The organism is Ruegeria sp. YTSA144, assembly GCF_059610125.1.
On record NZ_JBXWNA010000005.1, the window covers coordinates 1 to 111,504 of the forward strand.

A 111,504-nucleotide genomic window follows, 5' to 3' on the forward strand; every position below is an offset into this window, starting at 1 on the left:
TTCGGCTTCGGCTTCGGCTTCGGCTTCGGCTTCGGCTTCGGCTTCGGCTTCGGCTTCGGCTTCGGCTTCGGCTTCGGCTTCGGAAAGTTCTTCTTCTACGGTCTCAGTCGGGTCAACAGTCGCATCGTCCTGTTGCAGTTCGGGTTCGACGACGTCATCTGCCTTGGGGGTTTCCACCGGCTTTTCTTCGGACTTTTTCTTACCAGCCACCGCAATATTCCCCTTATCGAATCCAAATTCAGATGAATAACAGCCCTGGTTAAGTTAATCGGGGACCGCGCCACCCTCAACCCGCAACGCATGTTTCACAAGCTTTTTGACAGCCTTACGCATTTTCTTTGGTGTCGGCTTCTTTGCGATCTTCAGGCGCGCATAGTCCAATGAATAAAGGGGATCCGCCGTGGCCTGACTGATTGCGGCCAACCACAAAGGCGCGGATCCGGTCCAAATATCGGCAAAATGTCGCGCCGTTCTTGGCGAAAAAAGCGGTGTGATCACCGGCGAATCCAGATCTGCCACCCGGGTCGCTTCGGATGTTAGCGGCAACAGCAATTGCTGGTAGACCGGCAGTTCCCGCACCGTCAGGCCGGATTCGGTCAGTCGACCGGCAACATTGCCGCGCGTGTTCTCACCCCTCAAATGCAACAGCGGGCTTTTGGGCCTCCGCTTGAGCAGATGTCCCACCAGTTCTTCCGCCGTGGCCCCGACCATTTCGGCCTGCCAGCCGCAACCTTTTGCGGTACTGGTCGTTGTCGGTCCGACGCAGAAAGCGGGCAGGTTGCGGTCCACACCTTTCAAGACCGCCGCGTTCACCGCATTGGCCGATGTGAAAATCAATCCCTGCACACCCTCGGTCTCAACGGCAACCGGCAGAGGTCGGATTTCCATGATCGGGGAATAGATGACCTGAACCCGTGATCTGGTGCGGGTCGGCAACTGCGCAACGAACCTTTCAGAGGCGGCGCGCGGGCGGGTCATCAACAAATACAACGTGCGGCCCCTTGGCCCTTCAGGATTGTTTGCATCCGCGCAGGGTGATACCCCGCCGTAGGATCATGATGCAACGGATCAGGGTGATGGTGCAAACACTTACCGTACTGGGATTGGAAAGCAGCTGTGACGATACGGCCGCAGCCATCGTGCGCCAAACGACGGGCGCCGAAGCCGAAATCCTGTCATCCGTGGTACATGGCCAAACCGAACTGCACAGTCCTTTTGGCGGCGTCGTGCCCGAGATCGCAGCCCGGGCGCATGCGGAAAAGCTGGATGTCTGCGTTCTGCAAGCACTGGAGGCCGCGGGGCTTTCCCTGAAAGACATGGACGCCATTGCCGTCACCGCCGGGCCGGGTCTGATCGGAGGGGTCATGTCCGGCGTGATGTGCGCCAAGGGGATCAGCGCGGCAACCGGTCTGCCGCTGGTGGGTGTCAATCACCTTGCCGGTCATGCGCTGACACCGCGACTGACGGACAACATTGCCTTCCCCTACCTGATGCTTCTGGTGTCGGGCGGCCACTGCCAATTCCTGATCGCCCACGGGCCCGAACATTTTACCCGCCTTGGCGGCACCATCGACGATGCGCCGGGCGAGGCCTTCGACAAAACCGCCCGCCTGCTGGGCTTGCCGCAACCTGGTGGCCCTTCCGTCGAAGCCGAGGCGCGCGCCGGTGATCCCAAACGATTCCGGTTTCCAAGGCCGCTTCTGGACCGGCCCGGTTGCGATCTGTCCTTTTCGGGATTGAAAACGGCTTTGATGCGGATGCGCGACCAGATCGTGAACGAAAAGGGTGGTTTGACGCGCCAGGACCGCGCAGATCTGTGCGCTGGATTCCAGCAGGCGGTTGTGGACACATTGGCCGAAAAGACCCGACGCGCAATTGATCTGTATCTGGAAAACTCTCCGTCTGAACCCGTGATTGCCGTTGCCGGAGGGGTTGCCGCCAACTCGGCCATTCGGTCCGAATTAGAGTCTGTTTGTGCTGAAAAAGACACCAGGTTCACCGCCCCCCCGTTGGCGTTGTGCACGGATAATGCTGCGATGATTGCCTATGCTGGCCTGGAACGCTTTCGTACCGGCGCACGGGACGGGCTGGATCTGACCGCCCGCCCTCGCTGGCCTCTGGATCAGCACAGCCCGGCCATGCTGGGCGGCGGCAAGAAAGGGGCCAAGGCATGAGCGTATCCGTTCTGGGATCCGGTGCGTTTGGTACTGCTCTGGCAATCTCGCTGGCAGGCAACGGGCCGGTGACACTGTGGTCAAGAAACGCCGATCAGGCGAAGCAGATGCGCGCGGCGCGCGAAAACGCAACCCGGCTGCCCAACATCGCCCTACCCGCGGACATCACCGTGACCGCGGACATCGCCGAGGCGCTCAGGGCTGACACGCTCTTGTTGGCTGTGCCGATGCAGAAATTGCGCAGCGCTTTGCAGGATCACGCCCCGGTCCTGCGTGGCAAGACTCTGGTGGCCTGCTGCAAGGGAATTGAACTGACCTCGGGGCTTGGACCTGTCGCCGTCATCAAAGAGGTTGTCCCGGATGCCCGCATCGCGTTGCTGACCGGGCCCAGTTTTGCAGATGACATTGCACACGGCCTGCCCACCGCGTTGACGCTGGCTTGCGAGGATACGGAACTTGGCAAGGCGCTTCAGGCCGAACTGACGACGGCGAACCTGCGCCTCTATCGCACCACAGACACGGTCGGCGCCGAACTTGGCGGCGCGCTGAAGAATGTCATGGCCATTGGCTGTGGCGCCGTCATCGGCGCAGGTCTGGGAGACAGCGCCCGGGCGGCCTTGATGACCCGCGGGTTTGCCGAGATGCAACGCTTTGCCGCGATGCGCGGCGCGCGTCCCGACACCCTGATGGGTTTGTCCGGGCTAGGAGATCTTGTGCTGACCTGCTCGTCCGAACTGTCCCGAAACTATCGTTTTGGCCTGAGTTTGGGTCTGAATCAGCCCTTCGACAGTCAAACGACGGTCGAAGGCGTCGCCACCGCCCGCGCCATGTCGGACATAGCCGCCAAGGAAGGGCTGGATATGCCCATCAGCACCACGGTGGCGGACCTGAGCCATGGCGCCTACAGTGTCACCGAGGCCATTCAAAACCTACTCAATCGACCCCTCAAGGAGGAATAACATGCTGATCGCCCTCATCGCTCGTGACAAACCCGGCGCGTTGCAAACCCGATTGGACAACCGCTCGGCCCACCTGGCCTATATCGAAGAAACCGGCACCGTGTCACAGGCCGGACCACTGCTGGACGGCGATTCCATGATCGGCTCATTGATAATCCTCGACGTGGAAGACCTGGCCGCAGCACAGTCATGGGCCGATGGCGACCCCTACGCGAAGGCTGGATTGTTCCAATCGGTCGAACTGATCCCGTGGAAAAAGGTGATCGGTTGATGGCCTATTGGTTGTTCAAATCGGAACCGTCGACCTGGAGCTGGGATCAGCAAGTCGCGAAGGGTGATGCGGGCGAGGAATGGGACGGCGTTCGCAATTATCAGGCGCGCAATTTCATGCGTCAGATGAAGGTTGGGGACCGGGGGTTCTTCTACCATTCGCAAAAGGACAAATCCGTCGTGGGCATTGTCGAGGTCTGCGCCGAGGCCCACCCCGACAGCACCACCGATGACGAACGGTGGGAGTGCGTGGACATCAAGGCCGTGCGGCCTTTTTCCAAACCCGTAACGCTGGACCAGATCAAGGCGGACGAGCGTCTGGCCAATATGGTGCTGGTGAAGAACTCTCGCTTATCGGTGCAACCCGTGACCGAGGATGAATGGCGGATAATTTGCATGCTGGGTGAAACGCAGCCTGACTGAATGGGAACATGTCGTCAGGTGCAGAACTTCTCAAACACCTGTCAAGATGGTATCTTTCCTTGGGCTTTGCCGAGTGGGGGCTTGTCGATCGCTTATCCTGCAATCGCGCGCACTTGGCAGTGTCCGAATAAAGTTCGGTCTTTCTTGAAAGCATGGACCCATGTCTGACGAAGAAGGCGGCAATGGGGTATTCGAAGACGCCGTTGCTGCGAAGAATTCAAAAAACTGGGAAGCGCGCCTGAAAGAGGCGCGCGAAAAGCGTGCCAGAGTGCTCAGCGGGGCGCAGGGTGAAGCGCAGGAAAAACCCGCCCTGAAACCTTCCGAGACAGAGCATCTGTCCCGGCCCGACGAAACCAAAATCGAAGAGATCGTATCAGACCGGGTCCGTTCCCTGCATTTGGAAGAACCAAAAAACAGGAATAAACCCTTAGTTAGAGCAGGTATTATTCTGGCCGCTTTGGTTTGCGGCGCGGTGCTGCAATGGGGTGTCACCAATATTGCCGGAATTTGGCGCTCTACCAGTGGAACGCCCCCACCCAGCCTGGATGCGGCTACGGAAACTTTGCCTGAAATCGAGGAACTGCTTTCAGACAGAGAGTCCATTGTCAGAATTGATGAGCCACTGGCCCCACGAGACACACAAGCAGCAGAAGAACCCACCGATCCAGCGTCTTCGCAGGGCGCACCCGTTTCCACCCCCCCGATCATCGAAGAGGCCGAGGATGCGATCACAGGCGCATCTCGCGACCAGAGCGTCTCGGTTGAGGCGGTTGTGACGTCACCGGTTCCTGCTGAAGACATTTCGAATGCGGATGGCCAAAGCGAGATGGAACCAGGATCCCCAGGCCCGGAACCGGCCTTGTCTTTGTCTCCGCCAGCCATATTCATTCCGCCACAGCTCGAGCCCATCTTGGCCACCGCTTCTTCAGCGGATGTTCAAACCTTGTATCCAGCTTCTGCGGAACCTCCGTGGCGCTACTCCAACCGGTCGAACAAAGACAACTTTTCGCAGGTATCCTTGATGATTTTGGACCCTGCCCTGCAAGAGATCACATTATCTGCGGCCCCGTCTTATGCAGAGGTAAAACCGCTTTCGCCCGCTCAATCCCCCATTGATCTGGAAGTTTCGCTTTTTGTCCCGTCGAGAGTGTCACAAGAAGCCAGTAGCCGGGCTTACGAATTGCTTACACAGGGCCGTGCGACAGTTGTATCAACAGACCGCGTGGGTTTCCGCGTCCGAGAAACACAGGTTCGATTCTATCATCCAAGCGACGCTGAAAACGCGGCGCTGGCGGCTGATGCTCTTGACGGTGTTCTGAGGGACTTCACGAATTCAGGCAACAAAACCCGCCCGGGACGGATAGAGGTTTATCTGGCAGGCAGCGGCGGTGCTTCGCAAGGGAGATCGGACCAGAAGCCCACCGAATTCGACAATTTCATTGCGCGCATTCTTGACGAACTCAGATGAGAAACGAGGGAAGGCTCTGACGATACAGAACCTTCCCTACCCCCGCGTGCTCCCTACTCACCACACGCGTATGGAAATATCTGGTTCTGACCGTCCTGGTCACAGGTTGAACTTAGCGCAGCCGCACCCCTGGTTTCAAATGCCAAGTCTTTAAATTGAAACTCAAATTAAGTACGCCCGCCAAAATCTCGGCGGGCGCTTGGTGAATTTCGACCGGGTCAGCTGTAAACGGATTCTTTTCCGAAATGCTTGGTCAAAATATAATAGACAACGGCACGGTACTTGTTGCGCTCGGACATGCCATAGGTTTCCATGGCTTTGTTGATCCCTTCCATCAGCTCGGGGCCATCTGCCAGACCCAGCTTTTTGATCAGGAAGTTGTTCTTGACGGTTTCCAGTTCCGAGTCCTGGCTGGCCGCGACAGTTGCCGCATCTGCGTCATAGATCGCCGGACCACAACCGATGGTGACCTTGGTCAAAAGGTCCATATCGGGGTCCATGCCGCATTTGGTTTTCAGGTCTTCTGCGTATTTGGCGATCAGATCGTCGCGCTTGCCCATATCCTAGTCTCCTTGATCCGTTTACCCGGCACCTTTTACCGATGATCAAAAGACTAGCCGCGTCCAGGGCTTTTCCAAAAGGAAAAAAAACCGCGATTTCTCCCCCTTGGTCGCAGCCAGCAAGTTTCTTTCCGAAAAAAACTAGCGGCAATAGCCCCACCCCGGGCCTTGCAAGTGGAAATGATCCGCGTGCAAGCGATTGAAGTCGGGCCCAAGAACCACACGAAACCAACCGCAGGCCCCGCGCCAGATCAGTCGAAAAAAGGCGCCTTCCGGTCCGGAGCCCTGCCAGTTTGACAGCAAGGTCAGCGTTCGACCGTCAACGGTATCCACACCAACGATATCTATCGAATCCGCGCGGGCATGGCTGCTCCACCCACTGTTTTGACCCTGCGCGGTGCGTATGCGGCGGCAATTGTAACTGCCGATGTGGCGCAGTCGGGAAATGTCCGCCCCAAGCAGATCGCGTGCGGCGGGCTGCACGACGTGATGTTCCCACATGGTCAGGCGCAACGCCGTGGCGCAACTGGTTTCAACATCCTCGATCCGCGATGTCACCAATTTGGTCAGACGACCCCGACCGGCGATGCCGCAGTTCTGATCGACTACCAGGTCCGCCATCGCCTCAAACCGAACACCTGCGTCTTCCAGAGCGGCCCTGCACCGTGCTTCGCTGGCCAGCGCGCGGTTCAACTGGACCTTTGTGACGGGTGTGATCGGGGCGGTTACCTTCAGATCACGCAACGGGTTCCAGTGTGACGGTATCGGCGTTTCGGGATGCGCCAACACCCACCAGACACCACCGCCCAAAAGGATCACAACAACCGCCAGCCTGAAAAGGAAAGACGCCGCCAGGTAAAAATACCGGCGGCGCCCAGAATTCTGCGTCATACCAGACGGCGATCAGTAGCGGTAGTGTTCCGGCTTGTACGGACCTTCCGGTTTGACACCGATGTAAGCGGCCTGATCCGCATCCATCTGGGTCAGCTTCACGCCGATGCGGTCCAGATGCAGGCGGGCCACTTTCTCATCCAGATGTTTGGGCAGGATGTAGACCTTGTTCTCGTACTGGTCACCCTTGGTGAACAGTTCGATCTGGGCCAGAACCTGGTTGGTGAACGAGGCCGACATCACGAAGGACGGGTGCCCGGTGGCGTTGCCCAGGTTCAGCAGACGGCCTTCGGACAGCAGGATGATGCGGTTGCCCGAGGGCATCTCGATCATGTCCACCTGTTCCTTGATGTTGGTCCATTTGTGGTTTTTCAGGCTGGCCACCTGAATTTCGTTGTCGAAGTGGCCGATGTTGCCGACGATGGCCATGTCCTTCATCTCGCGCATATGCTCGATGCGGATCACGTCCTTGTTGCCGGTGGTTGTGATGAAGATATCCGCGCTGGCGACTTCGTCTTCCAGCAGGGTCACTTCGAACCCGTCCATCGCGGCTTGCAGGGCGCAGATCGGGTCGACTTCGGTGACTTTTACACGGGCACCGGCACCACGCAACGACGCGGCCGAGCCTTTGCCCACATCACCGTAACCGCAGACCACGGCAACCTTGCCGGCCATCATCGTGTCGGTGGCGCGGCGGATACCGTCAACCAGCGATTCCTTGCAGCCGTATTTGTTGTCGAATTTCGACTTGGTGACGCTGTCATTCACGTTGATCGCCGGGAACGGCAGGTGGCCTTCCTTGACCAGCTGATACAGGCGGTTCACACCGGTGGTGGTTTCCTCGGAAACGCCCTTGATCTGGTCACGCATCTTGGTGAACCAGCCCGGGCTTGCCGCCATACGCTTGGCGATCTGCTTCTTGATCACTTCTTCCTCTTCCGAACCCGGAACAGGGATGATGTCCTCACCCGCTTCGGCACGGGCGCCCAGCAGGATGTACAGCGTCGCGTCACCGCCATCGTCCAGGATCATGTTCGGGCCGTCTTCGAACAGGAAGGATTTGTCCAGATAATCCCAGTGCTCTTCCAGCGTCTGGCCTTTGACGGCGAAGACGGGAATACCCGCCTCGGCGATCGCGGCGGCGGCGTGGTCCTGGGTCGAGAAGATGTTGCACGACGCCCAGCGCACATCCGCGCCCAGCGCCACCAGAGTTTCGATCAGAACGCCCGTCTGGATGGTCATGTGCAGCGATCCAACGATCCGCGCACCTTTCAGAGGTTTGCTTTCGCCATATTCCGCGCGCAGGGACATCAGGCCCGGCATCTCGGTTTCGGCTATGTCCAGTTCTTTGCGGCCAAAGCCAGCCAATGAAATGTCTTTAACGATATAGTCCCCGGCCATCAGGTGCTCCATTTTCCGGTAATTCACAGTCCTGGCTGCCCCTAGCATTCCTTGGGGCAGGTGGCAACTTTGAAGACTGTGATCGGAAACGATATGGCCAATATCAGCTTGGTGTGCCTTCAATTTCGATCTTTGGTATCGCTTCAAAAAAATCGGTGCCAACGGCAACAATACAACTGATACCGTTCGCATTGGTTACCAAAACGGTATAACTTCCCGTTTCTTTCGAGGTCCAAACCTCCATCACCGATTGCGCGCCGCGTGTTTTTTGCAGGCCGCCAAAGGCCAATTCCTCGGCATAGTTCTCCTGCAATTTGGATATGATGTCGTCCCGTGCCGCACAATTCTGGGCAAAGGCAGGCGGCGCGGTGGCGGCCATTCCGAAAGTCAGTGCGATTGCGAATAAACGTTTGAACATGGGATGCTCCTTTCGATACGTGTTTCCGTTCGAGAGGGGCACACTGGGAGGAGAATGCACCCCCCTCAGTCTTTAATGTCGGGATCCTACCGCGCCGTTTCAAAGCACGAACGCTCAAGAAAATGTTGGCAGCATGTGACCCAGACAGGTACATCATACCATAAAAACGCGAATTGAACGTGTCCAACTTCACAAGGCATGGCAGAATGGCAACACAACCCAGAGCGTGGCAAAGGATGCTGTCGGGCCGCAGGCTGGACCTGCTGGATCCGACACCGGTGGATATCGAGATTGAAGACATCGCACACGGCCTTGCCTTTGTCGCTCGTTGGAACGGTCAGACAAACGGCGATTTCGCTTACTCCGTGGCCGAACATTCCCTGCTGGTTGAAGAGATTTTTGGCCGTATTGCCCCCAAAACACCCATGAAATGGCGTTTGGCCGCATTGTTACACGATGCGCCCGAATATGTGATCGGCGACATGATCTCGCCTGTGAAATCCGCCGTCGGCCCAGACTATGGCGCGTTGGACGACCGGCTGGCGGCAGCAATCCATATACGGTTTGGACTACCGGCTGAGGTCCCAAAAACGGTGAAGCGCCAGATCAAGAAGGCCGACAAGATCAGTGCCTGGATGGAGGCGACACAGATTGCCGGCTTTTCCGAGGCCGAAGCCACGAAATTCTTTGGCCGCCCGGACAGGGGGATCATGGCGGGTCTACAGATCAGGCTGCGCCCCCCGGTCGAGGTGCGGCACGCCTTTACAGCACGGCACGCAGAGTTGATCGCACAGATCTGAGAGACGCTGTCCGAAGGCGGTGAGTGGTACGGGGGACTGGTGGAAAAAGATGAAAATAAAGACCGGAACCCGAGCTTTTCTTGTCGTCAACGTCGTGCTGACTGTTGTTCTTGCGGCAGCGTTGGTCGAAACCGGGTATGTTTCGAAGGCACTCAGAAAAATCTCTGGCGCGCATGTCCCGGTCACGGAAACCGATCACTACAAACTCATGGTCTGGCTGCACGAACGGCCAATTTCTCAGGCGCTGGCTTCACCGGATATTCAGATCGCTTTCATCGGTGATTCCATAATCGAAGGGTGGTTGACCAGCAACATCCTGCCCAACTCGCTGAACCTTGGGATCAGCCGCGACACCACCCCGGGCCTCATCGCGCGGGCAAAACCGGAACTGATTGCCCATGTTCCGACATGGTATCTTGGAATCGGGGTCAATGACGCTCTGGCGGCCACACCTCCGGAGGAGATTGCAGAGTATGTCGCACAGTTGAAGACCGTGTTCATGCCCGCCGAAAGGTTGATCTGGCGTGCTGTGTTGCCCGTCACCGGTGCAAGCTGGACCCCGGAGAAAGAGGCGTTTCGAACGGCCTTCAATTCGGCTGCCCAACGCGCCTGTCAGGAGATGGCGAACTGCACATTTCTGACCCCGCCGGGCGGGTACGGCGAGAACACCGCCGAATGGACATCGGACGGGCTGCATCCCAACGCTATCGGATATCGTCAGCTGGCGCAGCAGCTCTGCGCAGAAATCTCCTGCTCACCCTGAAGGTACTGAACGGAAACTGCCCGCTGAACTGTCCGAAGCTTGGACAGGGTTTGTTATCACCCTGTTTCAGCCAAAGACGTAGAAGCACAATTTGTTGCCATCCGGGTCACGCACATAGGCACCATAGAACCTGTCGGGGACACGTTGACCGGGTTCGCCTTCGTCCACCGCACCCAGGCTGATTGCCTTGTCGTAAAGTTCCTTGACCTCATCCTTGGAGTCGGCTGCAAAGGCGACCATGTTGCCATTTCCGGCGACGCAGGCATCACCGTCGTAGGGCTCGCACACCGCCAGCATCGGCGCGTCTGGTCTGTTGCCGATGAACGCGATCCGGCCTGCGTCTATAACCACTTTCGCGCCCTTGCCCGCGAAAAGGCTGGTATAAAAGTCCTTGGCGCGTTCCATGTCCGAAACGCCTACGGTTACATATCCGATCATCGAGTGGTCCTGTTCTGACAATAGTTTCCAGATAGCCGAACAGTCCTCGACAGGGTCCAAGGTTACAAGTCACTAAACCGTCATCGAGCGGCCGGCCGACCTAACGAGGGCTGCGTTTCGCCAGTATCCGCTGCAACGTCCGCCGATGCATATTCAACCGTCGCGCGGTTTCAGAGACATTCCGGTCACACAGCTCATAGACGCGCTGGATATGTTCCCAGCGCACACGGTCCGCGCTCATGGGGTTTTCCGGCGGCGGGGGCATCTCGTCACCCTTTGCCAGCAATGCGTTCGTGATGTCGGTGGCATCGGCTGGCTTTGACAGATAGTCGGTCGCGCCGATCTTGACAGCCGCGACGGCGGTCGCGATCGCACCATATCCGGTCAGAACAACAACGCGGCTGTCAGGGCGTTTTTCCCGCAACACCTCGACAACGTCCAGGCCGTTGCCATCCTCAAGCCGCAAATCGACCACGGCATAAGCCGGGGGCCGGGCGGTGGATATCGCGCGGCCTGCCGCGACGGATCCTGCGGTTTCAACCTCGAAGCCACGCTTTTCCATGGCCTTGGCCAGACGTCTCAGAAACGGCTCGTCATCATCAACCAAAAGCAGGGATTTATCAGGGCCGATGTCAAGCTGAGAAGTATCTGCCATATGTTAGGTCTTTCGCTATTTCATGCTTTTGGCTCGAACATGAGTAATAGCAGCGCGGGAACAAAGGTCAAACAACCTTGTTACGACGCGCCCTGCTTCAGAAAGCATTCAACCTTGTCCGCCATCTGTTCTGCCGTGTCTTCGCGCTTGAAAAACTCCAGGAATCCATCTTCGGGTGTGACCAGATATGTGAAAGTGGAATGGTCAACCAGATAGAATTCGTCGCTTTTGTCATGCGCCTTGTAATAAGTCTTGTAGGCCTTGCTGGCTGCCTTGACCTGTTCGGGCGAGCCGGTCAGCGCGATCGTCTTGCCCCCGAGGTTGAAGGCATAATCGGCCATCACTTCGGGCGTATCGCGATCCGGGTCGATTGAGATGAACAACGGTGTCACCGACAACCCGCGTTCGGCCAGAATATCGACGGCCTCGGCGTTGCGGGACATGTCGAACGGGCAAACGTCCGGGCAGAACGTATATCCAAAATAAACCAGTGTCGGTTCGGTGATCACGTCTTTGTCCGTGACCGTCTCGCCCTTGCCATTCACCAGTTCAAATGGCCCGCCAATTGCGGCGGAACCCCCGGCGATCTGGCTGGACCGGCATTGTGCGAACTTGTCATCGGACCCGCCGCCCGACGTCAGAAGCCACATGGCCCCAAGTCCGCTGGCCAGAGCAAGGGTTGCGAGAATTGCGTACAGTAGACGGCTCATTTCGATTATCCGGTCGCAAGGGGTTGTTGATCGTTCCGGCCGGGACACCTATCAAGATGACCAGCCGATGCAACAGGACATAAGCAACCGATGGCAGAATCCAATCAGACTTTTTGGCGCGGCCAGGAACGCAGCAGCTGGATTCGTCTGCGGACCCTGATCCTTTTGCGATGGGTAGCCATCATCGGCCAGCTCACCGCAATCACGGTGGCGCAGCGATACTATGACGTGCAGCTGGAACTGGGCCTGTGTTACCTGGCCATCGGAATTTCGGTCATGGGCAACCTGACTGCCATTTTGCTGTTTCCGCAGAACAAGCGCCTGAGCGAGTTTGAAAACTTCCTGATGGTTCTGTTCGACCTGCTGCAACTGTCAATCCTGCTGTATTTGACAGGCGGGCTGAACAATCCGTTTGCGCTGCTTCTGCTGGGCCCGGTCACGATTTCAGCCAATGTCATGAGCACACGATCGACCCTGATCGTCGGCGCCGTTGCAATCGTTCTGACAACTGTTCTTGCGGAATTTCACCTTCCGTTGCGGACAAGCCTCGGGCTTGTTCTGGATATCCCGGATATCCTTCTGTTCGGAAACTGGGCCGCAATCATCATCGCCATCATCTTCATCGGCGCCTATTCCCACCGCGTCAGTTCCGAAGTCCAATCCATGTCGGAAGCGCTGGCCGCCACGCATATGGCGCTGGCGCGCGAACAGAAGCTGACCGATCTGGGGGGCGTCGTTGCCGCTGCCGCGCATGAACTGGGCACGCCTCTGGCGACGATAAAACTGACCAGCGCGGAACTGATCGAAGAACTGGACGACCGCCCGGACCTGAAAGAAGACGCCGCTTTGATCCGCGAGCAGGCAGACCGTTGCCGTGACATTCTGCGCGACATGGGGCGGGCGGGCAAAGATGATCTGCATCTGCGGCAGGCGCCGCTTTCGACAGTGGTGAACGAAGCGGCCGAACCACATGTCGGTCGCGGCAAAGAGGTTCATTTTTCAGAAGGCCCCGCGCAGGACGGGGATGTTCAGCAGCCCTCGATCCTGCGCAAACCCGAGATCATTCACGGGTTGCGCAACCTGATTCAGAATGCGGTGGATTTCGCCCGCGCAAATGTCTGGGTCGAGGCCGAATGGACCGACGGCAGGATCACCGTCAGCATCATGGATGACGGGCGTGGATACCCGCCCCACATGATCGGACGCATCGGCGACCCCTTTATGCGTCGCAGACGGGTGGAATCCGATCAGAGAGCACGCCCGGAATACGAAGGCATGGGCCTGGGATTGTTCATCGCCAAAACCCTGCTGGAACGCAGCGGCGCCGATCTGGAATTCGCCAATGGTTCTGACCCTTACCAGCATCTGACTGACAACCCGGATCGGCGCGGGGCCATCGTCAAGGTGACCTGGCCTCGCAAATTGATTGACGCACAAAAAGGCGACACGCCCGTCCCTTCCGGTTCCAACACGCGCATCCAGGTGTGAATTAAGAGACCGTTAACCAATCCCACGCATAGTCTGTCCGGATATCGTTCAGGCTTGGGGAGTTTGATGGCCGATTGGATCATTCTGGCCGCGATCAGTCTTGTTTCGTGCTGTTTCGCCGTTCTGTGGCTGCTGCCGCGCCGGGCGCAGCGCGACAAGTCTTTTGGTCTGTTTTCAAACACCTCGCTGTTTGACGCCGTATTTCTGTTCGACGGTGACCGACTGATCAGCCATTCTGATTTCGCACTGGCCGGGTTGGAACATGTTGGAAACTGGCAGGACCTGCGGCGCCTGTTGCAAAGGGATTTCCCCACTTTCCCCGAAACGCCTGACATAGTGCGCGATCAGGGTAGAATCGTGGTATCGGCCATTGACTGCACGATCGAACGAGAAGTCGTGTGTGAGTGGATTGATGGTATCGTCCGCGTTCGACTTTGCGAAAGCGCAAAGGCCTCCCCGGCAGGACCGGCCACCCCAAGCGAACCGACCCGTCTGGCAATGGATCTGGCCCCTTATCCGGTATGGCTGGTGGACAACGACAACCGGGTGCAATGGTGCAATGCCGCCTATGTCGCACTTGTTCAAAAGGCACGTGATCAGGACACCGATCTGACTGCGCCGCTTTTTGAAAGCCCGGAGGATGCCAAAAGACCCACCGGAAAAATTCGCGTGTCGGTGGATGTGGCAGATACTGATCGCAAGCTTTGGTTCGACTTGACTCGGATCGAACACGAGAATGGTCATCTGTGCTATGCCGTTGACGTCAACGCGATTGTCGAGGCGGAGACCGCCCAGCGCAAATTCGTGCAGACCATGACCAAGACCTTTGCTCAATTGTCCATTGGTCTCGCCATTTTTGACCGCAATCGGCAACTGGCCCTGTTCAACCCGGCCCTGATCGACCTGACCTCGTTGCCGCCTGATTTCCTCAGTTGCCGCCCCAGCCTGAGCAGTTTTTTCGACCGTTTGCGCGATCAACACATGATGCCCGAGCCGAAGAATTACCGCAGCTGGCGGCGTCAGATGAACGACCTTCTCGAAGCGGCTGAAGATGGAAACTATCACGAGACGTGGTCGCTGCCATCCGGATCGGTCTATTCCGTCAGCGGGCGCCCTCATCCGGACGGAGCAGTGGCCTTTCTGTTCGAGGATATCACCGCCGAAATCACGCTGACGCGGCGCTTTCGATCAGAAATGGATCTGATGCAGTCGATCCTGGACAAACTGGCGGATGCAATTGCCGTCTTTGCGGATGACGGCACGCTGGCCTTTACGAACTACGCGTATCAAAAACTGTGGGGAGACGCGCACGAGGTCGGGTTCCAAAGCGAAACGGTCACCGATGTCACGCGACGCTGGCAAGACCTCTGTATTGCGACGCCGGTTTTGGGTGAGGTGCGGGATTTTGTCGAAATGCGGGAAAACCGCGCCGAATGGACCGCTGAAATCCAGATGAGAACCGGCATTACCGTGGATTGCACCGTCACACCGGTTCACAACGGCGCGACAATCGTCCGGTTTACGCAATCCGAGTTTCCGTCGAAATCCACCGCGATGGAACAGATCAGCGCCTGAACCGGGTTGCAGCCGGTCAGGCGCAAGGCCATTGTGGCGGCATGACACAGACCGCCCGATCTCTGACTTTCAAATCGCCCGAAGAAACCGCAGTTTTCGCACGGCAATTGGGAACATCACTGCGCCCGGGCGATGTCGTTCTGCTGGAAGGCTCGATCGGCAGCGGCAAGACGCATTTCGCGCGCAACCTCATTCAGTCATTGATGGCTGAACCCGAAGATGTGCCCTCGCCGACTTTCACTTTGGTCCAGGCTTATGACACGCCATCAGGGGAAATATGGCATTGCGACCTGTATCGCCTGAGCGCGGCGGAAGAAGTTGACGAACTGGGCCTGACGGAAGCTTTTGATACGGCAATCTGCCTTGTGGAATGGCCGGACAAGCTGGGCCTGTTGGCGCCCCGGGGCGCGTTGACGCTGACCTTTGAAACAGACCCTAACAATACTGAATTCCGCCATGTGACCCTGTCTTGGACTGCTCCGAAATGGGTGGAAAAACTGGAGAATACTGCATGACGAACAGGACGGTCCTGGCCGAGGCCCTGATTGCACAAACACCCTGGGCCGAGGCAACACGTACGCCACTTGCAGGCGATGCCTCGAACCGGCGATATGAACGGCTGATTGATCCAACCGACGGGCGCACTGCGGTTTTGATGGACGCGCCACCTGAAAAAAGTGACGATGTTGAACCCTTCGTGCGCGTTGCGGAATACCTCCGATCGATTGGTCTGAGCGCTCCGGAAATCTACGCAGAAGATACCCGGTACGGTTTTCTGTTGCTGGAAGATCTGGGTGATGACCTTTTCGCGCGCGTCCTGAAAAAAGATCCCGACAAAGAACGCGAGTTGTACCGGGCCGCCACCGACGTGCTGCTCCACCTGCATCAGGCGCCTTCGCTGTCCTTGCCGTCTTATGATCCGTCCCTCATGACGGAACTGGCTTCATTGGCCTTCACAAAATATGCGGCCGGTATCCTGGGAACATTTGACGAAGACGCCCTGTCCCGGTTCGAGCACCGGTTCGCGGACATCCTGCATCGTGAAACATCCGGTGCGAAGGTGGTCATTCTCAGGGATTATCACGCGGAAAACCTGTTGTGGCTGCCGCAGCGCGAAGGTGTGAAACGCGTCGGGCTGCTGGACTTTCAGTTGGCCATGCTGGGGCACCCGGCCTACGATCTGGTGTCGCTGCTACAGGATGTACGCCGAGATGTCTCGGCCGGGATCGAAATGCAGATGATCAACCACTACATCTCTGCGTCAGGTATGGACGACCATGATTTCCGCACGGCCTACAGTGTATTGGGGGCCCAGCGAAACCTGCGCATCCTTGGCGTCTTCGCACGTCTGGCGACGGAATATGGCAAGCCTCACTATGTGGACATGATCCCGGCCGTCTGGGCACATCTGATGCGCGACCTTGATCACCCTGCCCTGGTTTCGGTGGCGCCCCTGCTGCACGAAGCTTTGCCCAGGCCCACACCGGAAAACCTGGCCAAGTTGAGAACGCAATGACCGGATCGCCATTTGCCGTAATGCTGTTCGCAGCCGGGTTCGGCACCCGTATGGGCGCGTTGACCAAAGACCGGCCCAAGCCATTGATCGAAGTGGCGGGGCGACCACTGATTGATCATGCGCTGGACCTTGTCAAAGATCTTGACCCTGTCCGTACCGTTGCCAACCTGCATTATCACGCTGATCAGCTCGCAGCGCATCTCGGCCCCAAAGGCGTTCTGCTGTCTCGGGAAGACCCTGAAATCCTGGAAACAGGCGGCGGATTGCGGGCTGCTTTGCCGATGCTGGGCACCGACCCCGTATTCACGTTGAACACCGACGCGATCTGGTCCGGGCCAAATCCTTTGACCCTGTTGCAGAAAGCCTGGGACCCGAGCCGTATGGACGCGCTGCTGATGTGTGTTCCAGTTGCGCGAACCGTTGGTCATATTGGATCGGGTGATTTCACGGCCGAAAAGGATGGACGGATCACGCGTGGTCCCGGTTTGGTTTATGGTGGGGCACAGATCCTCAAGACCGATGGATTGCATTCGTTCTCGCAAACTACATTTTCGCTCAACCTGCTTTGGAACCAGATGCTTGATCAGGGTCGGCTTTTTGCGGTCGAATACCCCGGACGCTGGTGTGACGTAGGCCGCCCCGAAGGTATCGCTCTGGCCGAGGGTTTGCTGGCTGATGTTTGAGTCTGGTACCCTGCCCCGAGTTTTTGCCGTGCCCCCCGGTACGGATTTCCCAAAAGCGTTGGTCGATGGCCTGCGGCAGCGCTGTTCGGGCCCGCCCGAAACTTTGGCGCGGATAGAGTTGGTTCTGAACACAAGACGGATGGAACGGCGTGTCCGCGATCTGTTCAATCAGGGGCCGCCGTGCCTTCTGCCCCGTCTCTCGTTGGTAACGGACCTGGGTGAAAGGGTTGATCTGGCACAGATCCCGCCTGCTATCCCGCCCCTGCGACAACGTCTTGAGTTGACTCAGCTTGTGTCGAAGCTGCTGGAACAACAGCCGGATCTTGCCGCCCGATCCTCGGTCTTTGACCTGTCCGACAGTCTGGCCGCACTGATTGACGAAATGCAGGGCGAGGGCGTGTCGCCCGAGGCGATCCGGCAACTGGATGTCAGCGACATGTCCGGACACTGGGCGCGGGCACAGGCTTTTATCGGCATCGCGGATCATTTCATCGACACCGGCGGGCAGACGATGGATGCACAGGCCCGCCAGCGCCGCGTGGTCGAAAACCTGGTCGCGCGATGGCAGATTGCCCCCCCACAACACCCGGTCATTCTGGCGGGCTCTACCGGGTCTCGTGGCACCACCCTGATGTTGATGGAAGCCATCGCGCGCCTGCCACAAGGGGCACTGGTGCTGCCTGGATTTGATTTCGACCAGCCGGATCACGTTTGGCAGGGGTTGGATGATGCGTTGACGTCTGAAGATCACCCACAATACCGTTTCCGCAAGTTGATGCGCGCGCTGGAACTTGCGCCGGGTCAGATCACCCCATGGACGGATTTTTCAGCCCCCTCACCCGCTCGTAACCGACTGGTATCCCTGGCTTTACGTCCGGCGCCCGTCACTGACGCATGGATGACCGAAGGCCCCAAACTGTCCGATATCAAAGGCGCGACCGACGGCCTGACGCTGGTCGAGGCGCAATCACCCCGCGCCGAGGCATTGGCCATCGCTCTGCGCCTGCGGCAAGCGGCGGAAACAGGACAGACCGCCGCTCTGATCACGCCGGATCGCATGTTGACCCGCCAGGTCAGCGCCGCGCTTGATCGGTGGAACATCGTGCCGGACGACAGTGCTGGCCTGCCGCTGCAACTTTCTCCGCCGGGCCGTTTTCTGCGCCATGTGGCCAACCTGTTCACGCGCCGTCTGGAAGGCGAGACGCTGCTGACCCTTTTGAAGCACCCGCTTTGTCATGACGGCGGTGACCGCGGAAGCCATTTGCTGCTTACGCGTGATCTGGAGCTTGACCTGCGCCGCCACGGCCCGCCCTTTCCTGACAGTGCAAGCCTTACGGCTTTTGCGGTACGCAAAGAAGCCCCGGAAAGCTGGGTCAAATGGGTCGTGCATCACTTCTACGACCAGCAGATCACCAATGAACTGCACCTCGAAGACTGGGTAGAGCGTTTGATCGAACTGGCCGAGGCGATCTCGGCCGGCAGCACGGGTGAAACAGGTACTCTGTGGGACAAAAACGCAGGCCAAAAGGCGCTGGAGGTGCTGAATTCGCTTGGGGCAGAGGCGCAGCATGGCGGCCTGATGACGGCCTATGACTTTGCCGATCTGCTGGGCGCTCTGCTTGCGGGCGAAGAGGTTCGTGACCGCGATGCGCCGCATCCGCACATCATGATCTGGGGCACGCTCGAAGCACGGGTGCAGGGCGCCGACCTGCTGATCCTTGGAGGGTTGAACGAAGGAAGCTGGCCAGAGGCGCCAACACCCGATCCCTGGCTGAACCGGCAGATGCGTGACAAAGCCGGCTTGTTGCTGCCCGAGCGCCGGATCGGCCTGTCTGCGCATGACTTCCAGCAGGCCATCGGCGCACCCGAAGTGTGGTTGACCCGCGCGACCCGCTCGGATGATGCCGAGACGGTTCCGTCACGTTGGCTGAACCGGCTGACCAACCTGTTGCAGGGTTTGCCGGGTCAGGGTGGCCCCGAAGCTCTGGCCAAAATGCGCGCTCAGGGCGAAAAATGGCTGAACTGGTCCGAGGCACTGGAAGATGCGCCGCCTATCGACCCCGCACCGCGCCCATCTCCGCGCCCACCGGCTGCCGCACGCCCGCGCCGACTGTCTGTGACCGAGATAAAAAGGCTGATCCGCGACCCATACGCGATATACGCCAAACATGTGCTTCGACTGAGACCGCTTGATCCACTTGTGCAAGCCCCCGATGCCTTGCTGAGAGGGATTGTTACTCACGAAATCCTCGAGCATTTCATCAAGGACAGCGTCCTCGACAGCGCTTTGCTGACGCGGGAAAACTTCCTGAAACGGGCACACGCCCTGTTGGATCAGCATGTCGCCTGGCCAACCGCCAGAAAACTGTGGCTGGCCCGGCTGGAACGGATCGCGGAGGACTTCCTTGGCGCAGAACTCGCACGCCGGGCTGATGGCGGGCCGGTGGCATTTGAGGCGGCGATGAAGCTGGTGCTGAACCCTCTGGATTTCACCATTGTCGGGCGCGCGGACAGGATCGATTGCAACAGCCGGGGCGCGTTGCGGATCATCGACTATAAAACCGGCGCACCACCCACGGAAAGTCAGCAATCCAAATTCGACAAGCAGTTGCTGATCGAAGCGGCCATGGCCGAGCAGGGCGGGATTGAGGGCCTGGACCCGACAGGCGTGGCCGAAGCCATCTTCATCGGTATGGGTGGCAGCTACAAGGAGGTTGCCGCGCCCTTGGAAAAAGAACCAACCGACAAGGTTCTTGCCGAGCTGAAAGAGTTGATTTCCGCTTATTTAGAGCCTGATCAGGGATTTTCGTCCCGTCGTATGCTGCACAAGGATTCAGATATCGGTGATTATGATCACCTGGCTCGGTTCGGCGAATGGGACCGGACAGCCGAAACATGCCCCGAGGATCTGTCATGAGCCCGCGCAACGATGCAACTGAACGGCAGGTGCAGGCCGCGCGCCCCGATGCCTCGACCTGGCTGGCGGCCAATGCGGGATCAGGCAAGACGCGGGTTTTGACGGACCGGGTGGCGCGTTTGCTGCTGGACGGAGTCCAGCCTCAGCACATCCTGTGCCTGACCTACACCAAGGCCGCCGCCAGCGAGATGCAGAACAGGTTGTTCAAGCGCCTTGGTGAATGGGCAATGCTGGATAACAGCTCTTTGCTGGAACAGCTGACCGATCTCGGTGTACCCGGTGAAATCAGCTCGGACAAGCTGGCGCAAGCACGCACCCTGTTTGCCCGCGCCATCGAAACGCCGGGAGGTCTGAAAATCCAGACCATCCACTCGTTCTGCGCCTCGTTGCTGCGACGATTCCCGCTCGAGGCTGGCGTCAGCCCGCAGTTCACCGAAATGGAAGACCGCGCAGCAGCCTTGTTGCGAGAGGAGATTGTCGAAGATTTCGCCGCAGGCCCTCAGGCCGGGTTGATTGAAGATGTGGCCCGGTTTGTCACGGACACGGGTTTTGACAAACTGACTGCTGCACTCACGCAAAAACGCAATCTGTTTGTGCAGCCGCTTGGGTGGTCCGATCTGCTGCATCGCTTCGATCTGCCCGCCCGCTTTGACGAAACAGCGCTGCTTGGGCGGGTTTTTCTTGGTGGCGAAGTCGACCTGATCCGGTCCATGCTGCCCGCTTTGACCGAAAGCGGTGGCAACAACGCCAAGGCCGCCGCGAAACTGGCCGGGTTCAACGAAGCCAGATTGGCACATTTACCCATGTTGGAAAGCATGTTTCTGACAGGGAAGGGCGCAAAGGAACCCTTCACGGCCAAACTCAACGCTTTTCCGACCAAACCCCTGCGCGAAGGTGTGCTGGCCGACCGGATGCCGCAGCTCGAGGCCTTCATGCTGCGGATCGAAACCGCACGAGAACAGCGTCTGGCGCTGGTCGCGGCGCAGAAAACCGCGGTTCTGCACCGCTTTGCCGCAGCCTTCCTGCCGGAATACGAACGGCGCAAGCAATTGCGCGGCTGGCTGGATTTCGACGACCTGATCCTGCGCGCGCGGCAGGTGTTGAACGATCCGGCAGTGGCCGAATGGGTGCTGTACCGACTGGACGGGGGCATCGATCATATTCTTGTGGACGAAGCACAGGACACCAGCCCCGATCAATGGGACGTGATCGAGAAACTGGCGCAGGAATTCACCAGCGGGGAAGGGGCCCGATCCGGGGTTGAACGCACGATCTTCGTCGTTGGTGACAAGAAGCAATCGATCTATTCCTTTCAGGGCGCCGATCCACAGGCCTTTGACAGAATGCAGGAAGAGTTTGGCCGGAGACTGGCTGAATCAGGCTCTAAACTGTGGGATTCGACGTTGGAATACTCGTTTCGATCCTCCAGCGCGATCCTGACTCTGGTCGATATTCTGTTTGAAAACCGCTCTGATGCCGGGTTTCACAAGGACAGTCAGCACCGTGCATTCAAGGCCGATCTGCCAGGTCGTGTTGATCTTTGGCCCGTTGTCGAAAAGGTTGCAGATACCGAAGACGGGGATTGGACCGATCCGGTTGATCGTCCCGGCGCACGGCATCACACCGTCATTCTGGCCGAAAAGGTTGCACAGTCGATCAAAGACATGATCGAACGGGGTGAGACGATCCCGGAAGATTGCAAACCCGGCCAATTCGTTCGTCGAAAGGTGCAGCCGGGGGATTTTCTGATCCTTGTGCAACGCCGCTCGGACCTGTTTGCCGAGATCATCCGTGCCTGCAAGGCGCTGCACCTGCCCATCGCCGGAGCAGATCGATTGAAAGTGGGCGCTGAGCTGGCGGTCAAGGATCTTGCGGCCTTGCTCAGCTTTCTGGCCACGCCCGAAGACAGCCTGTCCCTGGCGACGGTTCTCAAATCCCCCTTGTTCGGCTGGTCCGAACAGCAGCTTTTCGATCTGGCGCACCGTCGCAAGGAACAGTTCCTTTGGGCCGCACTGCGCAACCGCGCGGAAGAGTTTCCCGAAACTCTGTCGGTGCTGAACGATCTGCGCAGCCAGATCGACTTTCTGCGCCCCTATGATCTGATCGAACGTATCCTGACCCGCCATGACGGGCGGCGCAAGCTGTTGGGGCGGTTGGGGGCGGAAGCCGAAGATGGCATCAACGCGCTGTTGTCCCAGGCTCTGGCCTATGAGCGAACGGATATCCCCAGCCTGACGGGGTTTCTGGTCTGGATGCAGACCGACGATCTGGAAATCAAACGACAGATGAGCGGCGTCGGCAACAGGATCCGGGTGATGACCGTTCATGGCTCAAAAGGGTTGGAGGCGCCGATCGTCATCCTGCCGGACACCGGCAAACGCCAGCCTCCGCGTGATGCCGAGATCATGCTGGCCGGTGGAACACCCTTGTGGAAAGTGTCGGCGGACGCATCACCAAACCTGATCTCGCAGGCGCGGGAAGAGGCGCGCAGCCGTGAGGAAAACGAACGGCTTCGGTTGCTGTATGTGGCTCTGACACGGGCGGAAAAGTGGTTGATCGTAGCGGCGGCAGGCGATTTGGGGAAAGACGGCAACAGCTGGTATCAGATGGTCGAGGCGGCGATGGATCGGGCCGGGGCCGCGCAGGTTCCGGGTTCCAATATCCGCCGCCTGTCCCACGGGGATTGGGACGCGCTGCCCTTGGTCGATCAACCGAACACTGACGTTGGGCCAGTCGATTTGCCGGACATGTTTCACCATCCGGCTCCGGATCCGGTTGCGCCTGCCAGCACGCTCAGCCCTTCGGATCTGGGTGGCCCAAAGGCGTTGCCCGGTGATGCCGGCCTGGATGAAGAGACGGCCAAACTGCGCGGAACCCGCCTGCACCTGCTGCTGGAACACCTTCCGGAGGCAGAGAAAGACCTTTGGCCAGAGCTTTGCGCCCGGTTGCTGCCCGATATGCAGGAAACGGACCGGCAAGAGATATTGAACGAAGCCGCAACTGTTCTGACAGCAGAAGGCTTGCAGCCCGTCTTCGCGCCTGACACGTTGGCCGAAGTGCCCATTGCTGCCGCTCTGAACGGGCAGCGGATGCATGGTGTTGTCGACCGTCTGATCGTATCGGAAACGGAAGTGCATGTGATTGATTTCAAATCAAATGCCACCGTTCCAGACCGCGCGGAAGACTGCCCCGAAGGCCTGTTGCGACAGATGGGGGCGTACGCACAGGCGCTGGCTCAGATCTATCCGGACCACGGCATTCGAACCGCCATCCTGTGGACTCGTACGGCAAGCCTGATGTGGTTGCCACACGATCTTGTGACAGATGCACTGGCCCGCACCCAGATATCTTGACCTTACCCGAAGCGGCACCTACGTTCTGTTCCCAAGTTTACCCCATTCAGGAGACAGAATATGTCGACCGTAGCCGTAACCGACGACACCTTTGACGCCGAAGTCAAGAATTCGACCGTTCCCGTGGTCGTGGATTTCTGGGCCGAATGGTGCGGCCCCTGCAAGCAAATCGGCCCCGCGCTGGAAGAACTGGCAGCCGAGTATGGCGACAAGGTTAAGATCGCCAAGGTCGATGTGGACAGCAACCCGAACGCGGCGGCCGCGATGGGCGTGCGCGGCATTCCGGCACTGTTCATCTTCAAGGACGGTCAGGTTGTTTCCAACCGCGCCGGCGCGGCGCCCAAAGCCGCCCTGCAAAGCTGGATTGACGAATCCATCTGATCTGGTCCTAACAGATTGTCTCGAAGGCGCCTCAGATCGGGGCGCCTTTTTTTTGAAGACATCGGAGACACCAATGGCAAAAACGCGGGTCCTTGTGGAATTCGGGATGGGCACGTCCCTGCGCCGGATGGACTATACCCAGGCGTCACTGCGGGCGATCAAGGATGCGCTTTGGCACAACTCGGTCAACATGGCGGAGCTGTTCGGCTTCCCGAAAGAGGCGATGATCATTGATGCCGAAATCGGGGTTCAGCAACCGGATCAGGTGGACATCGACGCGCTGAAAGCTGTCTTTCCCTATGGTCATCCCAACATCACTGTCACCAAAGGGGGCTTGGACATCGCAAAGCCCCACAGTGACGGGCACACGGTCATTGCCAACGCCGCCCTGATCGTTTCCTTCGACATGGAGCCCGCACAATGAGTGAAAAACGCATCATTCTGGAGATGGGAACAGGCAACGACCTGTACGGCCGGGACTATACCAAGGCGGCCCGCCGCGCGGTGCAGGATGCCTTGCACCATTCATCCATCACGTTGTTTTCGAAACTGGGGATCGACCATTCCGAAATGCGCGTCAGCGTCACGATCGGCGTGCAGGACCCTGAACAGGTGGATTGCAATCTGGTTGCCTCTGATCTGCCGCGGGGCAGGGCCGAGGTTCGCGCAGTCAAAGGTGGGCTTGACGTTGTCGATGAAGAAGCGGGAACGCGGCACGTGGTTGCAACTGCGGCGATCGAGGCATTTCTGCCTGATCTTGCCGGAAAATACGTTCAGGGCTGAACAAAGAAAAAGCCGCTCGGGAAACCGTGCGGCTGTCTTGAATTGGTGATCTGTGGGAACATCAGAGTTCGGCGATGTCTGCGCGGCTCAGGCCGATATCGTCCAACTGAGCGTCGCTGAGTTCCGACAGGAGTTTGCGGGTTTTGCGGGATTCTTTCCATTCGACAACGGTGTTGACGACATTGATGAACGCGTCCACTACGTGCAGGATGGTAGCTGCTCCGAGCGGCGCATGAATGTTAGCTGTGGTTGCCATGTGCGCGGTCCTTTGTGAAGAAACAGCCGACCCGTTGTCGGTTGTGAGCCCCATGTAGTCCCGCATGCCCGGACTCACAATTGCTGGTCCGGTAACCCCGGAATGCGTTTTTTGCATATCTTTTGGGCAATTGAAGAACGGGTTGCGCCAACCTGCGACCCGGCCCATATATACCGCCAGCGAAAACGGAGACGATCATGGCAGACAACGACTTTCCCGGTTGGCACGGCACGACGATCATTGGCGTCAAGAAGGGCGGTCAGATCGTCATAGCCGGTGATGGGCAGGTCAGCCTGGGTCAGACCGTGATCAAGGGCACGGCGCGCAAAGTGCGCCGCCTGTCCCCCGGAGGGTCCGAAGTTGTCGCCGGCTTTGCCGGGTCGACGGCCGACGCCTTCACATTGCTGGAACGGCTGGAGGCCAAGCTGGAGGCGACACCGGGCCAACTTGCCCGCGCTTCGGTGGAATTGGCCAAAGACTGGCGCACCGACAAATACCTGCAAAAGCTTGAGGCGATGCTGATCGTCACGGACGGCAAGGACATGTTCGTGATCACCGGGGCGGGTGACGTGCTGGAACCTGAACACAACGTGGCCGCCATCGGATCCGGGGGCAATTTTGCACTGGCCGCCGCGCGCGCGATGATGGACAGCGACAAGTCGGCGGAAGAGGTCGCGCGTCAGGCAATGGCCATCGCGGCCGATATCTGCGTCTATACCAACGGCAAACTGACGGTTGAGACGATCTCAGGCTAGCAGCGCCGAGATTTCCTTGCCTTTCCAGCGGCGATGCATGCCGATCAGGCCAATGATCGCTGCGATGATCACGACATAGTAGGGCACGCGGATATCGATGCTCATCAATCCGCCCCCTATCAGCGACATGATCCCGCCCGCAAGGCAGAACACCGCGGTTGTCACGCCCATGACCCAGCCCTGATCCGCCTCGCTGACGCTGGAAGAGAAAAGCCCAAGCATGGTGGGGTAGGCGATTCCGAACAGGAAATAGAAGAAAAAGACCGGCACGTAACTGAGCATGCCACTTGGGCTGAAGGCGAATGCGAATCCGCAGATCACCATGACGATGAGTGACGTGTAGATAATCGCATATTTGCTGAACTTCTCCTGCGCGGGTTTCACCAGGAACGTGCTGGAAAAGGCCAGCGCAACGCCGATGACGACCATCGCCATACTGCCACCGATGACTCCGTATCCGAAGGCACTTGTCAGAAAATTGTCGACAAAGACGTAGAAGGTGACATTGGCGATCATGAAGAACGAATAGACCGGCAGGATCTTCAACACGATCGGGTGACCACGCACTGCTGCCAGGCTGTCTGTTATGTCACGGGGACGGAACACAAAGGGCGCGCGATCCGCTCGGGTATCCTGGAAGAAAAACAGGACCAGAAAGATAGCAATCATCACAAGGACAAAAGCGCCGTAAAACGGCGTTCTCAGCGTGGCGAAGCCGCCCAGCAGGGCGGCGTCTGACAGGACCGCGCCGATGATCGGCCCACCCACCAGGCCAAAGCTGACGCCCGTCACGATATAGCCCATGTTCCGGTCCCGGTCAGTCGCGTCGGTGCTGCCGTCGATCATCGCCGCTTGCGCAATGGGTTGGTTGCCCGCAGTAAACCCGGTGATCGAACGCCCGACGATCAGCAGAAGAAGGCTGTTGAGGTAAAGCGCGGCAATCGTCAGGGCATAGCCGGCCAGAGCACCGCCCAGGCACACCAGCAAAGCGTTCTTGCGCCCGATCGAATCCGATACTTTCGAAACATAGACAACGCCCAGAAACCACGACAGGAAAAAGCACCCGATCACGAGGCCATAATAGAAATGCCTGCGCCCCTCGGGCGTGTTTTCGGGCAGAAACCCGGATTTCGTTTCCATGATCAGCGAGTTGATGATGGGAAAGACCAGCCCCTGTCCGATCAGATCCACGAACACCACAAACAGAAGGGTAATCTTGGCAATATTCGTCATGTCTTACGCTCCTGGCCTTCAAACCCTCGATACACCGTAGCAGACGGATCCCGCATTCCCCAAGCAAAGCATTTGCAAACCTGAGCCTGCATTGCTAACCAACACGGCCATGAATACAGGCTTGGTTGTTTTCGCCCGTACCGTGATTACCTAAGCCGCATGACACAAATGCCGACCGAAAGGACCGCCCTTTGACCGACCTGACCCCGCGCGAGATTGTCTCGGAACTGGATCGCTTCATCATCGGGCAGAAGGATGCCAAGCGTGCCGTGGCCGTGGCCCTGCGCAATCGCTGGCGCCGCAAGCAATTGCCGGACGACATCCGGGAAGAGGTCTATCCCAAGAACATCCTGATGATCGGACCCACCGGCGTCGGCAAGACCGAAATCAGCCGCCGTCTGGCGAAACTGGCCCGCGCGCCGTTTATCAAGGTCGAGGCCACCAAGTTCACCGAGGTTGGATATGTCGGTCGCGATGTGGAACAGATCGTGCGCGATCTGGCAGACGCGGCTATCCTGCAAACCCGCGAGTTCATGCGCGAAGACGTCAAGGCCAAGGCGCATCAGGCCGCCGAAGACCGCGTGATCGAAGCCATTGCTGGCGCGGATGCGCGCGAAGGCACGCGCGAGATGTTCCGCAAAAAGCTGAAAGCCGGTGAATTGGACGACACGGTGATCGAGCTGGAACTGTCCGACACCTCGAACCCGATGCCGATGTTTGACATTCCGGGGCAGCCGGGCGGTCAGATGGGCATGATGAATCTGGGCGACATTTTCGGCAAGGCCTTTGGCGGACGCACCGTCAAGAAACGCCTGACCGTCGCCGAAAGCTATGATTTGCTGATCGGGGAAGAAGCCGACAAGCTGCTGGATGACGAAACCGTCACCCGCACCGCGCTGGAATCCGTCGAACAGAACGGCATCGTATTTCTGGATGAGATCGACAAGGTCTGCGCCCGTTCCGACGCACGCGGCGGCGATGTCAGCCGGGAAGGGGTGCAACGCGACCTTCTGCCCTTGATCGAGGGAACCACAGTCAGCACCAAGCACGGTCCGGTCAAAACGGACCATATCCTGTTCATCGCCTCGGGTGCGTTTCACATCGCCAAACCGTCGCATCTGTTGCCGGAATTGCAGGGGCGCCTGCCGATCCGTGTCGAACTGCGCGCCCTGACCGAAGAAGATTTCGTGCGCATCCTGACCGAAACCGACAATGCCCTGACATTGCAATACACGGCGTTGATGGGCACCGAGGACGTGACCGTCAGCTTTACCGAGGACGGCATCGCGGCATTGGCGAAGATCGCGGCTGACGTGAATCAGAGCATCGAAAACATCGGCGCGCGGCGGCTCTATACGGTCATGGAACGGGTTTTCGAAGAACTGTCCTTCGCTGCACCGGACAAGGCCGGTACGAAAATCACCGTTGACGCGCAATTCGTCAGTGACAATCTTGGAGAATTGACCAAGTCCTCTGATCTGAGCCGTTACGTTCTGTAACACGGCCAGCCGTTTTTTGCCGTTGTTCTCGACTTGCCATGCTGGACGTTAGGCAAGAATAGGATAGCGTGTCCACAATTCACCCAGAGGGTTGGCCCGTGCTGCGCTATTTCATCATTCTGCTTGTATCTCTTTCGCTCGGCGCCTGTGTTGACCGGACGGTGTCCGAGGTCGTGCCAAGTGCCATGAATGTCGGCACACCCGAAACCATCTTCGCAAGCACGACCCGCGCGCGTGAGGCTGACGGATCTTATGGATTCCGACGCGGTGAAACGCTCAAGTTTCTGGAAACGACTGTTTCGATTCCACCGACGCATACGCCGGGTACGCTCCGTTTTTCCTACGCAAACCCGAATCCGCGGAAGGAATTCGTTCTGGCAGACGTGACCGAGTTGGATGGACCGCAGGGGCTGCACAAGCATCTGCGAGGACAGGATGACGTCACGATCTTTGTGCACGGCTACAATTCGACCCAGACCGAAACGATCTTCCGCGCGGCGCAGCTGACACATGACATCGGCCTCCCCGGATCAACGCTGGTGTATTCGTGGCCAAGCCGTGCGACGGGATATGGATACGCCTATGATCTGGACAGTATGCTGTTCGCCCGCGACGGGTTGGAACAGACCATCCGCGAGTTGAAAGCCATGGGTGTCAAACGCGTTATTCTGGTCGCGCATTCCATGGGCGGTGCGTTGGCGATGGAAATGATGCGACAAACCGAACTGCAAGAACCCGGCTGGGCCAACCGAAACATCGATGGGGTCGTGCTGATCTCACCCGATCTGGATCTCGATCTGTTTCGCTCGCAGATGAAACGTATCGACAACCCACCCGATCCGTTCATCGTAATGGTGTCCCAAAAGGACAAGATCCTGAACATCTCGGGCCGCTTGCGTGGCACTGATGAGGGCCAGCGATTGGGGAACATCAGTTCGGTCGACTCACTCAAGGAATTTCCGATCAGTGTGATCGACACGACCGCTTTCAACAGCGACGCGGCGTCCTCTCATTTCGTTGCCGCGACCTCCCCGGCTTTGTTGTCGATCCTCAACTCGTTGCGGCGTGTCAACAATACCTTCGGGCGGGAAGACCGACCGGCCATCGATATTCTGGTGCCACCTACCGAACGCAATCCAGATGGTGCTACTGAAATTGTTCTGACGGAAACCGGGCAGGCACGGGTCAGCTCTCCGTGACGCAGTTCAAGCTGCGTCGGTATCTTCTGGACAATGCCACCTGGCTTGGCGCCGGCGTTCTTCTGACGTTTTTGTCCAGCTTCGGGCAGACCTTCTTCATCTCGATCTTTGCCGGTGAGATCCGCGCGGAATTCGGTCTCGGCCACGGTGCATGGGGTGGGCTGTACACATTGGGCACAACCCTGTCGGCCATCGTGATGATCTGGGCCGGAGGGCTAACGGACATCTTTCGCGTCCGGGTGCTGGGTCCGGTGGTTCTGACCGGGTTGACCCTGGCCGCCCTTGCCATGGCGCTGAATACCTGGCTGCTACTGTTGCCGGTGGTGATTTTTCTGCTGCGCCTTCTCGGTCAGGGGATGAGCACGCATCTGGCCGCGGTCGCCATGGCGCGGTGGTTCACGGTCACGCGGGGCAAGGCGCTTTCCATTGCATCCATCGGCTATGCCATCGGTGAGGCCTTGCTGCCCCTGATCTTTGTTGCGGCCATGGTTTACATGGACTGGCGTTGGCTGTGGGTCGTCGCGGCGGGGATGACCGCCTTGGGAATTCCCGTGTTGATGCGACTGTTGCGCGAGGAACGAACACCGCAAAGCCTTGCCAGCAAATCCTCTGCCATTGGGATGCAGGGTCGCCATTGGAGCCGTCGCGACGCGCTGTTTGACCCCTTGTTCTGGTTCATGGTGCCCGCCGTGCTTGCGCCATCGGCATTCATTACCGCGTTTTTCTTCCATCAGGTCTATTTCGCTGAGGTCAAAGGCTGGCAGCATATTCAACTGGTCGCTCTGTTCCCGATCTTTACCGGAGTATCGCTGCTGTCGATGTTTGCTGCGGGCTGGGCATTGGACAAATGGGGCACTGCGCGCATCATGCCATACTATCAACTTCCGATGGCGGTTGGGTTCGTGGTTCTGGGCATGACTGAATCAATCAGCGGCGCGACGGTTGGGTTGGTGTTTCTTGGCCTGACGGTCGGAGCAAACAGCACTTTGCCCAGCGCGTTCTGGGCAGAATTCTATGGGACCCGGCATATCGGCGCCATAAAGTCGTTGGCTGCGGCTGTCATGGTACTGGGGTCAGCCATCGGCCCCGGTCTGACCGGCGTTCTGATTGACCTTGGTTTCTCGCTGAGCATTCAGTTTTTCTGGATAGGCCTGTTTTTCGTGCTGGTATGCGCCTTGGTTTGGGTCGGTGTTTCCCGCGCCCGCCGCGACCTTTAGCGCGCGCGCCTGAGATATACGTAATACGCCCCGTCTCCGCCGTGGCTTATATGAGCCGGCGTGACCTGCAACACCGCCTGGGCCAGCGGTGGAATCGACAACCAGTGAGGAACCTGATTTCGCAGAACACCGCGCGGCGTCGGAATCGGACCGGGCTCGTCCCGATCCTTGCCTTTGCCGGTCACGACCAAAACCAGACGCTTTCCCTGTGCCTGCGCGCTCAGGATAAATCGGATCAGCGCCGGATGGGCCGAAGCGACCCGCATACCGTGCAGATCCAGCTTGCCTTCGGGTTTCAGCTTGCCGCGCTTCATCCGGCCAAAGGCCTTGTTGTCCATCTGAACCGGTGCATTGCGCAGCGCATCCGTCACCGAAGGTTTCAGATCATTCGGTTTCGGATTCGACTGAAAGGTCTGTCCAAGTTCGAATGCCTGAAAACGCGGTTTCGGGGTTTTCTTGGGCTTGGGTTTCGGCAAAGAGGTCGGATGGACCGTCTGCGGGATTTCCGGGTGCAGCCTCTCGGCCTGTTTGGCGACCTTGCGCCACAGCTCGATCTCTTCGTTTGTCAGTTTGCGCCGGGTCATCAGAATTCATCCGGCAGCAGGGCATAGGCACGCTGGATGGGCAGCAACAGCACCATCCGGCCCGGATCCTTCAGCTTGCCCGCGGCCTGACCGGCTTCGTCCCCCGTTCCGAAAAAGATATCAGCCCGTTGCGCGCCTTTGATGGCCGCACCTGTATCCTGCGCGATCATCAGGCGGCGGATCGATTCCTTGCCGTCCTTTTCCACCCAAACCGGCGCACCCAGCGGGGTATAGGCCGGATCGACCGCGATGCTGCGCATGGTCGTTATGGATCGGTTCATGGCACCCAGCGGTCCAAGCTCGGGCGCGACACGCGAAACTTCGCGGAAAAACACGTATGAGGGGTTGTGGAGCAGCAATTCCGCACCGGCCTCGGGGTTCTTGCGCACCCAGGCGCGGATCATCTGCGCGCTGACCTCATGCGCGCCAAGAATACCGCGCCGCACCAGTTCCACGCCAATTGACCTGTAGGGATGCCCGTTCGCACCACCATACCCGACGCGCAAAGCCCCCCCATCCGGCAATCGAACACGACCCGAACCCTGGATTTGCAAGAAAAACAACTCTACGGGGTCATCGACCCAGGCAATCTCAAGCCCTCGGCCCTGCATGACATCACTGGTCAGGATTTCTCGCCGGCTCAGCCAGGCCCCCTCAGCGCGGGCCTCGGGCGGCATTTTGTAGATGGGGTACCTGAAACGATCCGTCCGGGTACGCGCACCATCAAGTTCGGGTTCGAAATACCCCGTGAACAGGGCATCCTCACCATCCTCGACCAGAACAGGGCGAAAAAAGAGCTCAAAGAACGACCGTGCCGCTTCGGCATCATAGGTTCTTGCCACACCGCACAGGGCCCGCCAATCGGGATCTTTCAGATCACCGCAGGTGTTCAGAAAAACAGAAAGGGCTGCACCGTGGTCATCCTCGGCCCAGCCATGCAGATCATCGAACGACAGAATGGATCGCGTTGCCTCGGCTCCGGCAGCGCTGGCAGCGGTCATTGCACCCACCAGTAAAAGCGACCGGAGCGTGGCAATCATGCGTCCGTGGCAACAAGCAGCCAGTTCGGATCGTCCTTGCCCATCACACGGGCAAAGGTCCAGCTGTCCTTTTGGCGTTTCACGGTATTGGGGCTGCCTTCGACGATATCGCCACCGCGATCCCGCACGACCGATGTCAGTTCACCCACGAATTTCATGGTGATTTCGGCCTGATTGGTATCCTTGTCGAACTTCACATCCGTCAGGGTCGTCTCTCGGACACCGATAAACTCGGCCTCGATCGTCAGGCCCTGGTCTTCTCGTGCGGCGACGCCCGCAACGAAGGATTCAAAAACTTCTTCCGACAGGAACGGTTGGATCTCGTCCAGGTTTCCCTTTTCATACCCCATCAGGATCATTTCATAGGCACCGCGCGCACCCTGAACAAACTCGGTGACGGAAAAACTGGGTTCAACCCGTTTCATCGCCGCCAGCGTTTGTGCCAGCTCGCTGTCTTCCGGGACATGGTCTGTGATGTCATGATCCGGGCCGCCTTCGATCACTTCGAAATCGCGGCGCGACTTATGCGCTTCGGGCTGCTGCTGCACAGGCGGTTTTTCAAAACCTTCACGCGTGCCCAACACGCTCTTGAGGCGCAGGATCAGGAAAACGGCAATTCCGGCCAGGACCAGCAACTGGATCATGGGTTCGTTCATTTCATCCTCTTTTCAGAACCGCGGCTTTGTATACGCGGCCTCATGCCACTATGTAGGTGACCGTAGGTGGCAAGTCCACAGCCCGGCCTAAGGGAAAGGATAACGCAAATGTATCTGTTCTTGGCATTTTTGTTGGTGCCCATCATCGAGATTGCGCTGTTTATTCAGGTTGGCGGGTTGATCGGCTTGTGGCCAACCCTTGCCATCGTAGTACTGACGGCGGTTTTGGGCACTGTTTTGGTGCGGACACAAGGTCGCATGGCGTTGGGAAACCTGCAACGGTCGTTTGCCGAACTGGACGACCCGACCGAGCCGCTGGCGCATGGTGCGATGATCCTGTTGTCGGGTGCTTTGTTGCTTACACCGGGATTTTTCACTGACGCCATTGGATTTGCGTTGCTTGTTCCGGGCGTACGGGTTGCGGTTTTCAGGTACCTCAGATCGAAAGTCACCGTTACCCAGTTTCAGATGGGTCAGGGCCCCGGTTTTCGGTCACGGGAAAATCCGTTCGATCAGGGTGACATCATAAACGGCGACTTTACCGAGGTCCGCCCGAAAAATGATCCGTCAAAGCCGTCTAAATGGGTGGAAGGCCCCCACCGGCATTGAGGTGCCGCGCCCAACTTGATAAGCAGTGGCGAATTTCATTTTTGGAGTAGATCCATGGCCGAAGAAAAAGCTGCAGAAAACACTGCGGCCAAAGCCGCCCCGCAAGTTCAGATGCGTGTTCTGGGGCAGTTCATCCGCGACATGTCCTTTGAAAACGTGATGGCCCAGAAGGGTGTTTCCGGTGACGTACAGCCCGAAATCGCGGTTCAGGTGAATCTGGACGCCAAGAAACGCCCGACAGACCACCAGTTCGAAGTGTCGATCAAGCTGAACCTGACATCCAAAGCCAAAGGTTTGGAAGACGTTCTGTTCCTGTGTGAGCTGGACTATTGCGGCCTGTTCCACGTGGAAGGTGTGCCGGAAGACCAGTTGCACCCGTTCCTGATGATCGAATGCCCGCGGATGCTGTTCCCGTTCCTGCGCCGCATCGTCAGCGACATCACCCGTGACGGCGGTTTCCCACCGGTGAATCTGGACAATATCGATTTCGTCGCCCTGTATCGCAACGAATTGATGCGTCGTCAGGCCGAACAGTCCCAGAAGACAGACGCCTGAGGTTTTGGCCCGTACCTGACGGGTTCAGGGGCGGGTCCACAGGGCATTGTCGCCCAGTTTTTCGATGAACGCGTCATGTGCCGCGCGTTCATCCTCGGTAATACGAGACGGCAGCGGCGTGGCTCGTGGTGCCGGTCGCCAATCATCGCCGCCGCCTGCCACGGATGATGCAGATGTTGACAGTCCAAAATCGGGCTGTCGTCCTCCGATCAGCTCAAGATAAACCTCGGCCAGAATTTCAGAGTCGAGCAACGCGCCGTGCAGAACACGGTTCGAGTTGTCGATATTGAAGCGACGGCAAAGCGCATCCAGTGAAGCCGGAGAGCCGGGGAACCGTTTGCGCGCAATCGCCAGCGTATCCAGCGCCTGTTCCATCGGGATGAGCGGGGCACCCATCCATTTCAGTTCGGCATTCAGGAACTTCATGTCGAAAGATGCATTGTGGATCACCAGCCGCGCATCGCCGACGAATTCGCGAAAAGCGTGTCCGATCTTGGCGAAAACCGGTTTGTCTTTCAGCGTCACTTCACCTTTTTCCGGCGGACGTGGGTTTTCCAACAGGTCCGGGCCGATGCCATGCACGCCAAATGCCTCTTCCGGCATCGAACGTTCAGGGTTGATGTAGACGTGATACGTCTCACCCGTTGCGACGTGGTTCCACAGTTCAACCGCGCCGATTTCCACGATCCGATCGCCGCTTTCGGGATCGAAACCCGTGGTTTCGGTGTCGAGTACAATTTCACGCATCTGCCATCCCCGCCCGTATCTGCCTGACCACATCCTGCACCTGCGCGCGGGCGTGGTCCAGAGTGTCGGTCACGATGACGTAATCCGACCGCGCGCATTTTTCTTCATTCGGCATCTGCTTGGCGCGGATTTGCTCAAACTGCGCCTCGGTCATTGTGCCCCGTTCCATGACACGCCGCTTTTGCTCGTCGGCCGGGATCGAAACACACGCCACCGCGTCCATCGCCGCGTCACCGCCCGTTTCAAACAAAAGCGGAATGTCGAACACCAGGATGTCGTGTGTCGCGGTTTCACGAAATGCTGCGCGGTCAGCAGCGACCAGAGGGTGAACGATGGCTTCGATGGCCTTCAGCGCAGCGGGATCGGCGGCAATAATCTGTTTCAGTGCCTCCCGGTTGACCGCACTGTCCTGTATGGCCGCCGGAAACAGTCGTTCCATGGGGCCAACGGCCGCGCCCCCCCTGGAATACAGGCGATGCACCGCCGCATCCGCATCCCACAGGGCACAGCCTTCTTCGACGAACATCTGCGCCGTTGTGCTTTTCCCCATGCCGATGGAACCGGTCAGGCCAAGCGCGAAACTCATGCCAAGGCCGCCGCACGCGCATCAGCATCAACTTCGGGGCGCACACCGAACCAGCGTTCGAAACCGGGTACCGCCTGGTGCAACAACATGCCCAGCCCATCGACTGCGGTGCATCCAGCCTGTTCTGCGGTTTGCAACAGGCGGGTTTTCAAAGGTGCATAAACCAGATCCGTTACCACGGCACCGGGCTGCAGCCCATCGAGTGGAACCCGCAATTCCGGTTGACCCTGCATGCCCAACGAGGTGGTGTTCACCACGAGCTCTGCGTTTTCGATGACATTTCCGGCCTGAACCCAATCCACCACGCGGATACGTTGGCCGAATTCCTCTTTCAGATGATCCGCACGGGCGCGGGTTCGGTTGGTCAGCAGGATTTCCGGGACACCCGCGTCTGACAATGCCTGCAACACGGCGCGCGCGGCCCCTCCGGCCCCGAATACAACAGCCGGCCCGTCCTTTGCATTCCAGTCCGGTGCACCAGTGCGAAGGTTCTCCATGAACCCGTACCCGTCAGTGTTATCCGCGTGGATCGAGCCATCTTCACGAAAGACCAGAGTGTTCGCAGCACCTATCACCGTCGCACGGTCAGACGCATGATCCGCGATCTTCAAGGCGGCTTCCTTGTGGGGAACGGTCACATTGGCGCCGACAAAACCCGCCTTGGGCAGGGTGCGCAGCACGACTTCCAGATCGGCGGGTGCCACATCCATCGGGATGTAATGACCGGCAAGACCGTATGTCTTCAGCCAATGACCATGCAGTTTGGGGGATCGTGAGTGACCAATGGGATGTCCAATCACACCGGCCAAAGGAACCCGATAGTCCGTCATTGATCGATTACCCCTTTGACAGCCAGAAAGTTGAGCAGCTCCAACAGGGGCATACCCAAAACGTTAAAATAGTCGCCGTCAATGGTGGCGAACAGGCGGACACCTTCTTCCTCCAGCTTGTAGGCTCCGACAGCATGCCGGATACTGTCCCAGTTTCGCGCCACATAGTCTTTCAGATAGGCGTCGGAACTGGCCCGCATCCGCAACCGCACCTGCCCTACATGCCGCCAGATCGGCTCTCCATTCTGATAGATCACGGCCGCGGACAAAAGCATGTGCCGTTTGCCTCGCATGGCTTTCAGCTGGGCCAACGCCTGTTCGGGGGTTTCCGGCTTCGACATCAGCTGACCGTCAAAGTCCAGTACCTGATCACATCCCAGAACCATGGATCCGGGGTTTTTGTCGCTGACCTTCCGTGCCTTCATTTCTGCGAGTGTATCGGCAATGTCCCGTGGAGATGCGTTTTCAGCCAGCAGGGCGCGTTTGGCCGTCTCTTCATCCACGCGCGCGGTTTGAACCATGAACGGTACGCCTGCATTTTCAAGCAGCTGCGCGCGAATGGCGGACCCGGAAGCAAGAAGAATGGGGACAGACATGTGGAAAACCCCGTGCGCAAATCATTGAGAGTTCAGGGATGCTTTGTATGGGTTTCCGGTTGACACGCAACCCCGTGGATTTCGCGCCAGAGATCCCCGAGTCGCTCAAATCCCATCCCGTCCGGACAAGGATAAGTCAGTTTCTCTGGAAAACCTCGATATCCCGAATTCTCCTACCAGTTATCCCCAAGTGAAACAAGGAAGAATGAGAATAAACCATTGATTTTAAATGTTTAAAATATCCACCAACAGAATCACCAGAAGAATTCCGTGATCTGTCCACCTGGGGAAAACGCTTGTGTAAAAAAGTAATCCACGGATTTTGCTCACCCTACAAAACCATCATCCTTTTTCTTTTCTTATTTTTTTATTAGGGAGGGTTCCGAACAACGCCCGGAGCCGAAATGACCGATCTTCTTTTCACACTGTATCCGTGGGTGAAGTCACTTCATATCATGGCGGTGATTTCCTGGATGGCAGGCCTGTTCTATCTGCCCAGGTTGTTTGTCTATCACGTTGAAAAAGCTCAGGCCGTCGATGGCGCACAGGAAATTTTCTTTGAAATGGAAGAAAAGCTGCTGCGTGTGATCATGGGCCCGGCGATGATCGTAGCGTGGGTCTGTGGTTTGATCATGGTGTTTACGCCGGGCATCGTGGGGTGGGAATGGAGCTGGCCCTGGGTCAAGGGCGCCGCCGTGATCGGCATGACATGGTTTCATCACTGGTTGATGGCGCGACGCAAGGATTTCCTGGAAGGGCGAAACAAGCTCACTGGGCGGCAGTTTCGCATGATGAACGAGGTCCCGACCGTTTTGATGGTTGCCATCGTTCTGGCGGTCGTTCTGAAGTTCTGAGGGCCTGTTTGACTCCGAACCGCACTGCGCTTATGTAGGGATCAACACGCCCGTCCGGGCGGCGTATCTTCCATACTGAAATTCCACTTCGTGCCGCGCTGTGAGCGGTGAAGGTATATATCATGACAACCGAATCCCTGAATCTTGCTGATCTGAAAGCCAAAAGCCCCAAAGACCTTCTGGCGATGGCCGAAGAACTGGAGATCGAAAACGCCTCGACCATGCGTAAGGGCGAGATGATGTTCCAGATTCTGCGTGAACGCGCGGATGAGGGCTGGACCGTCGGTGGCGATGGCGTGCTTGAAGTGCTTCAGGACGGTTTCGGTTTCCTGCGCTCGCCCGAGGCGAACTATCTGCCCGGCCCGGATGACATCTATGTCTCACCCGAGATGATCCGCCAGCACTCGTTGCGGACAGGGGATACCGTCGAAGGCGAGATCAAGGCTCCGGATGAGAATGAGCGCTATTTCGCGCTGACGAAGGTGACCAAGATCAACTTCGAAGATCCGGAAAAGGCCAAGCACAAGATCCTGTTCGACAACCTGACGCCGCTCTACCCGGATGAGCGGCTGAAGATGGAGATCGAGGATCCGACCATCAAGGACAAGTCCGCCCGCGTGATCGACCTGGTCGCGCCGATCGGCAAGGGCCAGCGGTCGTTGATCGTGGCGCCGCCGCGAACCGGTAAGACGGTGATCCTGCAAAACATCGCGCATTCGATCGAACGCAACCACCCGGAATGCTACCTGATCGTGCTGCTGATCGACGAACGCCCCGAAGAGGTGACGGACATGCAGCGTTCGGTGAAGGGCGAGGTGGTGTCTTCGACCTTTGATGAACCGGCGTCGCGTCACGTTGCCGTGTCGGAAATGGTGATCGAAAAAGCCAAGCGTCTGGTTGAGCATAAACGAGATGTTGTTATTCTTCTCGACTCGATCACAAGACTTGGTAGAGCCTTTAACACCGTGGTCCCATCCTCGGGCAAGGTTCTGACCGGTGGTGTGGACGCAAACGCCCTGCAACGGCCCAAGCGGTTCTTTGGTGCGGCGCGGAACATTGAGGAAGGCGGATCGCTGACCATCATCGCAACCGCACTGATTGATACCGGCAGCCGGATGGACGAAGTCATCTTCGAAGAATTCAAAGGTACGGGTAACTCGGAAATCGTTCTGGATCGCAAGATCGCAGACAAGCGTGTGTTCCCGGCCATCGACATCCTCAAATCCGGCACCCGGAAAGAGGACCTGCTGGTCGACAAGGGCGACCTGGCCAAGACCTTCGTTCTGCGGCGTATCCTCAACCCGATGGGCACGACCGACGCAATCGAGTTCTTGCTGTCCAAGTTGAAGCAGACAAAGACAAACAGCGAATTCTTCGATTCCATGAACACCTGATACTGGTCTTTAACTCTAGCGAGGCCTTCGAATGGATACGATATTCGCCTTGGCCAGCGCGCAGGGCAAAGCCGGGGTGGCGGTCATCCGTCTCTCGGGTCCGGACTCCCATTCAGCAGCGGCGCGCCTGACGGGTGGTGCGCTGCCAAAGCGTGGCATGGTCCTTCGCACTCTGACCGATCATGGCGGAGCACGTTTGGACGACGGATTGATCTTGACCTTCCAGGCCCCGGCCAGTTTTACCGGTGAGGACGTGGCCGAGCTTCAGATTCATGGAAGCACCGCCTCGGTCAACGCCGTGCTGCGTTGCCTGTCGGATACGGAAGGATTGCGCATCGCTGAACCGGGTGAGTTCACACGCCGGGCACTGGAAAACGGCAAGATGGACCTGACTCAGGTTGAAGGCCTGGCCGATCTAATTGATGCAGAAACGGAAGCACAACGTAAGCAGGCTCAGACCATTCTGGCGGGCGAGCTGGGCACATTGGCTGAACGGTGGCGTCGGGATCTGATACGGGCTGCGTCCCTGTTGGAGGCTGTCATCGACTTTGCTGATGAAGAAGTTCCAACCGATGTGACGCCGGAAGTACGCGCGCTGATCCAAGGCGTCATGTCGGACCTTCATCGTGAAGCAGATGGCGTCAAGATTGCCGAGCGAATTCGTACAGGGTTCGAGGTTGCGATCGTCGGCCTTCCAAATGCGGGAAAATCCACCCTTTTGAATGCCTTGGCAGGCCGTGAGGCGGCCATCACTTCGGAATATGCCGGGACCACGCGTGATGTGATCGAAGTTCGCATGGATCTGGCTGGTCTACCGGTGACCTTGCTGGATACTGCGGGGTTGCGACAGACCGAAGATCATGTCGAAAACCTGGGCATCGAGCTTGCGCGCAGCAGAGCGGAGGCCGCCGATCTTCGCGTTTTCCTGTCTGAAACACCGAAGGACCTGGGGGTGGAAATGCGGGAAGATGATATACATGTTTTGCCCAAAGCAGACCTTCGGGGGATCGAGGGGAAGGGTGTGTCAGGGAAAACAGGTCAGGGAATAGATGCGCTAGTAGACCAGATATCGTGTGTGCTGCGTCAGCGAACTACTACCCATGGTATTGCAACTCGGGAACGTCACCGCATTGCAATCACCAGAGCATTGGACTCACTCACATCTGCAATCTCGGTTCTGGAATCAGGCCCAGACCTGTATGATATTGCGGCAGAGGAGCTGAGAACCGCCATTCGTGCCCTTGAATCCCTGGTGGGCAGAATAGACGTGGAAACTCTGTTGGATGAAATCTTCTCCAGCTTCTGTTTGGGAAAATGAGGAGTGTTTCACGTGAAACATTCGAAGTTTGATGTCATCGTCATCGGCGCAGGTCACGCCGGAACCGAGGCTGCTCATGCATCAGCCAGAATGGGCGCGATAACTGCGCTGGTAACGCTGTCTGCAACCGACATTGGCGTCATGTCCTGCAATCCGGCGATTGGCGGTTTGGGGAAGGGCCATCTTGTGCGTGAGATTGACGCTTTGGATGGTGTCATGGGGCGCGTGGCGGATCAGGCGGGCATTCAGTTTCGTTTGTTGAACCGTCGAAAAGGGCCCGCCGTTCAGGGGCCGAGAGCGCAGGCGGATCGCGCCCTTTATCGTCATGCCATGCAACAGGTAACGGAGAAACAGGATAACCTGTCCGTCGTTGTCGGAGAGGTTGTCGATTTCCTGATGAACGGCAAAAAGGTTGCAGGTGTTGTTCTTTCCGATGGATCAGAAATTTCAGCGCGCGCCGTTATCCTGACGTCTGGTACGTTTCTAAGGGGCGTCATCCATATCGGTGACGTGTCTCGCCCAGGTGGGAGAATGGGGGATCGGCCTTCCATCAAGCTGGCCGAGCGGTTGGATGGATACGATCTTCCCATGGGGCGATTGAAAACCGGCACACCGCCGCGTCTGGATGGACGAAGCATTGATTGGTCCGATCTTGAAAGGCAGGACGGCGACGATGAGCCAACCCTGTTTTCTTTCATGTCGAAAACCGTTGTCGCGCCCCAGATTTCTTGCGGAATTACGCATACAAATGCGCGAACACATGAGATCATTGCGGCGAATCTTTCGAAATCTGCCATGTATGGTGGTCACATCGATGGGGTAGGCCCGCGTTATTGCCCCTCGATCGAAGACAAGATCGTACGCTTCGCAGACAAGGAATCGCATCAAATCTTTCTCGAGCCCGAAGGGGTCAATGATCACACGATCTATCCGAACGGTATATCGACGTCATTGCCGCAAGACGTTCAGCTGGACTATGTGCGATCGATTAAGGGTCTGGAGAATGCAGAGATTCTGCAACCGGGATATGCGATCGAATACGACTATGTTGATCCGCGCGTCCTGAGCGCTTCTTTGTCCTTGCCAGCTGTTCCCGGACTATATCTAGCGGGTCAGATAAATGGAACCACAGGATATGAGGAAGCCGCGGCTCAGGGCATGGTGGCCGGCCTCAATGCGGCGTTGGAGACCCAAGGGCGGGAGCCCATCCATTTTACGCGATCCGACAGTTATATTGGCGTGATGATCGATGATTTGACAACTCGAGGAGTTGCCGAACCTTACCGCATGTTCACGTCACGCGCGGAATTCCGGCTATCCCTGCGCGCCGACAATGCCGACCAACGGCTGACACCGCTTGGTTTGGAATTGGGGTGCGTCGGACAGGAGCGTAAAGTTCAGTTCGAAGAAAAAATGCACCAACTTGAGAGTGTGAAGTCAAAGCTGACGGAACGGACTTATACGCCCAAGGAAGTTCTTGCCGCTGGTATAAACGTTAATCAGGATGGAAACCGTAGGGATGGGATGGCAATTCTGGCATTCCCTGATACTTCGTTTGAAGATTTGTTGCCCCTTGTTCCTGATTTACAAGACGTTGATCCAAAAATCCGCCTCCAGATCGAGCGGGACGCCTTGTATGCCAATTACATTGCGAGACAAAAGCGTGACGTCGAAGCAATGAAACGGGATGAATCCTATGTCATCCCCCATGAGTTCGACTATTTTGCTTTGGACGGTCTGTCTTCGGAGATGAAACAGAAACTGTCGCAAGCCAAACCCGCAAATATCGCTCAGGCAAGCCGTGTTGAGGGGGTCACGCCCGCAGCGCTGACGCTTGTTCTGGCAAAACTGCGCCGGGATCAAAGAGCTCGCCAAGCATGATGGTTGATTATTCGAAGTTTGAGGACCTGAATGTTTCACGTGAAACATTCGAGCGCCTTGTAACCTATGTTGATCTGGTGAAACGTTGGAATCCTAAGATCAACCTCGTGTCGCGGAACAGCTTGGAGAATATCTGGGACCGGCATATTCTGGATTCCGTGCAAGTCTATCGGTGCGCTGACAGTTTTGACACCTGGGCGGACCTGGGAAGTGGCGGCGGATTCCCCGGTATGGTCTGCGCCATCATCGCTGCGGAGGAAAACCCAGGCGCCGCATTCAACATGATCGAGAGCGACCAGCGGAAATCGGCTTTCTTACGCAGCGTTGCGCGGGAATGCGGCATAAAATGCACGGTGATTTCAAAAAGGATTGAAATGGTTGATCCTTTGGCTGCTAGCATAGTTTCCGCCCGAGCACTGGCTGACTTGCGCACCTTGTTGTCCTTTTGTGACAGGCATTTACGCACCGACGGGACAGCGTTGTTGCCCAAAGGTGCAAATTGGAAAAAAGAGCTGGAAGACGCACGTGAGGAATGGAATTTCCAGGCTGAGGCGATTACAAGTTTAACTGAACCTCAAGCCGTTATCCTTAAGATAAATGGAGTATCACGTGGTTGATTTGTCTCGACCTTCAGGGCCTCGGATAATTGCTGTTGCCAATCAGAAGGGTGGGGTCGGGAAAACAACCACAGCTATCAATCTTGCTGCTGGGTTGGCAGAGGCCGGTTGCAGAGTTCTGGTGGTTGATCTCGATCCACAGGGGAACGCGTCAACCGGTTTGGGTGTCGAAGATCGAGACTGGACAACTTATGATCTGATCCTCGACGACGCGCCACTGGAGGCCGTTGTTCAGGAGACTGAAATTGAAGGTCTTTTCGTTGTCCCGGCCACCGTTGATCTGAGTTCCGCCGATATCGAACTGATCTCAAACGAAAAACGCAGCTATCTTTTGCATGATGCTTTGCGGCAGACAGCCATAGACGCGTTTGAACTGGATTTCGTGCTTATCGACTGCCCGCCGTCCTTAAATTTGCTGACCGTGAATGCAATGGTCGCTTCGCATTCGGTGCTTGTGCCGTTGCAGAGCGAATTCTTTGCCCTTGAAGGCCTGTCGCAATTGATGCTGACGATTCGAGAGGTTCGTCAAACGGCGAATCCAGATCTGAGAATCGAAGGTGTTGTGTTGACCATGTATGACAACCGCAACAACTTGTCCCGCCAGGTTGAAAAGGACGCGCGTGACAATCTGGGTGAGATGGTTTTTAAAACCAAGATACCCAGAAATGTGCGGGTCAGCGAAGCGCCGTCATATGCGCTGCCTGTTTTGCAATATGACTCGGGCTCGCTTGGGGCCATGGCCTATCGGCATCTTGCTCGCGAGATCATGCACAAGAACAATAAGACCGCTGCCTGAGCGGGAACGAGGAGGGCGACATGAGCGCCAAGAAAGCAAAGTCCAGAGGTTTGGGGCGGGGGTTGTCTGCCCTAATGGCGGATGTGAATCCTGAATCGGAAGGTCGGATTCCAACGGATGCACGCAGACCTGATCTGAAAGTCCCGATTGAAAAACTGAAAGCCAACCCCAACCAGCCGCGCCGGACATTCATGCCCGAGCAGTTGGACGAGCTGGCAGCGTCGGTTAAGGAAAAAGGCATCATTCAGCCGTTGATCGTTCGCGCGACGGGTTCCGACGAATACGAAATCGTCGCGGGGGAACGCCGTTGGCGCGCGGCGCAGATGGCGCAGCTGCATGATATCCCGGTGATTGTACGTGATTTCGATGATACGGAAGTGTTGGAAGTTGCGATTATCGAAAACATCCAACGCGCGGATCTGAACGCGGTGGAAGAGGCCGCCGGTTACAAGCAGTTGATGGACCGGTTTGGTCACACACAGGAAAAGCTCGCCGAGGCCCTGGGTAAAAGCCGAAGCCATATCGCAAATCTTTTGCGGCTTCTGTCCTTGCCGTTGGATGTGCAAACCCTTGTTATTGAAGGAAAATTATCCGCAGGCCACGCCAGGGCACTGATTACGGCGGAAAATCCGTCGGAACTTGCGAAACAGATCGTCAAGGATGGCTTGTCGGTGCGCGCGACCGAGGCTTTGGTCAAAAAACAGCAACAAGGCAGTGCCGAGCGCTCTGCACCTCGCGCCAGAAATCTGGATGCTGGAAAGGATGCAGACACACGTGCGTTGGAAAAAGACCTGTCTGCGATCCTGGCGATGAAAGTGTCGATCAATCACAAGGCCGGAACGGAAACAGGGCAAGTTGTTCTGACCTACGAAAACCTGGATCAGTTGGACGACTTGTGCGCCAAGCTCAGCCGTTAGGCCGTGACCAGATAAAGATCATGACGCCGCCCAGCACAACCGCCTGAATGATCAACACAAAAGGCGGTGCTGACAGCAAAACAGAGAGTCCGAAAACGGCGGCGATCGAGACGGTTGCCGCCCTTTTTGCGACCGGTCGAATGGCACCGGAACTTTGCCAATCAAGAATCAATGGCCCAAAAAGGTTATGGGTCACAAGCCAATTGTGCAGCCGCGAGGATGAGCGGGCGAAGAAAAACGCGGCAAGCAGAAGAAAAGGCACCGTTGGAAGAAGGGGCAGGACAACCCCAACAGCCGCCATGGCAACACAAAGCAATCCCAGTCCGGCCCAAAGATACTGCATGCTCAGTCCAACAGCTCCCGGATGACTGCGTTCAATACGGCGCGCCCGTCTGATGTGGCGATGAGACGCCCGTTGCTGTGCTGAACCATGTTGATGTCGGTCAGGTGATCTATGGCTTCAGAGGGAAGAGGGCGGCCAGAGAGGGCTTGCCACCTATCTATATCTAGCCCCTCAGCAATTCTCATACCCATCATAAGGTATTCATTTGCCTGATCTTCAAGTGGCAACGCGCTGCGGTTCTTTTCACCATTGCCTTGATTGGCGGCATCAAGCCAACGCCGGGGGTTCAGATGCGTTTCGGTCGCGTATTTCTGACCATTCAGGGTAATCCTCCCATGGGCGCCGGGGCCGATGCCGACATAATCGCCGTACCGCCAGTAAATCAGGTTGTGCTGCGACTCTGCGCCCGGGCGTGCATGGTTCGAAACTTCATAGGCCGGCAAGCCATGTGCTTCGCATATTTCCTGAGTGACCAGATACATGTCGGCGGCACTGTCATCTTCGGGCAGGCCGCGTAACTTACCTAGGGCATACCGATCCCCAAAGGCCGTCCCGTCTTCGATCGTCAATTGATAGAGCGACAGGTGATCTATGGCCATCGACAGCGCTTCGGTCAGTTCCTTTTGCCAGGCGTCCAGCGTCTGGTGTTGGCGCGCATAGATCAGGTCAAAGCTGACCCGGTTGAAACAGGTGCGGGCGATGTCAAAGGCGGCGCGTGCTTCTGCCACGGTGTGGATGCGGCCCAGTCGCCTGAGATCTTCGTCATTCATCGCCTGAATGCCCATCGAAACCCGGTTCACGCCCGCATCGCGATAGGCGGCGAACCGTCCGGCCTCGACCGAACCGGGATTGGCCTCGAGGGTGACTTCCATGTCATTGGCGGGCCGCCACAGGGCGCGGGCGGTGTCGATCACGGCGGCCACGGTCTCGGGCGCCATCAATGACGGGGTGCCGCCGCCAAAGAAGATCGTGTTCAGAACCCGGTCGGGCGTTTCGGCAGCAGATCGGTGAAGCTCGGATAGATAGGAGTCAAGCCATTGTTTTTGATCAATATTTTTGGAAACATGGCTGTTGAAGTCGCAATAGGGGCACTTGGCCTCGCAAAAGGGCCAATGCACGTACAGGCCAAAGCCCCCGTTGCGCCAATCATCCGCCAAAGCAGCCTTTCACGAACATTTCCACCGCGCGACCGCGATGGCTGATCTTGTTCTTTTCCCAGCGATCCATTTCGGCAAAGGTAATGTCATATCCTTCGGGGACAAACATCGGGTCATAGCCGAACCCGTCCTTGCCACGAATCGGCCAGACCAGATGACCGGGCGCGACGCCTTCGAACACTTCGTCGTGCCCGTCGGGCCAGGCCAGAACCAGTGTGCAGCGGAATTGAGCCGTGCGCGGATGCGGCGCGTTTTTTGCTTCGAGCTCATCATGGGCGCGGGTCATGGCCATCAGAAAATCACGGCCGTTGCCGGTTTCTGCCCAATCGGCGGTGTAAACACCCGGTGCGCCGTTCAGCGCATCGATCGTGATCCCGGAATCGTCCGACAAAGCGGGCAGGCCGGTGGCTTTGGCGGCCGCATGGGCCTTGATCCGCGCATTGCCGACAAAGGTGTCCTCGGTCTCTTCGGGTTCTGGCAGGTTCAGTTCGCCGGCACCGACGACTGTCACGCCGAAGGGCTCGAGCAGATGCGCCATCTCCTCGAGCTTGCCTTTGTTGTGGGTGGCGACCAGCAATCTGTCGCCGTCGAACTTGCGGGTCATGCGGTGGCGGCCTTTTGCGCGGCCGCCAGTTCCGACACGCCTTTTTCCGCCAGATCCATCAGTTGATCCATTTGGGCGCGGCTGAAGACCGAGCCTTCGGCGCTCATCTGTACTTCGATCAGTTTGCCGGATCCGGTCATGATGAAGTTGCCATCTACGCCCGCTTCGCTGTCTTCGGGGTAATCAAGGTCCAGCACCGGCTGACCTGCATAAATACCACAGGACACGGCCGCGACCGGATCAACCAGCGGGTCCGAGATCACATCGCCGGCCTTCACCAACTTGTTCACCGCCAGCCGCAGCGCGACCCAGCCGCCGGTGATCGAGGCGCAGCGGGTGCCGCCATCGGCCTGGATCACATCACAGTCCACGGTGATCTGACGCTCACCCAGAGCAACCCGATCAACGCCGGCGCGCAGGGCGCGGCCGATCAGGCGCTGGATTTCGACCGTACGGCCCCCCTGTTTGCCCGCGGCCGCCTCGCGCCGCATCCGCGTATTGGTGGCACGAGGCAACATGCCGTATTCGGCTGTGACCCATCCCAGGCCCGAGCCCTTGATAAACGGCGGCACGCGATCTTCGATCGTGGCGGTGCACAAAACATGCGTGTCGCCCATTTTGATCAGGCAGGAACCTTCGGCATGTTTCGTGACTCCCGTCTCGATTGAAACGGCGCGCATTTCACTTAAATCTCTTCCAGAGGGTCGCATCGGAATTCCTTTGTTTGCTGGGTTGGGGATAACGCCCCGCAGCGTTACGATGCAACCCCGATTGACCTTTCATTTGCCTGCTATTTAATGACAAGCGAGCAAGGGAACACGGATGAGCGAAGCGAGCAAGATACTGGACGAGATGAACGACCGGTCACGAGAAGTGTTCCGGCTGATTGTCGAGAGCTATCTGGAAAGCGGAGAGCCCGTCGGCAGCCGTACTTTGACACGTACGTTGTCCGAAAAAGTCAGCGCCGCAACTGTCCGCAATGTGATGCAGGATCTGGAGTTTCTGGGCCTTCTGGACAGCCCCCATGTCAGCGCCGGTCGAATCCCGACGCAGCAAGGTCTGAGAATGTTTGTGGACGGATTGCTTGAGGTCGGCGACCTGGGTGCAGATGACCGGCAGAAACTGGAACAGACATTAGGCTCTAACACGGGTGATGTTGGTGGAATGCTGGACCGTGTCGGGTCTGCCTTGTCAAACGTGACACAAGGGGCCTCGCTGGTTTTGACGCCCAAGCATGAATCGGAAATCAAGCATATCGAATTTGTTTCTCTGGGCCATGACCGGGCTTTGGTGGTTTTGGTTTTCTCGGACGGACATGTGGAAAACCGGCTGTTCACGCCGCCGCCCGGGCAAACGCCCAGTTCAATGCGCGAGGCCGCGAATTTCCTGAACGCACTTATCGAGGGGCGGACACTCAGCGAAGTGCGGCGGCAGATGCAGACTCAGATCGATGCGCGTATGCAGGAAATCGACACCCTGGCGCGTGAGATGGTCGAAAGCGGAATGGCCGTTTGGGACGGAGATGGAAGCGACTCGGCCCGATTGATCGTGCGCGGGCGCGCGAATCTTTTGAACGAACCCGGTCAGGCCGAGGAACTTGACCGCATCCGCACCCTGTTCGATGACCTTGAACGCAAGCGAGACATCGCCGAATTCCTTGAATTGACCGAAGAAGGCGAGGGTGTGCGCATTTTTATCGGGTCTGAGAACAAACTTTTCTCACTTTCGGGTTCCTCTTTGGTGGTGTCTCCTTATATGAACGCTGATCGAAAGATAATCGGTGCGGTTGGGGTTATCGGACCCACCCGTCTGAATTATGGGCGGATCGTACCGATCGTGGACTATACGGCGCAACTGGTCGGCAAGCTGATATCCGACCGGAGCTAGAGGGTAAAAGATGGCAGAGCCGAAGAACGAAGATTTTCTGGACGATATCGCAACCGCTGAGGCCGAGGAACTGGCCGACGAGCTGATGGATATCAGCGAAGAAGAACTGGAACTGGACGCGCTGCGGGCCGAACGGGATGACTATAAAGACAAGTTCATGCGCGCGCTGGCGGATGCTGAAAACATGCGCAAGCGGAGTGAAAAGGCGCGCCGCGATGCGGAACAGTATGGCGGGTCCAAGCTGGCCCGCGATATGCTGCCCGTCTATGACAACATGAAACGGGCCCTTGATGCTGCGACGGATGAGCAGAAAGAAGTGGCTGCTGGTCTGCTGGAAGGCGTCGAACTGACCATGCGTGCATTGAAGGACGTGTTCCACAAGCATGGTATCGAAGTGATCACGCCCGAAGTGGGCGACCGGTTTGATCCGAACGTGCACGAGGCCATGTTCGAGGCGCCTGTTCCCGGAACCAAGGCAGGAGACATCATTCAGGTGTCCGCCGAAGGTTTTATGTTGCACGATCGCCTGCTGCGTCCGGCACAGGTGGGCGTGTCGTCAACCCCGGCAAGCTGATACGCGCCCCTTGGGCGCGTGCCTTCGGCGAGAGTATTTGGGAAAAGATGAAGGGGCGGTCAGGATCTGGCCGCCTCTTTCAGTTTGTAGATCAGATCCAAGGCTTCGCGCGGGGTCAGCTCGTCCGGTAGGATCTGGTCCAGCATATCGGTGACGGGCGATGCTTTCGGGACCGGCGGCGGCGGGGGTGGTGCGGCGGAAAACAGCGGCAGATCATCGATCAACGCCTTTTGTTTGCCGCCCTCGCGCTCGGTCTTCTCCAGCTGGTTCAGTACCACACGCGCGCGCTCGACCACGGATGCGGGCAGCCCGGCCAATTGCGCGACCTGCACGCCATAGGAGCGGTCGGCGGCGCCCTTGTGGACCTCGTGCAGGAAGATCACCTCGCCGTCCCATTCCTTGACCGCGACGGTGGCGTTTTCGACGCCCTCCAGCTTGCCGGCCAGCGCGGTCAGCTCGTGGTAATGGGTGGCGAACAGGGCGCGGCAGCGGTTGGCGGCGTGAAGATGCTCCAGCGTGGCCCAGGCGATGGACAACCCGTCATAGGTGGCGGTGCCACGACCGATCTCATCGAGGATCACCAGCGCCCGGTCATCGGCCTGGTTTAGGATGGCCGCGGTTTCCACCATCTCGACCATGAAGGTCGATCGGCCGCGCGCAAGGTCGTCAGAGGCGCCCACGCGGCTGAACAGCTGGCTGACCACGCCGATATGAGCCTGCTCGGCCGGGACGTAGCTGCCCATCTGGGCCAACAGGGCGATCAACGCATTCTGGCGAAGGAAGGTTGATTTACCCGCCATGTTCGGGCCGGTCAGCAGCCAGATGGCGGCGCCGTCCTCGGCGCCGAGGTCGCAGTCATTGGCGATGAAGGCATCGCCGCTTTGCTGGCGCAGCGCGTGCTCTACCACCGGATGCCGACCGCCCTGAACGCTGAACGCCCGGGACGCGTCTACCTGTGGTCTGCACCAGTTTTCACCGCGGGCCAGATCTGCCAGCGCGGTGGTCATATCCAGTTCGGCCAACCCTCGGGCGGCTTGATTAAGTCGCGCAGCGAGGTTCAAAATCTCATCAGAAAGCCTTTGATAGAGCCGCTTTTCGATCTCCAATGCCAGGTTGCCGGCATTCAGGATGCGGGTTTCGATCTCGCTGAGTTCAACCGTGGTGAAGCGCACCTGGTTGGCGGTGGTCTGACGGTGGATATAGGTCTCGGAAAAGGGCGGGTTCAGCATCTTCTCGGCGTGGGTGGCCGTGGTTTCGATGAAATAGCCCAAAACGTTGTTGTGCTTGATCTTCAACGAAGCGATGCCGGTATGTTCCGCATATTTCTGCTGAAACCCGGCAATGACCGAGCGGCCTTCGTCGCGCAGGGTGCGGGCCTCGTCCAGTTCGGCGTCGAAACCCGGCGCGATGAAGCCGCCATCGCGCGCCAGCAGCGGCGGGTCGGCGACCAGCGCCTGATCCAGCAGGTCGAGCAGATCGTCAAAGCCCACGAGGTTCTGCACCGCAGTCGCCAGCAGCACCGGCAGGTCCTGACCTTCGCAGATCTCGGCAATTGCCTGCGCCTGCGCCAGACCGTTGCGGATGGCGGCCAGATCGCGCGGGCCGCCTCGGTCCAGCGACAGGCGAGACAGGGCGCGGTCCAGATCCGGCGTTTTCCGCAATGCTTCACGCAGGTCTGACGCGACAAGACTGTATTCGGCCGCAAAGCTCACTGCGTCCAGTCGGGCGTGAATGACATCCAGATTGCGTGAGGGGCTGGACAGGCGTTGCTCAAGCAAACGCGCACCGCCCGGGGTCACGGTTCGATCGACTACCGAAAGCAGTGAACCGGCACGCCCGCCAGCCAGGGACCGGGTCAGCTCCAGATTGCGGCGCGTTGCAGCGTCGATCTGTACAGCGCGGTCTTCGGATTCCTTCAGTGGCGTTTGCAACAGGGGCAGTTTACCCTTCTGTGTGATCTCCAGATAGTCGATCAGCGCGCCCATCGCGGACACTTCGGCGCGTCCAAAGCTTCCGAAAGCATCCAGCGCACCCACGTGAAACAACCCGCAGATGCGTTTTTCAGCCGCCGTGCTGTCAAAACTGGCCCGCCCGACAGGGGTGATGGAAATACCCAAGTCACGGACCGGCTCGTTCAGTTTGTCTTGCATGCCATCAGCCACGATCAGTTCCGACGGCGCCAGTCGGGCCAGCTCGGGGCTGAGCCGGACCGAGGTCAGCGGCATCACGTGGAACGCCCCGGTCGAAATGTCGGCCCAGGCCAGCGCGGCCTCATCCCGGACTTCGGCATAGGCGGCCAGAAAGTTGTGGCGGCGGGCCTCCAACAGCGCGTCTTCGGTCAGGGTGCCGGGGGTGACAAGGCGCACGACATCACGCTTTACGACTGATTTAGAGCCTCTTTTCTTGGCCTCGGCCGGGCTTTCCATCTGCTCGCAGACAGCCACGCGAAAGCCCTTGCGGATCAGCGTCAGCAGGTAGCCCTCGGCGGAATGCACCGGCACTCCGCACATCGGAATGTCTTCGCCATTGTGCTTGCCACGTTTTGTCAGGGCGATGTCCAGCGCCTCGGAGGCGTTGACGGCGTCTTCAAAAAACATCTCATAGAAATCGCCCATGCGGTAAAACAGCAGGGCATCCGCGTGGGCCTCTTTGATTTCCAGGTATTGCGCCATCATCGGCGTGACATTGGACAAGGCTGCTCCCCTCTGGCGTATTCCGGCGCGACCTTACAAACCCGGCCCCTGCGACGAAAGGTGAAAACGTATTGTCGTTGAGACGCGCCTTTGCCTGCGCTATGAGGCAAAAGCCCAACAGATGTAAAGAAACGACATATCCGATGCCCAAAGCGAAGATCACCAAAGAAGAGGCGCTGGCCTTTCACCTCGACCCGACCCCCGGCAAGTGGGAGGTGCAGGCAACCGTCCCGATGACCACGCAGCGGGATCTTTCGCTTGCCTACAGCCCGGGTGTGGCCGTTCCATGCGAAGCAATCGCCGAGAACCCAGAAACCGCCTATGACTATACCAACAAGGGCAACCTGGTGGCCGTAATCTCGAACGGAACGGCGGTGCTGGGGCTTGGCAACCTTGGCGCGCTGGGCTCGAAACCGGTGATGGAGGGGAAATCCGTTCTGTTCAAACGGTTCGCTGACGTGAACTCGATCGATATCGAGCTGGATACAGAAGACCCGGATGAGTTCTGCCGCGCGGTTCGACTGATGGGGCCGACCTTCGGCGGGATCAACCTGGAAGACATCAAGGCGCCCGAGTGTTTCATCATAGAACAGCGCCTTAAGGAAGAGATGGACATCCCCGTCTTTCACGACGACCAGCACGGCACGGCGGTGATCTGTGCGGCGGGGCTGATCAACGCGCTGCATATTTCGGGCAAGAAGATCGAGGATGTGAAGATCGTTCTGAACGGGGCCGGGGCGGCGGGGATCGCCTGTATTGAACTGCTCAAATCCATGGGCGCGCGGCACGAGAACTGTATCGTCTGTGACACCAAGGGCGTGATCTACCAGGGCCGGACCGAGGGCATGAACCAGTGGAAGTCGGCCCATGCGATCACCACGGATCTGCGTACTCTGGAAGAGGCCATGAAGGGCGCGGACGTCTTTCTTGGTGTTTCGGTCAAGGGCGCGGTCACGCAGGAGATGGTCGCAAGCATGGCCGATAATCCGGTGATCTTTGCCATGGCCAACCCCGATCCGGAAATCACCCCGGAAGAGGCGCACGAGGTCCGCGTGGACGCCATCGTGGCGACCGGGCGCAGCGACTATCCCAACCAGGTCAACAACGTTCTGGGCTTTCCCTATTTGTTCCGCGGCGCGCTGGACATTCACGCGCGTGCCATCAATGACGAGATGAAGATCGCCTGTGCCCATGCACTGGCCAATCTGGCGCGCGAAGACGTACCGGATGAGGTCGCGATGGCTTATGGCAAATCGCTGACCTTCGGGCGCGACTACATCATTCCCACGCCGTTTGATCCGCGCCTGATCCACCGTATTCCGCCCGCTGTTGCCAAGGCGGGGATGAATACCGGCGCAGCCCGCCGTCCGATCATCGACATGGATGCGTATGAGCTGAGCCTGAAGTCCCGGATGGACCCGACCGCAAGCATTCTGCGCGGGCTGAACGCCCGGGCGCGACAGGCGCAAGGCCGCATGATTTTTGCCGAGGGCGATGACCCCCGCGTGCTGCGTGCGGCAGTCATGTATCAGCGCTCGGGCTTCGGAAAGGCGCTGGTCGTTGGTCGCGCCGATGACGTCAAAATCAAACTTGAGGCTGCCGGGCTCGGAGATGCAGTGCGTGAGCTGGAGGTGGTGAACGCCGCCAACACCACTCACCTCGATACCTATAAGGAATTCCTCTATAAACGCCTGCAACGTAAGGGGTTTGACCGCAAGGATATCCACCGTCTGGCCGCGCGCGACCGACATGTGTTTTCGTCTCTGATGCTGGCACATGGACATGGCGATGGTCTGGTTACGGGCGCAACCCGGAAATCAGCGCATGTGTTGGATCGGATCAATCACGTCTTTGACGCGGATGCGGCTCATGGCGCTGCTGGTGTCACGGCATTGCTGCACAAGGGCCGGATCGTCCTGATAGGTGATACGCTGGTTCACGAATGGCCGGATGAGAATGATCTGGCCAATATCGCCGAGCGCGCAGCCGCCGTTGCCCGCCATATGGGTCTGGAGCCGCGCGTTGCTTTCGTCAGCTTCTCGACCTTTGGCTATCCGGTGTCGGAACGTGCGGAAAAAATGCATGTCGCCCCGGAAGTCCTGGACGGACGTGGTGTGGATTTCGAATACGAAGGCGAGATGACCGTCGACGTTGCCCTGAACATGGATCAGCAAGAAGCTTATCCATTCTCGCGCCTGACCGGTCCTGCGAACATTCTGATCGTTCCCGCGCGGCATTCGGCCAGCATCTCGACCAAGCTGATGCAGGAAATGGGCGGTGCCACCGTGATCGGGCCGATCCTGTCGGGTGTCGACAAGCCGATTCAGATTTGCTCGACCGTCTCAACAGCGAACGATATTCTGAACATGGCCATTCTGGCCTCGTGCGACATCGGATAAACCATGACGATCTGGAACCTCGGCTCGATCAACGCGGATATGGTCTATGACCTGCCGCATCTGCCTGCGCCGGGGGAAACTCTGGCCGCCCACGGGCTGGATCGGTTCCTTGGCGGAAAAGGTGCCAATATGTCAGTGGCGGCTGCGCGGGCCGGATCGCGCGTCAGCCATATCGGTGCCGTCGGGCATGATGGCCGCTGGGCGAAGGACCGACTGACGGAATATGGCGTGGACACACGCTATATCTCGGAGGTGGATCTGCCGACGGGGCACGCGATCATTGCGGTGGACGCCGAGGGCGAGAATCTGATCATCCTCTATCCGGGGGCCAACCATGCCTTGGATATCAGCCATCTTGGGCAGGCCCTGTCATCGGCAAGCACCGGTGATCTGCTGATCTTGCAGAATGAAACCAACGCACAGGTCGAAGCCGCGCAGTTGGGGCGCAAACTTGGACTGACCGTATGTTACGCCGCCGCACCGTTTCAGGCACAGGCGGTTCAGGCGGTTCTGCCCTATCTGGGTTTCCTGATCCTGAACGAGATCGAGGCGGAACAACTGCGGCAGGAAACCGGGATGGGTGCGGCTGACCTGCCCGTGCGACATGTCATTGTCACGCTGGGCTCAAAAGGTGCCCGGTATTTGCAGCAGGGCAAAGACCCGGTGGAATTTGCGGCCCACAAGGTTCAGGCCGTGGATACCACCGGGGCAGGTGATACATTTACCGGCTACGTACTGGCTGGAATGGATCGCGGAATGCCGATGGAACAGGCCATTCTGCAAGCGAACCGCGCCGCTGCCCTGATGGTCACGCGGCACGGAACCGCGGATGTCATTCCTGATCTGAGAGAAGTGCGCGACGCGACCTTTGATTAAGACCCGGCGAAAGGCGCATCTGAACCCCAAAGCTGTTTGACACGCGCGTCACGGCCACAGGCTTTGCGATATGCTTTATAGGCGTTGTGCTGACGTTTGGGCCCAAAGCGGGTAAGGATCAGCTTGTTCCCTTTGTAGTAATCCTGATGATAGGCCTCGGCAGGGTAAAACGTGCCCGCCTTCAGGATCGGGGTGACAACATTTTGACCCAGGGCTCGTCGTGCTTCTTTCTTCGCCTGTTCAGCCAACGCCTTTTCGCCTGTGTTAGAGACGAATATCGCAGTTCGATAGCTGTCGCCCCGGTCGCAGAACTGGCCGCCGGCATCCGTCGGATCAACCGAGCGGAAGAACATGTTCAGCAGAGTTTCACGTGAGACGCGGGCCGGGTCAAAAGTGATCTGAACTGCTTCATAATGGCCGGTGCCACCTTTGGAGACCTGATCATAGGTGGGGTTGGCCGATTTGCCGCCGGTATAGCCCGACACGGCCCCGATAACGCCCGGTACAGATTCAAAATCGGACTCGACACACCAGAAACACCCCCCTGCAACTGTCAGCGTTTCGGCACCTGCCGCGGGGGCAGGCAGGGCGCGCAACATCATCGCAAGTGTGATCAGGGCAAACAAAATGGCCGGTTTGAAGGCGTCCAGATAAGCAGTCCGTGACATGTCGGGTCTCCTTTCCGCACCAAGGTGACCCGAACCCGGATGACATTCAATTGCCTGACATCTGATGTCACGGGCTGGTGAGGCAAGTTTATCGGCGCCGGATGTCGGTGGAACACCTTGCGCCGGGCCGTCTTGGCGGTGGGACAGGGTGCCCCGGCGGGGGGCAGTCCGCGATGAACCTGCTTTCGGCTTAACCCAGCAACTGCCCCAGTTTCATCGCAACGCCCATATTGCCCGAGATTTTGAGCTTGCCCAAAGCGACACCTGTCATCGGGTTCAGTTTTCCGGTCAGAAGCTTGGTCAGGTTGTCCTGCGAGATGCGGATCGTGCAATCCGTTTCCTGGTCCTGAGTCGATGCCTGACTGTCCGCCAGAACAATAACGCCGTCCTCACCACAATCGAATTTCAACGAGCCGTCAAAGGTTTTGCCGTTCAGACCTTTTTGAATTTCGTCGGCGATGTCCTGAAGCATCCGGGTTCCTTTCGCAGTTTCCGAATGCGTAAAGCGTCAGGTATCGAACAGGCAAGGCTGACCCAACTGGAACTTCCGATCACGATGCGCCAAGGCTCTGAACGGTTCGTGCGCAAGGCTCGCCGTCGTAGAAAGCATCAAGAACGGCCTGAAACTCTGCCGGAGCATCTGCCACCGAGGAAAACAATGTCATCGAAGAGCGAAGCTTTTTTGCGTCAATCCCGCCCAGAATGTCGCTGGCGTCGCGCCCCTGATGCAGCAACATCAACGAGGCCGCTTGTGTCAGACGGCGGCGCAGTACGGGGTGGTTCAGATAGCGCGTGGCTTCGTCCAGATCTTCGATGCCGTAAAGCTGCGCCATATGGGACTGGCCCAGCTCGGCCAGTTGCGGAAACACGAACCACATCCAGTGGCTGGTTTTCTGCCCCTGTTCCAGTTCGCGCAGGACATCGGCCCAAACCGTGTCCTGCGCCTCGATGAACATATCGAGTTCGTCGTCGTTATCGTCTTCGTCGATCACTTGGACAAACGCTTGTCACGTGCGGCCAGCAGTTTCAGACGCAGCGCGTTCAGCTGGATGAAGCCTGCCGCGTCGGTCTGATCATAAGCACCTGCATCTTCTTCAAAAGTGACATGTGCCTCGGAATACAGCGAGTGATCCGACCAGCGGCCCACGGTCGAGGCCAGACCCTTGTACAGCTTCACCCGTACGGTGCCGGTGACATGTTCCTGGCTCTTGTCGATGGCGGCTTGCAGCATCTCACGTTCAGGTGAGTACCAGAAGCCGTTGTAGATTAGTTCCGCATATTGCGGCATCAACTGGTCCTTCAGGTGCATCGCGCCGCGGTCCATGGTGATGGATTCGATGCCGCGATGCGCCTCAAGCAGGATGGTGCCGCCGGGCGTCTCATAGATACCGCGCGACTTCATGCCCACGAAACGGCCTTCCACAAGGTCCAGACGACCGATGCCGTGCTTGCCGCCATATTCGTTCAGCTTGGTCAGCAGGGTGGCCGGGCTCATCGCCTCGCCATTGATGCTGACCGCGTCGCCTTTTTCAAAGCCGATTTCGATGAACTCCGGCTCGTTCGGGGCATCTTCGGGGTGGACCGTGCGCTGGTACACATAATCAGGCGCCATATCCGCAGGATCTTCCAGAACCTTTCCTTCGGACGAGGTGTGCAGCAGGTTGGCATCGACCGAGAAGGGCGCCTCGCCGCGCTTGTCCTTGGCGATCGGGATCTGGTTCTGTTCCGCAAACTCCAGCAACTTGGTGCGGCTGGTCAGGTCCCACTCGCGCCAGGGTGCGATCACTTTGATATCGGGGTTCAGCGCATAGGCCGCCAGTTCGAACCGCACCTGATCGTTGCCCTTGCCGGTCGCACCGTGGGCGACCGCATCGGCACCCGTCGCTTCGGCGATCTCAACCAGACGCTTCGAGATCAGCGGCCGCGCGATGGACGTGCCCAGCAGGTACAGCCCCTCGTACTGCGCATTGGCGCGGAACATCGGGAAGACGAAGTCGCGGACAAATTCTTCGCGGATATCCTCGATATAGATGTTCTCGGGCTTGATGCCCAGCAGCTCGGCCTTTTTGCGAGCAGGCTCCAGCTCCTCACCCTGACCCAGATCGGCGGTGAAGGTCACGACCTCACAGCCATATTCGGTCTGCAACCATTTCAGGATGATCGAGGTATCAAGGCCACCGGAATAGGCCAGAACAACTTTCTTGGGCGCGGACATCTGACTTCCCTTTATGCGTAGAACGATTGGCCCCTAGCGGGTTTTGCACGCGGGGGCAAGTTGTGAGGATTGACGCAGTGCCTGAATTGGGGTGAAACGGATGCAGAGAATAACAAGCATTGGTTGAAGGGGCGGTTTCAAATGTTGGGATGGCAAATATTCGTGCATTCGGTGCGGATGGTATTTGGAAACATCAAGCAGGTGCTACAGATTACGGTTGGCCCTGCCCTGATTGCGACGATCATCATCGTGGGCGTGTTCATGGCGCTTGGTATTCCGCTTGAGGCGCTGGATGAAAGCGCAGTTGATCTGCCACCGGGTGTAACCGCAGGTTCAGCCTTTGTTTTTGTGGTCGTTTTGCTGGCGGTAATGTTCGTCACCATGTTCTGGATTGCGGTGTCATGGCACCGCTTTATCCTGATGGAAGAGTACCCCACGGGAATACTGCCGACCTTCCGTTTCGACAGGATTCTTGCCTATTTCGGTCGTTTTCTGATGTTGGGGATTTTGATGGTGATCGCTTATATCCCCATGGGTCTGGTCGCCGCTGCATTAGGCGAAGGTCTTGCAGGGCTTTCGATCATTCTGATGATTGCATACTCCGTTTTTCTGGTCGTATGCTTCTATCGCCTGTCAATTATTCTGCCCGCGGCGGCGATAGGAAATCCCATATCGCTCGGTGAGGCTTGGAACAACACATCCGGGGTCAGCGGTGCAATCTTGTTGCTGCTCCTCGTTGCATTCCTGTTCCAGGTGTTGGTGCAGCTGGCTTTCGCCGCCTTGGCAATAATACCGGTGCTGGGCGTTTTGCTGACAGTGTTCTTCGGCACGCTCATCCTTCCGATGATCAACGTCAGTATCTTTACTACAATGTACGGCGTCTTCATCGAAAAGCGCGAACTGTCATAAGCGGCGTACACATATGTATTCCTTGCCCTTATCGCGACGATGGGGCAGGGAAACGGGCATGACTGATTTCATGACCCGCGCCCGCGCCGCCGAACAGGCGATGCGCTCTGTGTTTCCGGCGACGCCATTGCAGCGGAATGCCCATCTGTCTGACCGCTACGGCGCCGATATCTGGCTCAAGCGCGAGGACCTCAGCCCGGTGCGGTCCTACAAGATCCGCGGTGCGTTCAACGCCATGCGCAAGCAGCAGGGGCAGGACCTGTTCGTCTGTGCCAGCGCGGGCAACCACGCGCAGGGCGTGGCGTTCATGTGCAAGCATCTGGACGTCAAAGGCGTGATCTTCATGCCGGTGACGACCCCGCAGCAGAAAATCCAAAAGACCCGCATCTTCGGCGGCGACAATATCGAGATTCACCTCACCGGCGACTATTTCGATGACACGCTGGCCGCCGCGCAAGCGTGGTGCACACAGCAGGGCGGGTATTTTCTGTCTCCGTTTGACGACGTGGATGTCATTGAAGGCCAGGCATCATTGGCGGTCGAGATCGAAGAGCAAATGGGCGGTGTGCCGGATCACGTCGTTTTGCCGGTTGGTGGTGGGGGCATGTCTTCGGGCGTGGCCACGTGGTTCGGGGATCGCAGCCATTGTCTGTTTGTCGAACCGGCCGGCGGTGCCTGTTTGCGCGCTGCGCTGGCTGCGGGGCATCCTGTGTCGCTGGATCATGTGGATACCTTCGTCGATGGCGCTGCGGTTGGACGGATCGGTGAGAAACCGTTCGAACTGCTGAAATCACGCCATCTGTCGGACGTACTGGTTCTGTCCGAGGACCGAATCTGCACCACCATGATCGAGATGCTGAATGTCGAAGGCATTGTTCTTGAGCCCGCTGGCGCGCTGGCGATCGAAGCGGTGGGCGATATCCAAAGCTTTGTGCGGGGCAAAACCGTGGTCTGTGTAACGTCGGGCGGCAATTTCGATTTCGAACGCCTGCCCGAGGTCAAAGAACGCGCCCAACGCTATTCCGGGGTGAAGAAGTATTTCATCCTGCGCCTGCCGCAGCGCCCCGGCGCGTTGAAAGAGTTTCTGGGTATTCTGGGCCCCGAGGACGATATCGCCCGTTTTGAATACATGAAAAAATCGGCGCGCAATTTCGGCTCGGTCCTGATCGGGATCGAAACCCGCAAGCCTGAAAACTTCATGCGTCTGTTCGCGCATCTGGATGAGGCAGGGTTCACCTACACCGATATAACCGAAGACGAAACGCTGGCGCAGTTCGTGATTTAATCCAGATTCTGGCGCAGCTCAGCCTCGAATTTCTGTTTCGAGCTGTCAAATACGGCCAGAATAGCGGGCAGATCGACATCCTCGCCCTGACCCGCGGCCGCCTGCCGTTCGCCGTCCTGACAGAGTTTCGAGAACTGATCGAATCCAAGACTGAGCGCGCTGCCTTTCAGGAAGTGCAGGTTCTGTTCCAGTTCGGACCGGCTTGTATCCTGATGCAGGCGGGCGATGACCTCCTGCACTTCTTCCAGAAAGATGTCGACCACTTCATCAAACTCATCCGGGCCAACCTCGTCCCGCAATTGTCGGACTCTGCCCCAGTGGATCATACTGCGTCACCTGCCGTTGAACATGCGCTTTCAGGAATAGGCAACAGCAGTAAAAACCGGGTTAACGGCCAAGCTGGATTGCTGCCTTCGGTCTTCACCGGATGTTAAAACCGTCGCCACTAGGATCGCCCTGTGTGAATGAACGCATCAGGTCAGAGGGTAAATGGTGCCAAGGGCGAGTCTTGAGGAAACCAGATCAGATCTGGATTTCGGCGCGATCCGTAAGGTGCTGGTTGTTGATGACAGCCGTCTACAGCGGCGCATCCTGGTCGCATCGCTCAGAAAATGGGGCTTTGAGGTGGTCGAGGCCGATACGGGCGATGCCGCTTTGGCGCATTGTCTGGACGATCCGCCCGATCTTGTTCTCAGCGATTGGGTCATGCCGGGGATGAGCGGGCTTGAGTTCTGCAATGCGTTTCGCGCCCTGGATTCCGATCAATATTGTTATTTCATCCTCCTGACTTCCAAAAGTGAAAAGCAGGAGGTTGCGCGCGGGCTGGATGCCGGGGCAGACGATTTTCTGATCAAACCCCTTGAGGCGGATGAATTGCGGGCGCGCATATCCGCAGGTGCGCGCATTCTGGACATGCAGCGCGAGCTTTCGCAGAAAAATCGCCTGATTGAATCCGCGCTGGAAGAACTCAGGCTGGCGCATGACGCGATCGACAAGGACCTCATACAGGCCCGAAAAATCCAGGAATCGCTGGTTCCGGAGTTTACGCGGAGCTTTGGAAAATCCCGGGTCAGCCTGTTGTTGAAACCCTGTGGCCATATCGGAGGAGACCTCGTTGGCATGTTTTCGCCCGGGGTCAATCGGCTGGGGTTCTACAGCATCGATGTATCCGGACATGGCATCACCTCGGCCATGATGACGGCGCGTCTGGGCGGTTATCTTTCCAGCAAGCATTTCGATCAAAACGTCGCAATGGAGAAGAGGTTCAACAAATTCTATGCACTCCTGCCTCCGGAAGACGTCGCCAGCATGCTCAATTCCCGATTGATGGCGGATGAAGGGATCGAGGAATACTTCACGATGGTCTACGCCATTGTGGATCTTCGAAACGGGCATCTCAAGATGGTGCAGGCCGGGCATCCGCACCCGCTTCTGCTGCGGCAGGATGGCAGCACTGAATTTCTGGGTGATGGCGGGTTGCCGATCGGGCTGATCGAAGACGCGAGCTTTCAGCAAATCGAGATTCACATGAAACCCGGCGACAAACTGTTGGTGTACTCGGACGGGTTTACCGAATGTCAGCTTGCCGAAGGCGGTTTGCTGGAGGAAGACGGTTTGCGAGAGATGGCCCAGCAGTGCATTTCTGAAAAGGGCGGGTCAGAGTTTCTGGACGACATGTTCTGGCGATTGACTCAGGAGATTTCGCCCAAAGATGGTATTGGGGATGACGTATCCGCCGTATTCTTTGAATATAACGGGCCTTAAAGCGAACTGAGATGCAATTCCGCAAAGTGCCGGTCACCGTCATTGCCCAGCAATTCAACGGCATCGGCGGCTTCCATCCACAATGCTTCGTGGAATGCCTCGGTCGGCGGGCCTTTGCGGCGTACGGGACGGGCGCGGTAGATCAGGCAGACCTTTTCGGCCCACAGATCGTATTCGGGCATATAGGTGAACCGGCGAAAAGCGCCGACGCGACGCGGGTTGGCGACGTGCCACCCGGTTTCTTCATAGACTTCGCGATGCAAGGCCGAAATCGGTGATTCGCCCGGATCGATGCCTCCACCCGGCAATTGCAGATCCGGGCCCGGCTCGGTCTGACAGGTCAACAGCAACTGGCCGCCACGTGGCAAAAGGGCGTATACGCCAACCCTTCGGGTGTATTTCCGCCCCGTCTCGGGGGTTTCACCGAACCGCCTGATCATGTATGGCCCCTTACAACCCGATCTGTACGACCTATATGGTGCCGGTATGCCAACCTGTGGCGTGTAAGGAAACCCCATGTCTCTTGGAACAAAAATCGCGTGGGACGATACCGTCCTGCCCTTTCAACTTGATGCATCCGACATGCGCGGCCGCGTGGCCCGTCTGGATGGCGTGCTGGATGGCATCCTGAAACAGCATGACTATCCTGAACAGGTCGAGGCGCTTGTGGCCGAGATGGCCTTGCTGACCGCGTTGATCGGCCAAACGGTTGCGCTGCGCTGGAAATTGTCGTTGCAGGTGCAGTCCAAAGGGGCGGTCCGCATGATCGCCACCGACTATTATGCGCCGCAGGAAGAGGGCCAGCCCGCTCAGATTCGGGCTTATGCCAGCTTTGACCGGGACCGGCTTTCCAATTCCGCGCCTTTCGATCAGGTGGGCGAAGGGTATTTTGCCATCATGATCGATCAGGGCGGGGGTACGCAGCCGTATCAGGGCATTACTCCGCTGGCCGGTGGATCGCTGAGCGCCTGCGCCGAGTCGTATTTTGCGCAATCCGAACAGCTGCCGACGCGGTTCTCGCTGAGCTTCGGCAAATCGACCGAGCCGGGCGTGGGCGAGCATTGGCGTGCAGGCGGCATCATGCTGCAACACATGCCCAAAGCGTCGCCTTTTGCCGCGTCGGGCGAAGGAACCGGTGACATCCTGACCGCTGCCGATCTGGTCGACGGCGAAGAAGGTGAAAACTGGGGTCGCGTCAATATCCTGCTGGATACCGTCGAGGATTTGGAGATGATCGGCCCCTCTGTTGCGCCGACCGACCTTCTGGTTCGCCTGTTTCACGAGGAACAGCCGCGTGTCTATGATGCGCAATCTGTGCAATTTGGCTGCACCTGTTCCGAGGATCGCGTGCGACAGAGCCTGTCGATCTATTCGGCCAAGGATATCGAAAAGATGACCACGCCCGAGGGCGAGGTCACCGCGGATTGTCAGTTCTGCGGGGCTCATTATGTATTGGACCCGGCCACTGTCGGGTTCGACGCCGAAGACACCAAAGGTGCATGACCCGGTTGAAAAGATCCGGGCGGCCCTGCGCCGCCCCGGTCACGGGTCCAGCGATTTTGATCTGAACCCGGATACCGTTCTGCCGCCCGGGCGCCGGTTGCGGCCCGCCGGTGTTCTGGTGGCCATTTCCCTGGCTGATGACACACCGCAGGTCATCCTGACCAAACGCTCATCCGCGCTGAAGCATCACCCGGGCCAGATTGCCTTTCCCGGCGGCAAACAGGACGAAACCGATGCCGATGTTACGGCTGCGGCTCTGCGGGAAGCTGAGGAAGAGATCGGCCTGCCCCCGGAAATGCCCGAGATCCTGGGATTTCTGCCGACGCACGAGACCGTGACCTCGTTCACTGTGACACCGGTTGTCGCGGTTTTGCGGGACAGGTTCCAACCCGTGCCTGAACCCGGCGAAGTGGACGAAGTTTTCTCGACCCCCCTTGCTCATCTTTTGAATCCTGAGAATTATCTGGTCGAGTCGCGCCGATGGCGCGGCCAGAGACGCAGATATTACGCAGTTCCGTACGGCCCCTATTACATTTGGGGCGCGACCGCCCGCATATTGCGCGGGCTTGCAGCACGGGTGAATGAATGATGCTGATTGACGAGCCATGGATTAGTGACCCAGCGACCCAAAAAGTCTGTTCGGCCCTGACCTCATCCGGGGCTCAGGCGCTTTTCGTGGGTGGCTGCGTGCGCAACGCGCTGCTTGGCGCACCAGTGTCGGATATCGACATTGCCACCGATGCAAAGCCCGGGCAGATCGTTGAATTGGCGCAGGCTGCCGGGCTCAGGGCCATTCCGACCGGCATCGAACACGGTACGATCACAGTGGTCAGCGCGGGCATCCCGCACGAGGTCACGACCTTCCGCCGTGACGTGGAAACTGATGGCCGGCGCGCGGTCGTGGCGTTTTCCGATCACGTCGAAGAAGACGCGGCGCGACGGGATTTCACCATGAACGCACTCTATGCCCAACCCGATGGCACCGTGCTGGACCCGCTTGGAGGCCTTCCCGACCTCGAGGCCCGGTTGGTGCGGTTTATCGGAACGGCCGAGAACCGCATTCGCGAAGACTATCTCCGCTCGCTTCGCTACTTTCGTTTTCACGCCTGGTACGGGGATCCGGATGGCGGTTTCGACCCCGATGCGCTGGCCGCCATCGGTGCCAATCTTGACGGGCTGGAGTCGTTGTCGCGTGAGAGGGTCGGGGCAGAACTGCTGAAATTGCTGGCATCGCCTGATCCGGCTCCCGCCGTTGCGACCATGCGCAGTACCGGTGTTCTGGCCCGGGTGTTGCCGGGAGCGGACGACCGGTCTTTGGCCCCTTTGATCGCGCTGGAACGGGCGGCTGGTGCCGATCCCGATCCGGTGCGCCGTCTGGCAGCCATTGCTGCGCCCGAGGATGCCGCGACATTGCGGTTGAGCCGTTCGCAGTTGCAACGCCTGACAAGGATGCGTGAAGAGGCACAGGCCGAAACCAGTATAGCTGAACTGGGATACCGCTATGGCGACGAAGGCGGATTGCACGAGACGCTTTTGCGCTGCGCCTTTCTGGAACAACCCTGGTCCGAAGATTTGCGGCGCGATCTGCACGCCGGGGCAGCAGCGCGTTTCCCTGTCCAGGCCAGGGATCTGATCCCCAACTTCACAGGCCCGGCGCTGGGCAAGAAGCTGGCCGAGCTGGAAAAACGCTGGATCGCTTCCGGTTTTGCGCTGTCTCGCGAAGAGTTGCTGGCACACTAGTGCGAAGTCTCAAAAAGGGATGACAACTTTGATCCTTTGTGCTTAGGTGCGCCTGTTACATGGATGGAGGACTGCGAATGTATTACGGGATCTGGTTCGGCTAAAGCCGGGACACTTGCCCCGTAAAGGGTGGTGTTCAGGCGCCATCTTTCTTCGCACGTCTTTGTTTCTGCTCAATCGGAGCACTCTCCATGTTTCGCTATTTCGAAAACCTTGTTGACCCTTTTGTTGCCTACCGCGAGGCTGACATTCCGCCGACGCGCTTGTGGCCCTTTATGCTGGACTATTCGCGACCGTTCTTTCAGGTATTTGTATGGGCGGCGCTGATTTCCATTGTCGTCGCGGGTGTTGAAATCGGGCTGATCTACTACATGGGTCGCGTTGTGGATCTGTTGGGCGGCACGCCGGCAGATGTCTGGCAAAATCACGGAACGGAATTGCTGTTGATGGCGGCCTTTGTATTGCTGTTGCGTCCGCTTCTGCATTTGGTCGACGTACTTCTGCTGAACAATACTATTTTGCCGAACTTTGGTACGCTGATCCGTTGGCGTGCGCACAAACACGTGTTGCGTCAGTCGGTTGGCTGGTTCGAAAACGACTTTGCCGGGCGGATTGCAAACCGAATCATGCAGACACCGCCCGCGGCGGGCGAAGTGGTCTTTCAGGTATTTGACGCGATTTCATTTTCTCTGGCCTATCTGATCGGTGCGGCGATCCTGCTGTATGCGGCGGATCCGCGATTATTGATCCCGCTGCTGATCTGGTTTGCGTTCTATGCGGCACTGGTTCGTTGGACCGTTCAGCGTGTCGGCCCGGCATCAAAGGCGGCATCGGACGCGCGTTCGACGGTCACGGGACGGGTCGTGGACAGCTACACCAACATCCATTCGGTCAAAATGTTTGCCCATGGCCCGCAAGAGCTGGACTATGCCCGTGAAGCGATCGAGGAAACCCGCCGGACATTTCAGATCGAAATGCGGATTTTCACCATCATGGATGCCGTTCTGGTCACTTTGAACGGCATGCTGATCGTGGGTGTTGTGGGCTGGGCGATCGCGTTGTGGATGCAGGGCAGCGCTTCGGTCGGAGTTGTTGCAGCGGCCACGGCGCTGACCCTGCGCCTGAACGCCATGACCGGATGGATCATGTGGGCCCTGACCAGCTTTTTCCGCCAACTTGGTATCGTGGCCGAGGGGATGGAGACCATTGCCCAGCCCATCGATTTGATCGACGCACCTGATGCAAAACCCTTGCGGCTCGGCAAGGGAGAGATCCAGATCCGCGACCTCTCGCATCACTATGGACGCGAGGCCGGCGGTTTGGACCATATCAACCTGACCATCCAACCGGGTGAAAAGATTGGCCTGATCGGTCGCTCCGGCGCTGGCAAGTCAACCCTGGTAAAGCTGCTGTTGCGGTTCTACGACGTCGAACGCGGTGCGATTTATATTGACGGTCAGAACATTGCGAACGTCACCCAGGACAGTCTGCGCAGCCATATCGGTATGGTTCAACAAGACAGCGCCTTGCTGCATCGCTCGGTCCGCGACAACATCCTTTATGGCAGGCCGGATGCGTCCGAGGCGCAGATGATCGCCGCCGCCAAGCAGGCCGAAGCGCATGAGTTCATCCTCGACTTGCAAGATCCGCAGGGTCGGACCGGGTACGACGCGCATGTCGGTGAACGGGGGGTGAAACTGTCAGGTGGTCAGCGGCAGCGCGTGACGCTGGCGCGGGTGATCCTGAAGGATGCGCCGATCTTGTTGTTGGATGAGGCGACTTCCGCCCTAGATTCCGAGGTCGAAGCGTCAATTCAGGAAACCCTCTACGGCATGATGCAAGGAAAAACCGTGATCGCCATCGCCCACAGGCTCAGCACCATCGCGCAGATGGATCGCATTCTGGTTATGGATGCGGGCCGTATCGTCGAGGAAGGCACGCATTCCGATCTTCTGGCGCAGGGTGGCCTTTACGCCCAATTCTGGGCGCGGCAATCTGGTGGCTTCATGAACCCGGAGGCCGCTGAATGAGGATTGCCGATCTCATCTATCCGTTCAGGAACATCGAAACGCCCCCACCGCAGACGTTGGGGGCGTTCATCCGCTGGAGCCTGTCCGGGGCGTGGCCGATGCTGTTTGTTGCGGCGTTCTTCTCGGCCATTGCAGGCGCGATGGAGGCGGGGACAGCATGGATTCTGGGCCGCGTGATTGATGTAGCGACCGCCAGCGGGCCCGAGAATTTTCTGACCGCTTCCAATATGTGGATGATCCTCGGTGCGGTCGCCTTCTTCATGTTGCTTCGCCCGATCCTGTTTGGCCTGTCATCCTTGTCGAACAATTACATTGTCATGCCAAACATCACACCTTTGGTTCTGGCCAAGCTGAACCGTTGGACCCTGGGTCAGTCGGTGACCTATTTCGACGATGATTTTGCCGGTCGGATCGCGCAAAAGCAGATGCAGACATCGAACGCGATGGCATCGGTGGTGTCGGAAACCATCAGCGCGATTGTGTTTGCCCTGGCGTCTCTGATGGGGTCTTTGCTTTTGTTAGGGTCTATTCATCCTTTGGTGATGCTGCCCTTTGCGGCATGGCTGGCGGTGTATTTCATGCTGGTGCGCTGGTATCTGCCGCGCATCCGCAAACGTTCCGCCGCGCGGGCCGGGGCGCGGGCGATGGTGTCCGGGCAGGTGGTCGATACGATCACCAACATCAAGACCGTGAAGTTGTTCGCCCACTCAGATTTCGAAGATCAGGCGGCGCGCGAATCGATGGTGGATCTGCGCGAAAAATCGCTGGATTTTGGCAAGTTGTCGGCCAGTTTCCGGTTCATCCTGATGACGCTGGCCGGTGTCCTGCCCGTCTTGCTGCTGGGCGCGACCTTGTGGCTGTGGCAGGGCGGCATGGCGACCGCCGGGGATATCGTGGCTGCCGGGGCTGTTTCGATCCGTATTGCTCAGATGACCGGTTGGGTCAGTTTCACCTTGATGGGGCTGTATGCCAATGTGGGTGAAATCGAAAACGGGATGAAAACGCTGACCAAGCGTGACCGGGTCGAAGATATGCGCGGGGCGAAGGACCTTGATGTGACCGAAGGGTCGATTTCATTCGACGGCGTCAGCTTCGCCTATGGTCGCGATATCGGTGGCGTCACGGATTTGACCCTGACCGTCAACCCGGGTGAAAAACTGGGCATCGTCGGTGCCTCGGGGGCGGGGAAATCCACGCTCGTTTCGCTGTTGCTCAGGCTCTATGACAAGGAAAGTGGCGCCATTCGCATCGACGGCCAGGACGTGTCGCAGGTGACGCAGGACAGCCTGCGCCGACAGATCGGTATGGTTACGCAGGAAACGGCGATGTTCAACCGGTCTGCTCGTGAGAACATTCTGTATGGCCGGCCGGACGCCTCAGAGGCCGAGATGATCGAGGCCGCAAAGAAGGCCGAAGCGCATGACTTCATCCTGAGTCTTGAAGATGCTCATGGTCGAAAAGGCTATGATGCTCATCTGGGGGAGCGGGGCGTGAAACTCAGCGGCGGGCAGAGACAACGGATCGCTCTGGCGCGCGCCATTCTGAAAGATGCCCCAATTCTGGTTCTCGACGAAGCGACATCGGCGCTGGATTCCGAAGTTGAAGCCTCGATTCAGACTGCGCTGCATCGGGTGATGCAGGGCAAAACCGTGCTGGCCATTGCGCACCGTCTGTCCACGCTCAGCGAAATGGACCGGATTGTTGTTTTGGACCAGGGACGGATCGTGGAAACCGGAACCCATGAGGCGTTGCTGGACCTGGGCGGGCTGTATGCGCGGTTCCGGCACCGCCAGTCGGGCGGTTTCATTCAGGCAGAAGCTGCGGAATAAGGGTTTTTTTGCTGTGAAAGCCCGGCTATCAGGCCTCTCATGACGCAGCAATTCACAATCACACGGCTTGGACATCAGGGCGACGGTATTGCCGATGGCCCCATCTACGCCCCACGCACCCTTCCGGGCGAAGTCGCAAGCGGCACCCTTGTTGGCCAGCAATTGACCGATATCCGGGTCGAGACACCGTCCGAACACCGTGTCAAAGCGCCTTGCCGCCACTACAAAGCGTGCGGTGGCTGCCAGTTGCAGCACGCATCCGATGCATTTGTGGCCGACTGGAAACTGCAAATCGTCCGCAAGGCGCTGATGGCGCAAGGTCTCGAAGCGCAACTGCGCCCGATACACACATCGCCCGAACAGTCGCGGCGGCGCGCTACGATTGCCGTGAGGCGCACGAAAAAGGGCACGTTGGCGGGGTTTCACGGTCGTGCATCCGGCACGATCACCGAGATACCCGATTGCCGGTTGCTTGACCCGACATTGATCGCGGCCATTCCGGTGGCCGAGGCGCTGGCCACCCTGGGCGCAAGCCGCAAGGGCGTTCTGGCTGTCACGCTTACACTGTCCGAAGGTGGTTTGGATGTGGCCGTAACAGGCGGCAAACCGCTGGACGGCCCCTTGGAACTGGCGTTGGCCCAGGCGACCGAGAAACATGGGCTGGCCCGGCTCAGCTGGGATGATGAGGTTATTGCCATGCGGCATGCGCCGGTTCAGCGTTTCGGGACAGCCAGCGTCACGCCACCCCCCGGGGCTTTCTTGCAGGCAACAAAGGACGGAGAAAAGGCTCTGTTAAAGGCAGTTTCCGAGGCTACACGGGGTGCAAAACGTATCGTAGACCTGTTTGCAGGCAGCGGAACGTTCTCTCTGCCGTTGGCGGAAAACGCCGAAGTTCACGCGGTTGAAGGCGAGGCCGCCATGGTCGAGGCGCTGGATCAGGGCTGGCGTCGGTCACAGGGGGTGAAACGCGTAACGACCGAGGCCCGCGACCTGTTCCGCCGCCCGCTGATGCCGGACGAGCTGAAATCCTTCGACGCCATTGTCCTGGATCCGCCTCGTGCCGGCGCCGAAGCGCAGGTAGATGAGATAGCACAGGCGCAACGCCCGGTGATTGCCTATGTCTCGTGCAATCCCGTCACCTTTGCGCGCGATGCGAAAACGCTGGTTAACGCGGGTTACACCCTTGAATGGGTACAGGTCGTTGACCAATTTCGATGGTCGTCACATACGGAACTCGCTGCGCGGTTTGTCCTGAGCGCCGCATCTTGATCTTACTGGGGAAGCTGACACATGGGGTCCAAACAGCGTTTGCTGAATTTTATCGAAGCGCCCGTTTTCGGTCGGTTCATAACGGCCGTGATCATTTTCAACGCCATTCTTTTGGGGATGGAGACATCGCCGACCCTGATGGAGCTGGCAGGCCCTTTGATCGTGGCGCTGGACCGGCTTTGCCTGACGATCTTCGTGGTCGAAATTGCCATGAAGCTGATCGCCACAGGGCGCAGGTTCTTCACAAATGGCTGGAACATATTCGATTTCCTGATCGTTGGAATTGCCCTGGTTCCCAGCGCCGGAGGTCTGTCGGTGCTGCGCGCCCTGCGAATTCTGCGGGTTCTGCGCGTGATTTCCGTGGCGCCTCGTTTGCGTCGCGTGGTCGAAGGGTTCATCTCGGCCCTTCCCGGAATGGCCAGCGTGTTTCTGCTGATGGCAATTCTGTTCTATATCGGGGCGGTTATCTCGACCAAGCTGTTCTCGACATCCTTCCCGGATTGGTTCGGCGATCTGGGCTTGTCTGCTTATACGCTGTTCCAGATCATGACATTGGAAAGCTGGTCCATGGGTATCGTGCGCCCGGTGATGGAGGTCTATCCCTATGCCTGGGTCTTCTTTGTTCCCTTCATCATGGTCACGACCTTTGCGGTGGTGAACCTGTTGGTGGGTCTGATCGTCAATTCGATGCAGGATGCCCACCACGCCGAGGATGAGGTTAAAACCGATGCCTATCGTGATGAGGTTCTTGTGCGGCTGGAAAGCATTGAACGTCGACTGGCCGAGCAGTCGAACATCAAAAAGTGATTTCAGTTTTTGCCTTTTTTGGCATAATGATCGAAAAAAAGCAGAGCAGGCAGTGAAACATGGATCGTCGAGTATTCGGTTTGGGGGCGTTGGCAACGCTGAGCCTTTCGGCTTGTGCCTCTGGCAGCCCAAGATTTCTGACTTATGACGGGCCCGAGGTGACCTCTTTGGTGGTCAACAAAGGTGCGCGCAAGCTTTACTTGTTGCACAACGATAAAATCCTCAGGGAATATGACGTCGATTTGGGGTTCGCGCCGAATGGAACAAAGAACCAGCGCGGTGACGGCAGAACGCCCGAGGGCACTTATCTGATCGACCGTCGCAACCCCAGAAGCCGGTATCATCTGTCCCTGGGCATTTCTTATCCCAACTCGCAGGATGTCGCCAAAGCCAAGGCTGCGGGCGTTGATCCGGGTGGAGATATATTCATCCACGGTGAACCCAATCTGCGCTCAGAGCGGAAGCGCGCAAAAAAGAAGCGGGATTGGACAGCAGGATGCATCGCGGTCAAGAATGACGAAATCGAAGAGATCTATGCGATGGTCAACAAAGGTACGCTGATTACCTTGCGCCCCTAGGCTGTTTTTGGCGCCCAGTCAGTGAACCCGAATGCTTCATAGTCGCGCTGGTACGCTGCAACTGCCAGCGCTTCGAGGTTTTCGTCATAGATCTGGTCCAAAGCGTATGGTTCATCCGGCGCGCAGGAGCCAGGTTTAGGCGGGTTTGAATGCCCCATATTGCGCGCCAGATCCGGCAGGGCGGTCATCAGATCCTCTTCTCTCAGAATCAGATCCGGCATGGTGAAGGATGCGATTCCCTCCAACGTCCTGGACTGGCTGCACCACGTGCCGTCTACGCGGATCGGCGTCTGCCCGTTGAGGTTGAGGCGCAGAAACTCCAGAAAGCCCGAAAAAGCTTCGCGGTGTTGTTCAACAGAATAATTGGTGTCCCGCACTTGCCCCGGGATCGGCAGCTTGAGCCGGTTGCGAAGATAATTCCGCACCATCTTGTAGCTGCCTGGTCCGGTATTCAGAATGTGACTGCAAAACGCCGTATGTGCCCGCGCCAGAGGGTGACGCAGAACCGTAAACTGCCGATGACCGGGATGGCCCTGCTTCCATGAGCGGACCTGTTTGCGATTTCGATCCGTGATCAGCTTGTCGGTCTGACATCCGTCCAGATCAGCCAGCCATTGCACAACAACAGGCTCTATTCCGCCCCGAATGGGCAAATACATCAAAGAAGACCGCGCAGCGGCAACATAAAGCGGCACAGCCGCGCCGCGCTGCGGCTCAAAACTTGTTGACCGATGCAATCCGAACCGATCCTGATCGCACAGGGCTTGCTTCATCTCATCAGGATTCGTGACCTTCGACAAAGCCGGCGCCGGGTTTTGCGGCTTCAGGGTATCATCCAGTCGGGTCAGCCGCCCCTCAACCCCCAGCCATGCAGCCAGCCCGTTTATGACATCCAGCTCGGTCAGGTCGTCATAGTGAATGAAGAACCCGGTTTGACCTGTCTTTTGCAGGTGCCGTTGCACCGTAAGCTGATAGTCTTGCAGCTGATCCAGGTAATCCGAAAACTCGTCGGCGTCGAAGTCAACCTGCGCGTCGACGCGGCGTTTCACATTCTTCAGCAACCACTGCTGCGTTTTCCGTGCTATTTTCAGCGACAGATAACTGTCCAATGGATTGCGGGTCAGAATGATCTTGGCACAGCGCGGGTCGTTCAGCATGGGTTTCAGGATACGTGGGTCATGGTCTTCGAAATATCGAAACCCATTGATGTCACCCGGTGCTGATTTGATGGCCTTGAGCATTCGCATCGGATCCGCATCCCGGTCTTCCAGTGACAGGCCGAGCAGGTGGTCGGATTTCAGGCTGCCCGCAAAATGCGGATTGAACGCCTCTCCGTGACAGGTAACCCCGTCCATCGCATTCAGGTTGGCTTCCAGCAGGTTCGAACCTGTGCGCATGGCCGCCAGAATGACGAAGTAATCAAAATGGGCTGACATGGGCAATCACTGCACCAGATACGGTTTTCGGTATGGCTTTTTCTGGCGACCGAACACATCGTCCGCCGGGAAATCACCCATCAGATACGGGTGCATTCCCTGATTCTTGAGGTTTTGCAGGAACTTCCCGAACCCGGACAGGTCGACCATGGTTGGCACTTCGGTCAGATGGCTGGTCTGCTGCATGCCGATTTCTTCAAGAATGCACTGCAAGGCATCCATCGGAGATTCAATGAAGTCGGCCAGCGTCCAGCTGCGCATCCGCGCCTTGGTCCAGACCGATGTCAGCACCTCCAGCTGTTTGGTTTCAATTTGTTGCAGGCGCGCCGCCTCACACCGGATTTCCGAGAAGTTCATATTGGACCGGAACAGTGGGATCGCCCAAGCGCCGGTGATAACCGAAATCTGAGCGTTCTTGTCCCGCGCCAGAAACCAGTTGATTTCCTGAGTGTCCCGCGGGCTGAACTGGAAACACTGGCGTTCGCCCCGCGTATTCCAGATCAGGTTCGACAAAAAGGCGGTCGGGTTGTAGTCCCGCAGCGTCGCACTGTCGCTGAGAGCACCATTCGTTATGGCTTCCCCCTGCGAAAATTTGGCGCGTTCGGGGCCGAAAAGATGCCCGTGGACTCTGGCCCCAGTGGTTGCGGCCAACCATGGCTCGAAATCCTCGAACAGTTCCGAAAAGCCTTGGAATACGGAATATTGTGACGATGTCAGACCGTTTTCACTGCCATGGCGGGGAAACCTGCTTTGCATATACAGCCCGTCGCGCCCGCGGGTTCGCCGTTCCACCGCTTTGGAAAATACCCGATCGATCTTGCCCGGATTGGGCTCTGCCGGTTTCATCGCCCCGGCCTGATCTGTCAGGAATGCCTGGTACAATCGCTCTGCGCGGGGCCAGATTTTTCGGGCGACAAAACAATCCGATCGGCGCAGCAATTGCAGATGATCGTCATAGAAGATGTGTGGGCGGCCCTGGTAATCGAATTTGGACAGGGTCAGGGACCTGCTTTCAATATGTGTGGAATACAACCGCGCCAGCGTCTGGAAATAGCTTTCATCCGGAATCCAGACATGGCGGAAATACTTGTCATACAGCTTGCGTCTGGGGTCCTGAAGGATTGCAGACAGCGTTTGGCGGGTCAGGCACCACCATTGGCTTCCCATATGCGGAACCAGGCCGTCGGGGATTTTCCTGCGAAACCCCATCAGGCGCTGAAGTTTTACATATGCGTCGAATAGTTTGCGATGTTTGCGCCACGAAAACGGAAACCGCAGGGTGAACCGTTCATGATCCAGCCCGCCGATGGTCCAGCTGACATCGGATGTCGTCGCGCTTTCGATGAAATCGACACGTGGCCGGTCTGACAGGTAGTCGATCAGCTCCTGAACCGGTCGCAACGGCAGGCAAGCCCCCGAGGCAAGAAACACATGCCGAACCTCGGGGAATCGCTCCAGCATCAACTCGGACGCGCATTGCGAGGCGGCAACGATACCCCAGCCACCCCAATCGCACCGATGCCGGTTTGAAAACACGATCGAGGGATTGTTCGAACAGGACGCAACAAACCGGGAATAGACATTGTCGGACACCTTGCGATCCACATGGATGACCACCGGGCACCCCGCTGCCGTCCAGTGGCGCGCGACCTGCTCGGCGCGGTCCAGCGAGGTATGAACCAACATGACAATACCCAGACTGCTCATGCCCAGTTTCCTTTCGACATGAGGCCCAGGATCTCAAGCTGTCGCCAGTTGATATAGGCCTCGGACCATTCGCACCAGAAAACAGGCTTGTCCTCAAGCCGGGTTGCATATGCCTTGTATTCGCCCGAGCTCCGGTAATGCTGGCCACGCTGCAACTCTTCGCGGGCTTTTTCCCCAAGAGTGTTGATCAACTTGGCATGAAGCAGTGATCCGCTGGCCTTTTCGCCGCCCCATTCGTCGTAAACCTGATTGAGCCCGCGTGGCAAAAGCGAATGGGTCGAGCTGACATAGACATAGCGCCGGTTCCATTTTACCAGCGGAATCTTGTTCAGCGCCGGTGCTTTCGAGGGGTTGTCCTGAAAGAACACGCGCGCGCGTGGACCCCCTTGAATCCAAAGGTTCTTGTACTCGGGGTTCTTGGTGATCATGTAATTCCCGGGATCGAACCAGCGCGCGATTTCGAACGGGTTCTGACCTTCGGCATAGGGTTCGGCGTCCACCGGACCTTCAGGGTACATGTCGATCAGCATCGTGCCAAAACTGCGCACGGCACTGCCGTCCAGCCAGTCCGTCAGGGCACGGATTGGACGGGTGTCGCAGAACGGATAGACGAAGAACTCGTCCGGATCGACGCTCAAAACCCAGTGACCGTGCGCATATTTGCGCAACAGATAGTTCGACCAGTCCAGACCATAGCTTGCCCGTTTGTAGCTGGTCGTCGTCCGCCAGACCGAAACGTCAGCCTGTTCTTTCAAAAATTCAAAACTGCCATCATCGCTGTTGTTGTCGACAAACAGAAAATGGTTGATGCCCAGTTTGCGATAATACTCAAGAAAAAAGGGCAGGCGAATTTTCTCGTTCCGTATAACGCTGATCAGCAGGATATCATCACGCCGTATGGCCTGTGTGTTGTTGCTGACCGGCTTGAGTTCGCGGCGTCGTTTGAGGCAGCGCAGAATACGGCGCTTGCGCCGCAATCTCATTTTGTAGGACTCAAACAGGCTCACGTGACTGCCCAACCTTTTTATAACGCGAGCTTTCCCCGAACCCGTCGTGACCGTTGGCACGACATGGCATTACCGGTTTATGCCATCTTTGCATCTTCTGACGCAACGTCTTTAAAACCGACAAACCGTAAACGTGCGGTTGATGCCCTTGTTTTCGTTTTCAATCCCAGCCTCCGCTGTTCATCAGACCCAACTGTTCCAACTGGCTCCACCCGGTGTAGCGTACCGACTGTGGGGTCCACATGTCCGGCTGGTTGATTATTCCATCGTAGTATGGCCCGAATTGGTCCGGATCATGAAAATGCTGGCGTCGCTGCTTTTCGGTATTGGATTTCTCGATAACGTCCGGCAGGAATTTCGTGTGCAGCAACACGCCCGACGGGGTATCGCCGCCTGGCCCATCATAGGTTTCGTTCAGACGGCGCGGCAGGGCGGAATGGCATGAGTTCACATAGGCATAGCGCCGCGACCAGCGCATCAGCGGGATCTTGTTCAGCGTGGGTGATCTTTGCCGTGTCTGCGTAAAGAACATCCGCTCTCGCGCGCCGCCCTGCACCCAAAGGTTGCCCATCGGGCTTTGCCTCTGCGCGCGATACGGTCCTGCATCGAACCAGCACAGCAGATTTGTGGGGTCGGTGTCCGGGTCATAAGCCGCATCCCCCAAAGGACCCTTGGGATAGAGGTCCAGCATCAGCGCCCCGAACCCGATCTTCCCGCGCCGGTCCAGCCAGGCCGTAAGGTCATGCAGGGGCCGGGTGTCGCAGTGGGCATAGACCAGCAGTTCATCCGCATCCACCATCAGGCACCAGTGGCGGTGGCCATAGCGCATCTGCAACCAGGTCAACCAGTCCAGGCCAAACCGCGATCCACGGTAGCTGGAATGGGTTTTCCACACGGAGACGTCCGGTTGATCCTCCAGATACTCGGACGATCCGTCATCGCTGCCGTTGTCGACGATCAGAAAATGATCGACACCCAAAGCGCGATAGTGACGAAAGAACCACGGCAGGCGGATGATTTCATTGCGCAAGGTGACAAAGGCCAAAATGTCACCCCGCTGGATTTGGGATGTCTGATCCTTCTGGCAGGTCAACTGATGTCGGCTGCGCAGCGACCTCCAGAGCAGCCGCCGGCGTTTCCAGCGCAACCTGTACTTCCGATCCCATCCGATCCGGGGAAGTGTCAATGCAGTACTGGATGTCACCGGGTCCTCATTTCTCGTAGTGGCCGTTCTGGTGCCAACGCCAGGCATCTGCGATCATCGTCTCCAACGTTGATCTTTTGGGCTTCCACCCCAGTTCGTTTTCAGCCCGTACAGAGCCGGAGACCAGCTTGGTGCAATCTCCTGCCCGACGAGGGCCAACTGTATACGGCACGGGACGGTTGGTGACGGACTTGGATTGCTCGATCACCTCAAGAACGGAAAACCCGGACCCGGTGCCCAGGTTGAAGACACGGCTGCCTTTGCCCTGTTCCAGCCAGCCAAGCCCCAGAATATGCGCATCTACCAGGTCACAAACATGTACATAGTCGCGGATACAGGTGCCGTCGGGCGTGTCGTAATCCGTGCCAAAGACGGTAAGACCTTCGCGCTTGCCGTCAATCGCGTCCAACATCAGCGGGATCAGATGCGTTTCAGGTCGGTGAAACTCGCCCACGTCCCCTTCGGGATCGGCGCCTGCAACGTTGAAATAGCGGAAGATGACATGGCGCAGCCCATGAGCCGCCTCGAAATCCTTGAGGATATCTTCGATCGCGCGTTTCGATGCTCCGTAGGCGTTCAGGGGATACTGCGCGGTGGATTCATCAAGAACCACGTTGTCGTGCTCGCCATATGTGGCACATGTGGACGAAAACACGAAATCCAGACAGCCGGCCGCAACGGCGGCTTCAATCAGTGTCAGTGACCCCGTGACATTGTTTGACCAATACACGCCGGGCTGACGCATAGCATCGCCAACCTGGCTGAGCGCCGCGAAATGCATCACCGCATCTGGTTTGTGTTTCGCGAACATCGCATCCAGGCGGTCCCGATCCAAAAGGTCGCCCTGTTCAAAAGGGCCAAACTGCACCGCATCCTGCCAACCCGTGATCAGATTGTCGTAGGTCACAGGAAGATAGCCTGCCTGCGCAAGCGCCTTGCAGGCATGTGAGCCGATATACCCGGCACCACCGGTGACAAGAATTGTCTTCATGGGATATCCATCGGGGCTGGTTGAGGCACAGTTTCCACAGGGGCGCCGTCCGAGTCATGGGGAAAAGACGTCACTCCAGCCCCATGGCTGCCATCATCTCTTCGATCTTGGGCACGTCCTGCGGGTTGTTCAGTTCCCAGAACTGACGGCCCCTTGCCTCGACCTCGACGCACAGAACCTTGCGCCCGTTTTCCATGAACCTGAGCTGTTCCAGGCCTTCCTGCTGTTCCAGAGGCCCGGCTGGCCAGCCCGGATACGCCGCCAGAGCGTCGGGCCGATAGGCGTAGACGCCGACATGGTGAAACACGGGTGTCGCTTCATCGCCGGCGTATGTCCGGGACGTAAAGGGCACGACCTCTTTCGAGAAGTACATTGCACTGTGATCGCGTCCGAACACTGCCGTCGTGCCGCCTACACGGTCATGCTTGCGGTCGTTCAGCAGACTGTTCAACGCACTGCCGTCGCAGCGCAGGACAGGGGTAGCGACGCCGGCATCCGGGGCCGCGCGCAGGCCGGACACCAGATCTTCGACAAACCAATGCGGGGTCAGCGGGGCGTCCCCTTGCAGGTTGACGATGATTTCATACCCGCCACCCAGAACCTCATGCGCTTCGGCGCATCGTTCGGTGCCGTTTTGACAGCTTTCCGAGGTCATCACGACGTCGGCCCCAAAGCCCTCGGACACTTCGCGAATGCGTTCATCATCCGTCGCAACAACTACGCGATCGACGCCCGAGACTGACTTGGCTGCACGCCACGACCGTTCAATCAATGTCATGGACTCGCCCGTCGCGCCTGTCAGAGGAACCAGAGGTTTGCCGGGATAGCGGGTCGAGGCGTAGCGGGCAGGGATGGCAATCAGAACAGACATCAGGCTTCCTTCAGTTCAACACCCGGAGCGTAAGCAATAAAGAACGGATTTGCATAGCCATCTTTGCCATAAACCAGCGGAGTATGGTCGTCAAAACGCACAACCCGGCCACCGGCTCCGGCCAGTACTGCATGGCCCGCTGCTGTATCCCATTCCATCGTGCGTCCGACGCGCGGGTAAATATCCGCTTCGCCCGTGGCAACCAGACAGAACTTGAGTGACGAACCCGCGCTTTTGCTGTCCTTCACATGGTATTTGTTGATGTAGTCCTCGGTGGCCTGATCCCTGTGGGACTTCGACGCCACAACCAGCAGCCCGGAATTGTCCGGTTCAGAGACTGATATGGGCGTCAAAGGACCTGTCACGTTTTTGTCGAAAGCACCTGTTTCCTCGACCGCACGGCCATCAGCCAGCGTGAAGAACATACGACCCCGCGCCGGGGCATAGACGACACCCCGGGTCGGTACTCCGTTTTCGACAAGTGCGATGTTGACGGTAAAATCACCGCGACGGTTGATGAACTCCTTGGTGCCGTCCAGCGGGTCAACAATGAGGAAAGTGTCGCCTTTTTCAGAGTGCGAAGCGGCCTGTTCTTCGGTGACCAGAAGAATATCCGGGAATGCCGCACGCAACCCTGCCGAAATCAATGCGTCGGCGGCTTCGTCTGCCTCGGTCACAGGGCTGGAGTCGGATTTGACTTTGACATCGAAATCATCCGCCTCGTAGATTTCCATGATCTTGTCGCCTGCCTCCAGAGCCAGTCGCCGAATGACGGGAACAATCGCGTCGTAGGTCACAAAAAAGCTCCGTTCCTGTGGTTTGTTGATCCAAACTCGCGATCGACTTATGATGCGGCGGTTACGGAACGGCAAGATATTCATGCCAGTTTTGAGGCGACGAAGCAGAAAAGACCCTTTGAATGTTCTATTTCAAGCGTAACCAAACGCTGCTGGGCAGCGCTTTCACGACGGCTGAGCTGGTGTTCCATGCCACCGTACGAAAGGTGCGCTCGCAACACCCGAATGCAATAGTCGCCATCCTGATCAATGTCCTGCAACTTGTGGTGATGGGAACCACTTTCTACCTGCTCATGTCACTGATGGGCCGGGGCGGAATTCCAAAGATCAGGGGCGAATTTCTGCTGTATGTTCTGTCCGGCGTGTTCCCCTTCATGCTTCATATCCAGTCAATCGGTGCGATTTCAGGGGTTGGGTCCGCGAACAATCCGATGATGCTCCATTCGCCGATGAATGTGATGGTCACGATCCTGTCTGCGGCGCTCGGTATTCTTTACAAGCAATTGCTGGCGATGTTCGTGATCCTGTTCATCTACAGCGTCGCGGTCGCCCCGATCGAGGTGCAGGATCCCGGCGGTGCTTTCGCGATGCTGATATTGGCCTGGTTTACCGGATGCGCCGTGGGTTTGGTGTTCATGGCGATGAAGCCCTGGTTTCCGACAACCGTTGGAATGCTCACCAATATCTATCGTCGCCTGAACATGGTGTTTTCAGGAAAGATGTTCGTTGCAAACACGCTGGGCGGCGGATTGCTGATGATGTTCGCCTGGAACCCGCTGTTTCATATTATCGACCAGTGCCGGGGCTTCATCTTTCGAAACTATTTTCCGCGAAACACGAGTTGGGATTACGCATTGTGGGTGGGGATCGCCCTGCTGATGATCGGTTTGATGGGTGAATTTTTTACGCGCCAGCATGTTTCACAAAGCTGGAACGCGCGCCGCTAACGTGCGACCCGCAGCGTCAGGTTGATCCGCCCGCCTTTTGGCAACAGCCGGGATGACCCGTATCTGATCCGGTCGATCCCGTGATAGGCCAGCCGTGCCGGGCCACCCATGATCACCACGTCGCCCGAGCCCAGCCAGATCGACTCGGTCTTGCCGCCACGGGTCGTATTGCCAATTCGGAACAGGGCGTCATCACCCAGGGAAACCGACAGAACCGGCCAGGAAAAATCTGCCTCGTCCTTGTCCTGATGCAGGCCCATTTTGGCGCCTTCCCCGTAGTAATTGACCAAACAGCAATCCGGCGCGCGCTCAGAGCTGACCAGATCGCGCCAGATATCAAGAATGACCGGGGGGATTTCAGGCCAGACCCCGCCTTTCGGATGCTTGTCCTGATAGCGATAGCCCGCCTTGTCGGTCACCCATCCCAGATCCCCGGCCGAGGTCATTCGCACTGACATCTCTTTGCCCGACGGCGTGACGGGCCGAAACAAGGGTGCCGCTTTCAGAATCGGTCGCAGGGCTGCGATCACCTGTGTCTGGGCGGCGGGATCAAGATAGCCTTTTCTGATTTCGAACCCTCGCAAGATCACCCGCGTCATTCCGGAAACCCCAAACCTTTCCAATTCCTTGCCAAAAAAGACCTCAAATTCCCAAAAACCTGCACTCTACGGTGCTTGCAGGCCTCTTGCCTCGCCCTTATATACGCCGGGACGCGCGATGGTAGTGCTGTCGCGCACATCAGATCGGGGGTGGGATGCCATAACGGGTCCGACCCTCGGGACATCGCCTTGAAGAGAAAGGGATTGAAAAAATGGGAAAAGTAATCGGGATCGACCTCGGAACCACAAACTCCTGCGTAGCCATCATGGAGGGCTCGCAGCCGAAGGTCATCGAAAACGCCGAAGGGGCGCGGACCACGCCTTCGATCGTCGCCTTCACCGAAGATGAGCGACTGGTCGGTCAGCCGGCGAAACGCCAAGCGGTCACCAACCCCGACAACACGATCTTTGGCGTCAAACGTCTGATCGGGCGTCGTGTGGATGATGCCGAAGTTGAAAAAGACAAGAAAATGGTGCCGTATGCCATCGTCGATGGCGGCAATGGCGACGCATGGGTTGAAGCCCGCGGCGAAAAGTATTCTCCAAGCCAGATTTCCGCTTTCATTCTGGGCAAGATGAAGGAAACCGCCGAGAGCTATCTGGGCGAGGACGTCACCCAGGCCGTCATCACCGTTCCTGCATATTTCAACGACGCCCAGCGTCAGGCCACCAAAGACGCCGGTAAAATCGCCGGTCTGGAAGTGCTGCGGATCATCAACGAACCGACGGCGGCTGCGCTGGCCTATGGTCTGGACAAGGAAGAAACCCAAACCATCGCGGTTTATGACCTTGGTGGTGGTACCTTTGACGTGACCATCCTGGAAATCGACGACGGCCTGTTCGAGGTCAAATCGACCAATGGTGACACCTTCCTGGGTGGTGAAGACTTTGACATGCGCATCGTCAAATACCTGGCGGATGAGTTCAAAAAGGAACACGGTGTCGACCTGTCGCAAGACAAGATGGCCTTGCAGCGTCTGAAAGAAGCCGCGGAAAAAGCCAAGATCGAACTGTCCTCGACCTCGCAAACCGAGATCAACCAACCGTTCATCTCGATGGGCGCCAACGGTCAGCCGCTGCACATGGTCATGAAGCTGACCCGTGCCAAGCTGGAATCGCTGGTTTCGGACCTGATCAAGAAGTCGCTGAAGCCCTGCCAGGCCGCTCTGAAAGACGCGGGTCTGTCGGCTGCTGACGTGGACGAAGTTGTTCTGGTCGGTGGTATGACCCGGATGCCGAAAGTGATCGAAGAGGTCACCAAATTCTTCGGCAAAGAGCCGCACAAGGGCGTGAACCCGGACGAAGTGGTTGCCATGGGCGCCGCCATTCAGGCCGGTGTTCTTCAGGGCGACGTCAAAGACGTGGTTCTGCTGGACGTGACTCCGCTGTCGCTGGGCATCGAAACGCTGGGTGGCGTGTTCACCCGCCTGATCGACCGCAACACCACGATCCCGACCAAGAAGTCTCAGGTCTTCTCGACCGCCGAGGACAACCAGAACGCCGTGACCATCCGCGTGTTCCAGGGTGAACGTGAAATGGCTGCGGACAACAAGATCCTGGGTCAGTTCAACCTTGAAGACATCCCGCCGGCACCGCGCGGTATGCCTCAGATCGAGGTGACTTTTGACATCGACGCCAACGGCATCGTCTCGGTTTCGGCCAAAGACAAAGGCACTGGCAAAGAACAGAAGATCACCATCCAGGCCTCGGGCGGATTGTCCGACGAGGATATCGAAAAGATGGTCAAGGACGCCGAAGAGAACGCGGAAGCCGACAAGGAACGCCGCGAGCTGATCGAGGCGAAGAACCAGGCGGAAAGCCTCATCCATTCGACCGAAAAGTCGATGGAAGAGCATTCCGACAAAGTCGACCCGACCACGATCGAAGCCATCGAGCTGGCGATCGCCGCGTTGAAGGACGAGCTGGAAACCGAAAATGCCGACAAGATCAAGTCGGGCATCCAGAACGTCACCGAAGCCGCGATGAAGCTGGGCGAGGCCATCTATAAGGCGCAAGCCGAAGAAGGCGAAGAGGAACCTGCTGCCGCAGATGCTGCACCAGGCGACGATGACATCGTCGACGCCGAGTTCGAAGATCTCGACGACGACAAACGCGCCTGACGCGTTACTCGGTTCCGGCAGGCCTGGTTCGGGCCTGCCGGAACGGTCTTCACCATGCAGCACGCGTCTCCGAAACCTCCATATGGCACTTACGTTCTTTCACATCGGATGGAAATCTTGCGCCGGTGGTCCGAGGGCATGCCACGTCAATGGATGTCGTCCGGAATTCGCAGGATAGTCATGGCCTCTCGGCGAGAGCCTTGGGATTATGCCTTTGTCGATGCCGGTGCGAATGTCGGGCTGTACACCCTGTGGGTCAAATCAGTTGCGCAGAAGTTGGCACGCAACCTGAAAGCGCTTGTGGTTGAACCGGCTCCGGTCGACAAGGCTCGCCTCGGTACCACTCTGGCTGCCAATCAAGCCAGTGAGGACATCCATTGCGACAAGGCCTTGTCTGACGAACCCGGTGAGGTGTGGTTCGAATCCGCGAACCTTGGAGACCGGGATCATGCCAAAGTTGCCGAGTCGGGCGATCTGTGCGTTCAGGCGATTCCGCTGCTGGACGCGACACGTGATGCCGGGCTGACCAGGGTTGATGCCATGAAAATGGATATCGAAGGCCAGGAAACCCGTGTATTGCGCGCTTTTTTCGAAGACGCACCGCGGGAGATTTGGCCCGAAGTGCTGCTGACGGAAATCAAGCATTGGGACGACGGGCTGGACGAGGTCTTGAATAAGGCAGGTTACATGGCCAGTTTTGCAAACAACACCAACGGCGTGTACAGGCTCAATGAAAGCGCCGCGTCCGGCGGCACGAAGGAATAACAAATGTCAAAGCGCGACTATTACGAAGTGCTCGGCGTGTCCAAGGGCGCTTCGGCGGATGAGATCAAGAAGGGTTTTCGCAGGAAAGCCAAAGAGCTGCACCCTGACCGCAACAAGGACAACCCGGATGCCGAGGCGCAGTTCAAGGAAGCCAACGAGGCTTACGACGTTCTGCGCGATGCCGAAAAGAAGGCAGCTTATGATCGCTTTGGCCATGCCGCATTTGAAAACGGCATGGGCGGCGGTGGCCGCCCCGGTGGCGGTTTTGGCGGTCAAGGCGACTTCTCCAGCGCATTTTCGGATGTATTTGACGACCTGTTCGGTGATTTCATGGGTGGTCAAAGGGGTGGCGGCGGGCGCCGCGCCGCGCGCGGCTCGGACCTGCGCTACAACCTGCGTGTGACGCTGGAAGAGGCCTACTCGGGCCTGCAAAAAACCATCAACGTGCCAACGGCCGTGGCGTGTTCGTCCTGCGAAGGTACCGGGGCTGAAGGTGGCGTTGAGCCCACGTCCTGCCCCACCTGTTCAGGCATGGGAAAAGTGCGGGCACAACAGGGCTTCTTTACGGTGGAACGGACCTGCCCTACTTGTTCGGGACTGGGTCAGATCATCAAGAACCCCTGTAAATCCTGTCAGGGGGCCGGCAGGGTCGAAAAAGACCGGGCTTTGTCGGTGAACATTCCTGCTGGTGTCGAAACCGGAACGCGAATTCGTCTGGCGGGCGAAGGTGAGGCCGGAATGCGTGGCGGCCCTCCGGGCGATCTGTACATTTTCGTCGAAGTGGCCGAGCACAAACTGTTCGAACGCGACAGCGTGAACCTCTATTGCCGCGTGCCGGTCAGCATGGCCAAGGCGGCGCTGGGCGGATCGATCGAGGTTCCGACCATCGATGGCGGTCGCGGCCGCGTTCAGATTCCGGCCGGAAGCCAGTCGGGTCGGCAAATGCGCCTGCGCGGAAAAGGCATGCCTGCGTTGCGCGGCGGTGGCGTGGGTGACATGTTCATTGAACTGGCCGTGGAAACCCCGGTCAACCTGACCAGCCGCCAGAAAGAACTGCTCCGGGAATTCGACGATCTGGGTGAAGATAACCATCCGGAATCGAAAAGCTTTTTCTCGTCCGTCAAATCTTTCTGGGACGGTATGAAAGGCTGAACGACCGGGAACGGGGGCGCTGCCCCCGCCGCCCTTCGGGCGACTCCCCCGGGATATTTTCAGCCAGATGAAGCAAGGGATCCTGTATTCATCTGGCCAAAAATATCCCGGAGCGCGAGGCAGAGCCTCGCATGTCACTGTCTTACACATGCAGTCACATGCAGTTTTGGCCTTAGCAGAAAGCTGAAAGTGGCAATACATCTGGAAAATTGAGACTTGATTCCGGCCCTCGACCCTGAGAGTGTCCGCCTCAACCGTTGGGGTGCCCTTTGACAGGGCTGAGAGACGCAGCCGCGTTAACCCATCGAACCTGATCCGGGCAATGCCGGCGTAGGGAACGGTCTCTTGAACACAGACGTTTTCTCTACTCCGTTGCCCATAGAAGATGGAGCAACGACATGGCGGCAATTGCCCTGACCATAGCAGGATCCGACAGCGGCGGCGGCGCAGGCATTCAGGCTGACCTGAAGGCAATGTCGGCGTTGGGTGTTTTTGGCGCAAGCGTCGTCACCGCCGTTACCGCGCAGAACACGCAAGCTGTTACCGCGGTGCATGGGATTCCCCTGGATGTGATTTCCGCCCAAATTGACGCGGTTCTGAGCGATCTGGACGTTAAGGCCGTCAAAATCGGCATGCTTGGCACACCTGAGATCATTCATACGGTTGCCAGGGGGCTGGCGGCGTTCCAGGGTCCCGTGGTTCTTGATCCGGTCATGATCGCCAAATCCGGCGACGCTCTGTTGGCGCAAGAGGCGGTCCGGACGCTGCGCGATGTGTTGTTGCCAACGGCGACGGTTCTTACGCCGAATCTGCCTGAGGCGGCGTGCCTGCTGAACATGCCAGCGGCAGAAACGCGCGAGCAGATGGCTGAACAGGGCCGGGCATTGTGTGCCTTGGGTGCGGGTGCAGTCGTGATGAAAGGCGGGCACGGGTCAGGTGATATCTGCCACGATTTGCTGATCGATTCGTCGGGTGCCATGGCCGAGTTTCAGGCCCCGCGTCAGGATACGAAAAACACCCATGGGACAGGATGCACCCTGTCGTCATCCATCACTGCCGGTTTGGCCAATGGGCTGACCCTGAGGGACGCGGTTGCGCAGGCGCATGACTATCTGCAAGGGGCCATCGCGCGCGCGGATGAGCTGAATGTCGGCGCTGGGCACGGCCCGGTGCATCATTTCCACCGGGTTTGGCCCACGTGACGCTTTGGTCTGTCATAGGGGCAGGGGTTGCCGGTCTTGCCGTTGCCAGCGAACTGGTGTCGCGCGGTGCGAAGGTGCAGATATACGACCCCGGCGGGCCACCGGGCCCGCATGGGTGTTCGTGGTGGGCCGGGGGAATGCTGGCGCCGTGGTGCGAATATGAAAACGCAGAAGAACCGGTGCTGCGCCTGGGTCAGACGGCGATCGAATGGTGGGCTCAACGCACCAAGGTGATCCAGCGGGGAACGCTTGTTGTCGCAAGCGCCCGCGATGTACCGGACCTGCGCCGCTTCGCGCGTCGGACAAAAGAGTTCACCAAGGTCGAACGGGCAGAAATAACGGAATTAGAGCCTGATCTGGCAGGGTTTGGCCAGGGCCTGTTTTTCGAACGCGAAGCCCATGTCGATCCGCGTCAGGCGCTGCGCGATCTGTATCGTCAACTGCAAACTCAGGGCGTGGAGTTCCACCGGAAACTGGCCCCCGCTCAGTTGGAGAATGCCATTGACTGCCGTGGTCTTCACGCGCGCGAATACCTGCATGACCTGCGCGGCGTGAAGGGCGAGATGCTGGTCATACGATGCCCTGACGTGGAACTGACGCGCCCGGTTCGTTTGCTGCACCCGCGGATGCCGCTTTATATCGTTCCGCGCGGCGACGGCGTCTATATGTTGGGTGCGACCATGATCGAATCCGAGGACAGCAGCCGCATCACCGCCCGTTCGATGCTGGAACTGCTCAGTGCAGCCTATGCCGTGAACCCGGCTTTTGGCGAAGCCGAGGTTTTGGAGATAGGCGTCGATCTGCGCCCCGCCTTCCCTGACAACTTGCCGCGTATCCGGCGTTTGGGTCGGACGATCTATGCCAACGGGCTCTATCGCCACGGATATCTGCTGGCACCGGCGCTGGCGCGGGGTGTTGCGGATCTGGCGCTGCACAACACACATTCGGAGATGGTCGATGAAGATCGTGCTTAACGGCGAGGCGCGCGCGGTACGCGCCGAAACCTTGTTGGAATTGTTGGACGAATGCGGTTTCTCGGGCCGTGTGGCCACCGCCGTGAACGAAGATTTCGTGCCCTCAAGCCTGCGCGTCGCTCACAAGCTGGCCGAAGGTGACCGGGTTGAGGTCGTCGCACCGATGCAGGGGGGCTGAAGATGAAGACGTTTTACGGCACTGAACTGCCCAACCCGTTGATGCTGGGTACGGCGCAATATCCAAGCCCGGCCATTCTGGAGCAGGCGTTTCGCGAAAGCGGTGCAGGCGTTGCCACTGTATCCTTGCGGCGCGAAGCGGGTGCAGGCCAGACCTTTTGGAACATGATCCGTGACCTGGGTGTACGCATCCTACCCAATACCGCCGGTTGCCATACGGTGAAAGAGGCCGTGACGACCGCCCATATGGCCCGCGAAGTGTTTGAGACCCGTTGGATCAAGCTGGAACTCATCGGACATACGGACAGCCTGCAACCAGACGTTTTCCAACTGGTCGAAGCCGCCCGCATTCTGTCCGAGGACGGGTTCGAGGTGTTTCCCTACACCACCGATGACCTGATCGTGGGGGAACGCCTGCTGGAAGCGGGGTGCGAGGTGCTGATGCCCTGGGGCGCACCGATCGGCTCAGGGCAGGGGCTGAACAACGAATACGCCCTGCGTGCGATGCGGGCGGAATTTCCTGACATTCCCCTGGTGGTGGATGCAGGTATCGGTTTGCCCAGCCACGCGGCCCGCGCGATGGAACTGGGTTTTGACGCGGTTCTGCTCAACACCGCTGTGGCCCGTGCCGGAGATCCGGTTCTGATGGCCAGGGCGATGGCGCAGGCAACCCTTGCCGGGCAGTTGGCCTATCAGGCCGACCCGATCGAGCCGCGCGATATGGCTGAGCCCTCTACCCCTGTTGTTGGAAAGGCTTTCCTGTCATGACGCTGGACCGTTTCTATCCGATCTTTGATCACTCGGACTGGCTGCGTCGGATGCTGCCGCTGGGTGTCAAACTGGTGCAGCTGCGCATCAAGGATCAGCCGGATGATGTGGTGCGCGACCAGATTGCCGTCTCACGCGATCTGTGCCGCGACCATGGGGCGGTTCTGGTGATCAATGACTATTGGCAGCAGGCGATCGATCTGGGTTGCGACTGGATTCATCTGGGGCAGGAAGATCTGGACGATGCAGACCTGAAAGCCATTCGAAAAGCGGGTCTGAAACTGGGTGTTTCCACCCATGACGATGATGAGCTTGAGCGTGTACTGGCCATGGATCCCGATTACGTGGCATTGGGACCGGTCTACCCCACCATTCTGAAAAAGATGAAATGGCATCAGCAGGGCCTGCCCCGCGTAACGGAATGGAAGGCGCGGGTTGGTGATATTCCCTTGGTTGGTATCGGCGGCATGAGTGTTGAGCGCGCGGCCGGTGTGCTGGAGGCCGGGGCGGACATTGTCTCGGCGGTCACGGATATCACACTGAACTCCGACCCCGAAGCACGGGTGCGCGCGTGGATCGAGGTCACACGATGAGCCGGTATGCCCGCCAGACGCTTCTGCCCGAAGTTGGGGCACAAGGGCAGGCACGTCTGTCAGAGGCTCGTGTTCTGGTCGTCGGTGCGGGCGGTCTGGCTGCTCCGGCCCTGCCGCTTTTGGCCGGGGCCGGGGTGGGGCAAATGACTATTATGGATGGTGACACCGTCGATCTGTCGAACCTGCACCGTCAAACGTTTTTCTCCGAGGCCGATTGCGGGCAACCCAAGGCGGAAACCGTCGCCGCCCGCTGCCGCGCGCTGAATGGCGAAACTTATGTCATCGGTCTGAATCAGGCTCTGACCAGTGAAAATGCGCCTGGTTCGGTGTCGCAAGCCGATATCATTCTGGATTGCGCTGACAGCTACGCGGCCAGCTACATCCTGTCGGACACGTGTCTGGCGCAGGGCAAGCCTTTGATCAGCGCCTCGGTGCTGGGGCTTTCGGGTTATGTGGGCGGGTTCTGCGGTGGGGGCCCATCCCTGCGCGCTGTCTTTCCCGATGCGCCGGACAGTGGCGCCAGCTGTGCCACTGCCGGGGTTCTGGGCCCTGTGGTTGGCGTGATCGGGGCGATGCAGGCGCAGATGGCGCTTAACGTGATCCTTGGACTTGATCCCTCGCCCCTTGGGCAGTTGGTTCAATATGACGCAAGAACCTTGCGCAGCACCGGGTTTCGCTTTGATGACGCACCCGAACCCGGCAACTGTTTTCGCTTTCTGTCCACAAGCCAGCTGAAGGACACGGATCAGATCATCGAACTGCGCAGTTCGCAGGAAGCCCCTGTTCCCATCCATTCGAACGCGACGCGCGTATCACCGGATAACTTGCACGAAATAGACCCTAACAAGGGAAAAAGGCTGGCTCTGTGCTGTGCCACCGGTTTGCGGGCATGGCGTGCCGCCGAACAGATTCAACCAGATTGGCCGGGCGAGATTGTTCTCGTCGCGGCCTCAACCTCGTGAAGAAAAGGGAAACGCGAGACATGAAAAAGCTGATGACAGCCATCGCCCTTCTGGCCGCCGCGCCGGCATGGGCCGAAGACAAAATGACCGTCCTGCTGGACTGGTTCATCAACCCTGATCATGGTCCCATCATCGTGGCGCAGGAAAACGGCTATTTTGCCGAACAGGGGCTTGAGGTCGAGATCGTTCCGCCCGCCGACCCGTCCGCCCCGCCCCGTTTGGTGGCTGCCGGCCAAGCCGATCTGGCGGTGTCTTACCAGCCGCAATTGCACTTGCAGATTCACGAGGGCCTGCCACTGAAGCGTGTCGGCACATTGGTTGCGACGCCACTGAACTGCCTTCTGGTGCTGGAAGACGGGCCAATCAAGTCGCCGGCCGACCTCAAGGGTAAAAAAATCGGGTTCTCGGTTGCAGGGGTCGAAGAAGCCATCCTTGGCACCGTTCTGGGCAAATATGATGTTGCGCTGGGCGATGTTGAGCTGATCAACGTCAACTTTTCCCTCTCGCCGTCGCTGATGACCGGTCAGGTGGATGCGGTCATTGGCGCATATCGCAACTTCGAGCTGAACCAGATGGATATCGAAGGTCGTCCCGGCACCTGCTTCTATATCGAGGAAGAAGGCGTTCCGTCTTATGACGAACTGATCTATGTCGCCAATCCGGATACGATGGACAAGGACAAGATTGCCCGGTTCCTCGCCGCGACAGAAAAAGCGACTCAATATATCGTCAACAATCCGGAGAAAAGCTGGGAGATCTTTGCGGCCACCTCGCCCGAACTTCAGGACGAGCTGAATGCCCGCGCCTGGGTTGATACACTGCCGCGCTTTGCACTGCGTCCGGCAGGTTTTGATGCCGGTCGTTATGCCCGGTTCGAAACCTTCCTGAACGAAAGCGGGATGATCGACAGCGTCCTTCCGGTCAGTGACATCGCCATCGACGTGACCGCGCAATGAGCAACTATGGCAAAGCCTTCGCGCTGATGCGTGATGCTGCGGCGGGGCCGTGGCGGGACTATACCCGCCACGCCTTCGTAGAGGGCATGAAAGACGGAACGCTGCCACGCGAGGCGTTTCTGCATTATCTGCGGCAGGATTATGTGTTCCTTATCCACTTCAGCCGCGCGTGGGCCCTGGCGGTGGTGAAATCGGAAACGCATGAAGAAATGCTTGCCGCATCGCGAACCGTGAACGGTTTGATCAGCGAAGAGATGAAACTGCATATCGGTATCTGCGCGGCAGAAGGCATCTCGCAGGCAGAGCTGTTTGCCACGCCAGAGCGTCACGAGAATCTGGCCTATACCCGGTTTGTCCTGGAAGCAGGCTACAGCGGAGACCTTCTGGATCTGCTGGCGGCGCTTGTTCCTTGCGTCATGGGATATGGCGAGATCGGTACGCGGCTGTCCGCCGAGGCAACGTCCGGGACATATCGCGGCTGGATCGACACGTATGCCGGTGAAGATTACCAAGGCGCATGTGTGGCGGTCGGCGAGTTGCTGGATCAAGCTCTAACACGACGTATTGGGGCAGATTATCAGAGTTCGCCACGCTGGGATCGACTGTGCCAGACCTTCCGCAAGGCGACAGAGCTTGAGGTTGACTTCTGGCAGATGGGTTTGACGCCATGACCCCTGCGCCCGAACTGACCATCAACGGCACTGCCACAATCGACGGCGCGACCCTGTTTGCGCCGCTGACCCTGACCCTTGGGGCCGGGGCGTGGACGTGCCTGCTGGGCGGTTCGGGCGTGGGAAAAACCACGGTTCTGAGGTTGATTGCGGGGCTCGAGACCGGGGCCGCCTTCGCTGGCCACATCACGGCCAGTGATGGCTTGCCTGTGGCTGAGCGTGTCTCATACATGGCGCAGGATGATCTTCTGTTGCCTTGGGCGACCGTCGCGCAGAATGTCTCGCTGGGCGCGCGTTTGCGTGGTGAAACCGTTGATCTTGATCGACGCGACCGCCTTATAAAACGTATGCGGTTGCAGGATCACATGAACAAGAAGCCCAACGCGTTGTCCGGTGGGCAACGCCAGCGTGTCGCTTTGGCCCGGACCTTGATGGAAGATCGTCCCGTTGTTTTGCTGGACGAACCCTTTTCGGCGCTCGATGCCCGCACCCGCGCTGACATGCAGGATCTGGCCGCCGAAGCTTTGAACGGGCGCACCGTCCTTCTTGTGACCCATGATCCGGCCGAAGCTGCGCGTTTGGGGCAATCCATCGTGGTGATGACGCAGCACGGATTGACGCCCTGCGATCCGCCCCTGGCCCCGGCCCCGCGCCGCGTGGATGATCTGGAGACACTGGAAACCCAGGGTGCCTTGCTGCGTCTTCTCCGCGAGGGCGCGCCATGAGGTATTTTTCTGCATTGGCCGCAACTTTGTTTGCCTTGCTGATTTGGCAGGGCATCGTGACCCTGACCGGATTGCCTAAGTTCATCCTGCCCGGACCCGCCGTCGTGGCCGAAACTTGGTGGCAGAACCGCTGGGTGATCGCCGAGCACACCTGGATCACCGCGATCGAAGTGGTGATCGGTATGGCGTGCGGGACGCTGCTGGGTGTCGTCACTGCGTTGCAACTGGCGAATTCGCGGGCGGCGCGGGTGCTGGTGCAGCCGATGCTCGTGTTCACGCAGGCTCTGCCGGTTTTCGCATTGGCACCGTTGCTGACGCTGTGGCTGGGCTATGGGCTCTGGTCCAAGGTCGCCATGGCGGTGCTGATCATCTATTTCCCCATCACCTCGTCTTTCTTCGACGGGCTGATGCGCACCCCTTCGGGATATCTGGATCTGGCCCGAACGATGCAGGCCAGCAAGCGCGCCGTATTGTGGCATATCCGCATTCCGGCGGCGCTGCCCTCGCTGGCTTCGGGGATGCGGTTGGCGGCGGTGTATGCCCCGATCGGAGCGGTGATCGGTGAATGGGTCGGCTCGTCGCAGGGGTTGGGATACCTGATGCTGCTGGCCAATGGGCGTGCCAAGACCGATCTCATGTTTGCCGCGATGCTGACGCTGGGTGTGTTCTCGATCCTTCTGCACATGGTTGTCCGTCGGGCCACGGCACGCATGGCGGGCGAGATGCATTAACCAATCAGAAACCGATTCTGGGTGAGGGTGAGCCCATGACACAGGACGCCTTTGCCGAAGCCCCGATGCTGTTTGATACGGACGAAGCGCCGGCGCAGCCGCTGCCCTCTGGTCGGCTACCCTCCTACATAAAAGACCACCGCAAGCGGCTGCGCGAACGGTTCATGACCGGCGGGTCGGCGGCGATGCCGGATTACGAACTGCTGGAGCTGGTTCTGTTCCGGTCCATTCCCCGGCAGGATGTGAAGCCACTGGCGCGGGCGTTGATGGACACTTTTGGTGATTTCAATCGTGTCCTGACCGCGCCCGAGGAACGACTGCGCCAGATCAAGGGCGTTGGCGATACCGTGGTTACCGACCTGAAAATTCTTGAGGCCTGCGCCCATCGGATGGCCCGCGCCCGGGTGATGCAGCGGCATGTGATCTCGGGCTGGGATGCACTGCTGGATTATTGCCACACCACCATGGCACATCGTGAGATCGAACAGTTTCGCGTGTTCTATCTGGACCGCAAGAACGTAATGATCGCGGATGAGGAACAGGCCAAGGGCACCGTGGATCACGTGCCGGTTTACCCGCGCGAGGTTGCCAAACGAGCGCTGGAACTGAATGCCTCGGCCCTGATTCTGGTGCACAACCACCCGTCGGGTGATCCGACGCCCTCGCAGTCGGATATCGACATGACAAACCGTATTCAGGATGCCTGTTCGGCGTTGGGCCTGACCCTTCACGACCACCTGATCATTGGAAAATCGACTGAGTTGAGCTTTCGCTCCGAAGGGTATCTGTGACCTTCACTGCACCCAGATTTCAACCCGGCGGTTGACCTTGCGGCCCCATTCGGTGTCGTCACAGGCCATCGGCATTGCTTCGCCAAACCCTTCCGCGACCACCTCGATACTGTCTGATATCGATGTCTCGGCCGCAGCCAATACCGCGTTTCGTACGGTCTGTGCACGCCGCAGGGCAATGCGGGCGTTGGTGGCGGCCCCGCCATCCCCGTCGCTGAAGCCGGCAAACACCAGCTTGCGTGCCTTCAGTGTTCCGGCGTCAAGCATATGTGCCAGTTGCTGAATATTGGAGCGTGACTGCGCATCCGGACGGGATGATCCGGGCTCGAACCGAACCGACAGGGACAGGCGCGACAGCGGGCGCAGGGTTTCGATCATGCGCTGAAGCTCGTCCAGCCCAACTTCGGGCCCTCCGGTGGCGATGGCATTGGCAAGCCGGTCGCCTTGTACGCCAACCGGCAAGGTTTCGGGCGATTGATCCACGTAACCTGCGTCACGAATGGCCATCTGAGCCCCGGGGCTTAGACTAAAGGCCAGAAACTGCCGTGCGATCCGCGGCAGGCGGCGTTCGGGCAGATACAGGAACATCGGCAGATTCAGCGGATAATCTTCGGTCTTGATCGATTGACGGGTTGCGGCAAGCGGATGCCCACACCCTCCGGTCAACGGCAGGGCACGGGTATCGCCGGCTGTCGCCTTGCTGGCGATTCCGATGGAAAACGGGTCTTTGGCCACGGCCTTGGTCAGGTCGCTTGTTCGAGTGTGACGAATTGCGGTATCGGTCAGTTCCACACCAGCGGTCTTCAATACCTGATCCTCGACAGCCTGCGCCAGCCCCGAACCCGGATCCGGCACATGCAAGGCGATCGGAGCATCCGGCCCGCCCAGGTCCACCCAGTTCTTCACTTCACCTGACAGAATGCGCGCCAAATCGGCCAGCGAAATCTGACGCATCACACTATCGGGCGCCACCACCGGAACCATGGCGTCCAATGCAACAACCCTGGATCGCCGGGCCCGTTTCAAATCACCCAGCCCCGCGGCTTCGGCTGCATCCCGCTCTGCTTCGCGTACTTCGCGCAGGGCCATCACGATATCTGTCTGGTCTTCGATCAGCTTGGCGAATCCACGATCCGTGGTCCCAACGTCAAAGTAGAACCGCGCCAACGGGGCGTCACGGCCTGACTGAAAAAGTTCATAGACGAAGGTGTCCGAATCCACGCGGGCAGGCGTTGCGGTCAGATCTTCCTGCCGCGCAAACCCGATGATCAGGGCGGGCAGGACCGTTTCGGCCATGACAGACGATCCGGAAAACCACAACTCGGCTACGAAATCCGTCAGGCTGGGGCACGCAGGTCCGTCGCAGGTGACGCCCGAGCCATCAACGGTCAACTCACCGAACTGCGTATCGACACGGTAGAATTCGCCGTCAAAGCCCAGCAGGTTGCCTGTTACTTCGACCTTGCCGTCATGAGACGTCAGCGTGATGTCCTGCGCCATTGCACAGGTCGCACCTGCAACGGTAAACAGCGCGGTCACAGCCGCACGAAAGAAAGTCATAAGAGAGTCGAGCCTGCCTGCGGATTACTTTGCCGCAATTGTCAGGTCTGAGAGCAGATTATTCAACACCAGAAACTCACCGGCCTGCGAACAATCCGGAAGGGTCAGGGACATGTCGCGCGACCGCAGGCGGCTATCTGACAGAAGTTCCAGCGCCTGCACATTCAGCGTTTGCCCGCAGTTGGCTTCGGTTACTTCGGCTTCGACCGTCAGGTCGATGGTGCCGGACCGGCCCGACGCGCCTGTCGGAAAGGAATAGACTTCGATATTTTTGGCACTGCCCAGACCCGTCTGGCCCAGGCGCAGAACCTCTCCTGCGCCATTTGCCGAGGACTCATCCCACACATGGCCGCTGCTGCCATAGCTTGCCCCGAATTCCAGCGCGTGAATCTGCAACTCGGTATCACCCTGCCATTGCAGGACGACGCGGTCATATTCGGCAATGTCGGTCACGTGAGTGGTGGCGACCGTACCGGTTTCATCTTCGAATGAAATCAGGAAAATCGCGTATTCCGACAGTGCCGGGATGGTCATGCCCAAGGCACCGTAATCGTCAGTGTTCTGGCTGACCGTCAGGCCGCTGTGATGAATTTCAACGCGTTCGTTTCGGTGGCAGGGTGCCCGCAGCGACAGCTGTGCCATTGCGCCGGGGACGGCGACGGCGCGCGCGCTGATGTTGCAATCCGTCGTTTTCGGGGCTGACGGCACCGCGCGGGGTTCGGGCGCTGCCGCCCCGGAATCTGCGTCAGACGCCGGAGCCGAAGTCAGTACGATAGCATCCAACCCCGACAAAACCGAAGATTGCTGAGATGCCGAGGCAACATCAACACTATCCCCCGCGTTCGCCGGCTGCGCGGTTGGTCCGTTTTGCATCAGGTAGCCTATGCCTAAAGCACAAGCGACCGTGCCGCACATGGTCACGTAGTTTCGAACTACAAACAAGACACCCTCCCCAGTTGAAGGAGCAAATCGCACATTCGCCACGAATCGCGGCCAATTTGTGGCCGCGAGACGAACACATTGTGGATTCGGCGGGTGACGTTAGGTCAGTCGGCCATGGCAGTGTTTGAACTTCTTGCCCGAGCCACACGGGCACGGATCATTTCGCGACGGGTTCCCCCAGGTCGATGGATCGCTTTCGTCGAACCCGGGAAGCGCATCGCCCGAGGCCGCAGCCTCTGCCTTGGCTTCGGCCTGTTTCGCGGCCTTGTCCACGGCCTCCTGCGCCTGCGCCTGCTGCCCTGCCATCTGCGCCAGCATTTCTTTCTGTTCTTCTTCGGTCAGCGGACGTACGCGTGACAATTGCTGTGTCACGGTTTCGCGCAGGGAATCCAGCATGCTTTCGAACAGCTGGAAGCTTTCGTTCTTGTATTCGTTCAGCGGATCGCGCTGGGCATATCCGCGGAACCCAACGACCGAGCGCAGATGTTCCAGGGTCAGCAGATGCTCGCGCCATTTGCTGTCGATGGTCTGAAGCAGAACCTGCTTTTCGATGTTGCGCATGTTTTCAGGGCCAAAGGCGACGGCCTTCTGCGCCATCATCTCATCCGCAGCCTTGATCAGACGTTCGCGCACCTGCTCGTCATCCACGCCTTCTTCGGCGGCCCAGTCCTGAACCGGGGCGTCCATGTTCAGCTTGTCCTTTATCGCCTCGTGCAGGCCCTCGGTATCCCACTGATCCGCATAGGATTTCGGCGGCATGTATTCGTCAATCAGGTCGTCAATCACCTGTTCGCGCATATCCGAGACGATCTCGGACAGGTCGTTCGCAGACATGATCTCGCGGCGCTGGCTGAAGATCACCTTCCGCTGGTCGTTCATCACGTCGTCGAACTTCAGAACGTTCTTGCGCATGTCAAAGTTGCGGCCTTCGACCTTGGATTGCGCGCGTTCCAGCGACTTGTTCACCCAGGGGTGGATGATCGCTTCGCCTTCCTTCATGCCCAGCGTGGTCAATACCTTGTCCAGCCGTTCCGAGCCGAAGATGCGCATCAGGTCATCCTCGAGGCTCAGGTAAAACACCGTTCGGCCCGGATCGCCCTGACGGCCGGAACGACCGCGCAGCTGGTTGTCGATTCGACGGCTTTCGTGGCGTTCGGATGCCATGACGTAAAGGCCGCCAGCAGCCAGAACCTTTTCTTTTTCCTCGGCGTGGCGTGCTTCTTCGGCGGCCCGCAGTTCAGACGGATCCGCGTCTGGATTCTCGGCAATCGCTTTCATCACCTTCATATCTACATTGCCGCCAAGCTGAATGTCGGTGCCGCGACCGGCCATGTTGGTGGCGATGGTTACTGCACCCAGACGACCGGCATCAGCAACGATCTGTGCCTCTTGTTCGTGCTGGCGGGCGTTCAGAACGTTGTGCTTGATACCTTCCTTGGTCAGCATCTGGCTGAGCAGTTCGGATTTTTCGATCGACGTGGTCCCCAGCAGAACCGGCTGGCCCTTTTCCTGCGCCTTTTTCGTCTCGGCGATCATCGCGTTGTATTTTTCGGCGGCCGTACGATAGACCTGATCATCTTCGTCGATACGGGCAATCGGCAGATTGGTCGGAACTTCGACCACGCCCAGACCGTAGATCTCGGCGAATTCTTCGGCTTCGGTCAGCGCGGTGCCGGTCATGCCGCTCAGTTTGTCATACAGGCGGAAATAGTTCTGGAATGTCACGCTGGCCAATGTGACGTTTTCCGGCTGGATCTGAACCTTTTCCTTGGCTTCGATCGCCTGATGCAGACCTTCGGACAGGCGACGGCCCGGCATCATGCGGCCGGTGAATTCATCGATCAGAACAACGTTGCCGTCGCGCACGATGTAATCCTTGTCGCGCTGGAACAGCTTGTGTGCACGCAGCGCCTGATTGACGTGATGCACGACGGTGGTGCTTTCCGGATCATACAGGGAATGGCCTTCGGGAATCAGGCCGGCCTGAAGCAACTGTGCCTCAAGAAATTCGTTGCCTTCATCGGTGAAGGTCACATTGCGCGATTTTTCGTCCAGGGTGTAATGATCTTCGCTCAGCGTCGGGATCAGGGCATCAATCGCGGTGTACAGGTCAGACCGGTCCTGCGCAGGACCCGAGATGATCAGCGGCGTCCGCGCTTCATCGATCAGGATCGAGTCGACCTCGTCCACGATCGCAAAGTTGTGATGTTTCTGGTAAACCTGCTCCAGATCCGCCTTCATGTTGTCGCGCAGATAGTCGAAGCCCAGCTCATTGTTGGTGGCATAAGTGATGTCACAGGAATACGCGGCCAGTTTTTCCGCATCGGGCTGGCCGGACCAGATCACGCCGGTGGTCATGCCCACGGCAGCAAAAACCTTGCCCATCCATTCCGCGTCTCGCTTGGCCAGGTATTCGTTCACCGTGACGACGTGCACGCCTTTGCCGGTCAGTGCGTTCAGATAAGCCGGGAAGGTGGCGACCAGAGTCTTGCCTTCGCCCGTCTTCATTTCCGCGATGTTGCCCTGATGCAGGAAAATGCCGCCCATCAGCTGCACGTCAAAGGCCCGCAGGCCAAGTGCGCGCTTGGCGCCTTCGCGTACGTTGGCAAAGGCCTCGGGCAGCAGGTCGTCCAGGCTTTCGCCATCCAGTGCGCGCTTGCGCAGGTCTTCGGTCTTGTCGATCAGATCTTGATCTGAAAGCTTTTCAAACTCTGGTTCCAGCGCATTGATCTTTTCGACCAGAGGGCGGGTCGCCTTGATCTTGCGGTCGTTCGGTGTTCCGAACACCTTTTTGGCGAGCGTTCCGAGTCCCAGCATGTTCACTCCAGAGGATCTGTTCTTTTCGTGGTTGCGACAGGCTTGCCCACCTTGCGCGCAACCCATAGATACGGGGGGTGAAAGGCGGCCCTGTCCAAGGCTTCAAAGCGATGTAAGCGGCAGGTTCCAGAGTGTCAACGCCGCGCCCTGTCGCGGCAAGAAAATAGGATGATTCAATGCCCAAAGGTCTCACTTTTCTGCCATCGCTGGCCCTGGCCGCCGTGATGGCCCTGCCGCTGGCCGCCGAAAACCAGCCGGATGCGTCGACCGTTGTCGCTCGGGTAAACGGGGATGAGATCACATTGGGTCACGTGATCGCCACCGTCGCTTCTCTGCCACCGCAATATCAGCAGGCGGAAGACGACGTGCTGTTCGACTTCGTTCTGGAACAGCTGATCCAGCAGCAATTGCTGGGACAGCAACAGGATGGCCTGAACAAGCGGAACGCGCTGACACTCGACAATGAAAAGCGGTCGCTTCAGGCGGTTCAGACGGTCGCGGCCCTGACCAGCGATGTTGTTACCGACGAAGCCATTCAGGCCGCTTACGATGCGCGTTTCAATGAATTTGCGGGTGAAGACGAATTCGACGCCAGCCATATTCTGGTGGAATCGGAAGAAGAAGCCAAAGCGCTCAAGGCACAGCTTGATGATGGTGCCGATTTTGCGGAACTCGCCCGCGAGAACTCGACCGGTCCGTCCGGCCCGAATGGTGGCGCGCTGGGATGGTTCGGAAAAGGCCAGATGGTACCCGAATTCGAGGCGGCAGTGATCGCGCTGGAAAAAGGGCAGGTGTCGGATCCGGTGCAAACTCAATTTGGCTGGCATCTGGTCAAGCTGAATGACAAGCGCAAAACCGAAGCCCCCGAACTGGACGCGGTGCGCGATGAGCTGGCGCAATCCATTCAGCAAGAGGCCATTCAGGCGCGGATCGACGAGTTGACCCAGCAGGCACAGATCGAACGCCCCGCGCTGGAAGGCGCAGGCCCCGAGATCATGCGCCAGCTGGACCTGATTCAGGAGTAAAGACCCGTGGCCACGATCACAAAGGTTTCGCCGCTGGCGCCCGCGTCTTTCCCTGAACTGCCTGCGATTGACGGTGTGCGTTTTGCCACCGTCGAAGCGGGTGTGCGCTATCAGGGCCGCACGGATGTCATGCTGGCTGTTCTTGATCCGGGCACGTCGGTGGCGGGCGTCTTCACCCGCTCGGCCACCCGTGCGGCACCGGTTCTGGATTGTCAGGAGAAAATCGGCGGCCCCAGCGACGGACCCGCGGCGATCCTTGTGAACTCGGGCAACGCCAACGCCTTTACCGGGCATTACGGCCAGACATCGGTTGCCGAGGTGACGCAGGCCGTTTCCAAAGCGACCGGTGTCCCGGTCGAGCGGGTCTTTACCTCATCCACCGGAGTCATCGGTGAACCGCTGCCGCATGATCGCATCATCTCGCAGCTCGAGGCGTTGAAATCCGGCCTCAGCCGCCATGCAATCGAAGACGCCGCGCAGGCGATCATGACGACGGACACGTTCCCGAAAGGGGCGAGCGCACAGGTCGAAATCGGCGGCAAAACAGTCTCTATTGCAGGGATTGCGAAGGGGTCTGGCATGATCGCGCCAGACATGGCGACGATGCTGGTCTATATCTTCACCGACGCTCAGGTCGAGCAATCCGCGTTGCAGGAAATGCTGAGCGCCCAGACAGACCGCACCTTCAACTGCATCACTGTGGACAGCGACACTTCGACCTCCGACAGCCTTCTTCTCTGCGCGACCGGAGCCTCGGGCGTCGATGCCACCGGAAACGCCGCTTTCGCAGAGGCGCTTGAAACGGTGATGCTGGACCTCGCGCAACAAGTGGTGCGCGACGGCGAAGGTGCCACCAAATTCGTGGAAATCCGCGTGACCGGTGCCGCTTCGGATTCGGATGCCAAGGTGCATGGTCTGTCCATCGCCAACTCGCCCTTGGTCAAGACCGCGATCGCGGGCGAGGACCCGAACTGGGGCCGCATTGTCATGGCCATCGGCAAATCCGGCGCCGCCGCCGACCGTGACCTGCTGAGCATTTCCTTCGGAGATATCCTGGTGGCGGAAAAAGGCTGGGTCAGCCCGGATTATCGCGAGGAAGACGCCGCCGCCTATATGAAAGGTCAGGACCTCGTGATTGCGGTCGATCTGGGGCTGGGCGAGGGGAAATCCACCGTCTGGACCTGCGATCTGACTCACGGGTATATCGAGATCAACGCGGATTATCGCTCGTGAAGACCTTACTGGTATCTGCTGTCGCCCTGATCGACATCGAGGGCCGCGTGTTGCTGGCCCAACGCCCCGAAGGCAAATCCATGGCAGGGCTGTGGGAATTCCCCGGCGGCAAGATCGAGCCGGGCGAAACCCCCGAGGCCGCCCTGATCCGCGAATTGCACGAGGAACTGGGCATCGACACCTGGGCATCCTGCCTTGCGCCGCTGACCTTCGCCAGCCACAGCTATGACGATTTCCACCTGCTGATGCCACTGTTTGCCTGCCGCAAATGGGAGGGCATCCCGCAGTCGAAAGAGGGTCAGGCGCTGAAATGGGTGCGGGCGAATGACTTGCGCAACTACCCGATGCCAGCGGCGGATGTGCCACTGATCCCGATTTTGCGGGATTGGTTGTAACAATTCGTAAGATTCCGGAAAACATCACGAAAAAGTTGACGCTGATCTTTCTCCTTGTCCTTAATCGGGGCAGCGGCGCGCGGGTCTGACCCGGCGGTGCCGTTCCGGCCCAAACTCGGGCCGGATGGGGAGGAGAGATAGAATTGGCTCAGACGCAGTCGGGCGCCGAGGGGATGCACTCCCTTCCGGCGCTGCTACATCGCAATGCGACGCAGTTCGGGGATGCCCCGGCTTACCGCGAAAAGGAATTCGGGATCTGGCAATGCTGGACCTGGGCGGAAACGGCCGCCGAGATCCGCGCGTTGGCGCTGGGATTTCTGGAGCTTGGCGTTGAAAAGGGTGACCACATCGCCGTGATTGGGCGCAACCGTCCGGCACATTACTGGTCAATGGTTGCGGCGCAGATGGTCGGTGCTGTTCCGGTTCCTCTCTATCAGGACGCGGTTGCCGAAGAGATGGCCTATGTGCTGGAACACTGCGGCGCGAAATATGTCGTCTGCGGCGATCAGGAGCAGGTCGACAAGGTCATCGAGATTCAGGAAAACCTGCATCAGGTCAAACACATCCTCTATACCGACAAGCGGGGGATGCGGAAATACGATCACAGCCAGATGAATGCCCTTGATGACATCAAGGCCGAGGGCAGCGCCGGTCATGCGCGTTTCGACGCCGAACTGGACAGGCGCATCGGTGAGATCACCTATGACGACACCTGCGTGATGCTTTATACCTCGGGCACCACGGGCAAGCCCAAGGGCGTGGTGCTGTCGAACCGCAACGTGATCGAAAGCGCCAGGAATTCGGCCGAATTTGATCATCTGACCCGGAATGAAGACATCCTGTCCTATCTGCCGATGGCCTGGGTTGGTGATTTCATCTTTTCCATCGGTCAGGCTTACTGGTGCGGTTTCTGCGTGAACTGCCCCGAAAGCGCAGACACGATGATGACCGACCTGCGCGAGATCGGGCCGACCTATTTCTTCGCCCCGCCGCGGGTCTTCGAGACCCAGCTGACCAATGTGATGATCCGCATGCAGGATGCCAGCGCGCTCAAGCAGCGGATGTTCAACTTTTTCATGGACCACGCCAAGAAGGTGGGCGGGCGCATCCTGGATGGCCAACCCGTCGGCTTCATGGACCGCCTGAAATACGCGATCGGCAACATCCTGGTCTATGGGCCGCTCAAGGATACGCTGGGCTATGGCCGGATCCGCGTGGGTTACACCGCGGGCGAGGCGATCGGGCCCGAGATCTTCGAGTTCTACCGCTCGCTGGGGATCAACCTCAAACAGCTCTATGGCCAGACCGAGGCGACCGTGTTCATCACCGTCCAGCCCGACGGCGAGGTGCGCGCCGACACCGTTGGCGTCCCGGCCCCGGATGTCGAGCTGAAGATCGCCGACAATGGCGAGATCTACTATCGCTCGCCCGGCGTGTTCGTCGAGTATTACAAGAACCCGGACTCGACCGCATCAACCAAGGACCCCGAGGGTTGGGTGGCCACGGGCGACGCGGGGTTCATCGAGGAACGCTCGGGTCATCTGCGGATCATCGACCGCGCCAAGGACGTGGGCAAGATGGCAGACGGGTCGATGTTCGCGCCGAAATATGTCGAGAACAAGCTGAAGTTCTATCCGGATATTCTGGAGGCGGTGCTGTTCGGCAATGGCAAGGATCGCTGCGTGGCCTTCATCAATATCGATCTGACCGCGGTCGGCAACTGGGCCGAGCGCAACAACGTGGCCTATGCCTCGTATCAGGAACTGGCGGGACATCCGCGCGTGTTAGAGACGATCAAGGCCCATGTGGAAGAGGTGAACAAGTCGGTTGCCGCTGACGAGATGCTGTCGGGCTGTCAGGTGCACCGCTTTGTGGTTCTGCACAAGGAACTGGATGCCGACGATGGCGAGATGACCCGGACCCGAAAGGTGCGGCGCGGGTTTGTCGAGGACAAGTTCAGCGACATCATTGCCGCGCTTTATGACGGGTCCAAGACGGTTTCGACCACGACCGAGGTGACCTATGAGGATGGGCGCAAGGGGTCGATCTCGGCGACGCTGGAAATCGTCGATGCGCCGGTTGTTCCCGTCGCCCAACACAAGGTTGCCGCAGAATGAGTTTCATTTTGCCAATCTTGATTGTCGGTCTGTCGATGGGTGTTGGTGCCGGAGCGGTCGTCTATTTTTCCGAGCGAGTTTCGAACGCTTATTCCTACGTTTTCAGCGGGTTCATCGGCCTAATCGTGGGTATTCTGAGCGCCCTTGCCTATCCCGCGAAGGCTTTCGATGGCGGCGCAATCTACGCGTATGTCGGAGCGGGTGTGCTTAGCTGCCTTTTCCTGAACCGTATTGTGAAGTGGGCGAATGATGCTGGATAATTCCGAAGGATATGTCACCGAAGACGGTCGCAAGATCGGCGGTGTGGTGATGGAAATGAAGAACATCACCCTGCGCTTTGGTGGTGTGGTTGCGATCAAGGATATCTCGTTCGACATTCGGGAAGGCGAGATCCGCGCCATCATCGGGCCGAACGGTGCCGGAAAATCCTCGATGCTGAACGTGATCTCGGGCTTCTACGTCCCTCAGGAAGGCGAGGTCTGGTTCCATGGGTCCAGGCGACCGCCGATGCGGCCCTTTGAGGTGGCGCAGCAGGGCATTGCCCGGACGTTCCAGAATATTGCTTTGTTCGAAGGGATGAGCGTTCTGGACAACGTGATGACCGGGCGGCTGGGGTACATGAAGACCAATATCTTTCAGCAGGCACTGTGGAAGGGCAAGGCCGAGAAGGAAGAGACAGAAAACCGTGAAGCTGTCGAGAAGATCATCGACTTCCTTGAAATTCAGCACATCCGCAAGACGCCGGTGTCGCGCTTGCCCTATGGCCTGAAAAAGCGCGTCGAACTGGCCCGCGCGCTGGCGGCGGAGCCCAAGCTGTTGCTGCTGGACGAGCCGATGGCGGGCATGAACGTCGAAGAGAAAGAGGACATGAGCCGCTTTATCCTCGACGTGAATGACGAATTTGGCACCACCATCGCCCTGATCGAACACGACATGGGCGTTGTGATGGATCTGAGCGACCGGGTGGTCGTGATGGATTACGGCAAGAAGATCGGTGACGGCACGCCTGACGAAGTGCGCAACAACCAAGAGGTTATCGACGCCTATCTGGGGGTCAGCCATGATTAAGCTCTGGGCAGAATTGGGGAGGGGCTGGCATGCCTGAACAACTCGTATTTGCGATGGAGGTCATCCTCAACGGTCTGATGGCCGGGGTGCTCTATGCGCTGGTCGCGCTGGGCTTTGTACTGATCTACAAGGCGTCTGGGATTTTCAATTATGCCCAAGGGGTTATGGCCCTGTTCGCGGCGATGACGCTGGTCGGGATCATGAACGGGCAGGTGCCGTTTGCGCACCTGATCAACGCGACTTTCGGCACCCATATCCACTATTTCGGGTGGAATGTGCCCGCGTTGCTGGCGATCATTCTGACGATGGTTGTGATGGTATTGCTGGCCTGGTGTGTGCAGCGGTTCGTCATGCGACATCTGGTTGGGCAGGAGCCAATCATCCTGTTCATGGCGACCATCGGTCTGGCATATTTCCTGGAAGGCGTCGCCGACCTGATGTGGGGGTCCGAGATAAAGACGCTGGATGTGGGCCTGCCGCAGGGTATCAACCTGTGGATCGATGAGACGACGTTCAACATCTTCGGCTATGGCTTCTTCATCGACAATCTGGACATCGTGGCGACGGTCATCGCGGCGCTTCTGGTGGCGGCGCTGGTCGCGTTCAGCCAATACACAAAGCAGGGCCGCGCGATGCGGGCGGTAGCAGATGACCACCAGGCGGCGCTGTCCGTTGGCATCTCTTTGAACTTCATCTGGGTCATGGTCTGGTCGGTGGCCGGGTTCGTCGCTCTGGTCGCAGGCATCATGTGGGGCACCAAATCGGGCGTGCAGTTTTCACTGTCTCTGATCGCGCTCAAGGCGCTGCCGGTGCTGATGCTGGGCGGGTTCACCTCGATCCCAGGCGCTATCGTGGGCGGCCTGATCATCGGCGTGGGTGAAAAGCTGTTCGAATTCGCAATCGGACCGATGGTCGGTGGCGCAACCGAGAACTGGTTTGCCTATGTGCTGGCGCTGATCTTCCTTGTGTTCCGGCCGCAGGGTCTGTTTGGGGAGAAGATCATTGAAAGGGTTTAGGTTAAAAACACTGTATCCTCTTTTTTGCTCCATTGCGGCTACCGTTTTGATCGCTGGTTTCGCTTCGGCAGGATGCACCGCAATCAGTGAACCGACAGAAAACGCAGGCCTGGAAACGGTCAAGACTCGCATGCAGGAAAGGCGCTTCAATACCGCCTTTGGGTCTTTTGAAATCGAGGATGCGGCCAAGAAAAACTTGGCAGATCAGATTTCGAGTTTGTCCGGTGAGGGGGAACTTAAATGTGTGACCCTAAGACGCGTTCGCCAGAGCGAATACTTCATAAGTGAAGTCGTGATGTTCGAAAGTGATAACACGATATTCTATTTCACGGTCTCAGGCGAAACCGCTTCAGATGAATTCCGGATGATCAATATTTGGGCAACTACGGACTTCGAAAAGATCAGAGGGTTTTTGTACTGATGACCAAGCTGATCGCCATCATCAACGTGATCGCATGGGCGGGGTTCTGGGCCTTTGGCTACATCGCCCTGACCTCGGACGATCTGACCGAAGGCCAACTGACGATTGCAGCGATCCTGGCCTTTGCGGGGCTGATCATGGGGGTTCTGGCCTACCTGAAACTGGTGCGCGCCTCGGAGGCGAGCGGATATGCCAAAGGGTCCAATCAACTGGACGCCGAAGCCCGGAACCGGGCGCAGGAACAATGGGGAAAGTAAGACATGTTCTATCGTGAGGCCGGAGATTTCAAAACCTCCTACGTGGATGACAGCCAGACTTTCCCGATCAAGTTCGATCGGTATCGGTACTATGTCGTCCTTGCCGTAGCGTTCGGGATCATTCCGTTCATCATCAACGACTATTGGGCCAATGCACTTCTGCTGCCTTTCCTGATCTATGCCATTGCGGCAATCGGTTTGAACATTCTGGTGGGGTATTGCGGGCAGGTCAGCCTGGGTACCGGGGGGTTCATGGCCGTTGGGGCCTATGCCTGCTACAAGCTGATGACCGCTTTCCCGGATGTCAGCATGTTTATTCACGTGTTGCTGGCCGGCGGGATAACGGCCATCGTCGGTGTGCTGTTCGGCTTGCCATCCTTGCGGATCAAGGGGTTCTACCTTGCGGTGGCGACGCTGGCGGCGCAGTTCTTTCTGGTCTGGCTGTTCAACCGGGTGCCGTGGTTCTACAACTATTCGGCCTCGGGGCAGATCAACGCGCCGGAACGGGATGTGTTCGGCATCATCATCACTGGTCCGAATGCATCGGCCTGGGCCACCTATCTGTTCTGTCTGATTTTCCTGACCTTCTGCGCCATCGTTGCACGCAACTTGACGCGCGGTACGACAGGGCGGACATGGATGGCGATCCGAGACATGGACATCGCCGCCGAGATCATCGGGGTGAACCCGCTCAAGGCGAAACTGACCGCCTTTGCCGTAAGCTCGTTCTTCGTGGGCATCGCGGGCGCGCTGTTCTTCGCGGTCTATCTGGGCGCGGTCGAGGTTGGCGAGGTGTTCGGCATCCAGAAATCGTTCCTGGTGCTGTTCATGGTCATTATCGGCGGATTAGGGTCTATTTTCGGATCCTTTGCCGGAGCCGCCTTCCTGGTGTTGCTGCCGGTTGTTCTGAAACTTGTCGGCGTCGATTTGCTGGGCTGGCCCACTGACATCGTCGCGCACCTCAACCTGGTGATCGTGGGTGCGCTGATCATCATGTTCCTGATCCTCGAGCCACACGGGCTGGCGCAGCTGTGGCGTGTGGCGAAAGAGAAACTCAGACTCTGGCCGTTCCCGCACTAAGGGGCAGGCCCAAGGAAAAGACGGGTGCGAAGCCCGAAACTCAACATCGGATCAATCAAGGGAGGACACACCCGATGAACAAGAAACTGGCAACCCTGGCGCTGGGCGCCGTGATGGCCGCAGGTCCGGTCATGGCCGACCTGGTGTTCCCATCGCTCAGCTACCGGACTGGCCCATACGCAGCGGGCGGTATTCCGTTCGCGGATGGCTATGCAGACTATTTCACCCTGCTGAACGAACGCGATGGCGGTATCGGTGGCGTTCCGGCCAAGGTTATCGAGTGCGAAACCGGCTATAACACCGAAAAAGGTGTGGAATGTTATGAATCCACCAAGGGTGAAGGCGCGCTGGTCTATCAGCCTCTGTCAACCGGCATCACCTATCAGCTGATCCCGAAAGTAACGGCAGACGGTATCCCGCTTCACACGATGGGTTATGGCCGGACCTCGGCTGCCAACGGCAAGGTGTTCAGCCATGTGTTCAACTACCCGGCCAACTATTGGAACGGTGCATCCGGCGCGATCAACCATCTGCTGGATGAAAATGGCGGAGATCTGAGCGGCAAGAAGATTGCGCTGGTCTATCACAACTCTGCCTACGGCAAAGAGCCGATCCGTACGCTTGAAACCCTGGCCGAAAAGCATGGCTATGAACTGACCCTGCTGCCCGTTGACCATCCCGGTCAGGAGCAAAAGTCGCAGTGGTTGCAGATCCGCCGTGAAAAGCCTGACTATGTCATCATGTGGGGCTGGGGCGTCATGAACCAGGTTGCGGTTCAGGAAGCCGCCAACATCCGCTTCCCGATGGAAAACTTCATCGGTGTCTGGTGGTCGGGCGCGGAATTCGACGTTGAGCCGGCAGGTGAAAAAGCCAATGGCTATAAGGCGTTGACCTTCACCGGCCTAGGTATGGACTATCCGGTCTATGACGATCTGAAGAAGTACGTTGTGGATGCGGGCAAAGCCGCGGGCGCAGGTGATCAGCTGGGAACGGTTCAGTACAACCGCGGTCTGTATGCCGCGATGCTGGCCGCCGAAGCCGTGAAGACCGCGCAGGAGATGCACGGAACCGCCGACATCGACGCATCGATGATGCGTGACGGAATGGAAGCGCTGGAGATCACCAATGCCAAGATGGAAGGTCTGGGCATGGCAGGTTTTGGACCCGAATTCTCGGTAAGCTGTGAAAACCATGGCGGCCCCGGCCTTGTGGGCGTCGTTCAGTGGGATGCGGCAGCAGGAACCTGGAACCCGGTTCAGGATTTCAAACCGACCGATGTCGAGGTGATCAGTGCGCTGATCGAAGAAGACTCGGGCGCATATGCGGCTGAAAACAACATCACACCGCGTTGTGAATGATAAACCCATCGCCCCGGACATTCCGGGGCGGTGCAGACAACCGGAGCGGCGGTTTGCCGCCGCTCCTCACGAACAGTCCCGAAGGGGACAGGCATGAGGACACGCGCTGATGCTGGATGCGGCACAAACCACTGACGTGCAGGCGGAAACCCTGCTTGAGGTCAACAATATCGAAGTGATCTACAACCATGTGATCCTCGTGCTGAAGGGCGTAAGCCTGACTGTGCCCAAGGGCGGTATCACGGCCTTGCTGGGGGGCAATGGCGCGGGCAAGACGACCACGCTCAAGGCAGTGTCGAACCTGCTGCATTCGGAACGCGGCGAGGTCACGAAAGGCACGATCAAGTATCGTGGCCAGAACGTACACGAAAGCGACCCCGCCGTTTTGGTGGAAAAAGGCGTGATTCAGGTGATGGAAGGCCGTCATTGTTTCGAACACCTGACGGTCGAAGAAAACCTGCTGACGGGTGCCTATACCCGCAAGGACGGCAGCGTGGCGATCCAGCGGGATCTGGAACTGGTCTACAATTACTTTCCCCGCCTGAAAGAACGCCGCCGCTCGCAGGCCGGCTATACGTCGGGTGGAGAGCAGCAGATGGTTGCCATGGGCCGGGCATTGATGTCGCGCCCCGAGACGATCCTACTGGACGAACCTTCGATGGGGCTCGCGCCGCAGTTGGTCGAAGAGATTTTCGGCATCGTGAAGGACCTCAACGAGAAAGAGGGCGTGTCCTTCCTGTTGGCCGAGCAGAACACAAACGTCGCCCTGCGGTTTGCGCATTACGGGTACATTCTGGAATCCGGGCGCGTTGTGATGGATGGCCCGGCCGCCGAACTGCGCGAGAACCCGGATGTCAAGGAATTCTACCTTGGTATGTCTGACGAAGGCCGCAAAAGCTTTCGCGACGTGCGGTCCTATCGCCGCCGCAAGAGGTGGCTGTGAGCGGATGGAGGATATGGCGATGACCTTTTTCGACGCACTCGAAACACGCTCGGCGGACGAACGCGCTTCGGATCAGGCCGCAGCGCTGGTAGAGCAGATCAAGCGTGCGGCATCGGCCCCCGGGTTTGCTGCACATTTTTCTGAATCAGACACTAACAAGGTGGTTTCGGCAGACGATTTGCCGATGTTGCCGGTGCTGCGCAAATCGGACCTGATCCGCGCGCAGGCAGAGCGCCCCCCTTTTGGCGGGTTCACCGTGAAGCCCGCGCGCCACTTCCATCACGTGTTCCAGTCCCCCGGGCCGATCTATGAACCGGGCAGCACTGACCGCGATTGGTGGCGCATGGGCCGGTTCCTGCATGCCGCTGGTGTTGCAGCTGGTGATATCGTCCAGAACTGCTTTGGCTATCACCTGACACCGGCAGGCATGATCTTTGAAAACGGTGCCCGCGCTGTTGGTGCTGCCGTTCTGCCGGCGGGAACCGGGCAGACCGAATTGCAGGTGACAGCCGCGCGTGACGTTGGTTGCACCGCCTATGCGGGCACCCCTGATTATCTGAAAGTCATCCTGGACAAGGCCGACGAGATGGGCGTTTCGCTGAATTTCTCCAAGGCCGCCGTTGGTGGTGGTGCTCTGTTCCCGTCCCTGCGTCAGGAATATGCGGATCGCGGTATTTCGTGCCTGCAATGCTATGCGACGGCGGATCTGGGTAACATCGCCTATGAAAGCGCTGCGATGGAGGGTATGATCATCGACGAACACGTGATCGTCGAAATCGTGACGCCCGGAACCGGTACACCGGTAGCACCGGGCGAAGTGGGCGAGGTTGTCGTGACCTCTCTCAACCCGGATTACCCGTTGATCCGCTTTGCGACCGGAGATCTTTCGGCCGTCATGCCGGGTGTCTCACCCTGTGGCCGGACCAATACCCGGATCAAAGGCTGGATGGGGCGCGCCGACCAGACCACCAAGATCAAGGGGATGTTCGTACGCCCGGAACAGGTAGCGGCCCTGGTCGACAAACACGAGGAAATCGTCAAAGCCCGCGTTATCGCAGCCCGTCAGGGTGAGATGGACACGATGACAGTCCGGATTGAAAGCCCGCGCGGTGACGACCCGGCATACGCCAAGTCGGTGGCCGAGGTGTTGAAGCTGAAGGGCGCGATCGAGGTCGTGGCCCCCGGATCCCTTCCCCGGGACGGGGTGGTGATCGAGGATCAGCGCGTCTAC

Annotated in this window: 111 protein-coding genes, 2 pseudogenes and 1 riboswitch (1 of these 114 only partly in view); of the genes and pseudogenes, 73 read left to right on the forward strand and 40 right to left on the reverse strand. The window is 58.3% G+C overall.

The window, feature by feature from the left end; translation table 11 throughout:
* A pseudogene (locus AC2FF8_RS11910) lies at positions 1–210 on the reverse strand (hypothetical protein); the annotation flags it as partial.
* 54 nt (positions 211–264) lie between these two features.
* Positions 265–990 carry a uroporphyrinogen-III synthase gene (locus AC2FF8_RS11915; RefSeq protein ID WP_496879790.1) on the reverse strand — a complete coding sequence of 242 codons (726 nt, stop codon included), beginning with the start codon at positions 988–990 and terminating at the stop codon, positions 265–267.
* Positions 991–1,076: 86 nt separating this feature from the next.
* Between AC2FF8_RS11915 and tsaD the strand changes: the two genes are divergently transcribed.
* The 5 genes from tsaD (at position 1,077) to AC2FF8_RS11940 (ending at position 5,294) form a co-directional block, all read left to right on the forward strand.
* Positions 1,077–2,174 carry a tRNA (adenosine(37)-N6)-threonylcarbamoyltransferase complex transferase subunit TsaD gene (gene tsaD / locus AC2FF8_RS11920; protein ID WP_425079485.1) on the forward strand — a complete coding sequence of 366 codons (1,098 nt, stop codon included), beginning with the start codon at positions 1,077–1,079 and terminating at the stop codon, positions 2,172–2,174.
* Positions 2,171–3,133 (forward strand): NAD(P)H-dependent glycerol-3-phosphate dehydrogenase, encoded by a 963-nt coding sequence (locus AC2FF8_RS11925; protein ID WP_257599661.1) that lies wholly within the window; start codon positions 2,171–2,173, stop codon positions 3,131–3,133. The genes tsaD and AC2FF8_RS11925 overlap by 4 nt, the downstream gene beginning before the upstream one ends.
* A gap of 1 nt (position 3,134) precedes the next feature.
* Positions 3,135–3,404 carry a YciI family protein gene (locus tag AC2FF8_RS11930; RefSeq protein ID WP_496879791.1) on the forward strand — a complete coding sequence of 90 codons (270 nt, stop codon included), beginning with the start codon at positions 3,135–3,137 and terminating at the stop codon, positions 3,402–3,404.
* Positions 3,404–3,826, forward strand: coding sequence for an EVE domain-containing protein (locus AC2FF8_RS11935; RefSeq protein ID WP_170345913.1), 423 nt, complete (start codon positions 3,404–3,406; stop codon positions 3,824–3,826). The genes AC2FF8_RS11930 and AC2FF8_RS11935 overlap by 1 nt, the downstream gene beginning before the upstream one ends.
* A 160-nt stretch (positions 3,827–3,986) precedes the next feature.
* Positions 3,987–5,294: a hypothetical protein gene (locus AC2FF8_RS11940; protein ID WP_496879792.1), complete on the forward strand. Its 1,308-nt coding sequence runs from the start codon at positions 3,987–3,989 to the stop codon at positions 5,292–5,294.
* 218 nt (positions 5,295–5,512) lie between these two features.
* Here AC2FF8_RS11940 and AC2FF8_RS11945 read toward each other — a convergent pair whose 3' ends face one another.
* From AC2FF8_RS11945 to AC2FF8_RS11960, 4 genes are all read right to left on the reverse strand, one after another.
* Complete coding sequence (locus AC2FF8_RS11945) at positions 5,513–5,854, reverse strand: DUF2853 family protein (protein WP_170345908.1); 342 nt, start codon at positions 5,852–5,854, stop codon at positions 5,513–5,515.
* A gap of 141 nt (positions 5,855–5,995) precedes the next feature.
* Positions 5,996–6,745 (reverse strand): extensin-like domain-containing protein, encoded by a 750-nt coding sequence (locus AC2FF8_RS11950; RefSeq protein WP_496879793.1) that lies wholly within the window; start codon positions 6,743–6,745, stop codon positions 5,996–5,998.
* A 12-nt stretch (positions 6,746–6,757) separates the two neighbouring features.
* On the reverse strand, positions 6,758–8,146 hold the full coding sequence (gene ahcY / locus AC2FF8_RS11955; protein ID WP_170345905.1) for an adenosylhomocysteinase: 1,389 nt from the start codon (positions 8,144–8,146) through the stop codon (positions 6,758–6,760).
* 103 nt (positions 8,147–8,249) lie between these two features.
* Positions 8,250–8,564, reverse strand: coding sequence for a hypothetical protein (locus AC2FF8_RS11960; protein WP_170345903.1), 315 nt, complete (start codon positions 8,562–8,564; stop codon positions 8,250–8,252).
* Between the two features lie 206 nt (positions 8,565–8,770).
* Between AC2FF8_RS11960 and AC2FF8_RS11965 the strand changes: the two genes are divergently transcribed.
* Positions 8,771–9,364, forward strand: coding sequence for an HD domain-containing protein (locus tag AC2FF8_RS11965; RefSeq protein WP_171206515.1), 594 nt, complete (start codon positions 8,771–8,773; stop codon positions 9,362–9,364).
* 49 nt (positions 9,365–9,413) lie between these two features.
* A complete protein-coding gene (locus AC2FF8_RS11970) occupies positions 9,414–10,127 on the forward strand; it encodes an SGNH/GDSL hydrolase family protein (RefSeq protein WP_496879794.1) in 714 nt (237 codons plus the stop codon).
* Between the two features lie 66 nt (positions 10,128–10,193).
* On the opposite strand, the gene AC2FF8_RS11975 is transcribed toward AC2FF8_RS11970, so the two are convergent.
* The 3 genes from AC2FF8_RS11975 to AC2FF8_RS11985 form a co-directional block, all read right to left on the reverse strand.
* Positions 10,194–10,565 carry a VOC family protein gene (locus AC2FF8_RS11975; protein ID WP_496873231.1) on the reverse strand — a complete coding sequence of 124 codons (372 nt, stop codon included), beginning with the start codon at positions 10,563–10,565 and terminating at the stop codon, positions 10,194–10,196.
* A 100-nt stretch (positions 10,566–10,665) separates the two neighbouring features.
* On the reverse strand, positions 10,666–11,220 hold the full coding sequence (locus AC2FF8_RS11980; RefSeq protein ID WP_152459641.1) for an ActR/PrrA/RegA family redox response regulator transcription factor: 555 nt from the start codon (positions 11,218–11,220) through the stop codon (positions 10,666–10,668).
* A gap of 80 nt (positions 11,221–11,300) precedes the next feature.
* Positions 11,301–11,930, reverse strand: coding sequence for an SCO family protein (locus AC2FF8_RS11985; protein ID WP_170345895.1), 630 nt, complete (start codon positions 11,928–11,930; stop codon positions 11,301–11,303).
* Positions 11,931–12,020: 90 nt separating this feature from the next.
* On the opposite strand from AC2FF8_RS11985, the gene regB reads away from it, so the two are divergent.
* From regB to AC2FF8_RS12035, 10 genes and pseudogenes are all read left to right on the forward strand, one after another.
* Positions 12,021–13,418 carry a sensor histidine kinase RegB gene (gene regB, locus AC2FF8_RS11990; protein WP_496873229.1) on the forward strand — a complete coding sequence of 466 codons (1,398 nt, stop codon included), beginning with the start codon at positions 12,021–12,023 and terminating at the stop codon, positions 13,416–13,418.
* A 66-nt stretch (positions 13,419–13,484) separates the two neighbouring features.
* Positions 13,485–14,993: a PAS-domain containing protein gene (locus tag AC2FF8_RS11995; protein ID WP_170345891.1), complete on the forward strand. Its 1,509-nt coding sequence runs from the start codon at positions 13,485–13,487 to the stop codon at positions 14,991–14,993.
* A 41-nt stretch (positions 14,994–15,034) separates the two neighbouring features.
* On the forward strand, positions 15,035–15,508 hold the full coding sequence (gene tsaE, locus AC2FF8_RS12000) for a tRNA (adenosine(37)-N6)-threonylcarbamoyltransferase complex ATPase subunit type 1 TsaE (RefSeq protein WP_496879795.1): 474 nt from the start codon (positions 15,035–15,037) through the stop codon (positions 15,506–15,508).
* Positions 15,505–16,509, forward strand: a complete 1,005-nt coding sequence (locus AC2FF8_RS12005) for an aminoglycoside phosphotransferase family protein (RefSeq protein WP_496879796.1) — start codon at positions 15,505–15,507, stop codon at positions 16,507–16,509. The genes tsaE and AC2FF8_RS12005 overlap by 4 nt, the downstream gene beginning before the upstream one ends.
* The gene (locus tag AC2FF8_RS12010) at positions 16,506–17,192 is read left to right on the forward strand and encodes a nucleotidyltransferase family protein (RefSeq protein ID WP_496879797.1); all 687 of its coding nucleotides are present in this window, start codon (positions 16,506–16,508) and stop codon (positions 17,190–17,192) included. The genes AC2FF8_RS12005 and AC2FF8_RS12010 overlap by 4 nt, the downstream gene beginning before the upstream one ends.
* Positions 17,185–20,109, forward strand: coding sequence for a double-strand break repair protein AddB (gene addB / locus AC2FF8_RS12015; protein WP_496879798.1), 2,925 nt, complete (start codon positions 17,185–17,187; stop codon positions 20,107–20,109). Before AC2FF8_RS12010 ends, addB begins: the two co-directional genes overlap by 8 nt.
* The gene (addA, locus tag AC2FF8_RS12020; protein ID WP_496879799.1) at positions 20,106–23,462 is read left to right on the forward strand and encodes a double-strand break repair helicase AddA; all 3,357 of its coding nucleotides are present in this window, start codon (positions 20,106–20,108) and stop codon (positions 23,460–23,462) included. The genes addB and addA overlap by 4 nt, the downstream gene beginning before the upstream one ends.
* A 51-nt stretch (positions 23,463–23,513) precedes the next feature.
* Positions 23,514–23,843, forward strand: a pseudogene (trxA, locus tag AC2FF8_RS12025) (thioredoxin); the annotation flags it as partial.
* 73 nt (positions 23,844–23,916) lie between these two features.
* Complete coding sequence (locus AC2FF8_RS12030; protein ID WP_257599675.1) at positions 23,917–24,267, forward strand: Lin0512 family protein; 351 nt, start codon at positions 23,917–23,919, stop codon at positions 24,265–24,267.
* Complete coding sequence (locus AC2FF8_RS12035; protein ID WP_496879800.1) at positions 24,264–24,626, forward strand: Lin0512 family protein; 363 nt, start codon at positions 24,264–24,266, stop codon at positions 24,624–24,626. Before AC2FF8_RS12030 ends, AC2FF8_RS12035 begins: the two co-directional genes overlap by 4 nt.
* A gap of 61 nt (positions 24,627–24,687) precedes the next feature.
* Here the strand turns inward: AC2FF8_RS12035 and AC2FF8_RS12040 are convergent, their stop codons facing one another.
* Positions 24,688–24,882 (reverse strand): DUF1127 domain-containing protein, encoded by a 195-nt coding sequence (locus AC2FF8_RS12040; protein ID WP_170345875.1) that lies wholly within the window; start codon positions 24,880–24,882, stop codon positions 24,688–24,690.
* A gap of 197 nt (positions 24,883–25,079) precedes the next feature.
* On the opposite strand from AC2FF8_RS12040, the gene hslV reads away from it, so the two are divergent.
* Complete coding sequence (gene hslV, locus AC2FF8_RS12045) at positions 25,080–25,637, forward strand: ATP-dependent protease subunit HslV (RefSeq protein WP_170345873.1); 558 nt, start codon at positions 25,080–25,082, stop codon at positions 25,635–25,637.
* Here hslV and AC2FF8_RS12050 read toward each other — a convergent pair.
* A complete protein-coding gene (locus tag AC2FF8_RS12050) occupies positions 25,629–26,870 on the reverse strand; it encodes an MFS transporter (RefSeq protein WP_496879801.1) in 1,242 nt (413 codons plus the stop codon). The two genes, hslV and AC2FF8_RS12050, sit on opposite strands and share 9 nt — an antisense overlap.
* A 191-nt stretch (positions 26,871–27,061) precedes the next feature.
* On the opposite strand from AC2FF8_RS12050, the gene hslU reads away from it, so the two are divergent.
* The 3 genes from hslU to AC2FF8_RS12065 all read left to right on the forward strand — a co-directional run bounded on the left by hslU (position 27,062) and on the right by AC2FF8_RS12065 (position 30,785).
* Positions 27,062–28,369, forward strand: a complete 1,308-nt coding sequence (gene hslU / locus AC2FF8_RS12055; protein WP_496879802.1) for an ATP-dependent protease ATPase subunit HslU — start codon at positions 27,062–27,064, stop codon at positions 28,367–28,369.
* 77 nt (positions 28,370–28,446) lie between these two features.
* The gene (locus tag AC2FF8_RS12060) at positions 28,447–29,568 is read left to right on the forward strand and encodes an alpha/beta hydrolase (RefSeq protein WP_496879915.1); all 1,122 of its coding nucleotides are present in this window, start codon (positions 28,447–28,449) and stop codon (positions 29,566–29,568) included.
* Positions 29,565–30,785: an MFS transporter gene (locus tag AC2FF8_RS12065; RefSeq protein ID WP_496879803.1), complete on the forward strand. Its 1,221-nt coding sequence runs from the start codon at positions 29,565–29,567 to the stop codon at positions 30,783–30,785. The genes AC2FF8_RS12060 and AC2FF8_RS12065 overlap by 4 nt, the downstream gene beginning before the upstream one ends.
* Here AC2FF8_RS12065 and AC2FF8_RS12070 read toward each other — a convergent pair.
* Genes AC2FF8_RS12070 through AC2FF8_RS12080 form a run of 3 tightly spaced genes read right to left on the reverse strand, consistent with a single transcriptional unit; the run spans position 30,782 to position 33,065 of the window.
* The gene (locus AC2FF8_RS12070; protein ID WP_171635352.1) at positions 30,782–31,369 is read right to left on the reverse strand and encodes a Smr/MutS family protein; all 588 of its coding nucleotides are present in this window, start codon (positions 31,367–31,369) and stop codon (positions 30,782–30,784) included. The two genes, AC2FF8_RS12065 and AC2FF8_RS12070, sit on opposite strands and share 4 nt — an antisense overlap.
* Positions 31,369–32,409: a murein transglycosylase A gene (gene mltA / locus AC2FF8_RS12075; RefSeq protein ID WP_170345863.1), complete on the reverse strand. Its 1,041-nt coding sequence runs from the start codon at positions 32,407–32,409 to the stop codon at positions 31,369–31,371. The genes AC2FF8_RS12070 and mltA overlap by 1 nt, the downstream gene beginning before the upstream one ends.
* Positions 32,406–33,065 carry a Tim44/TimA family putative adaptor protein gene (locus AC2FF8_RS12080; RefSeq protein WP_170345861.1) on the reverse strand — a complete coding sequence of 220 codons (660 nt, stop codon included), beginning with the start codon at positions 33,063–33,065 and terminating at the stop codon, positions 32,406–32,408. The genes mltA and AC2FF8_RS12080 overlap by 4 nt, the downstream gene beginning before the upstream one ends.
* 108 nt (positions 33,066–33,173) lie before the next feature.
* Here AC2FF8_RS12080 and AC2FF8_RS12085 point away from each other — a divergent pair, with 108 nt between their 5' ends.
* Both AC2FF8_RS12085 and secB read left to right on the forward strand, forming a co-directional pair.
* Entirely contained in the window at positions 33,174–33,674 is a 501-nt protein-coding gene (locus AC2FF8_RS12085; RefSeq protein WP_496879804.1) for an FxsA family protein, read from the forward strand.
* Between the two features lie 54 nt (positions 33,675–33,728).
* Positions 33,729–34,229, forward strand: coding sequence for a protein-export chaperone SecB (secB, locus tag AC2FF8_RS12090; protein ID WP_171230153.1), 501 nt, complete (start codon positions 33,729–33,731; stop codon positions 34,227–34,229).
* Positions 34,230–34,253: 24 nt separating this feature from the next.
* Here secB and dnaQ read toward each other — a convergent pair whose 3' ends face one another.
* Genes dnaQ through AC2FF8_RS12110 form a run of 4 tightly spaced genes read right to left on the reverse strand, consistent with a single transcriptional unit; the run spans position 34,254 to position 36,988 of the window.
* A complete protein-coding gene (dnaQ, locus tag AC2FF8_RS12095) occupies positions 34,254–34,976 on the reverse strand; it encodes a DNA polymerase III subunit epsilon (RefSeq protein WP_170345857.1) in 723 nt (240 codons plus the stop codon).
* Positions 34,969–35,562, reverse strand: a complete 594-nt coding sequence (coaE, locus tag AC2FF8_RS12100) for a dephospho-CoA kinase (RefSeq protein ID WP_496879805.1) — start codon at positions 35,560–35,562, stop codon at positions 34,969–34,971. The genes dnaQ and coaE overlap by 8 nt, the downstream gene beginning before the upstream one ends.
* Positions 35,559–36,392 carry a shikimate dehydrogenase gene (locus tag AC2FF8_RS12105; RefSeq protein WP_170345853.1) on the reverse strand — a complete coding sequence of 278 codons (834 nt, stop codon included), beginning with the start codon at positions 36,390–36,392 and terminating at the stop codon, positions 35,559–35,561. Before AC2FF8_RS12105 ends, coaE begins: the two co-directional genes overlap by 4 nt.
* A complete protein-coding gene (locus AC2FF8_RS12110; protein ID WP_496879806.1) occupies positions 36,389–36,988 on the reverse strand; it encodes a Maf family protein in 600 nt (199 codons plus the stop codon). The genes AC2FF8_RS12105 and AC2FF8_RS12110 overlap by 4 nt, the downstream gene beginning before the upstream one ends.
* Before the next feature lie 404 nt (positions 36,989–37,392).
* On the opposite strand from AC2FF8_RS12110, the gene AC2FF8_RS12115 reads away from it, so the two are divergent.
* The 7 genes from AC2FF8_RS12115 (at position 37,393) to AC2FF8_RS12145 (ending at position 44,765) form a co-directional block, all read left to right on the forward strand.
* Positions 37,393–37,842: a CopD family protein gene (locus AC2FF8_RS12115; protein ID WP_170345850.1), complete on the forward strand. Its 450-nt coding sequence runs from the start codon at positions 37,393–37,395 to the stop codon at positions 37,840–37,842.
* A 122-nt stretch (positions 37,843–37,964) separates the two neighbouring features.
* Entirely contained in the window at positions 37,965–39,236 is a 1,272-nt protein-coding gene (gene rho / locus AC2FF8_RS12120) for a transcription termination factor Rho (protein ID WP_170345848.1), read from the forward strand.
* A gap of 31 nt (positions 39,237–39,267) precedes the next feature.
* Positions 39,268–40,554 (forward strand): tRNA uridine-5-carboxymethylaminomethyl(34) synthesis GTPase MnmE, encoded by a 1,287-nt coding sequence (gene mnmE, locus AC2FF8_RS12125; RefSeq protein WP_496879807.1) that lies wholly within the window; start codon positions 39,268–39,270, stop codon positions 40,552–40,554.
* A 12-nt stretch (positions 40,555–40,566) separates the two neighbouring features.
* A complete protein-coding gene (mnmG, locus tag AC2FF8_RS12130; protein WP_496879808.1) occupies positions 40,567–42,435 on the forward strand; it encodes a tRNA uridine-5-carboxymethylaminomethyl(34) synthesis enzyme MnmG in 1,869 nt (622 codons plus the stop codon).
* A complete protein-coding gene (rsmG, locus tag AC2FF8_RS12135) occupies positions 42,435–43,052 on the forward strand; it encodes a 16S rRNA (guanine(527)-N(7))-methyltransferase RsmG (protein ID WP_496879916.1) in 618 nt (205 codons plus the stop codon). Before mnmG ends, rsmG begins: the two co-directional genes overlap by 1 nt.
* On the forward strand, positions 43,045–43,848 hold the full coding sequence (locus AC2FF8_RS12140; protein ID WP_306977794.1) for a ParA family protein: 804 nt from the start codon (positions 43,045–43,047) through the stop codon (positions 43,846–43,848). The genes rsmG and AC2FF8_RS12140 overlap by 8 nt, the downstream gene beginning before the upstream one ends.
* A gap of 20 nt (positions 43,849–43,868) precedes the next feature.
* Positions 43,869–44,765: a ParB/RepB/Spo0J family partition protein gene (locus tag AC2FF8_RS12145; protein ID WP_425079462.1), complete on the forward strand. Its 897-nt coding sequence runs from the start codon at positions 43,869–43,871 to the stop codon at positions 44,763–44,765.
* On the opposite strand, the gene AC2FF8_RS12150 is transcribed toward AC2FF8_RS12145, so the two are convergent.
* The 4 genes from AC2FF8_RS12150 to rph are packed head-to-tail and all read right to left on the reverse strand — an operon-like array spanning position 44,755 to position 47,579.
* Complete coding sequence (locus tag AC2FF8_RS12150; protein ID WP_170345838.1) at positions 44,755–45,108, reverse strand: YbaN family protein; 354 nt, start codon at positions 45,106–45,108, stop codon at positions 44,755–44,757. The two genes, AC2FF8_RS12145 and AC2FF8_RS12150, sit on opposite strands and share 11 nt — an antisense overlap.
* Before the next feature lie 2 nt (positions 45,109–45,110).
* On the reverse strand, positions 45,111–46,265 hold the full coding sequence (hemW, locus tag AC2FF8_RS12155) for a radical SAM family heme chaperone HemW (protein WP_496879809.1): 1,155 nt from the start codon (positions 46,263–46,265) through the stop codon (positions 45,111–45,113).
* On the reverse strand, positions 46,255–46,869 hold the full coding sequence (gene rdgB / locus AC2FF8_RS12160; protein WP_257599691.1) for an RdgB/HAM1 family non-canonical purine NTP pyrophosphatase: 615 nt from the start codon (positions 46,867–46,869) through the stop codon (positions 46,255–46,257). Before rdgB ends, hemW begins: the two co-directional genes overlap by 11 nt.
* Positions 46,866–47,579, reverse strand: a complete 714-nt coding sequence (gene rph, locus AC2FF8_RS12165; RefSeq protein ID WP_496879810.1) for a ribonuclease PH — start codon at positions 47,577–47,579, stop codon at positions 46,866–46,868. Before rph ends, rdgB begins: the two co-directional genes overlap by 4 nt.
* A 112-nt stretch (positions 47,580–47,691) precedes the next feature.
* On the opposite strand from rph, the gene hrcA reads away from it, so the two are divergent.
* Positions 47,692–48,756 carry a heat-inducible transcriptional repressor HrcA gene (gene hrcA / locus AC2FF8_RS12170; protein WP_496879811.1) on the forward strand — a complete coding sequence of 355 codons (1,065 nt, stop codon included), beginning with the start codon at positions 47,692–47,694 and terminating at the stop codon, positions 48,754–48,756.
* A 10-nt stretch (positions 48,757–48,766) separates the two neighbouring features.
* Positions 48,767–49,330: a nucleotide exchange factor GrpE gene (locus AC2FF8_RS12175; RefSeq protein ID WP_496879812.1), complete on the forward strand. Its 564-nt coding sequence runs from the start codon at positions 48,767–48,769 to the stop codon at positions 49,328–49,330.
* A 59-nt stretch (positions 49,331–49,389) separates the two neighbouring features.
* Here the strand turns inward: AC2FF8_RS12175 and mutS are convergent, their stop codons facing one another.
* On the reverse strand, positions 49,390–52,005 hold the full coding sequence (mutS, locus tag AC2FF8_RS12180; RefSeq protein WP_496879917.1) for a DNA mismatch repair protein MutS: 2,616 nt from the start codon (positions 52,003–52,005) through the stop codon (positions 49,390–49,392).
* Between the two features lie 161 nt (positions 52,006–52,166).
* On the opposite strand from mutS, the gene AC2FF8_RS12185 reads away from it, so the two are divergent.
* Positions 52,167–54,422, forward strand: coding sequence for an NADP-dependent malic enzyme (locus AC2FF8_RS12185; protein WP_171206495.1), 2,256 nt, complete (start codon positions 52,167–52,169; stop codon positions 54,420–54,422).
* 3 nt (positions 54,423–54,425) lie between these two features.
* A complete protein-coding gene (locus tag AC2FF8_RS12190; RefSeq protein ID WP_496879813.1) occupies positions 54,426–55,298 on the forward strand; it encodes a ribokinase in 873 nt (290 codons plus the stop codon).
* Here the strand turns inward: AC2FF8_RS12190 and msrA are convergent.
* From msrA to AC2FF8_RS12210, 4 genes are all read right to left on the reverse strand, one after another.
* The gene (msrA, locus tag AC2FF8_RS12195; protein WP_496879814.1) at positions 55,295–55,966 is read right to left on the reverse strand and encodes a peptide-methionine (S)-S-oxide reductase MsrA; all 672 of its coding nucleotides are present in this window, start codon (positions 55,964–55,966) and stop codon (positions 55,295–55,297) included. The genes AC2FF8_RS12190 and msrA overlap by 4 nt on opposite strands.
* A 190-nt stretch (positions 55,967–56,156) precedes the next feature.
* Entirely contained in the window at positions 56,157–56,438 is a 282-nt protein-coding gene (locus AC2FF8_RS12200; RefSeq protein WP_117871291.1) for an SCP2 sterol-binding domain-containing protein, read from the reverse strand.
* A gap of 79 nt (positions 56,439–56,517) precedes the next feature.
* Positions 56,518–56,922, reverse strand: coding sequence for a DUF1810 domain-containing protein (locus tag AC2FF8_RS12205; RefSeq protein WP_170345983.1), 405 nt, complete (start codon positions 56,920–56,922; stop codon positions 56,518–56,520).
* A 32-nt stretch (positions 56,923–56,954) separates the two neighbouring features.
* The gene (locus AC2FF8_RS12210) at positions 56,955–58,181 is read right to left on the reverse strand and encodes an argininosuccinate synthase (RefSeq protein WP_480685544.1); all 1,227 of its coding nucleotides are present in this window, start codon (positions 58,179–58,181) and stop codon (positions 56,955–56,957) included.
* A 141-nt stretch (positions 58,182–58,322) separates the two neighbouring features.
* On the opposite strand from AC2FF8_RS12210, the gene AC2FF8_RS12215 reads away from it, so the two are divergent.
* A complete protein-coding gene (locus AC2FF8_RS12215) occupies positions 58,323–59,090 on the forward strand; it encodes a hypothetical protein (RefSeq protein ID WP_171640424.1) in 768 nt (255 codons plus the stop codon).
* 58 nt (positions 59,091–59,148) lie between these two features.
* A complete protein-coding gene (ilvA, locus tag AC2FF8_RS12220; RefSeq protein ID WP_170345826.1) occupies positions 59,149–60,375 on the forward strand; it encodes a threonine ammonia-lyase IlvA in 1,227 nt (408 codons plus the stop codon).
* On the opposite strand, the gene AC2FF8_RS12225 is transcribed toward ilvA, so the two are convergent.
* Complete coding sequence (locus tag AC2FF8_RS12225) at positions 60,372–60,701, reverse strand: Hpt domain-containing protein (protein WP_170345824.1); 330 nt, start codon at positions 60,699–60,701, stop codon at positions 60,372–60,374. The two genes, ilvA and AC2FF8_RS12225, sit on opposite strands and share 4 nt — an antisense overlap.
* 163 nt (positions 60,702–60,864) lie before the next feature.
* Here AC2FF8_RS12225 and AC2FF8_RS12230 point away from each other — a divergent pair, with 163 nt between their 5' ends.
* Positions 60,865–62,139 carry a PP2C family protein-serine/threonine phosphatase gene (locus AC2FF8_RS12230; protein ID WP_170345821.1) on the forward strand — a complete coding sequence of 425 codons (1,275 nt, stop codon included), beginning with the start codon at positions 60,865–60,867 and terminating at the stop codon, positions 62,137–62,139.
* Here AC2FF8_RS12230 and AC2FF8_RS12235 read toward each other — a convergent pair.
* Positions 62,136–62,579 (reverse strand): NUDIX hydrolase, encoded by a 444-nt coding sequence (locus tag AC2FF8_RS12235; RefSeq protein WP_171364095.1) that lies wholly within the window; start codon positions 62,577–62,579, stop codon positions 62,136–62,138. The two genes, AC2FF8_RS12230 and AC2FF8_RS12235, sit on opposite strands and share 4 nt — an antisense overlap.
* A gap of 76 nt (positions 62,580–62,655) precedes the next feature.
* On the opposite strand from AC2FF8_RS12235, the gene hslO reads away from it, so the two are divergent.
* The 8 genes from hslO (at position 62,656) to AC2FF8_RS12275 (ending at position 71,895) form a co-directional block, all read left to right on the forward strand.
* Positions 62,656–63,642, forward strand: coding sequence for an Hsp33 family molecular chaperone HslO (gene hslO, locus AC2FF8_RS12240; RefSeq protein ID WP_496879815.1), 987 nt, complete (start codon positions 62,656–62,658; stop codon positions 63,640–63,642).
* The gene (locus tag AC2FF8_RS12245; RefSeq protein ID WP_496879816.1) at positions 63,635–64,231 is read left to right on the forward strand and encodes a CoA pyrophosphatase; all 597 of its coding nucleotides are present in this window, start codon (positions 63,635–63,637) and stop codon (positions 64,229–64,231) included. The genes hslO and AC2FF8_RS12245 overlap by 8 nt, the downstream gene beginning before the upstream one ends.
* Positions 64,228–65,382 (forward strand): CCA tRNA nucleotidyltransferase, encoded by a 1,155-nt coding sequence (locus tag AC2FF8_RS12250; protein ID WP_170345815.1) that lies wholly within the window; start codon positions 64,228–64,230, stop codon positions 65,380–65,382. The genes AC2FF8_RS12245 and AC2FF8_RS12250 overlap by 4 nt, the downstream gene beginning before the upstream one ends.
* Before the next feature lie 191 nt (positions 65,383–65,573).
* Positions 65,574–67,412 carry an ABC transporter ATP-binding protein gene (locus AC2FF8_RS12255; RefSeq protein ID WP_496879817.1) on the forward strand — a complete coding sequence of 613 codons (1,839 nt, stop codon included), beginning with the start codon at positions 65,574–65,576 and terminating at the stop codon, positions 67,410–67,412.
* On the forward strand, positions 67,409–69,241 hold the full coding sequence (locus tag AC2FF8_RS12260) for an ABC transporter ATP-binding protein (protein WP_496879818.1): 1,833 nt from the start codon (positions 67,409–67,411) through the stop codon (positions 69,239–69,241). The genes AC2FF8_RS12255 and AC2FF8_RS12260 overlap by 4 nt, the downstream gene beginning before the upstream one ends.
* 39 nt (positions 69,242–69,280) lie before the next feature.
* Complete coding sequence (locus AC2FF8_RS12265) at positions 69,281–70,510, forward strand: class I SAM-dependent RNA methyltransferase (protein WP_496879819.1); 1,230 nt, start codon at positions 69,281–69,283, stop codon at positions 70,508–70,510.
* Positions 70,511–70,531: 21 nt separating this feature from the next.
* The gene (locus tag AC2FF8_RS12270; protein ID WP_170345807.1) at positions 70,532–71,317 is read left to right on the forward strand and encodes an ion transporter; all 786 of its coding nucleotides are present in this window, start codon (positions 70,532–70,534) and stop codon (positions 71,315–71,317) included.
* Between the two features lie 59 nt (positions 71,318–71,376).
* Complete coding sequence (locus tag AC2FF8_RS12275) at positions 71,377–71,895, forward strand: L,D-transpeptidase family protein (RefSeq protein ID WP_257599719.1); 519 nt, start codon at positions 71,377–71,379, stop codon at positions 71,893–71,895.
* Here AC2FF8_RS12275 and AC2FF8_RS12280 read toward each other — a convergent pair.
* From AC2FF8_RS12280 to cysQ, 7 genes are all read right to left on the reverse strand, one after another.
* Complete coding sequence (locus AC2FF8_RS12280; protein WP_496879820.1) at positions 71,892–73,331, reverse strand: nodulation protein NodH; 1,440 nt, start codon at positions 73,329–73,331, stop codon at positions 71,892–71,894. The genes AC2FF8_RS12275 and AC2FF8_RS12280 overlap by 4 nt on opposite strands.
* 6 nt (positions 73,332–73,337) lie before the next feature.
* Positions 73,338–75,038, reverse strand: a complete 1,701-nt coding sequence (locus tag AC2FF8_RS12285; protein ID WP_496879821.1) for a DUF5927 domain-containing protein — start codon at positions 75,036–75,038, stop codon at positions 73,338–73,340.
* A complete protein-coding gene (locus AC2FF8_RS12290) occupies positions 75,035–76,021 on the reverse strand; it encodes a glycosyltransferase family 2 protein (RefSeq protein ID WP_170345982.1) in 987 nt (328 codons plus the stop codon). Before AC2FF8_RS12290 ends, AC2FF8_RS12285 begins: the two co-directional genes overlap by 4 nt.
* 184 nt (positions 76,022–76,205) lie before the next feature.
* Positions 76,206–77,249 carry a glycosyltransferase family 2 protein gene (locus tag AC2FF8_RS12295; RefSeq protein WP_496879822.1) on the reverse strand — a complete coding sequence of 348 codons (1,044 nt, stop codon included), beginning with the start codon at positions 77,247–77,249 and terminating at the stop codon, positions 76,206–76,208.
* Positions 77,250–77,256: 7 nt separating this feature from the next.
* The gene (gene galE, locus AC2FF8_RS12300) at positions 77,257–78,240 is read right to left on the reverse strand and encodes a UDP-glucose 4-epimerase GalE (protein WP_496879823.1); all 984 of its coding nucleotides are present in this window, start codon (positions 78,238–78,240) and stop codon (positions 77,257–77,259) included.
* Positions 78,241–78,310: 70 nt separating this feature from the next.
* Positions 78,311–79,111 carry a 3-deoxy-manno-octulosonate cytidylyltransferase family protein gene (locus AC2FF8_RS12305; protein ID WP_496879824.1) on the reverse strand — a complete coding sequence of 267 codons (801 nt, stop codon included), beginning with the start codon at positions 79,109–79,111 and terminating at the stop codon, positions 78,311–78,313.
* A complete protein-coding gene (cysQ, locus tag AC2FF8_RS12310; protein WP_496879825.1) occupies positions 79,111–79,908 on the reverse strand; it encodes a 3'(2'),5'-bisphosphate nucleotidase CysQ in 798 nt (265 codons plus the stop codon). The genes AC2FF8_RS12305 and cysQ overlap by 1 nt, the downstream gene beginning before the upstream one ends.
* 122 nt (positions 79,909–80,030) lie before the next feature.
* On the opposite strand from cysQ, the gene AC2FF8_RS12315 reads away from it, so the two are divergent.
* On the forward strand, positions 80,031–80,855 hold the full coding sequence (locus AC2FF8_RS12315; protein ID WP_257599729.1) for an ABC transporter permease: 825 nt from the start codon (positions 80,031–80,033) through the stop codon (positions 80,853–80,855).
* Here AC2FF8_RS12315 and AC2FF8_RS12320 read toward each other — a convergent pair.
* Positions 80,852–81,454: an alpha-ketoglutarate-dependent dioxygenase AlkB family protein gene (locus AC2FF8_RS12320; protein WP_170345795.1), complete on the reverse strand. Its 603-nt coding sequence runs from the start codon at positions 81,452–81,454 to the stop codon at positions 80,852–80,854. The two genes, AC2FF8_RS12315 and AC2FF8_RS12320, sit on opposite strands and share 4 nt — an antisense overlap.
* 212 nt (positions 81,455–81,666) lie before the next feature.
* Here AC2FF8_RS12320 and dnaK point away from each other — a divergent pair, with 212 nt between their 5' ends.
* The 14 genes from dnaK to radC all read left to right on the forward strand — a co-directional run bounded on the left by dnaK (position 81,667) and on the right by radC (position 94,041).
* Positions 81,667–83,574 (forward strand): molecular chaperone DnaK, encoded by a 1,908-nt coding sequence (gene dnaK / locus AC2FF8_RS12325; protein ID WP_480685563.1) that lies wholly within the window; start codon positions 81,667–81,669, stop codon positions 83,572–83,574.
* Between the two features lie 180 nt (positions 83,575–83,754).
* A complete protein-coding gene (locus AC2FF8_RS12330) occupies positions 83,755–84,339 on the forward strand; it encodes an FkbM family methyltransferase (RefSeq protein ID WP_496879826.1) in 585 nt (194 codons plus the stop codon).
* Between the two features lie 3 nt (positions 84,340–84,342).
* Positions 84,343–85,491, forward strand: a complete 1,149-nt coding sequence (gene dnaJ / locus AC2FF8_RS12335; protein WP_152459574.1) for a molecular chaperone DnaJ — start codon at positions 84,343–84,345, stop codon at positions 85,489–85,491.
* Positions 85,492–85,739: 248 nt separating this feature from the next.
* Positions 85,740–85,845, forward strand: a riboswitch (TPP riboswitch).
* 44 nt (positions 85,846–85,889) lie between these two features.
* Positions 85,890–86,693: a bifunctional hydroxymethylpyrimidine kinase/phosphomethylpyrimidine kinase gene (thiD, locus tag AC2FF8_RS12340; RefSeq protein ID WP_496879827.1), complete on the forward strand. Its 804-nt coding sequence runs from the start codon at positions 85,890–85,892 to the stop codon at positions 86,691–86,693.
* Positions 86,690–87,667 (forward strand): glycine oxidase ThiO, encoded by a 978-nt coding sequence (gene thiO / locus AC2FF8_RS12345; RefSeq protein ID WP_170345791.1) that lies wholly within the window; start codon positions 86,690–86,692, stop codon positions 87,665–87,667. Before thiD ends, thiO begins: the two co-directional genes overlap by 4 nt.
* Positions 87,651–87,845, forward strand: coding sequence for a sulfur carrier protein ThiS (thiS, locus tag AC2FF8_RS12350; RefSeq protein WP_496879828.1), 195 nt, complete (start codon positions 87,651–87,653; stop codon positions 87,843–87,845). Before thiO ends, thiS begins: the two co-directional genes overlap by 17 nt.
* Positions 87,846–87,847: 2 nt before the next feature.
* Positions 87,848–88,612, forward strand: coding sequence for a thiazole synthase (locus AC2FF8_RS12355; RefSeq protein ID WP_496879829.1), 765 nt, complete (start codon positions 87,848–87,850; stop codon positions 88,610–88,612).
* Positions 88,609–89,205, forward strand: a complete 597-nt coding sequence (locus tag AC2FF8_RS12360; RefSeq protein WP_496879830.1) for a thiamine phosphate synthase — start codon at positions 88,609–88,611, stop codon at positions 89,203–89,205. Before AC2FF8_RS12355 ends, AC2FF8_RS12360 begins: the two co-directional genes overlap by 4 nt.
* Positions 89,202–90,167, forward strand: a complete 966-nt coding sequence (locus AC2FF8_RS12365; RefSeq protein ID WP_496879831.1) for a HesA/MoeB/ThiF family protein — start codon at positions 89,202–89,204, stop codon at positions 90,165–90,167. The genes AC2FF8_RS12360 and AC2FF8_RS12365 overlap by 4 nt, the downstream gene beginning before the upstream one ends.
* A 20-nt stretch (positions 90,168–90,187) precedes the next feature.
* Positions 90,188–91,123: an ABC transporter substrate-binding protein gene (locus AC2FF8_RS12370; protein ID WP_170345786.1), complete on the forward strand. Its 936-nt coding sequence runs from the start codon at positions 90,188–90,190 to the stop codon at positions 91,121–91,123.
* The gene (tenA, locus tag AC2FF8_RS12375; RefSeq protein WP_496879832.1) at positions 91,120–91,794 is read left to right on the forward strand and encodes a thiaminase II; all 675 of its coding nucleotides are present in this window, start codon (positions 91,120–91,122) and stop codon (positions 91,792–91,794) included. Before AC2FF8_RS12370 ends, tenA begins: the two co-directional genes overlap by 4 nt.
* On the forward strand, positions 91,791–92,519 hold the full coding sequence (locus AC2FF8_RS12380; RefSeq protein WP_496879833.1) for an ABC transporter ATP-binding protein: 729 nt from the start codon (positions 91,791–91,793) through the stop codon (positions 92,517–92,519). Before tenA ends, AC2FF8_RS12380 begins: the two co-directional genes overlap by 4 nt.
* Positions 92,516–93,250 carry an ABC transporter permease gene (locus tag AC2FF8_RS12385; protein ID WP_425079435.1) on the forward strand — a complete coding sequence of 245 codons (735 nt, stop codon included), beginning with the start codon at positions 92,516–92,518 and terminating at the stop codon, positions 93,248–93,250. The genes AC2FF8_RS12380 and AC2FF8_RS12385 overlap by 4 nt, the downstream gene beginning before the upstream one ends.
* A 35-nt stretch (positions 93,251–93,285) precedes the next feature.
* Positions 93,286–94,041, forward strand: a complete 756-nt coding sequence (gene radC, locus AC2FF8_RS12390) for a RadC family protein (RefSeq protein ID WP_152459563.1) — start codon at positions 93,286–93,288, stop codon at positions 94,039–94,041.
* Positions 94,042–94,044: 3 nt separating this feature from the next.
* On the opposite strand, the gene AC2FF8_RS12395 is transcribed toward radC, so the two are convergent.
* The 3 genes from AC2FF8_RS12395 to secA form a co-directional block, all read right to left on the reverse strand.
* Positions 94,045–95,601 carry a phosphate ABC transporter substrate-binding/OmpA family protein gene (locus AC2FF8_RS12395; RefSeq protein WP_496879834.1) on the reverse strand — a complete coding sequence of 519 codons (1,557 nt, stop codon included), beginning with the start codon at positions 95,599–95,601 and terminating at the stop codon, positions 94,045–94,047.
* A 24-nt stretch (positions 95,602–95,625) separates the two neighbouring features.
* Positions 95,626–96,543, reverse strand: a complete 918-nt coding sequence (locus AC2FF8_RS12400; protein WP_425079432.1) for a hypothetical protein — start codon at positions 96,541–96,543, stop codon at positions 95,626–95,628.
* A 99-nt stretch (positions 96,544–96,642) separates the two neighbouring features.
* Positions 96,643–99,360: a preprotein translocase subunit SecA gene (gene secA, locus AC2FF8_RS12405; RefSeq protein WP_496879835.1), complete on the reverse strand. Its 2,718-nt coding sequence runs from the start codon at positions 99,358–99,360 to the stop codon at positions 96,643–96,645.
* A 176-nt stretch (positions 99,361–99,536) separates the two neighbouring features.
* On the opposite strand from secA, the gene AC2FF8_RS12410 reads away from it, so the two are divergent.
* The 13 genes from AC2FF8_RS12410 to AC2FF8_RS12470 all read left to right on the forward strand — a co-directional run.
* Positions 99,537–100,385, forward strand: a complete 849-nt coding sequence (locus AC2FF8_RS12410) for a peptidylprolyl isomerase (RefSeq protein ID WP_170345779.1) — start codon at positions 99,537–99,539, stop codon at positions 100,383–100,385.
* 6 nt (positions 100,386–100,391) lie between these two features.
* On the forward strand, positions 100,392–101,618 hold the full coding sequence (gene argJ, locus AC2FF8_RS12415) for a bifunctional glutamate N-acetyltransferase/amino-acid acetyltransferase ArgJ (protein ID WP_496879836.1): 1,227 nt from the start codon (positions 100,392–100,394) through the stop codon (positions 101,616–101,618).
* A complete protein-coding gene (gene mutT / locus AC2FF8_RS12420; protein WP_058275090.1) occupies positions 101,615–102,013 on the forward strand; it encodes an 8-oxo-dGTP diphosphatase MutT in 399 nt (132 codons plus the stop codon). Before argJ ends, mutT begins: the two co-directional genes overlap by 4 nt.
* Positions 102,014–102,186: 173 nt before the next feature.
* Complete coding sequence (locus AC2FF8_RS12425; protein WP_496873244.1) at positions 102,187–104,130, forward strand: AMP-binding protein; 1,944 nt, start codon at positions 102,187–102,189, stop codon at positions 104,128–104,130.
* Complete coding sequence (locus tag AC2FF8_RS12430) at positions 104,127–104,390, forward strand: hypothetical protein (RefSeq protein WP_496879837.1); 264 nt, start codon at positions 104,127–104,129, stop codon at positions 104,388–104,390. Before AC2FF8_RS12425 ends, AC2FF8_RS12430 begins: the two co-directional genes overlap by 4 nt.
* Positions 104,380–105,198 (forward strand): ABC transporter ATP-binding protein, encoded by an 819-nt coding sequence (locus tag AC2FF8_RS12435; RefSeq protein WP_496879838.1) that lies wholly within the window; start codon positions 104,380–104,382, stop codon positions 105,196–105,198. The genes AC2FF8_RS12430 and AC2FF8_RS12435 overlap by 11 nt, the downstream gene beginning before the upstream one ends.
* 29 nt (positions 105,199–105,227) lie before the next feature.
* Positions 105,228–106,214, forward strand: coding sequence for a branched-chain amino acid ABC transporter permease (locus tag AC2FF8_RS12440; RefSeq protein ID WP_496879839.1), 987 nt, complete (start codon positions 105,228–105,230; stop codon positions 106,212–106,214).
* On the forward strand, positions 106,201–106,635 hold the full coding sequence (locus AC2FF8_RS12445) for a hypothetical protein (RefSeq protein WP_425079426.1): 435 nt from the start codon (positions 106,201–106,203) through the stop codon (positions 106,633–106,635). Before AC2FF8_RS12440 ends, AC2FF8_RS12445 begins: the two co-directional genes overlap by 14 nt.
* Entirely contained in the window at positions 106,635–106,892 is a 258-nt protein-coding gene (locus AC2FF8_RS12450) for a hypothetical protein (RefSeq protein WP_170345775.1), read from the forward strand. The genes AC2FF8_RS12445 and AC2FF8_RS12450 overlap by 1 nt, the downstream gene beginning before the upstream one ends.
* 3 nt (positions 106,893–106,895) lie before the next feature.
* Positions 106,896–107,972: a branched-chain amino acid ABC transporter permease gene (locus tag AC2FF8_RS12455; protein ID WP_257599762.1), complete on the forward strand. Its 1,077-nt coding sequence runs from the start codon at positions 106,896–106,898 to the stop codon at positions 107,970–107,972.
* A 74-nt stretch (positions 107,973–108,046) separates the two neighbouring features.
* A complete protein-coding gene (locus tag AC2FF8_RS12460; protein ID WP_257599763.1) occupies positions 108,047–109,330 on the forward strand; it encodes an ABC transporter substrate-binding protein in 1,284 nt (427 codons plus the stop codon).
* Between the two features lie 109 nt (positions 109,331–109,439).
* Positions 109,440–110,273, forward strand: a complete 834-nt coding sequence (locus tag AC2FF8_RS12465; protein WP_496879840.1) for an ABC transporter ATP-binding protein — start codon at positions 109,440–109,442, stop codon at positions 110,271–110,273.
* A 19-nt stretch (positions 110,274–110,292) separates the two neighbouring features.
* Positions 110,293–111,504, forward strand: partial view of a phenylacetate--CoA ligase family protein gene (locus AC2FF8_RS12470; RefSeq protein ID WP_170345772.1) — the 5' portion only. 6 nt of this gene lie beyond the right edge of the window; only the first 1,212 of its 1,218 coding nucleotides appear in the window; it begins with the start codon at positions 110,293–110,295; its stop codon lies beyond the right edge, outside the window.

What these genes read in the sequence shown, in the direction of transcription:
- tsaD (WP_425079485.1), top strand. Translation starts at nt 1,077, where the DNA reads ATGGTGCAAACACTTACCGTACTGGGATTGGAAAGCAGCTGTGACGAT.
- AC2FF8_RS11925 (WP_257599661.1), top strand. Translation starts at nt 2,171, where the DNA reads ATGAGCGTATCCGTTCTGGGATCCGGTGCGTTTGGTACTGCTCTGGCA.
- AC2FF8_RS11930 (WP_496879791.1), top strand. Translation starts at nt 3,135, where the DNA reads ATGCTGATCGCCCTCATCGCTCGTGACAAACCCGGCGCGTTGCAAACC.
- AC2FF8_RS11935 (WP_170345913.1), top strand. Translation starts at nt 3,404, where the DNA reads ATGGCCTATTGGTTGTTCAAATCGGAACCGTCGACCTGGAGCTGGGAT.
- AC2FF8_RS11940 (WP_496879792.1), top strand. Translation starts at nt 3,987, where the DNA reads ATGTCTGACGAAGAAGGCGGCAATGGGGTATTCGAAGACGCCGTTGCT.
- AC2FF8_RS11945 (WP_170345908.1), bottom strand. Translation starts at nt 5,854, where the DNA reads ATGGGCAAGCGCGACGATCTGATCGCCAAATACGCAGAAGACCTGAAA.
- AC2FF8_RS11950 (WP_496879793.1), bottom strand. Translation starts at nt 6,745, where the DNA reads ATGACGCAGAATTCTGGGCGCCGCCGGTATTTTTACCTGGCGGCGTCT.
- ahcY (WP_170345905.1), bottom strand. Translation starts at nt 8,146, where the DNA reads ATGGCCGGGGACTATATCGTTAAAGACATTTCATTGGCTGGCTTTGGC.
- AC2FF8_RS11960 (WP_170345903.1), bottom strand. Translation starts at nt 8,564, where the DNA reads ATGTTCAAACGTTTATTCGCAATCGCACTGACTTTCGGAATGGCCGCC.
- AC2FF8_RS11965 (WP_171206515.1), top strand. Translation starts at nt 8,771, where the DNA reads ATGGCAACACAACCCAGAGCGTGGCAAAGGATGCTGTCGGGCCGCAGG.
- AC2FF8_RS11970 (WP_496879794.1), top strand. Translation starts at nt 9,414, where the DNA reads ATGAAAATAAAGACCGGAACCCGAGCTTTTCTTGTCGTCAACGTCGTG.
- AC2FF8_RS11975 (WP_496873231.1), bottom strand. Translation starts at nt 10,565, where the DNA reads ATGATCGGATATGTAACCGTAGGCGTTTCGGACATGGAACGCGCCAAG.
- AC2FF8_RS11980 (WP_152459641.1), bottom strand. Translation starts at nt 11,220, where the DNA reads ATGGCAGATACTTCTCAGCTTGACATCGGCCCTGATAAATCCCTGCTT.
- AC2FF8_RS11985 (WP_170345895.1), bottom strand. Translation starts at nt 11,930, where the DNA reads ATGAGCCGTCTACTGTACGCAATTCTCGCAACCCTTGCTCTGGCCAGC.
- regB (WP_496873229.1), top strand. Translation starts at nt 12,021, where the DNA reads ATGGCAGAATCCAATCAGACTTTTTGGCGCGGCCAGGAACGCAGCAGC.
- AC2FF8_RS11995 (WP_170345891.1), top strand. Translation starts at nt 13,485, where the DNA reads ATGGCCGATTGGATCATTCTGGCCGCGATCAGTCTTGTTTCGTGCTGT.
- tsaE (WP_496879795.1), top strand. Translation starts at nt 15,035, where the DNA reads ATGACACAGACCGCCCGATCTCTGACTTTCAAATCGCCCGAAGAAACC.
- AC2FF8_RS12005 (WP_496879796.1), top strand. Translation starts at nt 15,505, where the DNA reads ATGACGAACAGGACGGTCCTGGCCGAGGCCCTGATTGCACAAACACCC.
- AC2FF8_RS12010 (WP_496879797.1), top strand. Translation starts at nt 16,506, where the DNA reads ATGACCGGATCGCCATTTGCCGTAATGCTGTTCGCAGCCGGGTTCGGC.
- addB (WP_496879798.1), top strand. Translation starts at nt 17,185, where the DNA reads ATGTTTGAGTCTGGTACCCTGCCCCGAGTTTTTGCCGTGCCCCCCGGT.
- addA (WP_496879799.1), top strand. Translation starts at nt 20,106, where the DNA reads ATGAGCCCGCGCAACGATGCAACTGAACGGCAGGTGCAGGCCGCGCGC.
- AC2FF8_RS12030 (WP_257599675.1), top strand. Translation starts at nt 23,917, where the DNA reads ATGGCAAAAACGCGGGTCCTTGTGGAATTCGGGATGGGCACGTCCCTG.
- AC2FF8_RS12035 (WP_496879800.1), top strand. Translation starts at nt 24,264, where the DNA reads ATGAGTGAAAAACGCATCATTCTGGAGATGGGAACAGGCAACGACCTG.
- AC2FF8_RS12040 (WP_170345875.1), bottom strand. Translation starts at nt 24,882, where the DNA reads ATGGCAACCACAGCTAACATTCATGCGCCGCTCGGAGCAGCTACCATC.
- hslV (WP_170345873.1), top strand. Translation starts at nt 25,080, where the DNA reads ATGGCAGACAACGACTTTCCCGGTTGGCACGGCACGACGATCATTGGC.
- AC2FF8_RS12050 (WP_496879801.1), bottom strand. Translation starts at nt 26,870, where the DNA reads ATGACGAATATTGCCAAGATTACCCTTCTGTTTGTGGTGTTCGTGGAT.
- AC2FF8_RS12070 (WP_171635352.1), bottom strand. Translation starts at nt 31,369, where the DNA reads ATGACCCGGCGCAAACTGACAAACGAAGAGATCGAGCTGTGGCGCAAG.
- mltA (WP_170345863.1), bottom strand. Translation starts at nt 32,409, where the DNA reads ATGATTGCCACGCTCCGGTCGCTTTTACTGGTGGGTGCAATGACCGCT.
- AC2FF8_RS12080 (WP_170345861.1), bottom strand. Translation starts at nt 33,065, where the DNA reads ATGAACGAACCCATGATCCAGTTGCTGGTCCTGGCCGGAATTGCCGTT.
- AC2FF8_RS12085 (WP_496879804.1), top strand. Translation starts at nt 33,174, where the DNA reads ATGTATCTGTTCTTGGCATTTTTGTTGGTGCCCATCATCGAGATTGCG.
- secB (WP_171230153.1), top strand. Translation starts at nt 33,729, where the DNA reads ATGGCCGAAGAAAAAGCTGCAGAAAACACTGCGGCCAAAGCCGCCCCG.
- dnaQ (WP_170345857.1), bottom strand. Translation starts at nt 34,976, where the DNA reads ATGCGTGAAATTGTACTCGACACCGAAACCACGGGTTTCGATCCCGAA.
- coaE (WP_496879805.1), bottom strand. Translation starts at nt 35,562, where the DNA reads ATGAGTTTCGCGCTTGGCCTGACCGGTTCCATCGGCATGGGGAAAAGC.
- AC2FF8_RS12105 (WP_170345853.1), bottom strand. Translation starts at nt 36,392, where the DNA reads ATGACGGACTATCGGGTTCCTTTGGCCGGTGTGATTGGACATCCCATT.
- AC2FF8_RS12110 (WP_496879806.1), bottom strand. Translation starts at nt 36,988, where the DNA reads ATGTCTGTCCCCATTCTTCTTGCTTCCGGGTCCGCCATTCGCGCGCAG.
- AC2FF8_RS12115 (WP_170345850.1), top strand. Translation starts at nt 37,393, where the DNA reads ATGACCGATCTTCTTTTCACACTGTATCCGTGGGTGAAGTCACTTCAT.
- rho (WP_170345848.1), top strand. Translation starts at nt 37,965, where the DNA reads ATGACAACCGAATCCCTGAATCTTGCTGATCTGAAAGCCAAAAGCCCC.
- mnmE (WP_496879807.1), top strand. Translation starts at nt 39,268, where the DNA reads ATGGATACGATATTCGCCTTGGCCAGCGCGCAGGGCAAAGCCGGGGTG.
- rsmG (WP_496879916.1), top strand. Translation starts at nt 42,435, where the DNA reads ATGGTTGATTATTCGAAGTTTGAGGACCTGAATGTTTCACGTGAAACA.
- AC2FF8_RS12145 (WP_425079462.1), top strand. Translation starts at nt 43,869, where the DNA reads ATGAGCGCCAAGAAAGCAAAGTCCAGAGGTTTGGGGCGGGGGTTGTCT.
- AC2FF8_RS12150 (WP_170345838.1), bottom strand. Translation starts at nt 45,108, where the DNA reads ATGCAGTATCTTTGGGCCGGACTGGGATTGCTTTGTGTTGCCATGGCG.
- rdgB (WP_257599691.1), bottom strand. Translation starts at nt 46,869, where the DNA reads ATGACCCGCAAGTTCGACGGCGACAGATTGCTGGTCGCCACCCACAAC.
- rph (WP_496879810.1), bottom strand. Translation starts at nt 47,579, where the DNA reads ATGCGACCCTCTGGAAGAGATTTAAGTGAAATGCGCGCCGTTTCAATC.
- hrcA (WP_496879811.1), top strand. Translation starts at nt 47,692, where the DNA reads ATGAGCGAAGCGAGCAAGATACTGGACGAGATGAACGACCGGTCACGA.
- AC2FF8_RS12175 (WP_496879812.1), top strand. Translation starts at nt 48,767, where the DNA reads ATGGCAGAGCCGAAGAACGAAGATTTTCTGGACGATATCGCAACCGCT.
- mutS (WP_496879917.1), bottom strand. Translation starts at nt 52,005, where the DNA reads ATGATGGCGCAATACCTGGAAATCAAAGAGGCCCACGCGGATGCCCTG.
- AC2FF8_RS12185 (WP_171206495.1), top strand. Translation starts at nt 52,167, where the DNA reads ATGCCCAAAGCGAAGATCACCAAAGAAGAGGCGCTGGCCTTTCACCTC.
- AC2FF8_RS12190 (WP_496879813.1), top strand. Translation starts at nt 54,426, where the DNA reads ATGACGATCTGGAACCTCGGCTCGATCAACGCGGATATGGTCTATGAC.
- msrA (WP_496879814.1), bottom strand. Translation starts at nt 55,966, where the DNA reads ATGTCACGGACTGCTTATCTGGACGCCTTCAAACCGGCCATTTTGTTT.
- AC2FF8_RS12200 (WP_117871291.1), bottom strand. Translation starts at nt 56,438, where the DNA reads ATGCTTCAGGACATCGCCGACGAAATTCAAAAAGGTCTGAACGGCAAA.
- AC2FF8_RS12205 (WP_170345983.1), bottom strand. Translation starts at nt 56,922, where the DNA reads ATGTTCATCGAGGCGCAGGACACGGTTTGGGCCGATGTCCTGCGCGAA.
- AC2FF8_RS12210 (WP_480685544.1), bottom strand. Translation starts at nt 58,181, where the DNA reads ATGTCCGCGCCCAAGAAAGTTGTTCTGGCCTATTCCGGTGGCCTTGAT.
- AC2FF8_RS12215 (WP_171640424.1), top strand. Translation starts at nt 58,323, where the DNA reads ATGTTGGGATGGCAAATATTCGTGCATTCGGTGCGGATGGTATTTGGA.
- ilvA (WP_170345826.1), top strand. Translation starts at nt 59,149, where the DNA reads ATGACTGATTTCATGACCCGCGCCCGCGCCGCCGAACAGGCGATGCGC.
- AC2FF8_RS12225 (WP_170345824.1), bottom strand. Translation starts at nt 60,701, where the DNA reads ATGATCCACTGGGGCAGAGTCCGACAATTGCGGGACGAGGTTGGCCCG.
- AC2FF8_RS12230 (WP_170345821.1), top strand. Translation starts at nt 60,865, where the DNA reads ATGGTGCCAAGGGCGAGTCTTGAGGAAACCAGATCAGATCTGGATTTC.
- AC2FF8_RS12235 (WP_171364095.1), bottom strand. Translation starts at nt 62,579, where the DNA reads ATGATCAGGCGGTTCGGTGAAACCCCCGAGACGGGGCGGAAATACACC.
- hslO (WP_496879815.1), top strand. Translation starts at nt 62,656, where the DNA reads ATGTCTCTTGGAACAAAAATCGCGTGGGACGATACCGTCCTGCCCTTT.
- AC2FF8_RS12250 (WP_170345815.1), top strand. Translation starts at nt 64,228, where the DNA reads ATGATGCTGATTGACGAGCCATGGATTAGTGACCCAGCGACCCAAAAA.
- AC2FF8_RS12255 (WP_496879817.1), top strand. Translation starts at nt 65,574, where the DNA reads ATGTTTCGCTATTTCGAAAACCTTGTTGACCCTTTTGTTGCCTACCGC.
- AC2FF8_RS12260 (WP_496879818.1), top strand. Translation starts at nt 67,409, where the DNA reads ATGAGGATTGCCGATCTCATCTATCCGTTCAGGAACATCGAAACGCCC.
- AC2FF8_RS12265 (WP_496879819.1), top strand. Translation starts at nt 69,281, where the DNA reads ATGACGCAGCAATTCACAATCACACGGCTTGGACATCAGGGCGACGGT.
- AC2FF8_RS12270 (WP_170345807.1), top strand. Translation starts at nt 70,532, where the DNA reads ATGGGGTCCAAACAGCGTTTGCTGAATTTTATCGAAGCGCCCGTTTTC.
- AC2FF8_RS12275 (WP_257599719.1), top strand. Translation starts at nt 71,377, where the DNA reads ATGGATCGTCGAGTATTCGGTTTGGGGGCGTTGGCAACGCTGAGCCTT.
- AC2FF8_RS12280 (WP_496879820.1), bottom strand. Translation starts at nt 73,331, where the DNA reads ATGTCAGCCCATTTTGATTACTTCGTCATTCTGGCGGCCATGCGCACA.
- AC2FF8_RS12285 (WP_496879821.1), bottom strand. Translation starts at nt 75,038, where the DNA reads ATGAGCAGTCTGGGTATTGTCATGTTGGTTCATACCTCGCTGGACCGC.
- AC2FF8_RS12290 (WP_170345982.1), bottom strand. Translation starts at nt 76,021, where the DNA reads ATGAGATTGCGGCGCAAGCGCCGTATTCTGCGCTGCCTCAAACGACGC.
- galE (WP_496879823.1), bottom strand. Translation starts at nt 78,240, where the DNA reads ATGAAGACAATTCTTGTCACCGGTGGTGCCGGGTATATCGGCTCACAT.
- AC2FF8_RS12305 (WP_496879824.1), bottom strand. Translation starts at nt 79,111, where the DNA reads ATGTCTGTTCTGATTGCCATCCCTGCCCGCTACGCCTCGACCCGCTAT.
- AC2FF8_RS12315 (WP_257599729.1), top strand. Translation starts at nt 80,031, where the DNA reads ATGTTCTATTTCAAGCGTAACCAAACGCTGCTGGGCAGCGCTTTCACG.
- AC2FF8_RS12320 (WP_170345795.1), bottom strand. Translation starts at nt 81,454, where the DNA reads ATGACGCGGGTGATCTTGCGAGGGTTCGAAATCAGAAAAGGCTATCTT.
- dnaK (WP_480685563.1), top strand. Translation starts at nt 81,667, where the DNA reads ATGGGAAAAGTAATCGGGATCGACCTCGGAACCACAAACTCCTGCGTA.
- AC2FF8_RS12330 (WP_496879826.1), top strand. Translation starts at nt 83,755, where the DNA reads ATGGCCTCTCGGCGAGAGCCTTGGGATTATGCCTTTGTCGATGCCGGT.
- dnaJ (WP_152459574.1), top strand. Translation starts at nt 84,343, where the DNA reads ATGTCAAAGCGCGACTATTACGAAGTGCTCGGCGTGTCCAAGGGCGCT.
- thiD (WP_496879827.1), top strand. Translation starts at nt 85,890, where the DNA reads ATGGCGGCAATTGCCCTGACCATAGCAGGATCCGACAGCGGCGGCGGC.
- thiS (WP_496879828.1), top strand. Translation starts at nt 87,651, where the DNA reads ATGAAGATCGTGCTTAACGGCGAGGCGCGCGCGGTACGCGCCGAAACC.
- AC2FF8_RS12355 (WP_496879829.1), top strand. Translation starts at nt 87,848, where the DNA reads ATGAAGACGTTTTACGGCACTGAACTGCCCAACCCGTTGATGCTGGGT.
- AC2FF8_RS12360 (WP_496879830.1), top strand. Translation starts at nt 88,609, where the DNA reads ATGACGCTGGACCGTTTCTATCCGATCTTTGATCACTCGGACTGGCTG.
- AC2FF8_RS12365 (WP_496879831.1), top strand. Translation starts at nt 89,202, where the DNA reads ATGAGCCGGTATGCCCGCCAGACGCTTCTGCCCGAAGTTGGGGCACAA.
- AC2FF8_RS12370 (WP_170345786.1), top strand. Translation starts at nt 90,188, where the DNA reads ATGAAAAAGCTGATGACAGCCATCGCCCTTCTGGCCGCCGCGCCGGCA.
- tenA (WP_496879832.1), top strand. Translation starts at nt 91,120, where the DNA reads ATGAGCAACTATGGCAAAGCCTTCGCGCTGATGCGTGATGCTGCGGCG.
- AC2FF8_RS12380 (WP_496879833.1), top strand. Translation starts at nt 91,791, where the DNA reads ATGACCCCTGCGCCCGAACTGACCATCAACGGCACTGCCACAATCGAC.
- AC2FF8_RS12385 (WP_425079435.1), top strand. Translation starts at nt 92,516, where the DNA reads ATGAGGTATTTTTCTGCATTGGCCGCAACTTTGTTTGCCTTGCTGATT.
- radC (WP_152459563.1), top strand. Translation starts at nt 93,286, where the DNA reads ATGACACAGGACGCCTTTGCCGAAGCCCCGATGCTGTTTGATACGGAC.
- AC2FF8_RS12395 (WP_496879834.1), bottom strand. Translation starts at nt 95,601, where the DNA reads ATGACTTTCTTTCGTGCGGCTGTGACCGCGCTGTTTACCGTTGCAGGT.
- secA (WP_496879835.1), bottom strand. Translation starts at nt 99,360, where the DNA reads ATGCTGGGACTCGGAACGCTCGCCAAAAAGGTGTTCGGAACACCGAAC.
- AC2FF8_RS12410 (WP_170345779.1), top strand. Translation starts at nt 99,537, where the DNA reads ATGCCCAAAGGTCTCACTTTTCTGCCATCGCTGGCCCTGGCCGCCGTG.
- AC2FF8_RS12425 (WP_496873244.1), top strand. Translation starts at nt 102,187, where the DNA reads ATGCACTCCCTTCCGGCGCTGCTACATCGCAATGCGACGCAGTTCGGG.
- AC2FF8_RS12430 (WP_496879837.1), top strand. Translation starts at nt 104,127, where the DNA reads ATGAGTTTCATTTTGCCAATCTTGATTGTCGGTCTGTCGATGGGTGTT.
- AC2FF8_RS12435 (WP_496879838.1), top strand. Translation starts at nt 104,380, where the DNA reads ATGCTGGATAATTCCGAAGGATATGTCACCGAAGACGGTCGCAAGATC.
- AC2FF8_RS12440 (WP_496879839.1), top strand. Translation starts at nt 105,228, where the DNA reads ATGCCTGAACAACTCGTATTTGCGATGGAGGTCATCCTCAACGGTCTG.
- AC2FF8_RS12450 (WP_170345775.1), top strand. Translation starts at nt 106,635, where the DNA reads ATGACCAAGCTGATCGCCATCATCAACGTGATCGCATGGGCGGGGTTC.
- AC2FF8_RS12455 (WP_257599762.1), top strand. Translation starts at nt 106,896, where the DNA reads ATGTTCTATCGTGAGGCCGGAGATTTCAAAACCTCCTACGTGGATGAC.
- AC2FF8_RS12460 (WP_257599763.1), top strand. Translation starts at nt 108,047, where the DNA reads ATGAACAAGAAACTGGCAACCCTGGCGCTGGGCGCCGTGATGGCCGCA.
- AC2FF8_RS12465 (WP_496879840.1), top strand. Translation starts at nt 109,440, where the DNA reads ATGCTGGATGCGGCACAAACCACTGACGTGCAGGCGGAAACCCTGCTT.